A 115343-nucleotide genomic window follows, 5' to 3' on the forward strand; every position below is an offset into this window, starting at 1 on the left:
CACGCACGAGGCCCGCGTCATCTTCGGCCCGGCCGGTCGCCCGCTCCCGCAGCTGCCGATCACGATCGATGACGAGGGCTACCTCGTCGCGCAGAGCGACTTCCACGAACCCGTCGGCCCGAGCTTCTGGGAGCGCAATTCATGAGCACGAGCACTGAAACTCCTCGCATCAAGCGCGACGGATTCTTCGGCGCTACCGCCAACTACCTCGACGAGCGCACGAGCATCTCGGCGGTCGTCAAGGAGTTCGGGCGGAAGATCTTCCCGGACCACTGGTCGTTCCTGCTCGGCGAGGTCGCGCTCTACAGCTTCGTCGTCATCCTGCTCACCGGCACCTTCCTGACGTTCTTCTTCCAGGCGTCGATGGCCGAGGTCGTCTACAACGGCTCGTGGGTGCCGCTCAAGGGCATCCAGATGTCCGCTGCGCTCAACTCGACGCTGAACATCAGCTTCGACGTGCGCGGTGGCCTGCTCATGCGTCAGATCCACCACTGGGCGGCACTGCTGTTCGTGGCGTCCATCGGTCTGCACATGCTCCGCATCTTCTTCACCGGTGCATTCCGCAAGCCTCGCGAGCTCAACTGGGTGATCGGCTTCACGCTGTTCATCCTCGCGATGGCCGAGGGCTTCACCGGCTACTCGCTGCCCGACGACCTGCTCTCCGGCAACGGTCTGCGCATCATCTCGGGCATGATCGAGGGCATCCCGCTCGTCGGCACGTGGATCAACTTCCTGCTCTTCGGCGGTGAATACCCGGGCACCGCGATCGTCGGGCGCCTGTACACGCTGCACATCCTGCTGCTGCCGGCGCTCGTGCTCGCGTTCATCGCGATCCACCTGGTGTTCGTGGTCGTGCACAAGCACACCCAGTTCGCAGGCCCGGGCCGCACGCAGAACAACGTGGTCGGCTACCCGATCCTCCCCGTGTACGCGGCGAAGGCCGGCGGCTTCTTCTTCATCGTCTTCGGTGTGATCGTGCTGATGGCGACGTTCTTCACGATCAACCCGGTGTGGGAGTACGGGCCGTACGACCCCTCCCCCATTTCGGCCGGTACGCAGCCTGACTGGTACATCGGCTTCGCCGACGGCATGCTGCGCCTGATGCCGCCTCACCTCGAGACGTACTGGCTGCACCGCACCTGGTCGTGGTTCATCATCATCCCGATCGCGATCCTCGCCATCTTCATCGTCCTCGTCGCGGTCTACCCGTTCATCGAGGCGTGGGTCACGGGTGACAAGCGTGAGCACCACATCCTCGACCGCCCCCGCAACGCTCCGACCCGCACGGCCATCGGGGCCGCCGGCGTCACGTTCTACGCAGCGATGTGGGCAGCGGCCTCCGGTGACCTCATCGCGACGCACTTCAAGCTGACGATCGAGGGGGTCACGCACACGATCCAGCTGTCGCTGATCCTCGGGCCGATCCTCGCCTACTTCGTCACCAAGCGCATTTGCATCGCTCTGCAGAAGAAGGACCGCTCGCTGGCCCTGCACGGCTACGAGTCCGGCCGCATCGTGCGCCTCCCCGGTGGTGAGTTCATCGAGGTCCACCAGCCCCTCGACGAGTACCAGCGCTGGCACCTGGTCAGCCAGGAGGGCTACGCGCCGCTCGTCGTGCGCCCCGACGCTCGCGGCCGCATCTCGTCCGTGACCCGCTTCCGCGCCTCGATGTCGCGCTGGTTCTTCGAGGACCGCCTGACCCCGCTGTCGCAGACGGAGATCGAAGCCGCCGGCCACCATGGCCACGGCGACGAAGACGGCCCCGCGCTCGAGGCGGCTCACTAGCCGACAGACCGCTAAAGACGGGCACGGCTGCAGATTCTGCAGCCGTGCCCGTTCTGCGTATCTCCGCTCAGTCAGCACGTTGATGCAATGGGCAGGAGTAGCTTGCACGGCAAGGGAGGCACTGTCATGAAAGCAGGGAGCATTGCAGCCGTCGTTGTCGTGGCATGCGCCATCGCCGTCGCCGCGGCCGGTATCGGCGTGGCGCAGGCAGCCCCGCCATCGAGCGCCGCACGGAGCCACGTCGACGCCGTGGCCACCGGTGCAGTCCGCTCCTCCCCTGCCCCGTCGTCAGGTGCCTCGGTCCCGCCACTCCCCGTCAGCGACGCTATCGCGCTGCCGACCAGCCCGCAGAGCCGTCCTCAGGGGGCGATCGAGTACGCCACAGGGTGGCGCCTGGACAAAGCGGCCGGGAACAGCGTCGTGATCACCGTCTGGGGGCCGGGTAGCGGCTGCACGACGCTGGACTACGTCGACGTGGCCGAGACCACCACAACGGTGACGATCGGCGCGTATGAGTACTTCACGCAGCCCAACGGCACCGCGTGTGATGCGTCGCTCAAGTCGGAGACGGGAACCGTCGAGCTCGCGACGCCCCTCGGCACTCGGACGCTTCTGCACGCCTCGGTGCCGGCTGAACCGCAGCCGACCGGCTGACTCTCCGGGTCCGCAGCACCGACAAGGCACTGAGCCGCGCCGAACTACGACGGAGCCCCTCGCCGCCGTAGCGGGAGGGGCTCTGTAACGCGCTGTGGGCGCGTCTAGCGGGCGAAGTGACCGCGGTAGTACTCGTAAACCCAGCCGACCAATGCGACGAGCAGCAGCGGCGCGCCGATGAAGGCGATCCAGATGCCGACAGCAAGGCCGAGCGCCACGACGGCGATCGCAGCGCCGAGGATGAACGGCCACCAGCTCCAGGGGCTGAAGTGACCCATCTCGGGATCGGCGTCGTCGATGTTCGCGTCGAGACGGTCCTCGGGCAGTAGACCCCCGAAGCCCTTCGCGGTGCGGCCGAGGAAGAAGCCCAGGAACACACCGAGCAGGGCCGACAGGGTGAGCGCCACGGTACCGACGTACTCGATGTGACCGTGGTAGTACTCCAGCGACCACAGCGAGTAGACGACGGCCATCAGGCCGAAGAAGATCGCGAGGATCCAGAAGATAACCGAATTGGCACGCATGTCAGTTAGCTCACCTTGGCCGGGGTCGTACGGGGCGGGAGGGGTTCAGGCTCGACGAATGTGCCTGCGGCTTCGGGGTGGTTCAGGTCGAATGCCGGGGACTCCGAACGGATGCGCGGGATCGAGGTGAAGTTGTGCCGCGGCGGCGGGCAGCTGGTCGCCCACTCGAGCGAACGCCCATAACCCCACGGGTCGTTCACGGTCACCTTCGGTGCGGTACGGGCCGTGATGTACACGTTCAGCAGGAACGGAATCATGGACACCGCGATGATCATCGCGCCGAACGTGGACAGCTGGTTCATCCAGGTGAACCCGTCGGAGGCCGCGTACGTGTAGTACCGGCGGGGCATGCCGACCACGCCCAACCAGTGCTGGATGAGGAACGTGGTGTGGAAGCCGATGAACAGCAACCAGAAGTGCCACACCGCGAGCTTCTCGTTCAGCATCTTGCCGGTCCACTTCGGCCACCAGAAGTAGAAGCCCGAGAACATCGCAAACACCACCGTGCCGAACACCACGTAGTGGAAGTGCGCCACGACGAAGTACGAGTCGGACACGTGGAAGTCCAGCGGCGGCGAGGCGAGGATCACACCGGTGAGCCCACCGAAGGTGAAGGTGACCAGGAAGCCGATCGCGAACAGCATCGGCGACTCGAATGTCAGAGACCCGCGCCACATCGTGCCGATCCAGTTGAAGATCTTCACACCCGTCGGCACCGCGATGAGCATCGTCATCAGCGAGAAGAACGGCAGCAGCACCGCACCGGTGACGTACATGTGGTGCGCCCACACGGACACTGACAGCGCCGCGATCGAGATCGTCGCGTAGATCAGGGTCTTATAGCCGAAGATCGGTTTTCGGCTGAAGACAGGGAACACCTCCGAGACGATGCCGAAGAACGGCAGCGCGATGATGTACACCTCGGGGTGGCCGAAGAACCAGAACAGGTGCTGCCACAACAGAGCTCCACCATTGGCCGCATCAAAGATATGCGCACCGAAGACACGGTCGGCGCCGGCGCCGAAGATGGCCGCGGCGAGAACCGGGAACGCGAGCAGCACCAGGATCGAAGTGACCAGGGTGTTCCAGGTGAAGATCGGCATGCGGAACATCGTCATGCCCGGCGCCCGCAAGGTGATGATCGTCGTGATGAAGTTCACGCCACCGAGAATCGTGCCGAAGCCCGAGATGCCGAGTCCGAAGAACCAGAGATTGCCGCCTAAGCCTGGTGAGAACGTCGAGTTGGCGAGCGGCTCGTAGGCGAACCAGCCGAAGCTGGCCGCGCCCTGGGGGGTGAGGAAGCCGGCGACCGCGATCAGCGACCCGAAGTTGTAAAGCCAGTACGCGAGTGCGTTCAGGCGCGGGAACGCGACGTCAGGGGCACCGATCTGCAACGGCATGATCGCGTTCGCGAAACCCGCGAAGAGCGGGGTGGCGAACATGAGCAGCATGATCGTGCCGTGCATCGTGAACAGCTGGTTGTACTGCTCACGCGTCGGCACCACGTCGAGACCCGGCTCGAACAGCTGAGCACGGATGACGAGGGCCATCACGCCGCCGATGCAGAAATACACGAAGGACGTGACGAGGTACATGTACGCGATCGTCTTGTGATCCGTCGACGTGATCCAGTTGACGAGGATGTTGCCCTTACGGTCGAAGTTGTTCTTCGTGTAAGGCAGCGCTGGGGTGGTACGGGTCGCTGTTGCAGAAGTCATTGTCGTTGTCGCCTCAGTCGGTTCCGTTGCTGGTCTCGTCAGAGTTGCTGCCGTTACCGGGAAGGTTGTTGTTGCGGTTGTACTGGTCACCCAGCGACCCGACGTTGCCCTCGGCGCGCAGCTGCGCGATGTGGGCGTCGTAGTCGGCCTTCGAGACCACCTTCACACGGAAGAGCATCGCCGAGTGGTACTCACCGCACAACTCGGCGCAGTCGCCCTTGTACGTGCCGATTCGCGTCGGCGTCACGTACATGTGGTTGACGTGACCCGGGATCACGTCTTTCTTGTAGAGGAACGCGGGCACCCAGAAGGAGTGGATGACGTCACGCGACTTGAGCGTGATGTCGATCTTCTCGTTCACGGGCAGGTAGAGCGTCGGCAGCTCGGACTCGATGACGTTGCCCTGCGTGGCCGGCTGGCTGGCGTCGGGCGCCGGCTGCGCCTGCTCGCCCGGGTCGTAGACGTTGTCGCTCGTGTAGTCCCAGTCCCACGCCCACTGCTTGCCGTACACCGTGATGTTGAGGTCGGGGTGCGCGTAGGGCTTCTCGATCGCGTCCTGGTCCTGCGCGGTGAACGTGAAGAACCCGATGATCAGGATGAGCGGCACGATCGTGTAGAAGATCTCGATCGGCATGTTGTAGCGCACCTGCACCGGAAGGCCGGTCTGGCCCGCGCGCCGGCGGTAGACGATGACGCACCAGATGATCAGCGCCCACACCACGATGCCGACGATCAGCAGCACGATCCAGCTCGTCACCCAGAGGCCGGAGACCCGGCTCGTCATGGTGGTGACGTCTTTCTCGCCGGCGACGAAGCCGGGAAGGAACCCATGCAGCTGCTCCTGGGAGCAACCGGCGAGTACCAAAGTGAGCGCTGCTGCGATCGGGATCGCGGCCCATCGGAAACGACGAGTGTGACGCACCGGTGACCTTTCGTGTGAACGTTGGGGGACCTTCGCTTAGCCTAGCGCTCTCCCACGGCCCGCTCGGCGCTGGGGCGGCTTTGCACGGCTCCTGAAACGCGTTCAGGCCGCCCCGAAAGGCGGCCTGAACAGATGAATCTCGTTGGGCGGGGCAACTTCTACATCGCGTACAAATCGGCGCGTCGATGCCGAACGGATGCCCCGCCCGCGGCGCTCAGTGGAAGCTGTCGCCACACGCGCACGAACCCTGCGCGTTGGGGTTGTCGATCGTGAAGCCCTGCTTCTGGATCGTGTCCTCGAAGTCGATGGTCGCGCCGTCGAGGTACGGCTGGCTCATCTTGTCGACGATCACCTCGACGCCCTCGCCGAACTCCACGACCCCGTCGCCGTCGAGCTGTCGCTCGTCGAAGTAGAGCTGATAGATCAAGCCCGAGCAGCCGCCCGGTTGAACCGCGAGGCGCAGGCGCAGGTCTTCGCGGCCTTCCTGCACGAGCAGGCTCTTCACCTTGTCGGCGGCGTTGTCGGTGAGGAGGACGCCGTGCGCCCTCTCGTCCGTCTGGGGTGCCAGGGTCTCAGGTGCCACTGCGGTGTCGGTCATGCCGGCCTCCTTATCACGTAGGTCTGTCGCAAGTGTAAGCAGTGATGGCTCACGAGCGGCGGTTAAGGCGCGCGAGCAGGAGTGCCTCGGTGAGGATCGCGCGCTTGAACACGCCGAGGTGCAGCGATTCGTTCGGGCTGTGCGCCCGCGTGTCGGGGTCCTCGACGCCCGTGACCAGGATCTGCGCCTCGGGGAACACGCGAACGAGATCGGCGATGAACGGGATGGAGCCGCCGATGCCGGCCTCGACCGGCTCGGTGCCCCAGGCATCCGTCATCGCCTGCTTCGTCTCCGCGACGGCCCAGCCGCTGGTGTCGACCAGGAAGGGGTCGCCGCCCTCGATGTCGCTGAACTCGAGGTGCGCACCGAACGGGGCGTTCGCCGTGAGGTGCGCGAACAGCGCCTCGCGCGCCTCGTCGGAGCTCTGCCCCGGCGCGACGCGCATGCTGATGCGCACCGTCGCCTGCGGCACCAGCGTGTTCGACGCGTTGGCGATCGACGGCGCATCGATGCCGGTGACCGTGATCGACGGCTGGAACCACAGGCGGCTCGGGACGGTCCCCGTTCCGATGGCGGCGACGCCCGGCTTGAAGGCGGCGGATGCCTTGAGCTCGGCCTCGTCGAACTCAGGGGTGGCGGCCTCGTGGCTCGTGAGGCCCGCGACGGCGACCGACCCGTTCTCGTCCCACAGGGTGGACAGCAGCTTGACCGTCGCGAGCATCGCGTCGGGGGCGGCCCCGCCCCACATGCCCGAGTGGGACGCGTGCTCGAGCGTCGACACGGTGAGGTTGAAGGCGCACGCACCGCGCAGCGCGACGGTGAGACTCGGCGTCTCTGCGTCCCAGTTGTCGCTGTCGGCGACGACGATCAGGTCGGCGGCGAGGGCGTCGCGGTTGTCCTCGACGAAGTTGACGAAGGAGTGGGAGCCGTGCTCCTCCTCGCCCTCGATGAAGACCGCGAGGCCGAGCTCGAGGTCGCCCGCGGCCTCGGCGAGCGCCCGGATCGCGGCGACGTGCGCCATGACGCCCGCCTTGTCGTCTGCGGCGCCGCGGCCGTAGAGGCGATCGCCCTGAACAGTCGGCTCGAACGGCTTCGTCTGCCAGTCCGCGTCGTTCCCCGGCGGCTGCACGTCGTGGTGCGCGTAGAGCAGCACAGTCGGGCGCCCGTTCTTCGCGGCGCGCCGTGCGAGCACGGCCGGGTGACCCAGCTCGCCGTCGGGGAAGCCCGCCTTCTGCGCGCGCTTCACGTCGACCGCGTCGAAGACGCCCGTGCCGCGCAGCAGTTCGGCGACGGCGTCGGCGCTCTGCGCCACGAACGCCGGGTCGAAGGCAGGCCAGGACACGGAGGGAATGCGCACGAGGGCGCCGAGGTCGGCGATGGCGGCCGGCAGGCCCCCCGCCACGGCTTCGGCAACGCTGTGATCAATAGGGGAAGCTGAGGGGGCGGCATCCGTCATGCGGCTAAGCTTAATCAGATAGCCAAACCGAGGATTCCCGTGCCCAACCGCTCGAAAAACCAGCAACCGACCGACGCCAGCGATGCCGCGCAGGCCGAGGCCGACGCCATTCGCATCGGCAAAGGCCGCGCCACGCCCAGCCGTCGCGAGCGCGAAGCCGCGCGCCGCCGCCCGCTTGTCCCCGCAGACCGCAAGGTCGCGCGCGAAGCCGACCGCGAGCGCATGCGCGTCGAGCGGCAGCGACAGCAGGCCGGCCTCGCCGCGGGCGACGACCGCTACCTTCCCGCTCGTGACAAGGGTGTGCAGCGCCGCTACGCCCGCGATTACGTCGATGCGCGGTGGAGCGTCGGCGAGTTCCTCGTTCCGGTGGTCGTCATTCTGCTGCTCTCGACCTTCCTGCCGTTCCCGAGCCCGATGAAAGAGTCCATCTCGTCGTACGTGCTCTTCGTCGTGTGGGGCTTCTTCATCATCACCGTCATCGACTGCTTCGTGATGGGCAGTCTGTTGACGCGCCGCCTGCGCGAGAAGTACGGCGAGGCCGAGCGCGGCCTGCGTTGGTACGCATCGATGCGCACGATCCAGATGCGCTTCATGCGCATGCCGAAGCCCCAGGCCAAGCGCGGGCAGTACCCCGCGTGACCCGCGGCGCGTGACCCTGGTCGCCGCCGCCGACGGCTCCGCACTCGGCAATCCCGGGCCGGCCGGCTGGGCGTGGTACGTCGACGACTCGTGCTGGGCTGCCGGCGGCTGGCCGCACGGCACGAACAATCAGGGCGAGTTGATGGCGGTCATCGACCTGCTCGCACAGACGGCTGACGCCGGACTCGCGAGCGAACCGCTCAAGGTGCTGTGCGACAGCCAGTACGTGATCAACACGGTCACCAAGTGGATGCCCGGCTGGAAACGCAAAGGGTGGCGCAAGGCCGACGGCTCCCCCGTCATGAATCTCGAGCTCGTGAAGCGCCTTGACGAGCTCGTCACCGGGCGCGAGGTGGTGTTCGAGTGGGTCAAAGGACACGCCGGTCACGACCTGAACGAGGCGGCAGACGCGCGTGCCCGCGCGGTCGCCACGGCGTATCAGCGCAAGACCGCGATTCCGTCGGGGCCCGGGTGGAACCGAACGGATGCCGGGGCCACGGCACCCGCCGCCGCAGCGCCGTCAGCAGCCACTGCGCCCGCCCCGCGCACCGCGGCCGCGCCGGCGTTGTTCGACGTCGACGAGCCTGCTGAACCTGACGAGGACATCGTGGTGCGGCTTGAGACGTCGCTGCTCACGCGCAAGGTGCGCAGCGACGCGTCGCGCGTTGCCGCGCTGCTGCACCCCGACTTCGAGGAGATCGGCTCGTCCGGGCGCCTCTGGGATCGCGAGACCACGATCCAGGCGCTCGTCGAGGCGCCGGCGTCGGGCGCCGAGCTGACGAGGGTGCTCAGGGTGTCGCGCATCGCATCCGATGCGCTGCTGCTGGTCTTCGAGACGGCAGCTGCACATGGCGCCGCGCGCCGTTCCTCGGTCTGGCTGAAGACGAGCTCCGGCTGGAGACTCCGCTTCCATCAGGGCACTCCTCTCACCGAGTAGCCCGGCCGCCCTGCGCTCCGGGGTCAGAATCGGAGCACGCGGCCGCCGGTGGTGCTCACCTTGATCGGCGAGATCGCGGCGAGGCGCGTCCGCGTGGGGAACCACGGGCGCCCCGGAGTGACGAGGATCAGCAGGCCGTGCACGTCGCCGACCGGCGCGAACGACTCCCCCGGCTCCCCCGCGTACGGACGGATGCCTGTATCTCCGAGGTCGCGAGCTGCGGCGAGCACGTCGGGCACCGCGACCCCGATCTCGCTCACGCAAAGGAGCTGCTCGGGCCCGAATCCGCCGGGCGCCGCAGTGGCGAGATCACGCCGCTCGATCAGCTCGAGGACCGACCCCGCCGGCCCGTCGAAGTAGAGCGACCGCGAGTTCCACCGCGGCGGCCCCTCGAACTCGACTTCCCCCGCGAGGTCGAGCAGACTCGTGCGCGGCTCGATCCAGGCCCGCGCGGCGGCGAATGATCCGGTCGGGATCGTGAAGGCGATGTGGTGGAACCCCGGTGAGTCGGCATCGTCGTGGAAGACCAGCACGGTCGACCCCGCCGCGACCGTCACCTCGCCGGGTTCGCGCACGACATGCAGTCCGAGCCTGTGCTCGTAGTAGTCGGCGGTCTCGCTCAACTCGCGCGTGCGCAGGACCGCGTGCAGGATCTCCATCGACCCACCTCCGCCGTCAGTCCACACCCATCGGCGGCCGGGCGCCAGACGTGCTACTTGTGAAGCAGGCGGTCCAGACCCCGGTTGATGGAGCGCGCCCACAGTGGGCCGCTGTAAATGAACTCGGAATAGCCCTGCACCAGCGTGGCGCCGGCCGCGAGCCGCTCAGCCACGTCTGCGGCCGTGCGCACGCCGCCGACCGAGATGATGCACATCGTCGCCGGCACGTGCCGGCGCAGCAGCGTCAGCACCTCGAGCGCGCGGCGGGCGAGCGGGGCACCGGAGAGGCCGCCGGCCCCGAGGGACGCGATGTACGAAGCATCCGTCTTGAGCCCCAGGCCGTCGCGCGCGATCGTCGTGTTGGTCGCGATGATTCCCTCGAGGCCGACCGACACGGCCAGCTCGGCGATGCGCACGATCTCGTCGTCGCTGAGATCCGGCGCGATCTTGACGAGCACGGGCGTGCCCGCAGCGTGCTCCTTCACGGTGGCGAGCAGCGGGGCGAGCTTGTCGATCTCCTGCAGCCCCCGCAGACCTGGCGTGTTCGGCGACGACACGTTGACGGCCAGGTAGTCGGCGACGGGAGCGAGCACGGCCGCGGAGGTCTCGTAGTCAGGCAACGCGCGGTCGACGTCGACGGCACGGCTCTTGCCGATGTTCACGCCGAGCACCGGCCGGGGGCGCAGTCGCTCCAAGTGGCGCAGACGCTGCGCGGCCGCTTCCGCGCCGTGATTGTTGAAGCCCATGCGATTGATGAGGGCGCGATCGGGAATCAGGCGGAACAGGCGCGGCTTCGGATTGCCCGGCTGCGAAAGCGCGGTGAGCGTGCCGACCTCGACGTGACCGAAGCCGAGGCCGCCGAGGCCCATGACGATCTTGCCGTCTTTGTCGAAGCCGGCCGCCATGCCGAACGGGGTCTCGAAGGTGCGGCCGAGCGTGTGCACCGACAGATCCGTGCGCGGCCGCGTGAAGTCGTGCAGCGAGCGGGACAGGCCGAGAGCCTGGATCACCTGCAAGAAGAGGTACGCGAGGTGGTGGGCCCGTTCCGGGTCCATGCGCTTGAAGACGAGGTTGAAGATGATCCGGTACATGCCGGGGTCAAGAATATCGGCGTTCGGCTATGCGCCCGCGTGGTCGCGGCGCAGCTGCCCGATCGCCGACTCGAAGTCGTCGAGCGAGTTGAACGCCTGGTAGACGCTCGCGAATCGCAGGTAGGCGACCTCGTCGAGCTCGCGCAGCTCGGGCAGCACGGCGATGCCGATGTCGTTGGCGTCGATCTGCGACGCGCCGGTCGCGCGGATCGTCTCCTCGACCTTCTGCGCGAGCACCGCCAGGTCACTGTCGGTCACCGGGCGCCCCTGGCACGCCTTGCGCACGCCCGAGATCACCTTCTCGCGGCTGAACGGCTCCACGACGCCCGAGCGCTTGATGACGTTGAGGCTCGCGGTCTCGATCGTCGAGAACCGGCGGCCGCAGTCGGGGCACTGCCTGCGCCGCCTGATCGACAACCCGTCGTCGCTCGTTCGGGAGTCGATGACGCGGGAGTCTGGGTGACGACAGAACGGGCAGAACATGGCGTACACCCTACAGAGTCTTGCTCCGATCAAGCATCGCCTCGAACCGCGCTGTAACCGCTTCGCCGTGGGCCGGCAAAGCCTCGGCGGTCGCGACCGCGACGATGTGCCCGTGAACGGATGCCAGCGCCGCCCGGTCGTATTCGATGATCTGCTGCGGCCGCAGGAACGAGTACGCACCGAGGGCTGACGAGAAACGCGCGGCGCCGCCCGTCGGCAGCACGTGGTTCGAACCCGCGATGTAGTCGCCGAGACTCACCGGTGAGTAGCCTCCGAGGAAGATCGCCCCGGCATCCGTGATGTTCGCGAGCGTCGCGTGCGGGTCGGCGGTGTGCAGCTCGAGGTGCTCGGGGCCGTACGCGTTGCTCACCGTTGCCGCCGCGACCTCGTCGTCGACGAGCATGATCGCCGACTGCGGACCGGCCAGCGCAGTAGCAGCGCGCTCTGAGTTGGCGGTCACGGCGACCCGCTGCTCAAGCGCCCGCTGCACGGCATCCGCCAGCTCCGCCGAATCGGTGACCAGCACGCTCGCCGCCGCCTCGTCATGCTCGGCCTGGCTCAGCAGATCGGCCGCGACCAGCACCGGATCAGCCGTCCGGTCCGCGATGACGAGGATCTCGGTCGTGCCGGCCTCGGCATCGATGCCGACCACGCCGCGCACGAGCCGCTTGGCCGCGGTGACGTAGATGTTCCCGGGCCCGGTGATGACCTGCACCGGTGCGAGCCCCTCGTCGGGCACGCCGTAGGCAAGTGCCCCGATCGCGCCGGCGCCGCCCATGGCCCACACCTCGTCGACGCCGAGCAGCCCTGCCGCCGCGAGGATCGTGGGGTGCGGAAGACCGCCGAACTCCTTCTGCGCGGGGCTCGCGATCGCGAGCGACGGCACCCCGGCCGCCTGCGCCGGCACCACGTTCATGATGACGCTGGACGGGTAGACCGCCTTGCCGCCCGGCACGTAGAGGCCGGCACGGCTGACGGGCTGCCAGCGCTGCACGACGCTCGCACCGTCCGCGAGCGTCGTCGTGCGCGACGGCGGCACCTGAGCGGCGCTGCCCTGCCGCACTCGCGCGATCGCTTCGTCGAGCGCGGCACGCACCTCGGGAGCGAGCCCGTCGACGGCCGCCGCGATCGCAGCGGCCGACACGCGCAGGTGATCAGGCCGGATGCCGTCGAACCGCTCGGACTGGGCCAGGAGCGCCTGCGCGCCATCGTGCCGCACCGCCTCGATCAGCTCGGCCGCGGCGTCGCTCGCGCGCGCGATGTTGAGGGCGGGTCGGGGCACCAGGGTGCGGAGATCGGCGGTGGCCAGATCGATTCCGCGCAGGTCGATCGTGCGCATGATGAAGCTCAGCCTATCGAGGCCGGACCGCGCGCGCCGACGGGCAGGTATGTTCCGCTACACCAGGCTTCCCGGGCCCAACAGGCCCTTCAGCTCGCCGTAGAGGTCTGGGGTGACCGCCACGTGATAGTCCGGCAGCTCGTAGACGCGCTTCACGCCGAGCTCCGGATACTTGAGTTCGAGCTTCACCTCATTGCCGCCCGCGTGCCGACGGAAGATCTCGCCGAGTTCACTGGCGCGGCTCTCCGTGTAGCGCTTGTCGATCATCGAGATCACCAGCGGACTGGTCGGCGCGTCGCCTTGCTCGAACTGCAGCGTCATCAGGTTGTACGCGTGCAGGTTCATGCCGTCGTCGCGCATCGACACCCTGCCGCGCACCGAGACGATGGAGTCGCCGACGAGCGCCGGTGCGAACTCCTGGTACGCCTTGCCCATGAACATGACCTGCAGCTCGCCGCTGAAGTCCTCGACCGTGATGATGCCGTACTGGTTGCCCGACTGCTTCGCGACGCGATGCTGCACGCCGGTGACGAGGCCGGCGATCGTCACCTGGTCGCCGTCCTTCGTCGCGTCGGACCCCGTGAGGTCGGCGACCGAGGTCGACGCCTGCTTCGCCAGCTCCAGTTCGAGGCCGGCGAGCGGATGGTCGGACACGTACAGACCGAGCATTTCGCGCTCGAACGCCAGCTTGTCGCGCTTGTTCCACTCGGGGCGTACCGGCACGATCGAGATCGGGCCGGTGCCCGAGGCATCCGTCATCAGCATGTCGAAGTCGAAGCCCGCCTGACCCGTCGCCTCGACCCGCTTCTCGTTGACGACCGACTCGACCGCGCCCTCGTGGATCTCGAGCAGCGCGCGGCGGCTCGCGCCGAACGAGTCGAACGCGCCGGCCTTGATCAGGGACTCGACAGTCCGCTTGTTCGCGACGTGCAGCGGCGCCTTCTTCAAGAAGTCGTGGAACGATTCGAAGCGGCCCTTCTCAGAGCGCGCCGCGACGATGCCGTCGACGACGTTCATGCCGACGTTGCGGACGGCGCCGAGACCGAAGCGGATGTCCGAGCCCACAGCGGCGAAGAATCCGATCGACTCGTTCACGTCCGGCGGGAGCACCTTGATGCCCATGCGACGGCACTCGTTCAAGTAGAGCGCCATCTTGTCCTTCGAGTCGCCGACGCTCGTGAGCAGCGCCGCCATGTACTCAGCCGGGTAATGGGCCTTGAGATACGCCGTCCAATACGAGACGACGCCGTATGCGGCGGAGTGCGCCTTGTTGAACGCGTAGTCGGAGAAGGGGAGCAGGATCTCCCACAGCTTGTCCATCGCGGCCTTCGAGTAGCCGCGCTCCTTCATACCGTCGTAGAAGCCCGCCTGCTGCTTGTCGAGCTCCGACTTCTTCTTCTTGCCCATCGCGCGGCGCAGGATGTCTGCCTGGCCGAGCGAGAAGCCGGCGACCCGCTGCGCGATCGCCATGACCTGCTCCTGATAGATGATCAGGCCGTAGCTCGTGTCGAGGATGTCCTTGAGCGGCTCCTCGAGCTCGGGGTGGATCGGGGTGACCGGCTGCAGACCGTTCTTGCGCAGCGCGTAGTTGATGTGCGAGTTCGCGCCCATCGGGCCCGGCCGGTACAGCGCGATGAGCGCCGAGATGTCCTCGAAGTTGTCGGGCTTCATCTGGCGCAGCAGGGCGCGCATGGGGCCGCCGTCGAGCTGGAACACGCCGAGCGTGTCGCCGCGGGTGAGCAGGTCGTAGGCGGGGCGGTCATCGAGCGCGAGCGTCTCGAGGTCGAGCTCGGTGCCCGTGTTGGCCTTGATGTTGTCGAGGGCGTCACTGATGATCGTGAGGTTCCTGAGGCCCAGGAAGTCCATCTTGATCAAACCGAGCGACTCGGCCGCCGGGTAGTCGAACTGAGTGACGATCTGCCCGTCCTGCTCCCGCTTCATGATCGGGATGACGTCGATGATCGGGTCGCTCGACATGATGACGCCCGCGGCGTGGACGCCCCACTGGCGCTTCAGGCCCTCGAGACCCAGTGCAGTGTCGAAGACGGTCTTCGCCTCGGGATCGCTCTCGACGACCGCCCGGATCTCGACGGCCTCTTTGTAGCGCGGGCTGTCTCTGTCGAAGATCTGGTACAGCGGGATGTCTTTGCCCATGACCGCGGGCGGCATGGCCTTCGTCAGCTTCTCGCCCATGGAGAACGGGAAGCCCAGCACGCGGCCGGCGTCTTTCAGCGCCTGCTTCGCCTTGATCGTGCCGTACGTGACGATCTGCGCGACGCGCTCGGCTCCGTACTTCTCTGTGACGTACTTCACCGCCTCGAGGCGGCGCCGGTCGTCGAAGTCGACGTCGAAGTCGGGCATCGAGACGCGATCGGGGTTGAGGAAGCGCTCGAAGATCAGGCCGTGCTCGAGCGGGTCGAGGTCGGTGATGCGCATCGCGTAGGCGGCCATCGAGCCCGCGCCCGACCCGCGGCCGGGGCCCACGCGGATCCCGTTGTTCTTCGACCAGTTGATGAAGTCCGCGACCACGAGGAAGTACCCCGGGAAGCCCATCTGCGTGATGATGCCGATCTCGTAGTCGGCCTGCTTCCGCACCGTCTCGGGGATGCCGGCCGGATAGCGGCGCTCAAGGCCGGAGTTCACCTCTTTGACGAACCAGCTGTCTTCCGTCTCACCCTCGGGCACCGGGAACTTCGGCATGTACTTGCCCGTCGACAGCTCGAAGTCGACGTTGCAGCGCTCTGCGATCGCGAGCGTGTTGTCGCACGCCTCGGGGTGATCGCGGAAGATCTGCCGCATCTGCTCGGGGGTCTTGAGGTAGAACTCGTCCGCGTCGAACTTGAATCGGTTCGGGTCGTTCAGCGTCGAGCCGGACTGCACGCACAAGAGCGCCGCGTGGCTCGTGTGATCATCGGCGTGCGTGTAGTGGAGGTCATTGGTCGCGACGAGCGGAAGGCTCAGATCTTTCGCGAGTTTGATGAGGTCGCTCATGATCCGCCGCTCGATACCGAGCCCGTGGTCCATGATCTCGGCGTAGAAGTTGTCCTTGCCGAAGATGTCGCGGAAATCGGCGGCTGCCGCGACGGCCTCTTTGTACTGGCCGAGTCGCAGTCTGGTCTGCACCTCGCCCGAGGGGCACCCGGTGGTGGCGATGATGCCCTTGCCGTATTGGCTGAGCAGCTCACGGTCCATGCGGGGCTTGAAGTAATAGCCCTCCGTCGACGCGTACGACGACAGGCGGAACAGGTTGTGCATGCCCTCGGTCGTCTCGGCGAACATCGTCATGTGCGTGTACGCGCCCGACCCCGAGACGTCGTCGCCGCCGCCGTCGCCCCACCGCACGCGCGTCTTGTCGGTGCGGTGCGTGCCCGGCGTCAGGTACGCCTCGACGCCGATGATCGGCTTGATGCCCTTGCCCGTCGCCTGCTTCCAGAAGTCGAAGGCACCGAACATGTTGCCGTGGTCGGTGATCGCGACGGCCGGCATGCTCTGCTCGACGGCGGCGTCGAGCAGCTGCCCCACGCGCGCGGCGCCGTCGAGCATGGAGTACTCGCTGTGCACGTGCAGATGGACGAACGAGTCGGAAGCCATAGGGACGATTCTCCCCCAGTGCCGTCGGATCGCCGGGGCGCTACACGCCCGGTCGGCGCGACACGCTTCAAGCGCTGCCTGAAGGTTTCGCCGGGAACGGCTCGGGGGGCTAGGACGCGGCGAGCACGTCGAGGGCGTGCTGCAGGTCTGCCGGGTAGTCCGTTCTGAACTGCACCCATTCGCCGGTCCCGGGGTGCTCGAACCCGAGCTGCACGGCGTGCAGCCATTGGCGGGTCAGCCCGAGCCGCGCGGACAGGGTCGGGTCGGCCCCATAGAGCGCGTCGCCCGCGCACGGGTGCCGTTGCGCCGCCATGTGGACACGGATCTGATGCGTGCGCCCCGTCTCGAGGTGGATCTCGAGCAGGCTCGCCGCCGGAAATGCCTCGATCGTCTCGTAGTGGGTGACGGATGGCTTGCCGGTCGCCGTCACCGCGAACTTCCAGTCCGATTTCGGATGCCTGCCGATCGGAGCATCGATCGTGCCGGCGAGCGGGTCCGGATGCCCCTGCACGACCGCGTGGTAGATCTTCTCGACCGTGCGGTCGTGGAACGCGCGCTTCAGCATCGTGTAGGCGTACTCGCTCTTCGCCACCACCATGAGCCCCGACGTTCCCGCGTCGAGGCGATGCACGACGCCCTGCCGCTCCGCGGCCCCTGAGGTCGAGATGCGGTAGCCGGCTGCGGCCAGCGCGCCGACGACCGTCGGCCCCTCCCAGCCGACCGACGGATGCGCCGCGACCCCGAAAGGCTTGTCGACAACGACGAGATCGTCGTCGTCGTGCACGATGGTGAGCTCCGGAACCGGGATCGCCTCGACGACCGGCCCGCGCCGCTCTTCCCACGAGACCTCGAGCCACGAGCCGGCCATGAGCTTGTCGCTCTTGCCGACCTGGTGCCCGTCGAGCCGGATGCCGCCGGCGGCTGCGACGTCTGCCGCGAACGAACGTGAGAAGCCCAGCAGCTTGGCCACCCCCGCGTCGACGCGGGCGCCGTCGAGCCCGTCGGGAACCGGGTAGCTACGCGTCTCCACCGTCGTGCTCTTCCGAGTGCGTGTGCTCTTCCGGGCGGGTGGGATCGTCCGAGTGCGTGGAGGCGTCCGGGCCTTCGTGGGCTTCGACCGTGCGTCGCCCGTCCAAGCCGATGCCCCGCAGCGTCAGGATCAGGAACAGCGCCATGGCGGCGACGATCGCCGAGTCGGCGAGATTGAAGATCGCGGGCAGCAGGGGGATCTTGATGAAGTCGACGACTTCACCCTGGCCGAAGGCCGGCGGCCTCAGCAGCCGGTCGGTCAGGTTGCCGAGCAGGCCCCCGAGCAGCAGCCCGAAAACAACGCCCCACGCGACCGAGCGCAAGCGACGGGCGTACCAGATGACGAACGCGAAGACCCCGATCGCGATGATGGTGAAGATCCACGTCGAGTTCGTGCCGATCGAGAAGGCCGCCCCCGGATTGCGCGTGTAGATGAAGACGAGCAGGTTCCCGAGAATGGGAACCCGCTCGTCTTCGGTGAGGTGCGTGACGACCAGCGCCTTGGCCACCTGATCTGCTGCGTAGATGCAGACGGCGACTGCGGCGAGGACGACGATCGCGCGAACGCTGACCTTCGCCGGGCTACGCTCCAAAGCCCTGGTAGCTCGGCGCCGGCGCGTTCTGGCCGGTGGCGGGGGCCGACGAGCCGGACGCGTCGAGGTCCTTCAGCTGGCCCTCGATGTAGCTCTTCAGCTTCGCGCGGTAGTCGCGCTCGAAGGTGCGCAGCTCGTCGATCTTGGTCTCAAGGGCAGCGCGCTGCTTGTCGAGGACCGCGATCTGCTCCTTCTGCTTGGTCTCGGCCTCGGCGACGAGACGTGCAGCCGTGGCGTGGCCGTCGGCGATGAGCTCGTCGCGCTTGGCCTTGCCCTCGGCGACGTGCTCTTCGTGCAGGCGACGCGCGAGCTGCAGCAGGTTGTTGGTGCTCTGCGTCTCGTCGATCGGCGCGGGCGCCGCGACCGGCATGGCCGTGGTCGGCGCAGGAGCGGCGGCGGCCGGAGCTGGAGCGGGCACGGGAACCGGTGCGGCCGGGGCCGAGCCACCACCGCGCTGCAGCTCCGCGACACGCGAGTCGGCCGCGACGAGGCGCTGCTTCAGCTCGTCGTTCTCCTGGCCGAGACGACGCAGCTCGACGACAACCTCGTCGAGGAAGTCATCGACCTCGTCCTGGTCGTAGCCCTCGCGGAACTTCGTGGCCTGGAACCGCTTGTTGACTACGTCTTCCGGAGTAAGCGCCATGGCTTTCCCACCCTTAGCTTTCAAATCGGGACGTCAGGGACGTTTTGACCAAACTTAGCAAATCAGACCTGCCTGAATGACGATCCAGAGCAGGTGACCCGACCGCGCGGCCGGGGTGGCTTACTTGAACGCTTCGGCCACGTACATCACGATGACACAGCACAGCATCGTGATCGACCACCCGAAATCGAGCGCGACGGGCCCGAATGAGACAGGCGGCAACAGGCGGCGGAACAGCCTGATCGGCGGGTCGGTCACCGTGTAGACGGCCTCGGCTGCGACGAGCCCCGCTCCGCGGGGTCGCCAGCCCCGCCGCACCGCGCGAACCAGGTCGAGCACGAACCGCGCCCACATGGTCAGGAAGTAGATCAACAGGAGGTAGTAGACGACGTTGGCGACGACGCTGACGGCAGACACCCTCAAAGTATTGCGGAGGACGAGAACGGATGCCTGGACAGACGCCGCACCGGCCGGCCGCGCCTACGCCTGAGCGAAGAAGGAGCCCTCGGCGCCCTCGGTCGTCTTCTGCTCGCCGAGCACGGAGACGTGCTGCGGGGACAGCAGGAAGACCTTGTTGGTCACGCGCTCGATCTTCCCGAGCAGGCCCTGCGACAGTCCGCTCGCGAAGTCGATCAGGCGGCGCGCGTCGCCGTCGTTCATCTGCGACAAGTTGATGATGACCGGGATGCCGTCCCGGAATGCCTCGGCGATCGCCTGCGCGTCGCGGTACTGGCGGGGGTGCACCGTCAGGATCTCGTTCATCTCGGGTACCGCCTGTGCTCGAACGGGGGTGTTCTTTCGGATGGGGACCACCGGGGCGCGCTCGGCGCGCTGCTGGGGCGCAGGTGCAGGGGCCACGGGGGCCGCCTGCTGCTGCGGGGCACGCTGCTGTGCGTGCTGCGCCGCTGCGCCGTCGCGCGGCTGCTCGTCCTCGTACTCGAACTCTTCGTCCGCCAGGCCGAGGTAGACCATGGTCTTCTTGAGCGGGTTCGCCATTTCCGTCCTCCGTCGCAGTGCTGATCCAGCGAACTCTGCCGCTGACCGGGCCAGATTAACGCGGCGCCGGGCGTGAACCTGTGATTGCCGTGCCGATGCGAAGGTGTGTCGCGCCTTCAAGGACCGCCGCACGGAAATCCGCCGACATGCCGGCCGAGATGTCACGTGCGTCCGGCGCGAGCGCGCGCAGCCGGTCCGACGCCGCGCGCAGACGCTCGAACGCCGCCCGCGGGTCCTCGCCGAGCGGGGCGACCGCCATCACGCCACGCAGACGCAGGCCTGGCGCGGCGAGAGCGTGCTCGGCGAGCGCCTCGAGACCGGCGGGGGCCACGCCGCCGCGGCCCGGATCGTCCGTCAGGTTCAGCTGCAGGAAGATGTCGACCGTGTTCTCAGCCGCAGTCGGCTCGCCGGCCCGGGTCGCGAGAGCGTCGACGAGCGCGGGGCGGTCGACGGAGTGCACGATGTGCGAGTAACGACGCACCTGGCGCGCCTTGTTCGACTGCAGCTGGCCGATGAAATGCCACCGGAGCCCCTCGAGCTCTGCGAGCTCCGCCGACTTCGCGAGTGCTTCCTGGTGGCGGTTCTCCCCCACGTCGCGCACCCCGAGCCCGTACAGCTCGCGAATGAGAGTCGCCGGGTGGAACTTCGTCACGACGATGGTCGTGAGAGCGCCGGGGTCGCGGCCGGCCGCGCGTGCGGCATCCGCGATCTCGGCGCGCACCGCCGCGAGCCGGTCTGCGAGCTCAGGCAACCGGTCTGCGAGCCCAGGCAAGCTGTCGTGTTTCTACTTGAGGAAGTCCGGGATATCGATGCCGTCGGCGTCGTCGAAGTCGCGGTCGGCGGGCAGCGCGGGCCGCTCAGGCGTGGCGGTCGGCTCCCAGGCGGCGACGGGGAGGTCCTCGGGGGCGAGGGCCTGCGTGTCCTCCTGCGGGGCGGCGTGCTGGCCCTGCGTGATCGTGTAGGTCTCGGGTTCCCGAGCGGCGGGCAGCTCGGACTTGGTGCTCGGCTCGCCGCCGTCGAAGCCGGCCGCGATCACGGTCACGCGCACCTCGTCGCCGAGCGTGTCGTCGATGACGGTACCGAAGATGATGTTCGCCTCGGGGTGCACGACCTCCTGCACGAGGCGGGCCGCGTCGTTGATCTCGAAGATGCCGAGGTTGCTGCCGCCCTGAATCGACAGCAGCACGCCGCGCGCGCCCTCGATGGATGCCTCGAGCAGCGGGCTCGCGACCGCGAGCTCCGCCGCTTTGATCGCCCTGTCTGCGCCCCGTGCCGAGCCGATGCCCATGAGCGCGGACCCGGCGCCCTGCATGACCGACTTCACGTCGGCGAAGTCCAGGTTGATGAGGCCGGGGGTCGTGATCAGGTCGGTGATGCCCTGCACACCGGCGAGGAGCACCTGGTCGGCCGTGGTGAAGGCCTCCATCATGCTGATGCCCCGGTCGCTGATCTCGAGCAGCCGGTCGTTCGGGACGACGATGAGGGTGTCGACCTCTTCCTTGAGGCGCGAGACACCTGCCAGAGCCGAGTCCATGCGGCGCTTGCCCTCGAAGCTGAACGGCTTCGTGACCACACCGATGGTCAGTGCTCCTATCGACTTCGCGATCCGCGCGACGACGGGCGCGCCGCCGGTGCCGGTGCCGCCGCCCTCGCCCGCGGTGACGAAGACCATGTCGGCGCCGGCGAGCGCCTCCTCGATCTCCTCCGCGTGGTCCTCGGCGGCGCGGCGCCCGACCTCGGGGTCAGCACCCGCACCGAGGCCGCGGGTGATCTCGCGACCGACGTCGAGCTTGACGTCGGCGTCGCTCATCAGCAGCGCCTGAGCGTCGGTGTTGATCGCGATGAACTCGACCCCGCGCAGGCCGAGCTCGATCATGCGGTTGACGGCGTTGACGCCGCCACCGCCGATGCCGACCACCTTGATGACGGCGAGGTAGTTCTGGTTAGTGCTCACGCTCTGGCCTCCGCTGGGAACTTTCAACCTCAGGTAGAAGGTAAAAGTTATGCTCGGTATGCATTTCCTTCAGACCCGAGAGTACGGCCCCTTGCTCGGCACGGACCCCAAGTTCGGGCGCGTGTCGCGCGGATTCAGCGGGTGATCGGAGCCTCTGGGCTCGAGACGTCGTAGGTGTGCGCCGCGCCCGCACCTTTCAGCAGAGCCTGAAGGTCCTCGGTCTTGAGCTGGAGCTGATCGGCACTCCCCCACACGACCGTCTTGCCGCCCGCGAGCGACAGCGTCACGTCGTTCGGGCTCGTCGCACTCGCGGCCGTCACCTGCGATCGAACGGCGGCCGGAAGTGCCGCGATGACGGATGCTGCGGCCGCATAGCCCGGCGACGACTCCGGCTGCTGCCCGGCCGTGAGCGTGACCATGGGGTAGCCCGCCTGCGGCTTCGCGGCCGCCGCGAGCACGACCCCGGCCTGGTCGACGAGCTCGTAGCTCGAGCCGGACTTGACGACGGCCAGTGGCGTCCGCTCCGTGATCCGCACCACGAGGGTCGACGGCGGCTCGAGCTCGGTGCTGTACGACTCGATCAGCCGGAAGTCGTCGAGTGCGTGCCGAACGTCCGAATTGCGCACGAGCGGCAGCGGCTTGCCGAGCTCGGCGCGCAGGGCCTGCTGCACCTGCGCCGCCTTCACCCCGTGCGCGCCCACGACATCGATGTGGCGCAGTGCCATGAGCGGCGAATACGCGGCACCGACGGCGCCGCCGATGACGAGAACGACGAAAGCTGCGCATGCGAGCTGGATCTGCCGGCGTCGGCGCGTGCGCGCCGTGAAGCGACGGGCCTCGTTGCGTTCGACGCGGCGGCGCTCCCCCGCGGCGCGGCGCACTGAGCGCCACGTGTCGAGGCGTGAGCCCGGGGCATCGGCCGGGGCATCCGCCTGCGCCGCAGGCTCCCGCTCGCTCTCCGGCGCCTGCGATGCAGACGCCGGGCTCGGATCCGGCTCGGCGCGCTCGGCCGGCGGCCACGCGAAAGGCTCGTCGCGATCGCGCGGGCGGACACGGCGCTCGCGGACACGCTCGGTCTCGTGCTCGCTCTCGGTGACGGAGGCCTGCGGCGACGGCCGCTGCGCCGGACCGGTGGGTCGCCGCATCCGCTCAGCCCTTCGCCGGCAGCTGCCGCTCGGCGGACTGCAGCGCGTCGATCAGCTGGGGGACGATCAGGTTGACGTTCCCGCAGCCGAGGGTGATGACGAAGTCGCCCGGGCGCGCCACGGCCGCCGTGAAGTCGGCGGCCTGCTGCCAATCGGGCAGGTACTCGACCTTCGCCCGGTCGCGAAAGCGCGCCGAGACGAGCTCTCCCGTCACGCCGGGCACCGGGTCCTCGCGCGCCCCGAACACGTCGAGCACCACGGTCTCATCGGCGTAGGTCTCGAGCACATCGGCGAACTCGCCTGCGAGTCGCTGCGTGCGGCTGTAGGTGTGCGGCTGGTGCACGGCGATGATCCGGCCGTCGCCCACGACCGAGCGCGCCGCTTCCAGAACCGCGCGCACCTCGGCCGGGTGATGCGCGTAGTCGTCGTAGACGCTCACGCCGCCGACGATGCCGTGCAGTTCGAACCGCCGATGCGTTCCGCCGAACGACTCGAGGGAGGAGATCGCGGTCTCAGGTGCAACTCCGAGCGCGGTCAGCACCGCGAAGGCGCCCGCCGCGTCGAGGGCGTTGTGCCGGCCTGGCACGCGCAACTGCGCCGAGTACTCGGCCCCCTGCCAGCGCACCGTGAACGAGACAGGACCCTCGGCGGTGATCGACACGACGCGCACGTCGGCGCTCTCGTTCTCGCCGAAGGTCACGACGCTCGTGTTGCTGATGCGCGGGCGCACCGCCTGCGCGCCCGGATCGTCGGCGGAGATCACGACGAGGTCGCGCGCTCGGTCGGCGAAGGTCACGAACGCCTCCTCGACCGCGGGGTACGAACCGTAGTGATCGAGGTGGTCGTCGTCGATGTTGAGGATGAGCGCGATCGCCGTGTCGTAGAGCAGGAATGAGCCATCGGATTCGTCCGCCTCGATCACGAACAGATCGGAGTCGCCGTGACCGGCGCTCGTCTCGAGCCCTTCGATCACCGCGCCGTTGACGAAGCTCGGTCGCTCGCCCGCCGCGAGAAGTGCGGTCGCGATCATGCCCGTGGTGGTCGACTTGCCGTGCGCGCCGGCGACCGCGACGAGCCTGCTGCCCCGCGTCAGCCACGCGAGCGCCTGCGAACGATGCAGAACCGGGATGCCGTGCGCGAGAGCGTACTGATACTCCGGGTTGTCCTGCCAGAGGGCACCTGTGACCACGAGCACATCGGCGTCGCCGACGTTCGCCGCGTCGTGCCCGACGTGGACGGTCGCGCCCAGGGCCGCGAGGGCGCGCGTGTACTCGCTGTCAGCGCGGTCAGAGCCCGTGACACGGATGCCCGCAGCCAGGAACAGACGCGCGATGCCGTTCATGCCGGAGCCGCCGATGCCCACGAAGTGCGCGCTGCCGATCGTGTCGGGCAGCGGCATCGTCAGGTCGGGCTTGATCACGGGTTCCAGTATCTCCTTGCTGTGCTGAACGTCGCGGTCACGCGCGCGGTGCGCGTGCCGCCTGGTCGATCATCGCCACCAGGCGCTCGGAGCCGTCCGCGACGCCGACCGACGCGGACGCCTCGGCCATCGCCGCGAGCCGTGACTCGTTGTGCAGCAGCGGCAGCAGGTTGCGGTTCACCCACTGCGGCGTGAACTCCCGGTCATCGACCATCACGCCGCCGCCGGAGCTCACGACATCCGCCACGTTGAAGCGCTGCTCCCCATTGCCGACCGGGTACGGCACGTACACCGCGGGCAGGCCGAGCGCCGTGAGCTCGCTGACGGTCGCCGCGCCCGCGCGGCTCACGACCATGTCGCAGGCCGCGAGCGCCTGTTCCATGTCGTCGACGTAGTCGAGCAGGTGGTACCCGGGCAGTCCCGGGTCGGTGAATTCGCGCGCGCCGCCCTGGATATGGACGACCTGGTAGCCGGCGTTCAGGATCTGCTCGGCCGACTCGAGCATCGTCCCGTTGATGCGGCGGGCGCCGAGCGATCCGCCGGTCACGAGCAGGGTCGGCCGGGCATCGAGGCCGAAGCGGGCACGCGCAGCGCCTCGCGCGGCCTCGCGATCGAGCGTCTCGATCTCGGGGCGCAACGGCATGCCGACGAACTTCGCGTGCGGCAGCGGCGTGCCCCGGAAGGCCACGCCGACATGCGAGGTGATGCGCGAGCCGAGCCGGCTGGCGAGCCCCGGTTTCGCATTCGCCTCGTGCAGCACCAGCGGAGTCCTGGTACGCCGCGCCGCCAGATATGCCGGAGCGGCGGCGTAGCCGCCGAAGCCGACGACGACGTCGATCTCGCGCTCGCCGATGAGCTTCGCCACACGACCCACCGTCGCCCACCAGCGCCCGGGAAAGGCGAGGGCAGCGCCGCTCACGCGGCGCGGGAACGGCAGCTTCGGAATCGTCACGAGCTCGTAGCCGCGCTGGGGAACGAGCCGGGACTCGAGCCCCTCGGCCGTGCCGAGCACGATGATGCGGGCATCCGTCAGGCCCGCGCTCTCGTGCACAGACCGCAGCTTGTCCGCCGTCGCGAGCAAGGGGTTCACGTGGCCCGCGGTGCCGCCGCCGGCGAGCAGGTAGGCGGTCATGGTGTCATCTCCGCGGCGGCGCGGGCGCTGCCGGTGGGCGTGGGGTCGGTCACCGGTCGATGCTAGCCGTGGATCGCTGACCGAGCCCTCGGCGCGCACGCCGCTCATCGCGCGCGAACGACAGCACGATGCCGAGCGCGGCGAGGGTCGAGATCAGGGCTGTGCCGCCCGAGGATATCAACGGCAGCGGTACGCCCAGCACCGGGAAGAGCCCCAGCACGACCGCGACGTTGATGATCGCCTGACCGATGATCCAGATGAGGACGCCACCTGTCACGACGCGCGCGAACATCGTCGGCGCCGCCCGGATGATGCGCAGCAGCACGAACGTGAGGGCGACGAAGAGCAGCAGCACGAGCACGGCGCCGATCAGCCCGAGCTCCTCGGCGGTGACCGAGAAGATGAAGTCGGTCGACGACGCCGGCAGCCAGCTCCACTTCGACTCGGAGTTGCCGAGTCCGACGCCGAAGATGCCGCCGTCGGCCATGCCCCACTTGCTCTGCAGCACCTGATAGCCGGTGCCGTTCGGATCGGCGGCGCTCGGGTGCAGGAACGCCATGATGCGCGCGGTGCGGTTGCTCGACGCGAACGCGAGAACGAACGCCGCCGCGCCCGCGCCGACGGCCAGCACCAGCATCTGCCACAGCGGGATGCCCGCGAAGAACAGGGCGCCGAGCAGCATGAGGCCGAGAATCATGGTCGTGCCGAGGTCGTCGCCCTTCATGATGAGGAACAGGGGGACGAACGCGATGATGAGCGCCGGCACCATCACCTGACCGAACTGCCGGAGGCGCGCCTCCTTGCGCGTCAGGAACATGCCGAGCCACAGCACGAGCGAGATCTTGATCAGCTCAGAGGGCTGGAACATGATCGGCCCGACCTTGAGCCAGTTGGTGTTGTTGTTGATGCCGTAGCCGAGCGGCGTGAACACGACGAGCATCTGCAACGCGCAGGCCCCGAAGAGCCCGGCCCACGCCCAGCGCTGCCAGAAGGAGCTCGGGATGCGCGAGATGAACAGCATCATCGGCACACCGATGAGCGCATAGGAGCCCTGTGAGAAGAACTTCGCGAAGAAGCTCGAACCGTCGGCGTGCGAGGCGACGTAGGACGACGAGAGCACCATCAGCAGGCCGAAGACGACCATGAACAGCGTCAGTCCGAGCAGCATGAAGTAGTTAGCCGACTCGGCCTCGAAGGCGCGGCCGAGCGAGATCCGCGCGGAATGCATCGCGTCGCGCGCGCGCTGGGCGCCGTCCGCGACGGAGCCGCGCGCTGTCCCCTGATCGACCTGCGAAGTCACGTGGCAATCCTCACAAACGGATGCCTCACCACCCGCTCCGCCGCGCCGAGCGACCTACTTGGCATCTCCTGAAAGGTGCGTCGTGACGGCCTCGGCGAAGCGGCGGCCGCGCTCGCCGTAGTCGGCGAACTGGTCGAACGACGCCGCGGAGGGTGCCAGCAGCACGGTGTCACCGGCCTCCGCGACGGACGCCGCGAACCGTACCGCGGCCGCCATCACGTCGTCCTCGTCGGAGGAGACCTCGAAGAGCGGCACCTCGGGCGCATGCGCCTGAAACGCGGCGCGCAACGCGTCGCGGTCGGCACCGATGAGCACGGCGCCGCGCAGCCGCGCCGCGTGCTGCGCGACGAGGTCGTCGACCTCGACACCCTTGAGCAGGCCGCCGGCGATCCAGACCACAGAGTCGAACGCGCGCAGCGACGCATCCGCCGCGTGCGGGTTCGTCGCCTTCGAATCGTCGACCCAGACGATGTCGCCGGAGCGCGCGACCAGCTCGATGCGGTGCGGGTCGAGGCGGAAGTCCTTCAGCACCTCGTGGATCACGCCCGTCTCGACGCCGTACGAGCGCGCGAGCGCGGCGGCGGCCAGGATGTTCGCGACCACGTGCGGTGCCGCCAGTCCGGCTGCCGCGAGCTCGTCGACAGTCGTCAGCTCGAGCGCCGTGTCACGACGCTCGTCGAGGAATGCGCGGTCGACGAGGATGCCCTCGATCACACCGAAGTCGCTCGGGCCCGGCACACCGAGGCCGAAGCCGATGGCACGTGCGCCCTCCTCGACCTCGGCTTCCTCGACCATGTGCATGGTGGCCTCGTCGCCCTTGTTGTAGACGCACGCGACCTTGGTGTTCTCGTACACCTTGGCCTTCGCCGCGCGGTACGCCTCGAAGGAGCCGTGCCACTCGAGGTGGTCCTCCGCGATATTGAGGCACACACTGGCGAAGGGGTGCAGCTCGCCGGCCGGCCCATGCAGGTTGATGCGGTGCAGCTGGTGGCTCGACAGCTCGATCACGAGCACGTCGAAGCCCTGCGGGTCTCGGATCGCGTCCAGCACCGGGATGCCGATGTTGCCCGCGGGCGCGGCGCGCAGACCGGATGCCTTGAGCATCGTCGCCGTGAGCTGCGTGGTCGTGGTCTTGCCGTTGGTTCCCGTGATGGTGATCCAGTCGGCCGGCGTACCGCCGGGCCGTACGACCTTGTCGCGCAGGCGCCACGCGAGCTCGATGTCGCCCCAGACGGGCAACCGTGCCTCGCCTTCGGCCCAGCGCAGCAGCGGATGCGACGGCGCGAAGCCGGGGTTCGCGACGACGAGGTCGGGCTCGAAGTCAAGAAGCTCGGCGGGCGGCGCGACGAGCTGTTCGTCGACGACGAGCCGCGCCCCGATCACCTCGAGCAGATGCGCCCGCTCGTCATCGGCCTGCTGGGTGACGACCAGCACCTCCGCGCCGAGCTCGACCAGCGTGTCGGCGACGGAGAAGCCCGTCTTGCCGAGACCGAAGACCGCGACGCGGAGCCCCTTCCAGGCATCCGTATGCCAGGAATTCAGCGCCTCGAAGTCGAGCTCACGCCTCGCTGCCCCGGGAAGACTGTGGCGACCGGTCATGAGGGCTGGCTCAGCCACTCGAGATAGAAGGTGCCGACGCCGGCCGCGACGAGCAGACCCGCGATGATCCAGAAGCGCACCACGACGGTGACCTCGGCCCAGCCCTTGAGCTCGAAGTGGTGATGGATCGGACTCATGCGGAAGATGCGCTTGCCGTGCGTCACCTTGAAGTACGCGCGCTGCACGATCACGGAGCCGGCCTCGATCACGAACAGACCGCCGATGAGCAGCAGAAGCAGCTCGGTGTGGGTCAGCACCGCGAGTGCCGTCAGCGCGCCGCCGAGGGCGAGCGAGCCGGTGTCGCCGAGGAAGATCTGCGCGGGGTTCGTGTTCCACCAGAGGAACCCCACGAGCGACCCCGTCAGCGCTGCAGCCACGACCGCGAGAGAGAGCGGATCGTTGGTCGTGTAGCACTTGCTGAGGTTCGCCTGGACGATGGACGTGCTGAAGCACGACTGGTTGAACTGCCAGAAGCCGATCAGGATGTACGAGCCGATCGCGAAGATCGACGCCCCAGGCGCGAGACCGTCGAGGCCGTCGGTGACGTTCACGCCATTGGTCGTCGCGCTCGCAAGGAGGTTGATCCAGATCAGATAGAGGATGATCGCGACGACGGGCAGCGCGGTCGCGATGCGGCCGATATCGAGCGCCGGCACGTCGCGCACGATCGAGATGCCGAGGGAGGCCGGCGTGTAGCCCTCGCGATTCGGGGCCTGGATCGCGAGGACGGCGAACACGGTCGCGACGATCACCTGGCCGGCGATCTTCGCCCAGCCGCCGAGCCCGAGGCTGCGCTGATTGCGCACCTTCAGGAAGTCATCGACGAAGCCGACGCCGCCCATGCCGACGAGCATCAGCAGCACGAGCAGGGACGACGGGCTGATTCCGTCACCACCGGCGAAGAGTGCGGCGACGAAGAATCCGAACAGGGTCGCCAGAATGATGACGATGCCGCCCATCGTCGCGGTGCCACGCTTCGCGTGGTGCGACTGCGGGCCGTCGTCACGGATGAACTGGCCGAGTTGAAGCCGGTGGAACAACCGGACGAACAGCGGGGTGAGGAACAGCGAGAACGCGAGCGACAGACCGCCGGCGGCAAGAAGTGTCCTCACGACAGTCGCGCCCTTTTGACAGAAGTTGCCCTCACGACAGCGATTCTCCCAGGCGATCGCCGAGGAACCGCAAGCCCGCCACCTTGGAGCTCTTGACCAGGATCGTGTCGCCCGGCTGCACGAGCCGCATGACGAGCTCATAGGCCTCGTCGACCGTCTCGACGTACTGGGACTCGTCGGAGAAGAAGGTGCCCTCGCGCATCGCGGAGACGTGCATGCGCCGCGCGCCGGGCCCGACGGCGATGAGGCGGTCGATGCCGAGCACGACGACGTCGAGACCCACCTTGTCGTGCTCGTCGCCGGCGAATTCGCCGAGCTCGGCCATCTCACCGAGCACGGCGATGGTGCGGCCACCCGGCCGCTTGAGCTTGGCGAGCGTGCGCAGCGCGGCCGCCGTCGAATCGGGGCTCGCGTTGTAGGCGTCGTTGATGACGGTGATGTCGTTGCGGCCGCCGAGGACCTCCATGCGCCAGCGCTCGGCACGCGTCACGGCCTCGAGCCCGGCGACGATGTCGTCGATCCCGACACCCAGCGCATAGGCGGCCGCGGCGGCCGCGAGCGCGTTCATGACGTGGTGCTCGCCGATGACCTTGAAGCCGACATGGGCGGCAGTGCCCGCGCCGTCGGCGCCGCCGGGGAGCACCAGCGTGAACGCCGTGCCGTCAGCGCTCAGGGCGATGTCTCGCGCCGTGACCTGGGCGCCCTGCCCGAGTCCGAACCACAGCACGTTCGTCGCGCTCGACTTCTCGGCCATTGCGGCCACACGGTGGTCGTCGATGTTGAGAACCGCGACGCCGTCGGCGGGCAGGTCGGTCACCATCTCGGACTTCGCGATGGCGGTCTGCTCGATTCCGCCGTACTCGCCGGCGTGTGCGAGGCCGACCTTCAGCACCACACCGATGTCGGGGCGCGCCATCTTCACGAGACGGGTGATGTCGCCGATGTGGGACGCGCCCATCTCGGAGACGAGGAAGCGGGTCGAGCGCGTCACCTGGAGCATGGTGACGGGCGCGCCGACCTCGTTGTTGAACGACTCCTTGGGCGCCACGGTCTCCGCGACCCGGCTGAGGATGCTCGCGAGCAGGTTCTTCGTCGTGGTCTTGCCGTTCGAGCCGGTGATCCCGACGACCTGGAGAGCGCCTGCCGCGTGCGCCCGCGCGATGACCTCGGTGGCGAGGGCGCCGAGTGCCACGACGACATCGGCGACGACGAGCTGCGGGGTTGCCGCGAGGTCGGGCAGTTCCCGCTCCACGACGAGCAGCGCAGCGCCGGCCTCGGCCGCCTGCGGCGCGAACAGGTGCCCGTCGGTCGTCTCACCGGGCTTGGCGAAGAAGATGCCGCCCGGGGCCACTTCACGCGAATCGGTGTACGACAGACCGGAAACGGAAGACGAGGAATCCGCCCCGCTCGATCCCAGATGAAGCGTTCCCGAGACCGCATGGGCGATCTCGGCCAAGGTCAATTCGATCATTCGGCCATAACTTCTCGGGTCACTGGTGGTACGGCGGCAACATGCTCGGCGCACTGTTGGACGGGCTCACGCGGAAGGTCTTCAGAACCTGGCTCATCACGGTGTGAAACAGCGGAGCAACTCCGTTCGACATCTTGATCTTAGTCGGGAAGCCGATGTTGACATCGACGAGGTACTGGGGGTTGTCGACCGGCGCCACACCCATTACCGACACGTAATACTCCCCCTGCACGTACCCGGTACCCTGCTCGTTCGGCTCCTGCGCAGTTCCCGTCTTCGCTGCGATGCGATAGCCGGGAGTCTTGAGCACGGGTGCGTTCGTGCCCTGCTGCACGACCGACTCGAGCATGTCGAGCATGGTCTTCGATGTCGAGGCCTTGATCACGCGCGTCGAGGTCTTCTTCGGCGCGTCGGTCACCGTGCCGTCGGACTGCTTGCACCCCTTCACGAGCGACAGCGGAACCATCACGCCGCCGTTCGCCATGGCCTGATACGCCTGAACCATCTGCGCCATCGTCGCGGACACGCCCTGACCGAACATGGTGGCGTACTTGGTCTGCGCGTCCCAGGTACTGGGCGACGTGAGCTGACCGCTCGCCTGAGCGGGGAACGGAACCGAAGTCGGACTGCCGATGCCGAACTTCTTGTAATAGTCGTAGCGGGTCTGGTCCGACATGTTGGCGCCGAGTTCCGAGATGCCGACGTTCGAGGAGTTCATCAGGATGCCGGTCAGCGTCATGTCCTCGGTCGGGTGGTACTCGGCGTCGGAGATATCGACGCCGTTGACGCCCTGCAGGGTGTCCGGCGTCATCACGTGCGAGGCCGGCGTGGCGTAGCCCGTGTCGACCATCGCGGCGGCGGTCAGCGCCTTGAACGTCGAGCCGGGCTCGTACTGGTTCGAGAACATCATCGACTTGCTGCGATACGCAGCCGGCACCCCGTCGATGTTGTTCGGGTCGACCGAGGGGTATTGGGCCGCGGCTTTGATCTCACCCGATTTGATGTCGATGACGGACGCCTGCCCGAACTGCGCGCCGAGCTGCTTCACGGCCGTCGCGACGTTCTGGTCGAGGAACCAGGTGAGATCGGAGTTCAGCGTCGTCTCGAGCGTGCCGCCCTGCTTCGCGGCCTTGGTGACCTTGGTGCTGCCCGGGATCGCGACTCCGTCCTGGCTGCGCTGATAGGTCTCTTCACCGTTGTCGCCCTGCAGGCACTGCTGGTATTGCTGCTCGAGCCCTTCGGCGCCATCGCCGGCGGAGTTGACGTAACCGACGATGTTCCCGCCCACCGCGCCATCGGGGTAGGTACGAGACGGGTGGCTGACCGGGGTGAGCCACGGAATGTTGAGCGCCTGGATCTTGTCGAACGTCGGCACGTCGACGTTCGTCACGAGCGGCGCGTACTGCGACTGGGAGTTCGCGCGCAGTGCTCCCTGGAAGTCGGCGATGAAGGTCTTCACGGGAGTGCCCGTGATCGTCGAGAGCTTCGCCATGACGGGGTCGGCGGCGAGCTTCGTGAGCGCCTGCGCTTGCGGGAGTGCCTTGCCCTGCGCATCCGTGTACTCGCTCAGCGCGTTGATCGGCGAGGCGATGAAGTCGTACCGCAGCACGCTGCCCGCGAGCAACGTGCCGTCGTCGGACACGATGTCGCCGCGCGCACCGTACGTCGTCACCGCCGTGCCACGGCGCTCGGCCGCCTGCGCTGACAGCGCCTGCGCCTGCACGACCTGAATGTCGAAGAGCTTGTAGACGAGGCTCGTGACAAGCGCGAGCACAAGGACGAGGACGAACGTCGTACGGCGCCGGGTCGACCTCTTCGCCTTCACTTGCCTCCCCTTATCTGCCCCCACCGCACGCGGGACTCAGTGCGTCGCCGGCGCCGGAAGCGGCCCGGTCCACGCTACGGGCCCGTGCTGTTCGGGATCGACATTCGCCGCCGGTGTGCCCGTAACCGGCTTGCTGCCAGTCTGCTGAGAAGCGGGCTTGGGCGTCACGGCGTCGGTGGCGACCTGCGAGGGGGTCGCGCCCTTGCTCGTGACGAGCGGAAGGTCGGTGAGCAGGGCGTTCGGCACGAGAGGCTGCACGGTCGTGCCGCTCGTCTTGGCGGCGCTGCCTGTCGCGGCCGCAGGCGAGCCGATCACCTTGCCGTTCGAGAGCCGCAGGTAGACGGGCGAGCCGTTCGCCACCATGCCGAGCGCCGTCGCGTTGGCCGCGAGATTCTGCGGACTCGAAAGCTTGTCGACCGCTTCGGATGACGCCTGGTAGTTGCGGGCGATCTGCTTCTGCTGCTGCTGCAACGCGCTCAGCCGGTACGCGCCGTTCGAGACGCCGATGCTCAGCCCGAGCTGGGCGACGACGATCATCACCAGCGCCCCGACCGCGATGCCCGCGTAGACGAGCTTCGGCCGGTGCTTGCGGCCGACCGGTGTCTCGACGGGTGCGAGCAGCCCGCGACGTCGCTCCTCCCGGCTCGGCAGCGGCAGCGCGGACACCCACGGGTTCTCGTAGGCGGATGTCTCATCGAGGGCCGCGTTGCCGATGACCGCGGTGTTTCCGTTCATGCTCACGCTGCCCGCCTCACTCGTTCGACCGCGCGCAGCCGTACAGGTGCGCTGCGGGGGTTCCGTGCTTTCTCGTCGTCGCTCGCCAGCTCGGCGCCGCGGGTGAGCAGCGCGAGCTCCGGACGGTGCTCGGGCAGCTCGACCGGCAGCCCGGCAGGCGCGGTCGATCGCGACCTCGCCTGGAAGATCTTCTTGACGATCCGGTCCTCGAGGGACTGGTACGACATCACGACAAGCCGGCCGCCGATGCCGAGCGCGTCGATCGCACGCGGAATCGCTCGTTCGAGAACGGCGAGCTCCTGGTTCACCTCGATGCGCAGCGCCTGGAACACGCGCTTGGCCGGGTGACCCTGATTGCTGAGCGCCGCCGGCGTCGCCGCCTGCAGGATGTCGACCAGCTCGGCGGTCGTCGTGATCGGATGCTTCGCCCGCTCGGCGACGATGCGAGACGCGTACCGCTGGGCCAGCCGCTCCTCGCCGTACTCGCGGAAGATGCGGCGCAGCTCCGCCTCCGGGTACTCGGCGATGATGCGCTCGGCGGTGAAGTCGGCGGTCGTGTCCATGCGCATGTCGAGCGGCGCGTTCTTCGAGTACGAGAACCCCCGCTCGGGCAGGTCGAGTTGCATCGAGCTGACGCCGAGGTCGTAGAGGGCGCCGTCGACGTGATCGAAGCCGAGCTCGGCGATCGCCCGGTCGACGCCGTCGTAGGTGGTGTGCACGGGACGAAAGCGATCGCCGAATCGCCCCAGGCGCTCGCCGGCGAGCCGCAGCGCCTCCGGGTCTCGGTCGAGTCCCACGAGCGTCAGCCCCGGGAAGCGCTCGAGCATCGCCTCGGCGTGGCCGCCGAGCCCGAGCGTCCCGTCGACGACGACGGCGCCGGGCCGGCCGATCGCCGGGGCGAGGAGTTCGAGGCAGCGCTCGAGCATGACGGGAATGTGCAGTTCGGCGGCGTCCATGACTTTCCGGGCGACCCGCCTGCCGTGATCCCCACCCATCCTGACGTGCCCGCGGGGAAGTCGGTCACGGCAGCGGATGGCTGGGAGTCGCAGCATGCGGATCAGAAGAGCCCGGGGATCACCTCCTCCGCGGTGTCGGCGAACGCGCTCTCCTGCTCGGCGAGGTACGCCTCCCAGGCCTGCGCGTCCCAGATCTCGGCACGGCTCCCCGCACCGATGACGGCCAGTTCCTTCGTGAGCCCGGCGTAGGCGCGAAGCGCCGGCGGGATCGAGATGCGGTTCTGCGCATCGGGCTCTTCGTCGCTCGCGCCGGACAGGAAGACGCGCAGGTAGTCGCGCGCCTGCTTGCTCGTCACGGGCGCCTGCCGGATCTTCTCGTGCATCTCGCCGAACTCTTCGCGGGAGAAGACATAGATGCACCGCTCCTGGCCGCGGGTGAGGACGACGCCCCCGGCGAGCTCGCCTCGGAACTTGGCAGGCAGGATGACGCGGCCTTTGTCGTCGAGCTTCGGGGCGTAGGTGCCGAGGAACATGCGCGGCGCCTCCCTTCCCCGAACGACTACCGCGGATCCAACTGCCCCCACGTTACTCCACATCCATCCACCCGCAAGGATATCGGGCCCGTTTTGGGGGTCGTTTTCAGCCCGACGCCCCCGGAAATCCGCGGCAAGCGGTCGGTGGAGCGCGGTGGAGGGCCGCCCCGCAGAGCTGGCCGATTCGGGCACAAAAAAAGGGCCGACCCGAAGCGGGTCGACCCTGAGTGGTGGAAAGTGGGGCGGGGCTAGCGATCGCCGTCCTGGCGCTTGTCCCACCGCTCGCCGAGGCGGTCCATGAAGTCGGACGAGTTCTTCTGGCGGCCGCGCTGGCCGTTCGGCGACGAAGAGCCGGCTGCGGGCTCTTCGAACACCGCCTCGTCCTTCCGGCGGCGCCCTGGGGTGATGGCGAACAGCACACCCGCGAACATCAGCACGAAGCCGAGGATGCCGACGAGCGGCTGGCGCACAGTGACGCCGGTGATGAGCGCGCCGACCCCGATGACGGCGACCAGCACACCAAGGACGATGGCCCGGTAAGCGGGCTTGCGACGCGGCGTCTGGCTGATATTCGCCACGAAGTCAGCATCGTTCTGGTAGAGGTTGCGCTCCATCTCGTCGAGAAGGCGCTGCTCGTGCTCCGAAAGCGGCATCCCGATCCCCTCTTCTGCTTCGATGCGTGCGGTGACGCCTCAGTGTAATCACGGCGGAACGGGTCTGCTAGGCCCGTTAGTCTGGCGTCGTGGCGGAAAGCGTGAGACTCGTCGACTTGATTCAGCATCGTCTCGACGAGTTCCTCGATGACCGCACCTCAATTGTCTCCAGCGTCGGTTCCGATGTAACGGCTCTTCTCGATGATTCGCGGAGATTTCTCAGCGGTGGCAAACGATTCCGCGCACAGTTCTGCCATTGGGGGTGGCGTTCCGTCGCCGGCGTGCGCGAGGCGCCCGTGACGCAGCGGGAGCTCGACGCGGTCGTGGGCGTCGCGAGCTCGCTCGAACTCTTCCACGCGGCCGCACTTGTGCACGACGACGTGATCGACCGGTCCGACACGCGACGCGCTGAGCCGAGCGCGCATCGCCGCTTCGCGGACCGCCACCTCGAGCGCCGCTGGGCCGGTGATGCGACGGCCTTCGGCACCTCTGCTGCGATCCTGCTCGGCGACCTGCTGCTCGGGTGGAGCGACGAGCTGCTCGACGACGCGCTCGCCCGGCTCGGCAATCCCGGTGCCGGCCGCGCTGCGCGACGGCTGTTCAACGGCATGCGCACCGACGTCACGGCGGGCCAGTACCTCGACGTCCTCGAGGAGAACGCGTGGGTGGAACGCGATGAACGGGAGCTGCTCGAAGCCGCCAGGCGGGTGATCGTGTTCAAGTCCGCCAAGTACAGCGTCGAAGCGCCACTGCAGATCGGCGCGGCGCTCGGCGGCGCGAGCGAGGCGCAGCTCGAGACGCTGAGTTCGTTCGGCCTGCCGCTCGGCATCGCCTTTCAGCTGCGCGACGACGTGCTCGGGGTATTCGGGGACGCCGCTGTCACCGGAAAGCCGAGCGGCGACGACCTGCGAGAGGGCAAGCGCACCGTGCTCGTCGCCCTGACCCGCTCGAAAGTCGCCCCCTCAGTGCGGCGCGCCTTCGACGAGCTGCTCGGTGACCCCCAGCTCACGACGGAGCAGGTGCTCATGCTGCAGGGCGCCATGCGCGACTCCGGCGCCCTCGACGAGATCGAGCAGATGATCGAGCACGAGGTGCACCGCGCGAATGCGGCGCTCGACGAAGCATCCCTCGCCCCCGAGGCGATCGCCGCGCTACGTCAGCTGACGCACCGCGTCACGGAGCGAAGCGCGTAGACGACGCTCTATGCGAGCGCCTGCGCGATCCTGCGCACCTCGCTCTTGCGACCACTGCGCAGAGCGTCGATCGGTGCCGCGCCGAGCGAGTCGTCGACCGTGAGCAGCCAGCCCATCGCCTCATCGTCGCTGAAGCCCGCGTCGGCGAGGACCATCAGGGTGCCGCGCAGCTCCGGCAGGGGCTCGCCGCCCACGAGGAAGTCCGCGGGCACCGAGAGCACACCCTCGCGGCGCACCCCGTGCAGATGCTTGTCCTCGATGAGACGACGGATGCGAGAGGGGGTGAGCCCCAGGATCTCGACCAGTTCGGGCATGGTCAGCCAGGTGCGTTCGGGCGTCGGATCAGCCATGAGGAAAATCGTGCCACGAGTCGGGCATCCGTCGCGCCCCTCGCCGTTCGGCTGAATCTGACGTGTCTGCTCCCCTGTGGAATATGACGCTACCTAGACTCATCCCGTGACCAACACGAGCCAGACCGACCCCCTGCTCGGCCGTCTCATCGACGGCCGATACCAGGTGCGGTCGCGCATTGCGCGCGGCGGTATGGCGACCGTGTATCTGGCCACCGACCTGCGGCTCGAGCGACGCGTGGCGCTCAAGGTGATGCACAGCCACCTCGCCGACGACACGAACTTCAAGAACCGCTTCGTGCAGGAGGCGCGGTCGACGGCGCGCCTCGCCCACCCGAACGTCGTGAACGTCTTCGACCAGGGCCAGGACGAGGACATGGCGTACCTCGTCATGGAATACCTTCCCGGCATCACCCTGCGCGACCTTCTGCGCGACTACGGCAAGCTCACCCCCGAGCAGACCATCGACATCATGGAGGCCGTGCTCGCCGGGCTCGCGGCCGCCCACCGAGCCGGGATCGTGCACCGCGACCTCAAGCCGGAGAACGTGCTGCTCGCCGACGACGGCCGCATCAAGCTCGGCGATTTCGGCCTCGCCCGGGCCGCCGCGAACGCCACCGGCACCGGCCAGGCGCTGCTCGGCACGATCGCCTACCTCTCCCCCGAGCTCGTGACCCGCGGGGTCGCCGACACGCGCAGCGACATCTACGCGATCGGCATCATGATCTACGAGATGCTCACCGGCGAGCAGCCGTTCCAGGGCGAGCAGCCGATGCAGATCGCCTACCAGCACGCGAACGACACGGTGCCGCGGCCGAGCCTCAAGAATCCGCTCGTGCCGCCGCCGCTCGACGATCTCGTGCTGTGGGCGACGAACCGCGACCCGGAGCAGCGCCCGAGCGACGCGCGCACGCTGCTCGACAAGCTCTATGAGGTGGCCCGCTCCGTTCACGGCGGGGTGCCGGACGCCGGCCTGGACGTGACACGCGTGATCACGCCCACGCCGAACGACACTCTGGCGACCACCGTACTGCCGTCGCCCGCGCCGCTCACCGCAGCGTCGGCCCCGCTCGCGGGTCCGGCAACGCAGGTGCGGAGCGAGGCGACCGCGACGGATGCCGTGAGCAAGCTCGCCGCCGTCAGCCGCCACCGGCGGGGCCGCGGCTGGTGGCTCTTCGGCGTGCTGCTGCTCATCGCGGCCCTCGCAGCCGCCACCGGGTGGTATTTCGGGGCCGGCCCCGGCGCCCTGGTCGCGGTGCCGAAGGTGATCCAGAGCCCCGTCGACGTGGCGATGGCCCAGCTGAAGAGCTCGAGCCTCACTGCATCGCAGCGACCGGTCTACAGCTGCGCTGTGCCGCAGGGTCAGGTCGCCGCGACCACCCCCGCGGCCGGCCGGCTGCTGCACAAGGGCACCAAGGTGACCGTCGACGTCTCGCGCGGCCATCAGCCGAACCAGATCCCCAAGCTCGGCGGCCTCACGCTTGACGCGGCCAAATCCGCGATCACGGATGCCCGCTCGCTCGTGGGCACGTCGATCGATGAGCAATTCAGCTCGACGGTGGGCTCGGGCGACGTCATCGCCGCCACACGCGCCTCCGACGGCAAGGACATCACCGCCGGCGGCGCATACACGCAGTGCGACACGATCAACCTCGCCGTGTCGGTCGGCGCGGTGCCGAGCGTCGTCAACAAACCGCTTGGCGACGCGCAGGCCGCGCTGCGGAAAGCCAACCTCAAGTGGGGTCAGGGCCAGGCGGAGCACTCCGCGACCGTGCCGAAGGGCTGGGTGATCGCAGCGACCCCCGCCAACCAGGGCGGCCCCGTGCGCCCCAACGACACGATCCTGCTCGACGTCTCGCAGGGGCCCGTGCTCTACCCGGTGCCGGACCTCGCCGGGGGCAACCCGTCGCTCCAGGACGCGATCGCGTCCCTCAAGACCTACAACGACGCCAACCCGAACGCCCAGTTCGTGCTCGACACCCCTAAGGTGAAGGGCGCCAACCCGTTCGGCCTCAAGCCCACCGACTACCCGCAGTACTTCAAGGTCGTGTCGCAGACGCCCGACAAGGCGTCCGACGGCACCCCGGCTCAGGAGCAGAAGGGCACGAAGATCACACTGACAGTGAGCTTCGACTTCCCCCTGGGCTGATCAGCGTCAGTTCCTGCTGAGCTCCTCCGCGACGAGGAACGCCAGCTCGAGCGACTGCATGTGGTTCAGGCGCGGGTCGCAGAGCGACTCGTAGCGCGTCGCGAGCGTCGCTTCATCGATCATCTCGCTGCCGCCGAGGCACTCGGTGACGTCATCGCCGGTGAGTTCGACGTGGATGCCGCCGGGGTGTGTGCCGACGGCACGGTGCGCCTCGAAGAAGCCCTTCACCTCGTCCACGACGTCATCGAAGCGCCGCGTCTTGTAGCCCGTCGGCGTCGTGATGCCGTTGCCGTGCATCGGATCGCTGACCCACAGCGGCGTCGCGCCCTCGGCGGTGACCGCCTCGAGGAGCGGCGGAAGGACTTCCCTGATGCGGCCCGCGCCCATGCGCGTGATGAAGGTGAGGCGCCCCGGCTCGCGCTCGGGGTCGAGCTTGTCGATCAGGCGGAACACGTCGTCCGCTGTGGTCGTCGGGCCGAGCTTCACACCGATCGGGTTGCGCACGCGCGCCAGGAAGTCGACGTGTGCACCGTCGATGTCTCGGGTGCGTTCACCGATCCACACGAGATGCGCCGACACGTCGTACGGCGTTCCCGTGCGCGAGTCGATCCGGGTCAGCGGGCGCTCGTAATCCATCAGCAGCGCCTCGTGGCTCGCGTAGAACTCGACGGCTTTGATCTCGTCGAAGTTCGCGCCGCACGCCTCCATGAAGCGCACCGCACGGTCGATCTGGCGCGCCATGCCGTCGTAGCGCGCGTTCGCCGGGTTCGAGGCGAAGCCCTTGTTCCAGCTGTGCACCTGACGCAGATCGGCGAAGCCGCCCTGCGTGAACGCCCGGATCAGATTCAACGTCGACGCCGCCGTGTGGTACCCGCGAACCAGCCGCGCAGGGTCAGCGCGACGCGACTCGGGGGTGAAGTCGTAGCCGTTGACGATGTCGCCGCGGTACGCGGGCAACGTCACCCCTCCGCGGGTCTCGGTGTCGCTCGAGCGCGGCTTCGCGAACTGACCCGCCATGCGGCCGACCTTGATCACCGGCAGCGACGCGCCGTACGTGAGAACGACGGCCATCTGCAGAATCGTCTTCACCCGATTGCGGATGCGATCCGCCGTCGCGTCAGCGAAGGTCTCGGCGCAGTCACCGCCCTGCAGCAGGAACGCCTCGCCGCGCGCCGCAGTCGCGAGCCGCTCGCGCAACTGGTCGACCTCGCCCGCGAAGACCAGCGGCGGGAGTGTCGAGAGCTCCGCACTCGCTGCGGCGACCGCGTCGGCGTCAGGCCACTGCGGCTGCTGCTTGATCGGCAAGGAGCGCCAGTGGTCGAGACCCGCGAGCACGGCAGGATCGGGCGCGGCGGAAAGAGTCTCGACTACGTCGGTCATAGACCCGTCAGTCTATCCGGCGCGTCACCGGTTGAGACTCGGCGTGGTCGCCTTGATGGAGCTCGCGTACACATCCGCGTACTCCTGGCCGGACAGTTCCCACAACGCGTACTGGATCTCGTCGGTGACGGCACGGAGGATGTATCGGTCGCCCTCGAGCCCCGCATAGCGCGAGAAGTCGAGCGGCTCGCCGATCACCACGCCGATGCGGCGCACGCGAGGAACCGAGACGCCGACCGGCATCAGTTCCTGCGTGCCGACCATCGCGACCGGGATGACGGGAACCTTCGCCTCGAGCAGCATGCGTGCGATCCCCGTGCGGCCGCGGTACATCTTGTGGTCGGGGCTGCGCGTCCCCTCCGGGTAGATGCCGAGCAACTCCCCCGAGGCGAGCACACGCAGCCCGGTGTTGAGCGAGTCCTCCGACGCCTTGCCGCCCGACCGGTCGATCGGCAGCTGCCCCGTGCCGAGGAAGAACATCTTCATCAGCCAGCCCTTGAGGCCCTTCGCGGTGAAGTACTCGCTCTTCGCCAGGAAGGTGACATGCCGATCAAGCATCAGCGGCAGGAAGATCGAATCGAAGAACGACACATGATTGCTCGCGAGGATCGCGGCCCCCTCGGCCGGCACGTTCTCGATGCCGGTGATCCACGGACGGTAGATCGCACGCAGCACCGGGCCGAGAGCGATGTACTTGAGGAACCAGAAGAAGCCGTTCATCGGATGCCTTCCGCCTACGGCCGCTGCTCGGACGCTTTGGTCCGCGCCACGTCTGCCGCGCCGACAACTCCGGCGTCGTTCACCAGCTCCGCGATCCTGAACTCCGGCTCGGGGTGGTAGCCGCGGGCGGGCAGCGTCTGCAGGAACGCCTGGCGGATCGGCGCGAGCAGCTTCTCGCCGGCGGCCGCGACGCCGCCGCCGAAGACGAACAGCTGCGGGTCGAGCACGGCCGCGAAGCTCGCCGCGGCCTGGCCGAGCCAGTCGCCGAGCTGCCGCAGCGCCTGCAGCGCGCCGGGGTCGTCCTTGTCGATGAGGTCGCCGATGTCGGCCCCGTGCAGGTATCCACCGTTCTTCGACCGCACGTCGGCAAGCGCCTGGCCGATGCCGCCGGCGTCGGCCAGCGTGTTGGCGTAGCGCTGAAGCGCCCGACCCGAGCCGTACTGCTCGATGCATCCGTTCGCGCCGCACCCGCATGGCAGACCGTTCGGCACGACGCGCATGTGCCCGAGCTCGGCGCCCGCCCCGAAGCCGCCCCGGAACAGGCGCCCGTTGGCGACGACCGCGCCGCCGACACCCGTGCCGATCGTGAGCATCACCATGTCGGTCGTGAGCTTGCCCGCTCCGAACCGGTACTCGGCCCACCCGGCCGCGTTGGCGTCGTTCTCAATGATCACCGGAACCTCGACCCGGGCCTCGAGCTTCTCGCGGAACGGCTCGTGGCGCCACTGGATGTTCGGGGCGTAGTAGACGATCGACTGCGTGGCATCGATGAAGCCCGCGGCCGCGACGCCGGCCGCAACAGCATCCGTGCCGTCTGACAGCGCGTTGATCATGTCGACGACGATGTTCTCGAGCGCCGCGGAATCGCCCGCGGGAGTGGGTTCGCGCAGGTGCTTGACGATGTTGCCGTCTTCGTCGACGAGCGCCCCGGCGATCTTGGTGCCGCCGATGTCAATCCCGATCGCATGCACGAGCTGGTGCCTTTCGTGGAAATTGATGCCCCCCATCTGGGGGTGACTTGTGCCGTCCGCACAGAGGTCTCAGGCCCGGGACGGCGCTGTCTTAGAGTGTATGGGTCAGCCCGGCGCCTTGCTATTGGCGTCGACCGGTACCGAAGGAGCTACCGTGCGAGAATCCGTGATTCCTGCTCTCGTCCCCGCCGACCCGACGGGGAACACCACCGATCTGCTTGTCGAGCGCGCAGCGCTCACGCCCGACAAGGTGCTGTTCGGAATTCCCGAGGGCGACCAGTGGCGAGACGTGACGGCCGCCGAATTCCTCGCGCAGGTGCGCGCCCTCGCGAAGGGTTTCGTCGCAGCCGGCGTGCAACCCGGCGACAAGATCGGCATCATGAGCCGCACCCGCTACGAGTGGGTTCTCATCGACTTCGCCATGTGGTTCGCCGGTGGTGTGCTCGTGCCGGTCTACGAGACGAGCTCGGCGTCGCAGCTGCTCTGGAACCTGCAGGACTCGGGCGCCGTCGGTGTGATCCTCGAGGACGCCAAGCACCGCGCAGCATTCGACGAAGTGAAGGCGGAGCTGCCGGCCGTCACCACGGTCTGGCACCTCGACTCGGACGACCTCGCGACGCTCGTCGCGCGTGGCGCCGACGTGCCGGACGACGAGATCGAACGCCGCCGGAAGCTCGCGAACGGCGACGACATCGCGACGCTGATCTACTCCTCGGGCACCATGGGCAAGCCGAAGGGCGTCGTGCTGACGCACGCCAACTTCGTCGAACTCTCCCGCAACGCGGGCGAGATCCTCGGCTCGGTGCTGCAGGACCGCGCCTCGACCGTGCTTTTCATCACCATCGCCCACGTGTTCGCGCGCTTCATCTCGGTCGTCTCGGTGCACGCGGGCGTCCGCGTCGGCCACCAAGCCGACACGACGAAGCTGATGGACTCGCTGCAGTCGTTCCAGCCGACGTTCCTGCTGATGGTTCCGCGCGTGTTCGAGAAGGTCTACAACACCGCCGAGCAGATCGCCGAGTCGGGCGGCAAAGGCAAGATCTTCCGCGCCGCGGCCGACACGGCCGTCAAGTACTCCGAGGCGCGGGCCGCGGGCAAGGTGCCGTTCGGCCTCAATCTCAGATTCAAGCTCTTCGACCGTCTCGTGTTCTCGACGCTGCGGGCCAAGATGGGCGGCAACGTCGAGTACGCCGTCTCGGGCTCCGCCCCGCTGTCGACGCGCCTCGGTCACTTCTTCTCGGCGCTCGGCGTCGAGATCCTCGAAGGATATGGTCTCACCGAGACGACCGCGCCCGTGTCGGTCAACCTGCCCGGCCACTCGAAGATCGGCACCGTCGGCCCCGCGCTCCCGGGCAACGCGATCCGTATCGCCGACGACGGCGAGATCGAGGTGAAGGGGGTCTGCGTCTTCAAGGAGTACTGGCAGAACCCGTCGTTGACCGCCGCCTCGTTCAACGGTGAGTGGTTCAAGACCGGCGATCTCGGCGCGCTCGATGCGGACGGATTCCTCAGCATCACGGGCCGCAAGAAGGAGATCATCGTCACCGCGGGCGGCAAGAACGTCGCCCCGGCAGTCCTCGAGGACGGCGCACGGTCGAACCCGCTCATCGACCAGATCGTGGTCGTCGGCGAGCAGCGCCCGTTCATCGCCGCCCTTGTCACGCTCGACCGCGAGATGCTTCCGGTGTGGCTCAAGAACAACGGCCAGGACCAGAACATGACGATCGACGAGGCCGCACAGAACGAGGCGGTTCGCGCAGAGGTGCAGAAGGCGATCGACCACGCCAACCAGAGCGTCTCACGGGCCGAGTCGATCAGGAAGTTCGCGATCCTGACCACGAACTGGACCGAGGACTCGGGGCACCTGACGCCGAAGCTGTCGATCAAGCGCAACGTGATCGTCAAGGACTTCGCCGCCGATGTCGACGCCCTCTACGCGGGGGTGCCGACCCAGGCGATGTCGCTTCAGGGTTAGTCGCGCCGGTCCTCGCCCGGCGCGAGTCGCGGCCTCAGAACCAGTCGCTCTCGCGGATCTGCTTCATCGCCTGACGACGCACGTCTTTCTCGAGCCGGTCGAGATAGAGCAGCCCATCGAGGTGGTCGGTCTCGTGCTGCAGGGCCTGGGCGAGCACGCCTTCGCCCTGCACCTCGACCACGTTGCCGTCGAGATCGAGACCACGGGCGCGCGCCCAGGGGTAGCGAGCCGTCTCGAACCAGAGGCCGGGAACGCTGAGGCAGCCCTCGCCGATGAGCTCCTTCTCGCCACGCACCTCGACGACCACAGGGTTGATGAGGTAGCCGACCTTTCCGTCGACGTTGTAGCTGAAGACGCGCGCGGTCACGCCGATCTGATTCGCCGCGACACCCGCGCGACCCGGCAGCTGCACCGAGTCCACGAGGTCGGCGACGAGTGCCCTCACGCCGTCGTCGAACCCTGTTCCCACCTGGACGGCGGGGTCGCACACGGTCTTGAGCACGGGGTCGCCGAAAAGGCGGATGGGGCGCGCGGTCACCGCCCCACATTACCGGCATCGCGGCGGGTGGCGGACTGCGCGGGTGCCCTCAGAGCGGCCGTTCCGGCAGCAGCGGATTCACCACGACGAGCAGGTCGCCGGCGTCGACCTGCTGCGTCGCTGCGACGGCGAGACGCTCGACGACCCCGCTGACAGGCGCCGTGATCGCGGCCTCCATCTTCATCGCTTCGATCGAGGCCACGGCCTGCCCCGCGGTGACGGCCTCGCCGTGGGCGACGCGCAGGGTGACGACACCGGAGAACGGCGCGGCGACGTGGCCCGGCTTGCCGGGGTCGGCCTTCTCGAGCTGAGCGGTTGCGATCTCGACGTGACGATCGCGGACGAACACGGGACGCAACGAGCCGTTGAGGCGTGCCATCACGGTGCGGATGCCGCGGGCATCCGCCTCTCCGATGGCTTCGAGCCCGACATAGAGGATCACGCCGGGAGCCACGTCGACTCGGTGCTCGGTGTTCACGCCGAGACCGTAGAGATAGTCGCTCGTGTCGATGACCGACAGGTCGCCGTACAGTTCGCGGATCTCCTCGAAGTTGCGCGTCGGGCCGGGGAACAACAGCCGGTTCAGGGTCTGCTGCCGTTCCCGCCCTGAGTCCGCGAGCTGCGCCTCGTCGCCGTCAGAGATCGGCGTGACGCCCACGTGCACGTCACGGCCGGCGAGCACCTTCGAACGGAACGGCTCCGGCCAGCCGCCCGGCAGGTCGCCCAGCTCGCCCGCCATGAACGAGATCACCGAGTCGGGGATGTCGTAGTTCTGCGGGTTGGCCTCGAAGTCGGCCGGGTCGGCGCGCAGCGCGGCGAGCTGCAGAGCGAGGTCGCCGACGACCTTCGACGACGGCGTGACCTTCGGGATGCGGCCGAGGATCCGGTTCGCAGCCGCGTACATGTCCTCGATGAGCTCGAAGTTGTCGGCAAGCCCGAGCGCGATGGCCTGCTGGCGCAGGTTGGAGAGCTGACCGCCCGGGATCTCGTGGCGGTAGACCCGCCCCGTCGGCGCGGGCAGGCCCGATTCGAAGGGCGCGTACAGTCCGCGCACCGCGGCCCAGTACGGCTCGAGCGCGGCGACGTTCTCGAAGTCGAGGTCGGTCTCGCGCTCCGTGTTGTCGAGCGCGGCGACGAGCGCCGACGCCGACGGCTGGCTGGTGGTTCCCGACATGGGGGCGGATGCCACGTCCACGGCGTCGGCGCCGGCCCGGGCCGCCGCGAGCAGGGTAGCGAGCTGGCCGCCGGCGGTGTCGTGCGTGTGCACGTGCACCGGCACGTCGAACTCGGCCCGCAGCGCCCCGATGAGCTTCTCCGCCGCGGCGGGCTTCAGGAGTCCCGCCATGTCCTTGATCGCGAGCAGGTGCACGCCCGTGCCGACGACCTTCTCAGCCAGCCGCAGGTAATAGTCGAGGGTGTAGAAGTCCTCCTTCGGCGAGTTCAGGTCGCCGGTGTAGCAGAGCGCGCCCTCGGCGATCGCGGTGTTCTGCGCGAGGACCGCCTCGATTGCGGGGCGCATCTGCTCGACGTCGTTGAGCGCGTCGAAGACGCGGAACACATCGACGCCGGTCTGAACGGCCTCCGCGACGAAAGCGTCGGTCACCTCCGTCGGATAGGGGGTGTACCCGACCGTGTTCCGGCCCCGCAGCAGCATTTGGATGCCGACGTTCGGCAGCGCCTCGCGCAACGCGGCCAGCCGCTCCCACGGGTCCTCGCCGAGGAAGCGCAGTGCGACGTCGTAGGTCGCGCCGCCCCATGCCTCGACGGACAGCAGCTGCGGGGTGAGTCGCGCCACATACGGGGCGACAGCCAGCAGATCTTTGGTGCGCACGCGAGTCGCGAGCAGGCTCTGATGCGCGTCGCGGAACGTCGTGTCAGTGACCGCCACGGCGGTCTGCGCACGCAGCGCCCGCGCGAAGGCCACGGGCCCCAGCTCCAGCAGCCGCTGGCGGGTGCCGGCCGGCGCAGGCGCGTCGAGACCCAGCTGCGGCAGCAGCGGCAGCTTCGCCGCCGGCTCGAGGACACCGACGGGCCGCTCGCCGTTGGGCTTGTTCACCGTCACGTCGGCGAGCCAGCCGAGGATCTTCGACGCCCGGTCCTGCGAGGGCCGCGCTCGCAGAAGCTCCGGCCGGTTCGCGATGAAATCCGTCGCGATTCGACCCTCGACGAACTCGGGCTCGTCGACGAGTGCCTGAAGGAACGGGATGTTCGTCGCGACCCCGCGGATGCGGAACTCCGCGAGAGCACGGCGGGCACGGTTCACCGCCATCGGGAAGGTGCGGCCCCGGCAGGTGAGCTTCACCAGCATCGAGTCGAAGTGCGGGCTCACCTCGCTGCCGGTGCCCACCGAGCCGCCGTCGAGGCGGATGCCGCCGCCGCCCGGCGAGCGATAGGTCGTGATCGTGCCCGTGTCGGGTCGGAACCCGGCCGCCGGGTCCTCGGTCGTGATGCGCGTCTGCATCGCGAATCCGTTCACGCGCAGCTCGTCCTGCGAGAGGCCGATCTCGGCGAGCGTCTCCCCCGCGGCGACACGCATCTGGGTCTGCACGATGTCGACGCCCGTCACCTCTTCCGTCACGGTGTGCTCGACCTGAACGCGCGGGTTCATCTCGATGAACACGTGCTCGTTCACGCGCTCGCCGTCGGCTTCGACCAGGAACTCGACGGTGCCCGCGTTGACGTAGCCGATCGACTTCGCGAACGCGACCGCGTCGCGGAACAGGGCCTGCCGCACGTCTTCGTCGAGGTTCGGCGCCGGCGCGATCTCGACCACCTTCTGGTGCCGGCGCTGCACCGAGCAGTCGCGCTCGAAGAGGTGCAGCGTGTCCCCTGTGGCATCCGCCATGATCTGCACCTCGATGTGCCGCGGCTTCAGCACGGCCTGCTCGAGAAACATCGTCGGGTCGCCGAACGCGCTGTCGGCCTCGCGCATCGCCTCTTCCAGCGCGGCCCGCAGTTCGTCCTTCGTGTCCACTCTGCGCATGCCGCGGCCGCCACCACCGGCGACCGCCTTAGCGAAGATCGGGAAGCCGACCTCGTCGGCGGCAGCGAGCAGCTCGTCGATGTCCCCCGAGGGCGGCGTCGAGCGCAGCACGGGAACACCGGCCCTCACGGCGTGCTCCTTCGCCGTCACCTTGTTGCCGGCCATCTCGAGGACTTCCTTGGGCGGCCCGATGAACGTGATGCCCGCCGCGCGCGCGGCCTCGGCCAGCTCGGGGTTCTCCGAGAGGAATCCGTAACCCGGGTAGATCGCATCGGCGCCGGATTGCCGCGCGACACGGATGATCTCGGCCACGTCGAGATAGGCTCGAACCGGATGCCCCTCCTCACCGATCTGATAAGCCTCATCGGCCTTCATGCGGTGCAGGGAGTTACGGTCTTCATAGGCGAACACCGCGACAGTGCGAGCACCCAGCTCGTAGGCGGCGCGAAAACCCCGGATGGCGATCTCACCACGGTTGGCGACAAGAATCTTGCGAAACATGCGAGCCTCTCCATTGGGGTTCGCCGCCTCAGCGAACGGTTAGGTTCATCCAGACTACAGACGGTAGGTTTCTACCCGTGCACGTACTGAGCGTCAGTTCCCTCAAGGGCGGTGTCGGCAAGACCACGGTGACCCTTGGGCTCGCGTCGGCGGCGTTCGCGAAGGGTCTGCGCACCCTCGTGATCGACCTCGACCCGCAGTCCGACGTGTCGACGGGTATGGACATCTCGGTCGCGGGCCACCTCAACGTCGCAGACGTCCTGGCGAGCCCGAAAGAGAAGATCGTGCGAGCCGCCGTCGCCCCCAGCGGCTGGACCCGGGGGCGCCCCGGCAAGGTAGATGTCATGATCGGCTCGCCGTCTGCCATCAACTTCGACGGCCCCCACCCCTCGGTCAAAGACCTGTGGAAGCTCGAGGACGCACTCGTCCATCTCGAGCACGAGTACGACCTCACCCTGATCGACTGCGCGCCGTCCCTCAACGCTCTCACGCGTACCGCGTGGGCCGCGTCCGACCGCGTCGCCGTCGTCACCGAGCCCGGGCTGTTCTCCGTCGCCGCGGCCGACCGCGCACTGCGCGCCGTCGAGGAGATCCGCCGCGGTCTCGCCCCGCGACTGCAGCCGCTCGGCATCATCGTCAATCGCGCGCGCGTCCAGTCGCTCGAGCACCAGTTCCGCATCAAGGAGCTGCGCGACATGTTCGGGCCGCTCGTGCTCTCGCCGCAGCTGCCTGAGCGCACGTCGCTGCAGCAGGCCCAGGGTGCGGCGAAGCCGCTGCACGTGTGGCCGGGCGAGTCCGCGCAGGAGATGGCGCACAACTTCGACGTACTGCTCGACCGCGTCATGCGCACCGCGCGCATCGGCGAGTACGCGCAGGGTGAGCCGGCCCAGCCGAGTCAGGCCGCCGCCGAAGCCTCAGCCATCAGCAGCGCCGACGTCGCGGACGCGTAACTCGGGCACACCCGGCTGACACTGCGGTGCGGCGGATTCTGCGGCGAACCGCAGCCTGCCGACTGCGTGCGATCAGGCCGAGTTCCGGAGCTGCTCGCGACCCTGGTCGACTCGCTGGCCGCGTGCAGCGGCGCTCAGCTCGCGGTTCGGCGAGCGGCGCGGCGTGCCGCGAGTTCATCTTGCGGGTCGGCGCCATCAGTCTGCGGGTCGATCGCGACGAGGCTCGCTTCGACCTCACGCAGCACCCGGCCGACAGCGATGCCGAACACGCCCTGCCCCTGGCTGACGAGGTCGATGACCTCGTCGTTCGACGTGCAGAGGTAGACCGACGCGCCGTCGCTCATCAGGGTCGTCTCGGCGAGATCGGTCACGCCCGACTCACGCAGCTGGTTCACCGCCACGCGGATCTGCTGGAGTGAGATGCCCGTATCGAGCAGGCGCTTGACGAGCTTGAGCACGAGGATGTCACGGAAGCCGTACAGCCGCTGCGAGCCAGAACCGGATGCGCCGCGCACGGTCGGCTCGACGAGGCTCGTGCGGGCCCAGTAGTCGAGCTGGCGATAGCTGATGCCGGCGGCCTTGGCCGCGACCGTGCCCTTGTAACCGACCTCGTCTGCCATGTTGGGCAGCCCGTCGGTGAACAGGTACTGCAGGTCGAGGCGCCCCTCTGGGCCCACGGCTTCGCTCATCTGCGTACCTTTCCACGATTTGGGCGCCGACACCAGCGGCACTGAGTCAACGCTAGCGAGCACCGGCTGGGCGGGCAATTACATCGGCGCGTCGGGCTCGGCGTGTCGCAGCTTTGACCTTCAACCTGAGGGTCAAGGTCGAGACGGGCCGGGCGCGTCAGGGCAGCAGCCGGTCGAGACCCGTTCGCAGCAGGCTGCGCCGCACGACATCGAGCTGGCGGGCGATCTCCTGTGCGGTGTCGGCGGTCTTGGCGCGACCGGATGCGTCGCGTCGATGAGCGATCGGGGCGACCGCACTCTCGATGAGGCTGAGCTCGCGCTCGGTCGCGGCGCGGACCGTGCGCAGGTGGCGGGGCTCGATGCCCCGGCGGCCGAGCTCGACCAGGGCGCCGAGCATCCGCACCGCGTCTTCGTCGAACAGTTCGGCGGCGGGCAGCAGCGACGCCCGCACCGCCTCGCTCAGGAGCTGCGCCGGCGCGCCGGTCTCGCGCAGCAGCTCATCGCGCGTGAACTTGCGCCCGGTCGACAGCATGTTCGGCAGCCCAGGGCCACCACCGGGCAGCATCGGAGTCAGGCCGGCGTCGAGGTCGGCGAGATGCTCACGGATCACCTTGAGCGGCATGTAGTGATCACGCTGCATGCCGAGGACCAGCTTGAGGCGCTCGAGATCGGCCGCCGAGAACTTCCGGTAGCCGGATGGCGTGCGCGACGGCGAGACAAGACCCTGCTCTTCGAGGAAACGCAGTTTCGAGGGCGTCAGCTCGGGGAACTCGGGAGTGAGCTTCGCAAGCACCTGCCCAATGCTCAACAGGACCGGCCCGGCGTCTTTCGCCTGAGCCGTCGCACGAACCACTACTTCGTGCCTAGGTCAGCCCGCGACGCGTAGAACGTGAAGCGGTACTTGCCGATCTGGACCTCGGCCCCATCGACGAGCAACGCGGACTCGATGCGCACACCGTCGTAGTACGTACCGTTGAGCGACCCCAGGTCGCGCACCTCGAAGATCGCGCCGTGCCGGGTGAACTCGGCGTGACGACGCGAGACAGTGACGTCATCGAGGAAGATGTCGGCGTCGGGGTGACGCCCCGCGACCGTGGTGTCTGCGTCGAGAAGGAAGCGCGCCCCGGTGTTGGGGCCGCGGCGCACGATGAGCAGGGCGGAACCGGTCGGCAGGGCTTTGATCGCCTCGAGCTCATCGGCGGTGACGCCGGAGCCGTCGACGTTCATGGCCTGGGCGAACTCTTCGCCGAAGCGCGCAGTCGTCGCCTCGTTGGCTTTCGCCGGTTCGCGCAGGGGGTTCTCGTTGGCCACCATCGTCCTCCTTCGTTCGACTAGCGTATCGGAAAGGTCACGGCCGCGAACCAACGCCACCGCCGCATACAATGCGGAAAGTGACGTCCCTTCACGCGGCATTCTGGATTCTGATCGGCATCTGCGTCGTCACGTGGGTGATCTCACTCGTCACCCGCGAATACTCGTGGGTCGATCGGATCTGGTCCATGGTGCCCGTCGCCTACGTGTGGGTCTTCGCGGTCGGTGGTGGCACAGTCGGCGCACGAGCGCTGCTGATGGCCGTTCTCGTCACGCTCTGGGGCGCGCGACTGACCTTCAACTTCGCCCGAAAGGGCGGCTACGCGCGCGGGGGCGAGGACTATCGCTGGGCCCATCTGCGAGCGCAGATGTCCGCACCGCTGTTCCAGATCTTCAACCTGCTCTTCATCGTCTGCTACCAGAACGTGCTGCTCTTCCTCATCGCGCTGCCCGCGTACACGGCCGCGACGCATCCGCGCGGCCTCACCGTGCTGGACTGGGTTCTCGCCGCTGCATTCGTCGCCGCACTGGTCGGAGAGACCGTCGCCGACCAGCAGCAGTGGCGTTTCCAGCAGTGGAAGAAGGCCGAGCGCGCGGCGGGGCGTGAGCCGGGCATCCGTTTTGTGCAGACCGGCCTGTTCCGCTATTCGCGGCACCCCAACTTCTTCTTCGAGCAGTCCCAGTGGTGGCTGCTGTTCTTCTTCGGATGCGTCGCAGCGGGCTCGCTCTGGCAGTGGACCGTGATCGGACCCGCGCTGCTGATCGCCCTGTTCCTCGGCTCGACCCGCTTCACCGAGCAGATCTCGCTCGAGCGCTACCCGGAGTACGCCGAGTACCAGGCGCGGGTCTCAGCGCTCGTTCCGTGGTTTCGCCGGTCTCGGGAAGACCTCGCGCAGCTGCGGTGAGCCGAGGTACGCGGCGATACCGAGCAGCACGAGGCTGAACGCGATCTGCTCGGTGATCATCCACGCCGGGTAGAGGTGCGGGATGGCCGCGAGGGTGAGGGTGATGACCGGGAAGATGCGCGTGAACAGCGTGAGGCGCTGGTAGGCCCAATACCAGCCGCGCGACGCGCGCCAGGTGAAATAGAACAGCGTGGCGGTGATGCCGAGGACGACGACGGTGCGCATCCAGACGATCCAGGTGACGGGATCCCCGTGCAGCGCGAGCCCGAGCGCCACGGCCACCGCGCCGATGCCGAGCAGCAGCTCCACGACCAGCAGCCAGGCCACCCGGCCGAACAGCTTGCGGGTCGTCGGGTGCGCGACCGCCTCGGGGTTCGCGGTGACGCCCGCATGCCTGCCGCCCGCGACGCGGTCGAGGAACCGGAACGTCGGTTCGAGGCGGTGAAGCAGCGCGTTCATGGCAATTACGGAACTTAGCGCGTGGCACTGAGGGGAATGCTGAGGGACCACGGGTTACGGTGGCCCCTATGTCGTGCATCCGCTTCAACACCCCTGCGCAGCGCGAGCAGATGCGTCGCCTCGCGCCCAGCATGCTGACGCCGGAGGAGGTCGCGGCGATGCACCCCGCTCCCCCGGTGACTGAGAGCAAGATCAGGCGCCTGCGGCTGCTCGCCACCAGCGAGAACCCGAAGATCCGCGAGGCGGCAGCCTCGAGCTACCACGCGCCCGCCGACCTGCTCGAGACGCTCGCGCAGGACCCGGACGACGGCGTGCGCGGCTGCGTCGCCCGGAACGAGGCGACGCCGTGCGACGTGCTGCGCTCACTGGTCGCCGACCCCAGCGAGCTCGTGCGGGGCTTCCTCGCGATCAACTACTACGTGCCGGGCGACGCGATGGCCGCCCTCGCGGATGACCCGAGCGTCACCGTGCGCGCGCTGGTGTCGTGGAAGGCCGGGCTCGCGGCCGAGGCCGCCGCCGACGACCGAGTCGCGGGGACGCTACAGAACGCGTAGCTCGTCGCGCAGGCGCTCCCGCAGCGTCGGCCATGAGGCGGCGAACCCGGGATGCAGGCTGAGGTTCGAGACCTCGTCGACCGGGACCCAGCGCACTTCGATGCTCTCGGCGTCACCGATCACCGGCGTGAACGGATGCTCGATGTGGCCGACGACCGTCGTGTAGCTCCACCAGCCGAGGTCCCAGACGGACTCGAAGTCGATGACGACCTCGTGAGCGGGCACTCCCGCCTCTTCCGTCGCCTCGCGCACCGCGCCGGCTGCGGCGCTCTCACCCTCGTGGCGTGCGCCGCCGGGAATGCCCCAGGTGCCCCCGAAGTGGCTGTACTCGGCGCGGTGCTGCAGCAGCACGCCCGCGTCGCGCTGAATGAGCAGCAGCCCTGCCGAGCCGAAGGTGCCCCAGAAGCGTCTGCCGTCCGGCCCGGTGACCCACGCGTCGCCGCTCGTGAGCGGGCGCCGGGGCAGAGGCTCGCTCGCATCGGCGTGCGCCGAGAGAGGGAGATCGCGGTCGCTGTCGGTCACTCCCCCACTCTGTCACGCCGGGTCGCGGCACGCCGACCGGGATGCAATGTGGTTACGCCGGGAGTTCGGCGGGGAACGCGGCCGGGAAGGGCTCGGCGAAGTCGGCCGAGCGGCTCACGGTCTCCCAGCGGTGCGCCTCCGCGAGCTGCGCCTCGGAGTACGCGATGGACATGTCGACGGCGTTCACGCCGACGAGCAGATGAGTCGGGGCATCGGGGCGCCGTGCGGTGCGGACAATGATCTCGGCGGCGCGGCGCGGATCGCCGGCCGGGCGCGACCCGGTCTGCCGCATGCGCGAGTTCATCGCACCGACGGTGCTCTCGTAGTCGGCAGAGATGTCGGCGACGGTCATCGAGGAGCCCGCCCAGTCGGTCGCGAAGCCGCTCGGCTCGACCACCATCACCCTGATGCCGAACGGCGCCGTCTCGACGGCGAGCACCCGGCTGAAGCCGTCCACGGCGAACTTCGCCGCCTGGTAGCTGGCGATGCCCGGCGAGCCCCCGACGCGGCCGCCCACCGAGGAGAACTGGATCACGAGCCCGCCGCCCTGCGCGCGCAGCTGCGGGATCGCCGCCTTCGACACGTTGTACACGCCCCAGAAGTTGGTCTCGAACTGGGCGCGGAAGTCGGCGTCGTCGGTGGTCTCGATCGGCGAGACGTTCGCGTAGCCGGCGTTGTTCACGACGACATCGATACGGCCGAAGTGCTGCGCGGCCCTCTCGATCGCGGTGCGGGCGGCCTCGGCATCCGTCACATCGAGCGCAAGCGGCAGCACGCGATCGCCGTATCGCTCGACGAACTCGGCGAGCTGCGCGGGTCGTCGCGCGGTCGCGGCCACGCGGTCGCCCGCCTCGAGCGCCGCTTCGACGAGGGCGCGGCCGAAGCCGCGGGAGGAGCCGGTGATGAACCAGGTCTGCTGTGGGGTCCGTGCGTCTGTCATGCAAGTTAGTACAACACTGTTTTGTTATTAATGCAACGGCGTTGTGTTAAGCTTTCACCGTGGCCGAAACGGAATTCCAGCGCGCCCGCAGCACCGACGCGAAGCAGGTGCGGGAACAGGCGATCCTCGACGCGGCGGCGCGCCTCGGCGCTCGGGCAGGCATCCGTACCGTCACGCTCACCGAGATCGCGACCGAGGTCGGCATGCACAAGTCGGCGCTCCTGCGCTACTTCGAGACGCGCGAGCAGATCTTCCTGCGGCTCACCGCCGCGGGCTGGCGCGACTGGGGCTCCGAGCTGGTGCAGTCACTGCGCGAGCTGACGCACGCCTCGCCCGCGACCGTCGCCGGCGTCATGGCCGACACGCTCGTCGCGCGGCCCATGTTCTGCGACCTGCTCGCGCAGGCGCCACTCAATCTCGAGCGCAACGTGTCGCTGGAATCCGTGCGCGAGTTCAAGCTGGTGACCCTCGGCGAGGTCGCCGCGATCGGCAGCGAGCTCACCCGATTGCTCGGGCTCGACGAGCAGCAGCGGGTCGACGTGATCGCGACCGCCACCAGCATGGCCGGTGCGCTCTGGCAGATGGCGACGCCAGGCCCCGACGTTGAGGCGCTCTACCGCACCGACCCCGAACTCGGTCACGCGATCGTGGAGGTCGGGCCGCGGCTGGCGCGCGTGCTCACCGCGCTGCTGGAAGGGCTCGGCGCGCGGCTGGGCGCTACTGGGCGGTCCAGCCGCCGTCGACCGGCAGGATCGTACCGGTGACGAGCCCCGCAGACGGCGACGCGAAGTAGAGCATGGCGGCCGCGACATCGGTCGTCGTACCGAAGCGCTCGGCCGGGATGCGCGCGAGGATGTCCGCCGCGATCTCGGGCTGGTCGAGCCGCTCCGCAGTGCCCGGCGTGTAGATGTACGTCGGTGCGACCGCGTTGACGGTGACGCCCCGATTGGCCCACTCGAGCGCGAGGACCTTGGTCAGCAGGTTCACGCCGCCCTTGCTCGCCGAGTAGACGGCGTGACGGCGAATGCCGACGAGGCCGGCCTGCGACGACAGGTTCACGACACGCCCGTATTCCGCGGCGAGCATATGGCGTGCGACGGCCTGAGTGACGAAGAAGAGGCCCTTCAAGTTGACGTCCATCATCGCGTCCCAGTCGTCCTCGCCCACGTCGACGGCGTCGTGATTGAAACCGAGGCCGGCGTTGTTCACCAGGATCTGAACCGCACCACGCGCGGCGACCTCGGCGTCGATCGCAGCACGGGTGGCCGAGACATCCGTCACATCGAGCACGAACGGCGTGATGGTGCCCGCGTCTCTCCCACCCGCTGTCGCCGCGGCGAGCTCATCGCCGTCACTCTCGCGGCGGACTCCCGCGAGCACATCGGCGCCCGCCAGGGCGAGCGCGAGAGCGAGATCGTGGCCGATGCCGCGGGCGGCACCCGTCACGAGGGCGCGCTGACCGCGGATGGAGAAGTCGGGCTGTTCGAACGACGTCACGAGCGCCACGCTAGCGCAGGTGGCTCACGCGGTGATCTTGATCAGCTCCCGCAGGCAGTAGTGCAGCAGCGGCTCGGGGAAGTCGGGCGCCAGACGGTTGTAGACGACGCGACCGTGCTTGCGCGTCGTGACAAGACCGGCCGCGCGCAGCAGGCGCAGGGCGTACCCGGCGGCATCCTCGCTCACGTCGAGCGCCAGGGCAAGGTCGCCGACGCACAGCTCCTTGGTCGTGTCGAGCGCGAACACGATGCGAAGCCGCAGCGGGTCGGACATGACCGACAGCAGGCCGGCCAGGCGCGCGGTCTCGTCGGCGGTCGGCACGGCGGCGCGCGCGTGCCCGACAGCAGCCGCGTCGATCGGATGTTCGTGGTCCAGGTTCATGGCGGCCGCTCAACTCGCGGTGAGGAACGCCTCGGGCTTCAGCTCGAACGCAGTGCGGCAGCCGGGCGAGCAGAAGTAATAGGTCTCGCCGGCGTGCTCGACGCTCGCCGCCGCCGTGTCGGGGCTCACGGTCATGCCGCACACCGGGTCGCGGTGGCTTCCGTCGGGGTCATGCTGCATCGTCATTGTCGTGTTCCTCTCATCGAAGTGCCGCGCACAGCGGTCGGAGCAGAAGTAGAGCATCTCGCCGCCGTGCTCGCGGCGCGCAGGCGCGTTCGCGACCTCGACCTGCATGCCGCACACCGGGTCCTTCGCGTACTTCCCCGAGTCGCGGCGGGTGCGGTACAGCCAGTACATGACGGCGAAGAGGGCGAGCGCCACGAGGTTGAGCCACGTCGTGTAGTTCCAGGTGGGCCCATGGTCGACCATTGCGCGCAGTGGCTGGGGCTGCGGGATCCGCACCCAGCGGAACAGGTACTCGACGGCAAGACCCGCAAGGCTCATCGTCGCCCAGAACACGACGAGGATGCGCACGGTGACGCGCATTCCGAAGTAGCTGCGGTAGATGGCGAGCAGCGGCAGCGCGATCAGGTCGCCGAACACGAAGGCGACGACGCCGCCGAAGCTCGCTCCCCCTTGCCACAGCGTCGCCGCGAGCGGCACGTTGCCGACCGAGCAGACGAAGCTGATGATCGCAAGGAAGGGGCCGATGACCGCGTTCTCGAGGCTCGACCAGAAACCGTGGCCCGTGAGGAACAGCGACTGCCAGACGGCCGGCGGTACGAACACGGTGATGAGGCCCGCGACGAGGAATCCGATCACGAGCTCCTTCCTGATCATCGTCAGGTCGCTGATGAGGTACCCCGCTGCGTCGGACCACCCTTGACGGCTGCGCAGGCGCCGACGAAGCGGCTGGTCGGCGGATGCGTCGAGCACAGATCCGTCGTGATCGTGATCGTGATCGTGATCATGGGTATGGCCGTGCTGATTCGGGTCGCCGCCTTCGCCGGCGCGAAGGCGGCTCATTGCCTCGCGTGCCAGAGACGGGCCGAAGACCCGGCGTCCGACAAGCCCCAGGACGGCGATCATGATCGCGCCGCCGACGAACTCGGCCAGCGCGAACTGCCAGCCGAGCAGCAGCCACAGGACCAGACCGAGCTCGACCACGAGGTTCGTGCTGGCGATCATGAAGACGAGCGAGGTCGTGAGATCGGCGCCGCGACGGAACAGAGTCTTCGCGAGGGCGCTCGCCGCGTAGGAGCACGACGAGCTCACGACGCCCCAGAAGGTCGCCTTCGCCAGGGTGGCCGGGCGATGGTCGCCGAGCATGCGCTGCATGCGGTCGCGCGAGACGAACGCCTGGATCGCGCCGGAGAGCGCGAAGCCGAGGAAGAGTGCCCACAGCGTGTCCCAGAACATGGCGAAGGCGTCGAAGACGCCGTCGCCGAGCATCCGCAGCAGGGTCACGAGGTTCACAATACCCGTAAAGCCGCACGGATGTACGGGTATTCCCCGGCCTCAGGCATCCGACGAAAAGGGGCGCGGGATTCCTCCCGCGCCCCTTCGAGGTGAACTGCTCAGCTCGCCACAGGCTCGCCCAGCTCGGCCGATTCCTGCTCGGCGTGCACGGCTGTCTCCTCAGCCATCTGGAGGATGCCTTCGGTGTCGACCGCGACGTTGATCGCCCAGTAGTAGATGATCAGGCTGAACACGCCCGTGACGACCATGTCCCAGCCGAACGGGAACACCGGGTGCTTGAGAGGACCCCAGTCGCTCAGGAAGATGATCAGCCCGAGTCCGATCAGGTACGGGAAGAGCCACTGCGCGGCCCTCCAGTTGAAGTGCACCGGCGTCGAGTTGAGCCGGAAGACGCGGTTCAGCACGATGATCGCGAAGCCGATCAGGATGCAGACGCCGAGCTTCCAGTCAGTGGGCCACCCGGTCCAGAGGATGATCCAGTTCGCGACGATGAAGGCGATCGGCGAGAAGATCTGACCGCCGGGCAGGCGGAACGGGCGCTCGGCGTTCGGCAGGCGCTTGCGGAATGCACCGAAGGCGAGCGGTGCGCCGGCGTACATGAGCACGGATGCGCTCGTGATCAGACCGACGAGAGACTGCCAGCTCGGGAACGGGAGGAAGCAGATGCAGCCGAAGATCCACGCGATGATCAGGCCGAACCACGGCACGCCGCGGCGGGTGACCGATTCGAAGATGCGCGGGAAGTAGCCGTTCTTCGACAGGCCGTAAGACACGCGGCTCGTCGCGGTGAAGTAGATGAGGCCGGTGCCACCGGGCGAGATGACGGCGTCGACGTAGAGGACGACGGCCAGCCACCCGAGGCCGACCGCGGTGGCGATGAGCGCGAACGGACCCGAGGCGTAGTGCGCGGCAGTTGCCGCCCACGTGTGCATCAGGTGGTTGCTCGGGATCGCAGCGATGAAAACGATCTGCAGCGCCAGGTAGATGATGAGGCCGATGATGACCGAGCCGATGACCGCGCGGGGGATGTCCCGCTTGGGGTTCGACGACTCGCCCGCGAGCTGGTCCGCCTGCTCGAAGCCGAGCAGCGAGAAGATGATGCCCGCTGTCGGCATCGCCGACAGGACGCCCTTCAGACCCGCCGGAGCGAAGCTCTCACCGGCACTGAAGTTGCTGCCGTGGAAGTGGAACAGCGCGAGGAGCAGGATCGTGAGGACCGGGATGCCGATCTTCCACCAGGTCGCGGCGCTGTTGGTGTTCGCGAGCGCGCGGACCGAGAAGAAGTTGATCGCAACGAACACGGCCATGATGATGACCGCCACGACGATGCCCTGACCGGTCAGAATGCCGGTGCTGGCGTTCTGCCAGTTCGAGCCGAAGCCCCAGTGCTCGGTGTGGGCGAGCGACTGCCAGTAGCCGATCATCGCCATGACCTCGATCGGCGAGACCGTGACCGCCTGCAGCCATGAGAACCAGCCGAACGAGCCGCCCGCGACGCCGCCGAAGGCGAGGTGCGGGAAGCGCGCCGTGCCGCCGGCGATCGGGTACATGCCGCCGAGCTCGGCGTGGACGAGCGCGAGGATCAGGATCGCGACGGCACCGATGACCCACGACCAGATGGCCGCGGGGCCCGCCGCAGCGAGACCTTTCTCTGCGCCGTACAGCCAACCGGAGCCGATGATCGAGCCGGCTGAGGCCCACATCAATCCGATGAAGCCGATCTGACGCTTCAGACCTGTGTTTGGCAGCACGCCGCTGTGCTGAGTATCTGTCGTGGTCATGTGCTCTCCTCATTCGGGTGCGAGTGACCCAAGGTGGTTACACACGGAACCTTTACAGACGATTGACTCTCGGTCAATTCACGGCGCGCATGAGATACACGTTCATAACTTCGTGTTACACAGCCGAAACAGGCCGTTGCGGCGGCGGATTCGCGGTCAGTCGACCTGGCTCGACGGCTGCCAGTTGTTGACGTCGGCGTCCACGGCATAACGGTCGATCTCGTCGAGCTCCTCCTGCGTGAAGTCGAGCCGATTGAGCGATCCCAGGCTGTCCTCGAGCTGCGCAACGCTCGACGCGCCGATCAGCGCCGAGGTGACCCGCTCGTCGCGCAGCACCCAGGCGATCGCGAGCTGCGCGAGGGTCTGTCCGCGACGCTCCGCGATCTCGTTCAGGGCGCGGACGCGGCCCAGGATCTCGTCGGTCAGGAATCCGTCACGCCACGACGCCGCCTTCGTCGCCCGCGAGCCCTCCGGCACGCCGTTCAGGTATTTGTTGGTGAGCAGCCCCTGCGCCAGCGGGCTGAATGCGATCAAGCCGACTCCGAGCTCGCCCACCGTGTCGAGCAGGCTCGCCTGCCCTGCCGGCCCGCCGCCCTCGATCCACCGGTTGAACATCGAGTAGCTCGGCTGGTGGATGAGCGCAGGCGTGCCGAGTTCCTTCAGGATCGCCACGGCCTCGCGCGTACGCGACGGCGAGTAGCTCGAGATGCCCGCATACAGTGCCTTGCCGCTGCGCACCGCCCGGTCGAGGGCGCCCATGGTCTCTTCGAGCGGAGTGTCGGGATCGGCGCGGTGGGAGTAGAAGATGTCGACGTAGTCGAGGCCCATGCGCGCGAGCGACGCGTCAAGGCTCGCGAGCAGGTACTTGCGGCTGCCCCACTCGCCGTAGGGACCCTCGTACATGCGGTAGCCGGCCTTGGTCGAGATGATCAGCTCATCGCGGTACGGCGCCAGGTCTTCGGCCATGACGCGGCCGAAGTTGATCTCGGCACTGCCCGCCGGCGGCCCGTAGTTGTTGGCCAGGTCGAAGTGCGTGACGCCGAGGTCGAACGCACGACGCAGGATGGCGCGCTGCGTCTCGAGCGGCGAGCCGTCGCCGAAGTTCTGCCAGAGGCCGAGCGAGATCGCCGGCAGCTGCAGGCCACTGCGGCCGGTGCGGCGGTAGGGAAGGTTTTCGTAGCGGTCATCAGCGGCGATATACGGCATGCGCTCAGCCTTCCGTACCAAGGCCGAGTGCGCGAGCGATGCGCGTGTAAGCCTCGTGGACGTCGTCTCCGTCGGCGGCGATGAGCTGAGCCGCGACGTGATCGGCACCCGCATGCAGGTGCGCGTTGAGGCGCGCGGCCACGGCCGCGTCATCGCCGTAGCCGACCAGGTCGTCGATGAGGCGGTCGCTGCCGGGACTCTCGAGATCTTCCGCGCTGTAGCCGAGGCGCCCGAGGTTGTTCACGTAGTTGCGCAGGCCGAGGTACGGGCGGTCGACGCTCGGCCGGCCGAGCGCACGCGCCTCGTCCGCGTCTTCGCGCAGCACCACACGCTGTTCGGTCGCGAGCAGCTTGTCGGCTCCGAGCACCTCGCGCGCGCCCTCGTTGAACGACGGGGTGACGAGATACGGATGCGCGCCCGCCGCGCGGTCGCGCGACAGGCGAAGCATCCGATCGCCGAGCGCGGCGAGTACGCGACGACTCTGCGGTACCTGCTCGTCGTCGAGCACGTCGAGGTAGTCGTTCATCGCGGCGAAGGGCTTGAGCGCGCGGTCGCCCTGGCTCTCGGGGTGGCCGACGCCGATGCCCACGAGCAGACGCCCGGGGTGAGCCTCTTCGACCCGGTGATAGGAGTCGGCAAGCTCGTGCGGGTCCCCCGTCCAGATGTTCACGATTCCGGTCGCGACCACGAGCGACGCGGTGTTCGCGATCATCGCCTCGACGAGCTCGAGATCGGCCGGTGCTCCACCGAGCCAGATCGCGCCGAAGCCGAGGGTCTCGAGGTGGTACGCAAGCTCGGGGGTGGGATTCTTCCGGCCGGAGACCCAGACGCCGTAGCGCCCGACGTCGGGAGTCTGCACTTCGCTGTAATCGCTCATAGTGACTCCAGCCTCTCTCGCCGCCCCGCGTTCGCGCTACCGGGATCCGCTCTGCGCTGCTCGCATCCGGGCAGCGGACTGCGGATCCGGGCAGCGCGTGCCGCGGTCGTCGGACTAGAGCCCGAAGTAGTGGCGGATGCCTGCGGCGGCCTCGAGGAAGGTGTCCACGTCGGCCTCCGTGTTATAGACGTAGACGCTCGCCCGCACACTCGCGGTCAGACCGAGCCGGCGGTGGAGGGGCTGCGCACAGTGGTGGCCGACGCGAACCGCGATGCCCCGCGAGTCGAGGTACTGGCCCGCGTCGTGAGCATGGACGCCCGCGACGTCGAAGGCGACGAGCCCCGCGCGCTCGGCCCCGGCGCCCGGGCCGATCAGGCGCAGACCCGGGATTCCGGCGAGTCCGTCGTAGAGCCGCGCCGCAAGGGCGCGCTCGTGCTCGAGCACGGCGTCGCGCCCCGCGCTCTCGAGGTAGCCGACGGCCGCCCCCAGCGCCACCGCCTGCGACACCGGCTGCGTTCCGGCCTCGAAGCGCTGCGGCGCAGGCAGGAACTCGGCCCCCTCCATGGTGACAGTCGTGATCATCGAGCCGCCGGTACGGCCCGGCGGCAGCGCGTTCAGCAGCTCGCGGCGACCGTAGAGGACCCCGAGGCCGGTCGGTCCGAGCATCTTGTGGGCGCTGAACGCGGCGAAGTCGACGCCCAGCGCGTCGAGGTCGAGCGGCCGGTGCGGCGCCGATTGGCAGGCGTCGAGCACCGTGAGCGCACCGACGGATGCCGCGAGTGCGACCATCTCGGGCACCGGCGCCACCATGCCGGTGACGTTCGAGACGTGCGCGAACGCGATGAGGCGGGTCTTGTCGGTGACGACGGCGCGGGCGTCGTCGATCGTCCACAGGCCGTCGTCGTCGACCGGGACGTAGCGCAGGGTCGCGCCGGTCTGCGCCGCTAGCTCCTGCCACGGGATGAGGTTCGCGTGATGCTCGGCCTCGGTGACCACGAGCTCGTCGCCGGGGTGCAGCGCGAACCGGCGCGCGGTGATCCCCTCGCTGCCGGCGCCTCCCCCTCGCCCGCGGCTCGCGGCGCCGATCGCGAAGGCGATCGTGTTCAGGGCATCCGTCGCGTTCAGCTGCCACGCGATCTCTTCCGGACGCGCTCCGACGAACCGGGCGACCGCCGCGCGCGCCTGCTCGAACTCCTCCGTCGCCTCGGCGGCCAGGGTGTGCGCGCCTCGGTGCACTGCGGCGTTGCGGCGTTCGAGGAAGTCGCGTTCCGCATCGAGCACGACGCTCGGCCGTTGGGCGGTCGCAGCCGAGTCGAGATAGACGAGCGGATGCCCGTTGACGGTCTGGTCGAGCAGGGGGAAGTCGGCCCGCAGATCGGCGAGCGCCTGAAGTGTTGCCACGACTCCACGCTAACCCGGCGGGTGCGCTACAGGTGCCGGATGACGCCACACCCACAGGAGGGGCGTCATCCGGCAGCTGTAGCGCTGCTCGGTTCAGCGCGGCGCGCGTCAGGGGAGGATGTAGCCGGCCGCCGTGAAGAGGCGGTACCACTCGACGCGCGTCAGCGGGAGCTCGCTGCCCGCAGCGGACTCGCGCACGCGCTCGGGCTTCGTGGTGCCGAGCACGACCTGGAAGTTCGCGGGGTGGCGCGTGATCCACGCGACCGCGATCGCGGTCGGCGTGACCTCGTACTTCGCGGCGAGCTCATCGATCGCGTCGTTCAGTTCTGCGTAGTTCTCACGGTCCCCGAGGAAGACGCCGTTGAAGAACTGCTTCTGGAACGGAGACCACGCCTGCAGGGTGATGTCGTTCAGGCGCGAGTAGTCGAGGATGCCGTTGTCCCGGTCGATCGACTGGTCGAGCCCGGCCATGTTGCTCGCGACGCCCGCGGCGACCAGCGGCGCGTGCGTGATCGAGAGCTGCACCTGGTTGAAGGCGAGCGGCTGGCGCACGAACTTCTTGAGCAACTCGACCTGACCCGGGGTGTGGTTCGAGACGCCGAAGTTGCGCACCTTGCCGGATGCCTCGAGCTGGTCGAACGCCGCGGCGACCTCTTCCGGCTCGACGAGGGCGTCGGGGCGGTGCAGGAGCAGCACGTCGATGTAGTCGGTGCGCAGCGCCGCGAGCGACTCGTCGACGGACTCGAGGATGTGGTCCTTCGAGAAGTCGAACGCGCCATCGACGATGCCGGTCTTGGTCTGGATCTTCACCTGTTCGCGCTCGGACGACGCGAACTGGACCGCATCACCGAAGCGGCGCTCGCACTGGTGTCGCCCGCTGCCGTACACGTCGGCGTGGTCGAAGAAGTCGATGCCCTCATCGCGCGCGGTGCCGACGAGAGTACGGATCGACTCGTCGTCGAGCTCGGTGATCCGCATCAGCCCGAGGATGAGGTTCGAGGCGGTGAGGTTGGTCTGAGGAAGGGAGAGTCGCTTCACCTGATCATTCTGAGGCACGAATCGAATCGATACGAGTGCCCGCGCCAGCAGCCACGCTATCGGGGCGTCGTCACCAGCGAGATCGGGGCGGAGATGGTCTCGAGGGATTTGCGCTCGGCATCCGTACCCAGCCAGAGAGCGATGATGCCGCCGATGATCATGATTGCCGCCCCGACGAAGTAGCCGATCGTGAGCGGCCCGCGCGAGGAGCCGTCACCGACCAGCGCGCCGAACAGCAGCGGTGCGACCGCCCCGACGATCTGCGCGACCGAGAAGAAGTACGAGATCGCCTGGGATCGCAGTTCCAGCGGGAAAGTCTCGCTCACGGTCAGATACGCGCTCGACGCACCGGCAGAGGCGAGGAAGAACGCCACGCACCAGAAGATCGTCTGCGAGACCGCGTTCAAGGCACCGGCCTGGAACAGGATCGCCGAGATCGTGAGCACGATGCCCGCGCCGACATACGTCGTGAAGATCATCTTCCGCCGGCCGATCGTGTCGAACAGCGGCCCGAGCACCAGCGGCCCGACGAGGTTGCCGATCGCGAACGGGAAGAAGAAGTAGCCCGTGTGGTCGGTCGCGATGCCATAGAAGTTCTCCAGCACGAGCGCATAGCTGAAGAAAATGGCGTTGTAGAGGAACGACTGCGTGATCATCATCGCGGCCGCCGTGATGGTGCGCTTGGGATATTGCCGCAGCAGCGTTCGCGCGATCACCCGGAAGGGAACGTACTCGATCGGCTTCAGCTCGATCGCCTGGCTGTCGTCGACGGGTTCCAGCCTGGCGCCCGATTCCTCGACCCGCTGCTCGATGTCCGCGATCGTCGCTTCCGCCTGCTTCTCGTGGCCGTGGGTCACGAGCCAGCGCGGGCTTTCCGGGATATGCCGCCGCAGATAGATGATGAACAGGCCGATCACCGGGCCGATCCAGAACGCGATGCGCCAGCCCCAGTTCTCGCTGACCAGATTCGGGTTGAACAGCGGGATGCTCGCCGCGGCACCGAGCGCGGCACCGGCCCAGTAGGTGCCGTTGATCGCGATGTCGATACGGCCGCGGTAGTGCGACGGAATCAGCTCGTCGATCGCCGAGTTGATGGCCGCGTACTCGCCGCCGATACCCGCGCCCGCGACGAAGCGGAAGATCAGCAGGAACCAATAGGAGAACGCGAAGCCCCCGATACCGCTGCCCAGCAGGTAGATCAGCAGGGTCAGGATGAACAGCCGGCGCCGGCCCAAGCGATCGGAGAGCCAGCCGAAGTACAGCGAGCCGACCACCTCGCCGATCAGGTAGATAGTGCCGACGAGGCCGACCTGGGCACTCGAGAGGTGCAGCGTGTGCGCATAGCCGTTCGCCGCGACGAGCTGCACTTCCAGACCGTCGAGGATCCAGGCCACGCCGAGGCCGACGACCACAGACCAGTGGAACCTGGTCCACGGCAGGCGGTCGAGCCGCGCCGGGATGAGGCTGCGGATCGTCCCGCCCGTTGCCGATTGAGATGCTGACGCCGTTGTCACTAGAAGTCCCCTTCTATGCTGCTGCTGCTATGCCCTGCTTGCGATGCCGTGCTTGCTCTGCCGCTGCTGTGCCGCTCAGGCCGATTCTCGTCCCCAGACGCGGTGAGACGGAAGAAGCTCGAGCAATGCGCGTGTCGCCTCGGCCGGCTCCTCGACGGCGATGCCCGGCGCGCTGACGGAGATCGCGGCGACGTGCAGGGTGTCGGCGGCCTCGGTCGCGGCTGCGATCGCCTTGTCGTGGCGGAACGCCTCGGCGAGCAGCTGCACGATCCGCGGGTCGCTGGTCGAGGCGAGCACCAGCACGGCGTCGAGCTCGATGCTCGCGGCGGTCTGGAAGGTGCGCTGCACCGGCGAGCCCGCCGCGGTGCCGCCGTGCGGCGCGATGACGACGGGCGTCACGCCGGCGGCGTCGACCGCTTCGCGAACGGATGCCAGCACCGAGGCATCCGTCTCGTCGTCGATCACGATGCCGAGCTGCCGCCCATCGACGGGCCATTCGTCGTCGGTGATCATGCTGAGTGCGCCGCTCGGGTCGGTGTCGGGCACGTTCTCGCTCGCCGCGGGGACGTCGAGGCCCAGCTGCTCGGCGACGAAGGCGGCGAGGTCGACGTCGATGTTGACGAGCGCCTGGAGCTCGCGCTCCTTGATCGTCTGCTCATACACCTTGCCGAGCTCGAACGAGTAGGCCTGCTTGACGTGCTGCTGCTCGATCGGGGTGAGCGAGCGATAGAACTGCCGCGCCTGCGAGAAGTGGTCGTCGAAGCTGGCAGGCTGCGCACGGGTCACGACGTCCTGCTGGACGGGCTGCGGGACGTCGATGAACGCCTGAGCGCCCTCATCGCCGTGCAGCGCCGCGGGGAACGGGCAGCCGCCGTCGAGGGAGTTGGGCCGGTACGGTGCGACACCGGAGTGGACCGCGTCCTGGTGGAGGCCGTCACGGAGCATGTCGTTGACGTCGGCATGCGGGCGGTTGATCGGGATCTGAGCGAAGTTCGGGCCGCCGAGGCGCGTGATCTGGGTGTCGAGATACGAGAACAGGCGCCCCTGCAGCAGCGGATCGCTCGTCACGTCGATGCCCGGAACGAGGTGGCCCGGGTGAAACGCCACCTGCTCGGTCTCGTCGAAGTAGTTGAGCGGATTCCTGTCGAGCGTCATCGTTCCGATCACCTTGAGCGGCGCGAGCTCCTCGGGAACGAGCTTCGTCGGGTCGAGCAGGTCGATGCCGGCGAACAGCTGGTCCTCGGTGTCGGGGAAGACCTGGATCGCGAAGTCCCACTCGGGGTAGGCGCCTGCTTCGATCGCGTCGGCGAGATCGCGCCGGTGGTAGTCGGGATCCTTGCCCGCGATGAGCTGCGCCTCTTCCCAGACCAGACCGTGGGTGCCGAGCCGCGGCCGCCAGTGGAACTTGACCAATACCGTCGCACCGTCCGCGTTCACGAGCCGGAAGGTGTGGATGCCGAAGCCCTGCATCATGCGATAGGAGCGCGGCAGTGCGCGGTCGGACATGTTCCAGATGGTGTGGTGCTGCGCCTCGGTGTGCAGCGACACGAAGTCCCAGAACGTGTCATGGGCGGACTGCGCCTGAGGGATCTCCCGATCCGGGTGCGGCTTGCCGGCATGGATGATGTCGGGGAACTTGATCGCGTCCTGGATGAAGAACACGGGGATGTTGTTTCCGACGAGGTCGTAGACGCCCTCCGTCGTGTAGAACTTGGTCGCGAAACCGCGGGTGTCGCGAGCGGTGTCGGCCGAGCCGCGTGAGCCCAGCACGGTGGAGAAGCGGACGAAGGTGTCCGTCACCGTGCCGGCCTTGAGGAAGGCCGCCGCCGTGTACTTCTCCGCCTCGCCGTTGGCGACGAAGTGACCGTGCGCGGCCGCGCCGCGGGCGTGGACCACCCGCTCAGGAATCCGCTCGTGATCGAAGTGCGTGATCTTCTCGCGCAAGTGGTGGTCCTGCAGCAGCACCGGACCGCGTCGGCCGGCCTTCAACGAGTGGTCGGTGTCGGCAAGCGGAACGCCCTGCGCCGTCGTCAGGTAGTGACCCTGCTGCGCCACCGCGTCCTGCGGTGCGGTGGTCGGCGCCCCTGTGGGCGTACGCGTCTCGGGACCCGACTGATCGGGCTTCGGCGCGAGCCGCCCGCGCGGCGTCGTCGGCTCGCCGACAGCGGGCGATTCGGTGGCCGGTGCACCCGGCAGTTTGATCTCGTTGGCGTCCTCGGTCATGCCCGGGCTGTTCCCCGGCCCGCGAATTGCCTAACTCGCGCGGCGCCCGAGCCGGATTCGGGCATGGGGCGTCCTCGGAGCCCCTCCCGGCTTCGAAGACGTTGCGCTTCCGGGCGGCCACCGGATAGCCCGTCTCGGGTACCGCGGCCACCCCATCGTGACCGCTCTCTCGCGGTGTCACCTCTGCGCAATCCCCCGGATCGCCCTTGATCCGCTGGCCACTCTGCACCGCCCCCGTGACGCGGTCAAGTCACGGTTCGGACAAGCTTTGTGCAGCCTCGGGCAACACCGGACGATACGGCTCGCCCTGTGCCGGACGAGGGTCCGCGGCACCCTTCGCGGGCCACATCGCGAGGGCGCGCTCGGCCTGCGCCGTGATCGTGAGCGCAGGGTTCACGCCGAGATTCGCGGAGATCGTCGAGCCGTCGACGATGTGCAGCCCCGGGTAGTTCCACACCCGGTGGTACGGATCGACGACGCCGCTCTCGGGGCCGGCTGAGATCACCGCGCCCCCGAGGAAGTGGGCGGTGAGGGGTACTCCGAACAGTTCGAGCCAGCTGCCGCGAGGCAATGCGCGGACCCCGATCGCCGCCTCGAGCTCCTCTGCCATGGCCTCGGTCGCGCGATGCGCCTGCGGCAGCCAGTCGGGGTTCGGCGCCCCATCGCCCTGACGGCTCGTGAGCTTCGTGCGACCGAAGATCGTGCGCCGTGGCGAGACGGTGATGGAGTTGTCGAGGCTCTGCATCACGAGCGCGATGATGCCGCGCTCGGTCGCCCGGGCCGGCACGCTCGCCCGCAGTTCGCTGAGCGGATGCTTCGCCCACCGCCCGAACAGATCGCCGAGCCGGGCGCCGAGCGGCCTGCCGCCCGGTACCAGGGCGGTCACGAGCATGAGCAGGGCGTTGCTGCCCTTGCCGTAGCGCACGTTCTGCACGTGCGTGACCTCATCGACGTACTGCGTCGTGGTGATCGCGACGCCCTCGGTGAGATCGGCGTCGGGGACGTTAACCGTGAGCGCCCCGTCGAGGGCTTCCGAGTTGGTGCGCGTGAGCGTGCCCACGGCATCCGAGATGAGCGGCAGTTCGCCACGCGACTTGAGAGTGTGCAGCAGCTTCTGCGTTCCCCAGGCGCCCGCGGCGAACACGACCTCGCGAGCAGTCACGCTGCGGCGGTCCTTCGGCGTGAGCGCTGTTCCCGTGCGCTCCGTCGTGATCTCGTACCCACCGTCGCTTTCGCCGCCCGCGGCACCCGCCCGTTCAGAGCCCGGGCCGCCGAGCGGCCGCACCGAGACCACCGTACGCAGCGGCTCGACGATCGCACCGCGGCGCTCGGCCAGCCACAGATAGTTCTTGACGAGCGTGTTCTTCGCGCCCACCCGGCAGCCGACCATGCAGTTGCCGCAGAGCGTGCAGCTCGTGCGCGCGGGGCCCTCGCCGCCGAAGAACGGATCGGCCGCGGTGACGCCCCGTGTCTCGGCCCCGGGCGTGCCGTAGTACACGCCCGTCGGGGTCGTGCGGAAGGTCTCCGGCACGCCGAGCTTCACCGCGACCTTGCGCATGACCTGCTCCGCCGGGCCGTCGTACGGGTAGTGCTCGACGGTGCCGAGCATCCGTTTCGCGGTCTCGTAGTGCGGTGAGAGTTCCGCCTGCCAGTCGGCGATGCCGGCCCACGAGCCCGAGCGGAAGAACGACTCCCCCGGCACGTACTGCACGTTCGCGTAGTTGAGCGAGCCCCCGCCGACGCCGGCGCCCGCGAGCAGCAGGACATCGGGCAGCTTGTGAATGCGCTGCGGCCCGAAGCATCCGAGCGCGGGTGCCCAGAGGTATCGCCGAAGATCCCAGTTCGTCGTCGCGAAGTCCCGGTCCTCGAAGCGCCGACCCGCTTCGTAGACGAGCACGTCGTAGCCCTTCTCGACCAGCCGGAGCGCGGCGACCGAGCCGCCGAACCCCGAGCCGATCACCACGACGTCATGGTCGAACCGCTTCCCCTGCGTCATTCCTGGGATACTACTGACCGTCAGTCAATAAGCCCAGCGTCGACACGGTCGGCGAGGTCGGCGAGGAGGAACGGAATGCGCTCGCTCCTAATCAATGCCGCGTTCAGCGCGCCTGATCAGGGGATAGATCCGGCTGTGCAAGGTGCAACTCAGTGAGGGCGAGCCGCGCCGCGTGCCACCCAGATTGGCCGTGTACGCCAGGCCCAGGCGCGGTGGATCCGCCGCACAGATAGACGCCCGGAAGCGGCGTCTGCCAGGGGCGCGGGCCGAGCTGCGGCCTGGCGAGCAACTGCCGCACGGCAGTGCTCCCCGCCGCGATGTCGCCGCCGATCAGGTTCGGGTCGAGCTGCTCGAGCCGGGCGGCCGTCGTGCTCGCCGTCGCGAGCACCGTGTCACGGAAGCCGGGCGCGAACCGCTCGATCTCGGCCGTCACTGCTTCGGTGCGATCGGCGTCAGAACCGGCAGGCACATGCGTGTAGGCCCAGAGCACCTGCTTTCCGGCCGGCGCCCGGGAGTCGTCGATAACGGACGGCTGGCTGATCAGCACATACGGATGCTCGGGAAGCCGGCCCGACGCGACCTCGCCGTCCGCGAGGGCGATGTCGGCGCGCGTGCCGCCGAGATGCACCGTGACCGCGTCGCGCAATTCGGCCGCGCGCCACGGCACTGGGCCGTCGAGAGCGAAATCGACCTTCGCGACGCCGTCGCCGTAGCGGAAGCCCCCGAGCTCACGGCGGTACCGGCCGTGCAGCCGCTCCCCCGCGATGCGCGCGAACGCCCGCGGCGTCAGGTCGAGCAGCACGACGTCGGCACCCGCCAGTTCGTCGATGTGCGTGACCTCGACACCCGTCTCGATGCGGCCGCCGTGCGCCACGAGATCCGCGGCGAGCGCCGCAGTGATCGCGCCGCTGCCGCCGCGTGGAATGGGCCAGCCGCCGGCGTGGGCGAAGGCGGCGAGCACGATGCCGGGGGCCGCTGCGCCGATCGACGGAAGGCGGCGGTTGGTGTGCGCGATCACTCCCGTGAGGAGCGCGGCCGCGGCATCCGTTCTGAATGGGCTGTTCCAGGCGGCGCTGCCCTGCTCGAGCGCGCGCAGGCCGAGCCGCAGAGCGACGCCGGGGTGCTCGGGCGGCAGGAACGCGCCGCCCGTGACGGCGGCGAGGCGGTCGGCGTCGGCGCTGAGCGGCCACAGCAGCCGGCGCCAGGTCGACGCGTCGACGCCGAGCCCGCCGGCGGTGCGCTCGAGGTCGCGCCACGCGAGCACGGCGCGGTCCGCGGTGAGCGCGTGCCCGTACGAGATCTCGGGGGTGAGCAATTCGATGCGTTCGGCGAGGCCGAAGCGGCGGAAGAACTCGGAGTGCACCGCCATCGGGTGCACAGCCGAGCCGACGTCGTGCCGGAAGCCGGGAAGGGTGAGCTCGCGGGTCGCGACCGCGCCGCCGACGTGCTCGGACCGCTCCAGCACGGTGACGTCGAGGCCGGCCCGCGCCAGCGTGACCGCGCCGGCGAGACCGTTGTGCCCCGCACCGACGACGACCGCACGCCCCGAGCCCATGGCGTTCAGGCTAGCGGCGCCGCGGCGCGCGGCGGGAGGGGTGGAGGGCCCGCGCCGGGCGCGCTACCGTCGCCGCTGTCATGGACTGGTTCGGCTGGCTCGGGACGGGCGACTACGGTTTTGCGCGCGAGGTGCTGCAGCGCGGGGTCGCCGCTGTGTTCGTGATCGCATTCCTTTCGGCCGCCGACCAGTTCCCGGCGTTGCTCGGCGAGCACGGGCTGATGCCGGTGCGGCGGTTCCTGCAGCTGAGCTATGCGCGCAGGCAGCCGACGATCTTCCGCTGGCGATATTCCGATCGGATGCTGCGCGCCATCGCGGTGGGCGGGGCGGTCGTCGGAGGCGCGCTCGTCGCGGGTCTGCCCCAGCTCACCCAGCCGTGGCTCACCACCGTGCTGTTCCTGCTCATGTGGGGTGCCTACCTCTCGATCGTGAACGTCGGCCAGACCTTCTACGGCTTCGGGTGGGAGTCGCTGCTCTGCGAGGCCGGGTTCACGGTCGCGTGGCTCGGCTCGTCGACGACGGCGACACCCGTGACGGTGCTGTTCCTCATCCGCTGGCTCGTCTTCCGCCTCGAGTTCGGCGCGGGCATGATCAAGCTGCGTGGCGGCCGGGAGTGGAAGGACCTGACCGCCCTGTACTACCACCACGAGACGCAGCCGATGCCGGGACCGCTCAGCCGGCAGGCGCACCTTCTGCCGAAGTGGGTGCATCGCGGCGAGGTCGTGGGCAATCACTTCGCGCAGCTCGTGTGCCCGTTCTTCCTGTTCGCTCCGCAGCCGATCGCATCGGTCGCCGCAGCGGTGATGATCGTGACGCAGCTGTGGCTGATCGTGACGGGGAATTTCGCGTGGCTCAACTGGATCAGCGTCGTGCTGCTGTTCGCGGGGGTGTCGGACGGGGCGGTGCACGCTGTGGTCCCGGTGTGGCCGGCTGCGACGGGGCCGGGGACGGATGCTGGGATGCCGGCGTGGTTCGCCGTGCCCGTGCTGCTGGCATCCGCTCTGCTCGTCTATCTGTCGTGGTGGCCGCTGCGCAACCTGTTCTCGTCGCGTCAGCTGATGAACGCGAGCTTCAACCGGTGGCACCTCGTGAACGCATACGGCGCGTTCGGCACGGTGACGCGGACGCGCGACGAGGTCGTCGTCGAGGGCACGGAAGACGTGACGGGTGCGGGCGGCTGGCGGGAGTACGAGTTCCACGGCAAGCCCGGGGATCCGGCGCGCGTGCCGCGCTGGTTCGCGCCGTATCACCTGCGGCTCGACTGGCTGATGTGGTTCCTCGCACTCGGGGCGCACGATCGCTGGTTCGAGGTCCTCCTCGTGCGGCTGCTGCACGCCGACCGCGCGACGCTACGGCTGCTGCGTGTCGACCCGTTCGCCGGGCGGCGCCCCGCCTTCGTGCGGGCGCGGGTGTTTCGATACCGCTTTGCGACGCGCGCGGAGCATCGCGAGACGGGACTGGTCTGGATCCGCGAGGACCGCGGGCTGCTCGTGCCGCCGATGACGTACCGCGCGGGCGGCTGATACCGGGTATGGCTCAGTCGAGGGCGAGGCGGTCAGGGACCTCGAACTGCAGGCGCGTGAGCCACGCCGCGAACTCGGCCGGCCACGGCCGGCCGGTGGGCAGACGGCGCAGCTGGCGGCGCACCTCGCCCGTCGACGACGGCACAGGCAGCACGCGCGTCGGAGCCTTGCTCGACAGTGCGCCGAACCACCAGTGCCGCCAGGTGCCCTCGACGGCAGCCGGGTCGAGCACGAGATAGTAGTCGGGCAACTGGGCACGGCCCGAGCGCAGGGCGTCTGCTGCGGTGTCCGCCTCGTACAGCAGCGTCTCGAGTGTCACCCGGTCATCGAAGAACTCGACCCACGCCGCCGCCACGTGGGCGAGCGGGTCGGCGTCGGAGATGACGTACGAGGCATGTGAACGGCTGATGCGGCGAGCCGCCTCGGCCTCGTCGCCGTCGGCGACCGTGAAGGCATCGACGTTGCGCAGGGCACCGAGCTGGGCGATCAAGTCCGACGATTCGCCGCCCACCAGGGCGACGACGGTTCCGTTCGAAGCGGCCATGCTCCAGCGTATGCGCGAAGAGCGCCGTTCCGCGGTAACGCTATCCGCCGGCTTTGCCGCCGCCGTGCCCCTTGTGCTGCCCGCTGTCGTGCGCCGCGCCGTGTCCTGCGCCCGGAACGCCCGGAGTGCTCGCCTGGGCGGGGCCGGCGCCTGGGGTCGGCGGGGTCGCCGTGGGGGCGGCGCCGGTTCCGCCCGCCGCTCCGCCACCGGCGGGTACGGTCGTCGGCGCGACAGGCGCCCGCTGAACCGCCGGGGTCTCGGCCGGCTGCGGCACGCGCGTCGTCACCGTGACGGTCGGCGCCGGGGTGGACACGGGGTGCGACGCCGGCGTCGGATCCGCGTCGGAGTCGCGATGCCCGGCGTTGAGGGAGAACGCGAGAACGGCCGCGCCGAGCAGCAGCGCGGCGAAGGCGCCGAGGAGGATCCCGCCCCGGCGGCGCGGGTGCCGAGCATCCGTCTCGTCGTCGCGCACGGTCGCGGGCGCTTCGTGCGGTGCGGGTCCGCCGACACGCACGCCGTCGGGAACCGTCACCGCTGCCTGGGCCACCGTCACGCCGGTGTCCGCCGCCGGCAGGTAGCGCGCGGTCGGACCAGTCGCCACCTCGGGGCCGGCCGGGTCGAAGTCCTCCGCCGCGAGACCGCCGGCCGCGAATGCGGCGGCGCTGAGATCGGGCGCAGTCATCGCAATCGTCGCGTCGTCCGCACCGGGCATGACCGGCACGCCCAGCTCGCTCGCGAGCGGCACGATCGCATCGGCCGTGGGCCGGTCATCCGGTTCGCGGGCCGTCATGGCCGCGAGCAGCGCACGCCACCCCTCGGGCAGTCCGGACGGAATCGACGGATCCGTGACCACGCGCGCGATCGCGGCCTCGACCGCGGGCCCCGGGAAGGCACGGACGCCCGTCACGCACTCCAGCACCACGAGGCCGAGCGCATAGATGTCCGCCGCGGGACCGACCGGCAGACCGCGCACCTGCTCAGGGCTCAGGTACGCCGCGGTGCCGAGCACCGTGCCGTCCGTCGTGATGCGCTCGGCGCCGACCAGCTGCGCAATGCCGAAATCGACGAGCTTCGTGCTGCCGTTCGACCGCTCGATAAGGATGTTCTCGGGCTTGAGGTCGCGGTGGACGATGCCCTGGCCGTGCAGATACGCGAGCGCTCCGGACAGCTCCCGCACCACGCGGCGGGCCAGCTCAGGGTCGGGCCCGGCGTGATCGATGCGGCGGCGCAGGGATTCGCCCTCGACGAGCTCCATCACGAGGAAGCCGGGGCGCGGTGCCGCGGTCGCGGTCGTCGGCCACTCCGCGTCGAAGAGCGTCACGAGGTGCGGGTGGTTCGACCCTGCGAGCAGGCGCACCTCACGCAGCCGTCGCGCCGCGTCATCGGAGCCGGCATCGCCCGCGGTGAACACTTTGACGGCGACAGTGCGCTCGAGCTTCTCGTCCCGGGCGCGGAAGACGGTCGCCATTCCGCCGCGGCCGATCGCCTCGCCGATTCGGTATCGCCCGGCGATGAGCGCGCCCGGATCGGAGCGCTCGGGTTCAGACATCCGTCACCTCCTCGCCAGCGACCAACCCTACGTCGTCGCGGCTGAGCGATCAGGGGCTGGTGATTGCGACGCCGATCTGCTGTGCTTGACGCGCATGAATCCGCTCTGGCCCTCTCAGTACCCGCGCCCGGAACAGCTGATCGTCCACCTCAGCGATACCCACTTCACCGCGGCCCGCTCGCCGATGTTCGGCATCGTCGATTCCGACGCGAACCTCGCCACCGCGCTGCGCGGGCTCACGGGTGCCGGCCTGCACCCGGACGCGATCGTCGTCACCGGCGATGTCGCCGACACCGGTGCTCCCGATGCGTACGACCGGGTCCGGGCGATGCTCGAGCCGGTCGCGGCAGAGCTCGGAGCCGAGCTCGTCTGGGTGATGGGCAACCACGACGTCCGCTCGAACTTCCGGCGCGGGCTGTTCGACGTTGAACCGGGAAGCGACGCGGCGGCCGACGCGCCGTACGACCGCGTCGTCGACCTCGACGGCTTGCGCCTCATCGCGCTGGACTCGAGCGTTCCCGGCTTCCACTACGGCGCACTCGACCCGGCACAGCTCGAGTGGCTCGCCGACGTGCTCTCGACCGCGGCGCCGCGTGGCACGCTCCTCGCGCTGCACCACCCGCCGATCCCGTCGCCCCAGCTGTTCGACGAGCTCATCGAGCTGCGCGACCAGGCGGCCCTCGAGGCGGTCGTGCGCGGCAGCGACGTGCGCGGGATCCTCGCGGGGCACCTGCACTACTCGACGCACTCCATGTTCGCCGGAGTGCCGGTCTCGGTGACGTCGGCGACCTGCTACACCAACGATCCGCTGTTCTCGCAGGCGGGGCTGCGCGCGCAGGCCGGCGGCCAGGCGTTCGATCTCGTGCACGTGTACGGCGATCGGATGCTGCACACGACGGTGCCGATCGGAGAGTGGCCGACCGTGTACGAGGTCACGGCCGCGCAGGCTGCGCAGCTCCTCCAGCTGCCCGAGGAGCAGCAGCAGGAGCTGGCGCGGCGCTACATCACCGTCGGGGAGCTCTCCGGGCCGCCGCAGCTCTGAACCGGGCGACGGCGCACGCCGCAATCACGGATGCCGCGGTCAGGGCTCGCGCGGTCAGGGCTCGAAGGTGAGGCCCGTCCAGGTCTCCGACAGCTGCCACAGCTCCTGCCCGAACGCCGGGCTCGCGCTGACCCCACGCGGGCGCTTCAGCACGGCGGGGCCGCGCATGCCGTGCTCGGGGCCGAACAGCTCGCTGCCCGACGCCGCCGGATCGGTCAGCGCACGTACGAGGGGCATCGCGCCGTGGTTCTTGCCCTGCGCCACGCCGGCGAGCAGGCGCTCGTAGGTCGGCGGGTGCGGGGGCGTCACGCCGGCACGCGCCGCCGTGAGCCCATCGGCGGCGTAGCCGGGATGCGCCGCGAGCGCGATCGACGACGAGCCGGCGGCGTGGAGTCGGCGATCGAGCTCCCAGGCGAAAGCCTGGACAGCGTGCTTCGACAGCGCGTACGCGCGGAAGCGGGCATAGCGTCGCTCGCTGTTCAGATCATCCGTCGATGCGGGGACGAGGGTCGTCGCACTGCTCGTGACCGCCGCCCATCGGCTGCCCGACGTGCGCGCGAGCGCCGGCCATGCCGTCGCGGCGAGGGCGAAGTGCCCCAGGTGGTTCGTGCCGAACGTGACCTCGAACCCGTCGACCGTGGTCGCGCGGCTCGCAGGGCCCCAGGTCACGGCGCCGTTCGCGGCGACGCCGTCGAGCCGCGGCCATTCGGCGATGCGCTCCCCCGCGGCGCGAACCGAGCTGAGGGACGCCAGGTCGAGTTCGAGCACCTCGACCTCTGCGCCGTCGATGCGATGCGTGATCGCGTCGACCGCACGCCGAGCTCGCTGCGCATCGCGCGCTGCGATCACCACGCGCGCCCCGGCACCGGCGAGCTGCTCCGCGGCGAAGTAGCCGATCCCCCGGCTGCCGCCCGTGACGAGGAACACCTTCCCGCTCTGCTCGGGCAGCCGTCTCGGGTCCCAGCCGTCGTGTGCGGGCATCCGCTCTCTTCTCGTTCGTGTGCGCAACGTGCTCTCGCACTCATCACAGCGCCTTGCGGGCGCACCACGCAAGCCGGCCGCGTGCATCTGGGACGCGCACGGAGGGCCCACAATGTGAGTGTCATTCACAGAGAGGTGGACACCCCGATGACCGATACATCCACGCAGACCGCCGTACGGACCGGCCTCTTCATCGGAGGCGAAGAGCGCTTCACCGACGACGTGCTGCGCATCGCCGACCCCGGCAAACCCGGCCGCACCGTCGGGGAGGCGGCCGCGGCATCGCCGCAGGACGCACGCGACGCGATCGCCGCCGCGAAGGCCGCGTTCCCCGCCTGGTCCGCCATGAGCGCGACCGAGCGCGCAGCGCAGATGACGGCCGCGATCGCGGGAATCGCCGACGACCGCGACACGGATGCCGCGATCCTCAGCCAGGAGAACGGCAAGGTCGTCTTCGAGGCCTGGGTCGACGCGCTCGTGTTCGAGCTGCGCTGGAACCTCGCGCTGTCCATCGCCGACCAGGTCGAAGCGGTCACGACCCTGCCGACGGCCCCCGGCATCCCCGTGACGACGGAGATCCACCACCAGGCTCTCGGCGTTGTGACCGCCATCGTGCCGTTCAACTGGCCCATCGCGATCCTCGGCGCCTCGCTTCCGCACGCACTGCTCGCCGGCAACACCGCGATCGTGAAGCCGCCGCCCACCGCGCCGCTCGCGACCGCGCGCGTCGTACAGCGCATCGCCAGGAAGCTGCCGCCCGGTGTGCTCAACGTCGTCACGGGCCACGACGCCGACGTCTCGGACCTGATCCAGAGCCCCGACGTCGCCAAGGTGACCTTCACCGGCAGTGTGCGCGGAGGAAAGAAGATCCAGGAGCTCGCGTCGGGCTCGCTCACCCGTGTCACGCTCGAACTGGGCGGCAACGACCCCGCCGTGATCCTCGAGGACGCGACACTCGACGACACGCAGCTCGACCGGCTCTACGCCGCGATCTACGACACGACCGGCCAGATCTGCATGAACGCCAAGCGGGTGTACGTGCACCGCTCCCGCGTCGACGAGGTCGTCGACGGGCTCGCCGCGCGCCTCGGCAAGGCGGTCATCGGCTACGGCCTCGACCAGGGCACGACCATGGGGCCGCTCCATTCCCCCGCGCAGAAGTCGTTCGTCGAGGACCTCATCGCCGAGGCCAAGGCGTCCGGCGCCGACGTTCGCGAGTTCGGCGAACTGCCCGGCGGCGAACTCGCGGGCGGAAACTTCCTGCGCCCGGCGATCGTCGTCGATCCCGACCCGTCCCTACGCGTCGTGACCGAGGAGCAGTTCGGACCGGTGATCCCCGTGCTGCCCTTCGACGATGACGAGGGTGCGATCGCCGCCGCGAACGACACCTGGGCCGGTCTCGGCGGCTCTGTGTGGTCGGGCGACCTGGACCACGCCAAACGCGTGGCGGCGCGCATCGAGTCCGGATACGTCTGGATCAACGACCACGGCGCGACCCGCCTCGACCTGCGTGCGCCGTTCGGCGGTGTGAAGCAGTCCGGCTACGGTCGCGAACAGGGCATCGAGGGCGTCCGCGACTTCCAGGACACCCGCTCGATCGCGGTGCTCGACGAGGAGGCGCTCGCCGCTCAGCAGCACTAGGCGGTCTGCGTGAGCCTCAAGCCCAGGCATCCCCCGCGATCGCGACGACCTCGCGGACCTTCGCCCACTGCTCGTCCTCGGTGAGGGTGTTGCCCTCTTCCGTCGAGGCGAAGCCGCACTGGGGGCTGAGCGCAAGCTGCTCACGAGGAGCGAAAGCGGCGGCCTCGTCGATGCGGCGCTTCACAGCATCCGTATCTTCGAGTTCGCCGCTCTTCGACGTGATGAGGCCGAGCACGACCGTCTTGTCGCCCTCGGGCAGGAACCGCAGCGGCTCGAAGCCGCCCGCGCGCTCCGAGTCGTACTCAAGGAAGTAGCCGTCGTACGCCGTGTTGCCGAGCAGCTGCTCGGCGACCGGCTCGTAGCCGCCCGACGCTATCCACGTGGAGCGGAAGTTGCCACGGCACACGTGGGTCGTGACGACCAGGTCGTCGGGCTTGCCGGCGAGCGCGTCGTTGACGAGCTTGGCGTAGCGCTCGGCGAGACCCTCCGTGCGGATGCCTCGCTCGGCGGCCTTGTCGAGCTCGACCTGCGAGCACAGGTAGGCCCACGCGGTGTCGTCGAACTGGAGATACCGGCACCCCGCGTCGTAGAAGGCGCGCACGGCATCGCGGTACGCGGCCGCCAGATCGTCGAATGCGTCTTCGTGGTCGGCGTAGGCGTCGGTCGTGACGGCGTCGGGGTCGAGCCGGAAGTGCAGCACCGTCGGCGCCGGGATCGTCATCTTCGACACCACGCCCGCGGGTGCGTGGTCGCGCACGAACGCGAAGTGGCGGAGCATCGGGTGCTCAGACGTGAAGCGGATGCGGTCAGTGACGCGCAGCACCTTGTTCTTCGTCGTGACGCCCGTGAACTGGATGCCGTGATCGGAATTGACGACCGACACGCCGTCGAGGCCGTCGAAGAAGTCGTAGTGCCACCACGCGCGCCGGAACTCGCCGTCGGTCACGGACTGCAGCCCGGCCGCCTGCTGTTTCGCCATCACGTCGACGATCGCCGCGTCTTCGACGGCGCGCAGACCCTCATCGTCGAGGGCGCCCGCCTCATGATCGGCGCGAGCCTGCTTGACGCTCTGCGGCCGAAGGAAACTTCCGACGTGATCGGCTCTAAAAGGGGGATTGACGCTCACGCCAACACGTTAGCCGCTTTCGTCCGTCGAGCGGCGCTCGAGCTCGAGCCGCAGGGCGCGGATCTCGTCGCGCAGCTCCTGCAGCTCGAGGGCCGTCACCACCTGGGTCTCGGCCTCGTCGTCTTCCACGACGCGCTCGACGATCCAGGAGGCGAGCGTCGCACTCACGACACCGATCAGCGCGACGCCGCCGAACATCACGCACACTGCGATGAGCTTGCCCGTCGCGGTCACGGGCGTGTAGTCGCCGTAGCCGGTCGTGGTGATCGTCACGACCGACCACCACAGCGCCTGCCAGATGGTCTTGATGTGCCCGCGGGCCTGTTCCGCGTTGAGCTCGGCGAGCGCCGAGACGTAGATCAGCAGCAGGCCGGCGCCGATCGCATACGCGATGACCCGGCCTCGCAGTGCCGTGCCGGTGCGCCGCTGCAGCACCGTGAAGGCGGCGGCGACGCGCAGCAGGCGCAGCGGCCGGAGCACCGGGAGCGCCACGATCGCGAGGTCGATGAGGTGCGTATAGAACCAGCGCCACCTGGGCTGCGCGAGCACCAGCGACACGACGTAGTCGATCGCGAAAGCCGACCAGCTGACCCACTCGATGGTCTCCGACACCCGCTCGGCCGCGCCGTGCAGCTGGCCGATGACCTCCCACGAGTACGCGACGAGGAAGAGGACCGCCAGCCCCGCCAGCGGCCAGTCCGTCCAGCGCCGCCAGGTCGCCTGCGTCATGGCGCGACTCTAGCGCGACCCCATAAGACGGCCGGGGAAGCCGGGCCTCCGGCATGCCACTGTGCTTAGGCTGGCCCCATGTCCACGGTCCTGCTCGTCCGTCACGGCCGCACCGCGGCCAATGCGCGCGGCGTGCTGGCCGGGCGCACGGCGGGCGTCGCGCTCGACGAGGTGGGTCGCCAGCAGGTGGCGCGCACGGCCGAGCGCCTCGCCTCGATCGACCTCGCGGCTGTCGTGTCGAGCCCGCTGCAGCGGTGCCGTCAGACCGCGCGGGCGATCGTCGAGCGACAGTCCGGCGCCCCGGCGACACCCATCGACCGCGGACTCACCGAGGCCGACTACGGCGAGTGGCAGGGCCGGGCGCTCACCGAGCTCGCGCGCGAGTCGCTCTGGTCGGCGGTGCAGAACCAGCCCTCGACCGCGGTGTTCCCCGGCGGCGAGTCGATGGCGGCGATGCAGGCCCGTGCGCTCGCCGCGGTTCATCGCTACGACGTGCTGTTCGGCCCCGATGCGGTCTGGGCCGCGGTCACTCACGCGGACATCATCAAATCGGTGCTGGCGGACGCCCGGGGCATGCACTTCGATCAGTTCCAGCGGATCGCCGTCGCGCCGGCATCCGTCTCGATCGTCCGCTACGACGAGGGCGGCGCGCAGCTGATCGCCGATGCCGAGCTCGAAACGCTGTCGACGCCGGGCCGCCGATGACCGAACCCGGCGGCTACTGCGGCGAAGCGCTCCACGGCGAGCTCGAGCTCATCTCGCGGGTGCCGTCGGCCTCCAACGCGGTGTTCTACGCGACGATCGGCGACACCCCCGTCGTGTACAAACCGAGCGCCGGCGAGCAGTGGCTCTGGGACTTTCCCGACGGCGACCTGGCGCGGCGCGAGGTCGCGGCGTACCTCGTGTCCGAGGCGTTCGGCTGGGGAATCGTGCCACCCACCTGGATCGGGGACGGACCGTTCGGCGAGGGCATGGTGCAGCTGTGGCGCGAGCCGGTGCGGGCGTTCCCGGCCGTCGATCTCGTGGCGACCAACGCCACTGCCGCCGACGGCTTCCGGCGGGTGTTCGAGGTGATCGGCGACCCCGACTTCCCGGTTGCGATCGTGCATGAGGATTCCGCGGCGCTGCGTCGGATCGCCGTGTTCGACGCCGTGATCAACAATGCGGATCGCAAGGGCGGCCACATCCTCGAGATGCCGGATGGCCATCGCCACGGCATCGATCACGGGCTCACCTTCCACGTCGACGACAAGCTGCGCACGGTGCTGTGGGGCTGGGCCGGCGAACAGCTGACGGATGCCGAGCTCGACGGTGTCGCGCAGGTCAGGGCTGCGCTGACCGGTCCGCTCGGCGCGCACCTCGTCGAACTGCTGAGCCCCGACGAGCTCGAGCTCTTCGATCTGCGCTGCGAGCTGCTGCTCGCGGAAGCCCGATTCCCGACCCCGGTGCGACGGTTCCACACCGTGCCGTGGCCCCTGTTGTAGCCCCGCGCCATGGTCATCTTTATCTGACACATAGCTTGAGCACAGCTCACTTAGGGCGGTGTTCAGGCAACCGCGCACAGTACCCCCCTTTCGGGGATGTCCGCATCATCCGACAGCCCGCGTTCAGGCTGCGTTCACTCTGGGGCGCGCCGTGTTCACGTTCCGTGGGCATGTTTACCGCGGCGCACGACCGCAACCCGAACCCGAATCATTGCGTCGTTACCAATCACCAGAGAGTCGTGCGCGTACCGGTATGTGGCGTCCTGCCCTGAGCCGGGGGCTCCATCACCGTCGAACGGACACCTCCGGGAGGCGGTAATCGCCGTGCTCGACATTCGTCGACCGGTATCAGTCAGGGCATTCACGAGAGGAAATCGCTGAATAATGTCCAGCCGTTCATTTAAGAGGGCGCTCATCGCCGGTGTCGCATGCACCGCGACGATTGCGGGCGTCGGCGCCTTCGGCGCGGGCGCTGCCTTCGCTGACCCGACCGGTACGACCACCGGTACGGTATCCACCGCACCGAAGGCCGAGTACGTCGCCGTCGGTTCCGACACCATCCAGTCCCTCTACGACGGGTTCGCCGACGGGTACACCAACGGGGCGGGCAAGCAGGTGGCACCGATCCTCGGCGCCAACGGCATCGCCTCGTGGCTCGCCACGGGCAGCAACACGATCGTCCCCTCGAACGGCAACGTCGCCACGGGTGCCAACGCGATCGGACGCCCCGCGAACTCGGGTGACGGCCGCGCCGCTCTCTCCGCCGCGTGGAACACGAAGGACGACGGCTGGACGCAGACGGTCAACAACGTCCCCACGACGTACACGGTGACCCCGCACAGCATCGACATCGCGCGGTCGTCGGGCAAGCCCAGCACGATCGTCAACCCGGGCGACCAGCAGGACAACCTCACCTCGATCCCGCTCGCTCGCGACGCGGTCTCCGTGGTGATCAATGACGAGCCGACCCTCGACGGCGTGATCTCGGCCAGCACCATCGCGGCGATCTACAACGCGCCCGACAACACGAGCAAGGGCGTCAACGGACCCAACTTCGCCGACGGCGACTACCAGCAGACCACGGGCGTCAACACGGCCGGCGACGTGCGGAACACGGCCGCTGCCGGTCAGACCCCGGTCGAGCAGGTCTTCGACGGCACCAACTGGATCACCGTGCACCCGTACCTGCCGTTCAACGCTGGATCGGGCACCCGTCAGTTCTTCCAGACCGCGATCGGCTCGACGAAGACGGCTGCTCCCGGCACCGGCCTCAACTCGGGCATCACCATGACCGACGGCAGCGGCAACCCGATCATCGAGAACACCGGCGCGATCGCCGCCAACCCGGGCGACATCGCCCCGTTCTCGGCGGCCCAGTGGATCGCTCAGCACAACGGCACCGCCCCGAACACGGTCACGGACACCAACGTGGTGATCGTGCCGATCCAGACGGGGACGGCCAGCCCCGCCCTCACCGCCGTCACGGGCCAGGCGCCGCACCTCCAGCCGGGCACCCTCTTCGGCGACACCACGGCACCGGCCGCGGGCGGCTTCGGCATCTTCGACCGCGACGTCTACTCGGTCGCGGCGACGACTGACCTGGCGGCGACGCCGGCTCTGTCGACCCTGCTGTCGGTGACGCTGCCCAGCGCGCCTGCGGTCAGCGACTACGGCTTCGACCCGATCCCCGCGGTCTCGGCGAACTCGGCCAACTGGCTGCACTCGCCGTTCGAGAACTCCGCCGCGACGCCGGCGACTCAGACCACGAGCACCAGCGTCACCGTCTCAGGCGTCTCCGCGACCACGGTCTCCCTCAAGGCCACCGTCACCGCCCCGACCGGCTTCTCGGTCCCGGCCGGCGACACCGTGACCTTCAAGAACGGCTCGACCACGCTCGGCACCGCGAAGACCTCCGCCGCGGGCACCGCGACGCTCTCGTTCTCGGCCAAGACCGGTTCGCAGAACTTCAGCTTCACGGCCACCTATGCGGGCCACACGGCTGACGCCCCTGCCCCGTTCGCGGCGTCGACGAGCTCCACGCTGAGCTACGCCGCGTACATCGTGCCGCAGGACACGCTGAGCAGCGTCAAGATCTCGGGCACCGCCCGCGTCGGCAGCGTCCTGACGCCGTCGGTCTCGGGTCAGGTCTCCGGCTCGAGCCTGTCCTACCAGTGGAAGACGGGCTCGACCCTGCTCACCACCGCGTCGAAGCTCACCGTTCCCGCCTCGGCGTACAAGAAGACGATCACCCTGACCGTCATCTCCGAGAAGGCCGGCTACATCAACAGCGCCGCGAAGACGTCCAGCGCCACGGGCACCGTGAGCGCCGGCGTCCTCAGCGCCCCGACCCCGCGCATCAGCGGCACCACCACCGTCGGCAAGACGCTCACGGCCGTCACCGGCACGTGGACCTCTGGCACGTCGCTGCACTACCAGTGGAAGGCCAACGGCGCATCGATCAAGGGCGCGACAGCCCACACCTTCAAGCTGACCTCGTCGCAGGCCGGCAAGAAGATCACCGTCACCGTGACCGGCACCAAGACCGACTACACCACGGTGGCCAAGACGAGTGCCTCGACGAAGGCCGTCGCCAAGTAACACCCGCTACACGGGCACTGCCGGTCGATTCGACCGGCAGTGCCCGCCCCCGTTCGACCCCACCCGAAAGACCCGCCGTCTATGGCCTCGCGCCTTCTACCCCGACGCCCGCGCACGCTCGCACGCACGCTCTATGCGGCCAGCGCGGTCCTGCTCGCCGGCAGCCTCGCCGCCCTCGGGACCTTCCTGCCGTCGCGAGCATCGACCCCCGGGAGCGACTGGAGCGCGAACGGGGTGATGGCTCCGACGGATTCAGCTGTCACGGTGAACTGGAACAACGGCGGCACCACACCGACTGCCGACCAGGTGGCCCGCGACGGCACGCAGAAGCTCCCCCACACCGACGGCAAGACATACGACGACGTTCCGGCTGCCGTCCGCACGACGGTGGCCAATGACTTCGGTGGGCTCCAGCTCACTGTGTCTCAGACCACGGGTCTGCGGCACCAGGGGGTGAACCTCACCGTGACGGGAGCCGCCTCCGGCAGCGGCCAGCAGCCCGACAGCCTGCTCGTCATGCAGTGCTGGGGCACCGCCACCGAGACGGCCCCGGACCCGGAAGACTGCCAGGACGGCGTCGGCACAGTCGACGGCGGCTCATACGTGCAGCGCGGCTTCAGCGTCGCCGACAACGCCTCGGGGCTCGTCACAGGCACCGACCTCAAGGCCGAGACGGGCGTGAACCTCTACGGCCAACTCAACGGCGACGACTTCGACTTCACCGCGGCCGTGACCGCGAACGTCTTCGTGCCGAGTGGGCACCAGAACCTCGCGACGGGCGCGAAGGGCACCGTCGAGGTCCTCGACCCCAACCTGAAGGTCGTCGCGAAAGCCACCCCGGTCGACGGCATCGCGAAGCTCACCCTTCCGAACCCCCCGGACGACCTCGGGCAGTACACCGCCGAATACATTGCGACGCCGAGCGAGAACTTCTCCTCGTCGGCGCGCAGTGCGCCCGCCGTCGACCTGGCGTATCAGCCGTCGAGCGCACCGGGCATCGGCGCCAACAGCCCGTCACTGGCCGCCACCGTGCCCTTCACCGCCGTCAACAACACCGCCACCGTTCCGGCGAGCTCGATCGGCACGTATTTCACGAGCACGACCACCAATGAAGTCGGGGCGCTGACGCTGCCGTCCTCCGCCCAGGGAACATCCTCCCGCACGTTCGAGATGCAAACCGGCGCAGAGTCGCCTGGGCTCGGCTGCGGCAAGACGGGCGAGGCACCCAGCACGGACACCTGCTGGCTCGTCGCGATTCCGATGGACGATGCGCTGCCGCCGAGCTATCAGCTCGGCATCGCGAGCCCGCTGACCCCCTCGCTCTGGGCCCAGCGGCTTCAGGTGCGCCTCGGGTTCGCGCCCGTGTCGACGTATTGCTCGGGTGGCAGCCACGCATTCTCGATCGGCTCGGAGCTGCTGTCGGACGCCATGAACTCATGGATCCCCGCGATGTGCTCGAACAACGGCGTCGACCTCGACTACGTGCAGACCACAGACACCCAGGCGAGGACGCAGTACGCGTCCAAGAGCACCAGCCTGATCTTCACCTCCACGCCGATCAGCGACTCCGGTGGGACCAGCACTCTTTACGCGCCCGCCGGACTGAGCGCGCTCACGATCTCCGTGCTGTCGGTCGATGGGAACACCCGAACGCCGGTCACTGGCATCCGTCTCAGCGCGAGACTCGTCGCGAAGCTTCTCACCGAGAGCTACCAGAACGCCGTCGACCCCGGTAACCCGCTCCCCGCGACGGACACGCCCTGGTATTCGAAAATGCCCGCATCGCTTGCCAGCGACCCCGAGTTCCAGAAGCTGAACCCGCAATTACCGAGCAATGCGGCACTCGCCGAATCCGATCTGATCGTGACGGTCGCGGGCACGGATGCCACGAGCGCGCTCTGGAGCTGGATCTGGAACGACCCCGACGCGAAGTCGTTCCTCAGCGGATGCCCCGACGACGCTTCCGTGGTCAACGGTGAGGCCAGCACGGTGAACCCCTTCTACTCCGCCCGCAGCTACATCGACTGCGCGGGCGACGCACCGGCCTCCACAACCCTCGACGCGACCACCCAGGACGAGATCAGCCCGAAATCGGCCTCGAACCCAGACGGCACCGTGCTGCCGAGCAGCTTCGTGTATTCGAAGCCGAGCTATCCGCCGAACGCGCAGGCGTTCCCACAGCCGGGGTACTACGAGCGGCCTGCGCCGTCGTCGGTGGCTGCTGAGGGCGCCAGCCCGCTGACGCTTGCCGACCTGCACCCGCGCGAGGGCACGATGGCGGCGGTTGCGAGCGACGTGCTGCGCGGGCAGGAGAAGACCCTGAGCGTCTTCTGCACCGACGGCTCGGCGTGCCCCGGCACCGTCATCATTCCGCCGGGTGTGTGGATCAACGGGGCGGCACCGAACTACGGCTCGGGCGTGATGGGCGTGACAGACGGCACCGCCGCGGCATCCGATCTGCTGCCGACCGCGCTGCTGTGCGATGACGCCGGCGACACGTGTGTCGGGGCCGACAACGACTCCCTGCAGGCCGCTGCGGCGCACTTCGTACCGTCGACGACGGACGCGCACTTCATGCAGGCGCCCAGCACGCCGGCCTGGTCGGACGGCGCGTATCCGCTCACCATTCCGGTGTACGCCGAGATCGACACGGCAGGGCTGGGTGCGACGGATGCGTCGAACTACGCGGCCGTGCTGAGTTATCTCTCCGGCACCGGCCAGCAGCAGGGTTACGACATCGGCAACCTTCCGCCCGGCATGGCCCCGCTGACGTCCGCGCTGCTTGCGCAGGACGCGAGAGCGATCGCGACGCTCAAGGCGATCAAGCCGGGCGCCCCGGCGTCGACGTCGAGCAGCAGCGCCGCGCCGAGCGCTCCCAGCTCCGCGATCGGACCCGGCGGAGGCACCGGACCGACGACCCAGCCGGCCGGCACGCCTGACGTCCCCGGGTCGAACCAGGTGCCTCCGGTCAACAATCCACCAGCCGCGGTCTCACCTTCGGGCGGCGGCGGCCAAACGAGCCGCCCCGGCCCGACGCCCAGCACGACGCCTCCCGCGACCGCCACCGCAGCAGTGACACCGGCCGCAGCCATCGGGCCGCTGCCGGCAGTCGTCGGATCCGGCCTCGCCGGGTCGCTCGTCTGCGGCATCGCCGCGCCCATCGTCGGCCGACGCAGGAAGGCGGGGCAATGACCGCGATCGAACCGGAGCGCCCCACCGCGCTCCCGCAGTACCCCGCGGAGGGCAGTGATGACGCGAGACCGCGCCTGCTCACCCAAGCGCTCGAACGGGTCGACCACACGTTCCGGGCAGTCGTGACCGGCAGCGGCACTCTCGTCCTCATGATCATGGGGCTCGTCGCGGTGTTCCTGACCGTGCGCTCCATTCAGGCGCTTGACACCGAGGGCATCGGCAAGTTCATCGTCACGCAGGACTGGTCGCCGGAGACACGAGATTTCGGCATCGCCGCGGTGCTGACGGGCACAGTGCTGATCGCACTCGTCGCGCTCTTCGTCGCCTTCCCGCTCGCGATCGCGACCGCGCTGTTCATCACTCAGCTCGCCGGCGACCGGGGCTCGCGTCTGCTCACCACCGTCGTCGACCTGATGGCCGCGGTGCCGTCGGTCGTGTACGGCATCTGGGGTCTCTCGTTCCTTGAGCCCGCCGTCGTCCCGTTCGCCCACTGGCTGTCGGTCTGGTTCGGCTGGATTCCGATCTTCGACGTGCCGAACCCCGACGCGAGCAATCCCCTGCCGAACGATGCGCTGTACACGTCGTCGACGTTCATCGCCGGCCTCGTCGTCGGTCTCATGATCGTGCCGATCATGACCTCGATCATGCGCGAGTCGTTCGCACGCGCCCCGCAGGGTGAGCGGGAGGGCGCCTTCGCGCTCGGATCCACCCGCTGGGGCATGATCCGCACGGTCGTGCTGCCCTTCGGGCGCGGCGGCATCATCGGCGGAACCATGCTCGGCATGGGCCGCGCCCTCGGCGAGACGATCGCGATCTACCTGATCATCAGCCCGATCTTCTCGTTCAACTTCCACATCCTGTCCCGCGGCGCCAACTCGATCGCGGCACTCATCGCGCTGCGTTACGGCGAGGCGAGCGGCGTGACTCTGAGCGCCCTGATGGCAGCCGGCCTGTCTCTGTTCGTCCTGACCATGATCGTGAACTTCACCGCGTCGGCGATCATCGCCCGCTCGCGGTCCGGCGCGGACAGCGAGGCGTGAGAATGGCTGACACCGTGATCCTGCCGACGGTCGCCGAGCCGGACGCCGGCGCACCGCGCACTTACCTGCCCCGACTCGAACTGCCCGAGCAGGCCGAGGAGCCGGCGCGCGTGCGCGTCGGAGCGTCCCTCGACGATCGCTTCACGATCCTCGGCGCCGCCGCCGCCGGACTCGGCATGGGCGTGCTGCTCGCGGGAGTGCTCGGCATCATCGGCTGGGGCTGGGTGCCGATCGTCTCGTTCGCGTGGTTCATCGGCATCTACGCGAGCCTGACCTTCCTCAGCCACTCCGGCCCGGCCGTCACCGACCGGTTCTGGACCGTGCTGCTGCGCTCGGCCGCAGTAGTGGTCGTCGGCGCGCTCGGTATCGTCGTCGTCTACACGCTGCTGCGCGGCTGGCCGGTGCTGAAGGATGCCTTCAGCTTCGCCCCCCACAAGAATCCGCTGCACTTCCTCATCACGGACATGAGCGGTGTCGGACCGCTGTCGGGCATCGACATCGGGGGCATCTTCTATGCGATCGTGGGGACACTCGAGCAAATCGGCATCGCGCTCATCATCACGGTGCCGCTCGGCATCGCGTGCGCGATCTTCCTCGCGATCGTGGGGGGCCGATACGCGCGAGTCGTGCGCACCGTGGTCGAGGCGATGACGGCCCTGCCCTCGGTGGTCGCCGGTCTGTTCATCTATGCGGTCATCATCCTGACCTTCACCCACCAGGANCCACCAGGACAACGGCTTCGCGGCCGCGCTGGCGATCAGTGTGCTGATGCTGCCCATCATGATCCGCTCGGCGGACGTCGCGCTGCGCCTCGTCCCGGGCAACCTGCGCGAAGCGGGTCTCGCTCTGGGCGCGAGCCAGTGGTCGACGGTGTGGCGGGTGATCCTGCCGACGATGCGCTCAGGCCTCACGACGGCGATCATCCTCGCCACCGCTCACGGCATCGGCGAGACGGCCCCGGTGCTGCTCACCTCGGGCGTCACGAGCGTCACGAACTTCGACCCGTTCCAGAACGCGCAGACCTCGCTTCCGCTCGCCGCGCTCGAGTTCATCGAGTCCGGCCGCAACACCCTCATCGCGCGCGGCTACGCGACTGCGGCGACGTTGCTCGCCGTCGTGCTCATCCTGTTCGTGCTCGCTCGTCTCATCGGCGGTCAGGAGGCCGGCAAGACCTCCACCGGGCAGCTGCGCCGCCTCGCGAGCCGATCACGAGGCACGCTGCGCCGCGTGCAACGCAGCGGCCAGCAGCGCAACGCCGTCACCGCCGAGCGGGCCCTGCTCGGACCCGACGCCAGCGACGACCTCCTTACCGCCTTCGACCAGCTCATCACCGAGGACGACGAATGAAGCTCTTCCGCGCCCCTTCCCGGCGCTCCCGCCGCACCGTGCTGGCGACCGCAGCGGCGTTCGCCGCCGCGGCGCTCGTGCTGAGCGGCGTGGGTCCGGCATCCGCCACCTCCTATGTCCGCATCTCGGGCGAGGGTTCATCGTGGGCCGGCAACGCCTGGGCCGACTTCGCCGCCAACGCGCAGCGCCAGGGCGTGACCGTCGACTACAACCCGGTCGGCTCGTCGACGGGTCGCGACGACTTCGCCCGGCAGGACAACGCGAGCTTCGCCGACTCGGAGATCCCGTTCACCGGCGCTGCCTCCGACCCGACTGACAACACGCAGCCGAACTTCACCTACGGCATGCTGCCCGTCGTCGCGGGCGGTACCGCCTTCATGTACAACGTGCCCATCGGTGGCGCGCAGTTCTCTGGTCTGCAGCTCAACATGTCGACGATCGCCGGCATCTTCAGCGGCAAGATCACCCAGTGGAACGCCCCAGCGATCAAGGCGACCAACCCCGGGGTGGCACTCCCGGCGCACGTCATCAACGTGGTCGTGCGTTCGGACGGTTCGGGCGCGACCGACCAGTTCAAACTGTGGATGATGCGGCAGTTCCCCGCCGACTACGCCTACCTGACCTCGCACACGGGCGAAAAGGCATCGCAGGCGGACTCGTACTTCCCTACCGGCAGCCTCTCCAACTTCATCGCGCAGAACGGCTCGACCGGCGTCACAACCTACACGCAGAACACCCCGTACACGATCGACTACGACGAGTACTCCTATGCCCTGCAGGCCGGCTACCCGGTCGCGAAGGTCGAGAACGCAGCCGGCTTCTACACGACGCCGACGCAGTCGGCCGTTGCGGTCGCGCTTATCGCCGCGAAGATCAACACCGACCCGAGCAGTCCCGATTACCTGAGCCAGGACCTCTCGAACGTGTATCTGTACAAGGACCCCCGCTCGTACCCGATGTCGATGTACTCGTACGAGATCGTGCCGGATCAGACCAACCTCGTCACGAGCAACAGCAAGGGCGCGAGCCTCGCGTGGGTGTCCACGCAGGCCATCTGCCGCTGGCAGGCCGACATGGGCCCGCTCGGCTACTCGCCGCTGCCGATGAATCTCGTGCTCGCCGGCATGCAGCAGATCCTCAAGATCCCCGGCATCGACGCGTCGACGAAGGGCTCGATCACCGACGCGGAGAAGGGCGTGCTCAACTCCGGCACGAACCCCTGCGACAACCCGACCTTCCAGCCGGGCGACGACCCGAGCCACAACGTGCTCGTCGACACCGCTCCGTTCCCCGCCGGGTGCAACGCGGCCTGCCAGGCGCCGTGGAAGCAGGCGGGCCGCGGGGTCGGCTCGGGCCCGAGCTTCGGCACGACGACCGTGAAGTCCGACGTCTCGGCAAACCCGGGCGCCACCTCGAGCTCGACCTCGTCGACCGGGTCCGGCGCGACGTCGGGCGCAGCCGGCACGAGCGGCGCGAGTGGCGCCGCGGGCTCGACGCCCGGTGCCGCTGGCCACACTTCCAGCGGCGCCGCCGCTGGAAACGGGTCCGGAACCGGAGCCGGTGCTGGCTCCGGTTCCGGCACATCCCACCAGGTCTGCAACGCAGACACCGGCGTCTGCACCACCGCGACCACAGCGTCCCTGAGCGACACGGCCGCCGCGGCGCAGGCGGTTCCGACGACGATCCAGTCCCCCGGCGGCTGGGGCTCGACGCAGTGGCTCGGCCTCGTCGTCGGCATCCTCATGTTCCTCGCACTGATCGCCGGTCCTCCGCTCATCGTGCTCAGCGGGCGACGCAAGGCGGGCCGATGACGGAGGTGCCGAGCTCGGAGTCGTGGGTCGGCCGCTTCGTCGGCGCACTGCGCGACCGGGGCGCCCGCGACGGCGCGAACGATGCGCGGCGCCCGCGACCGCGACCGCGGCCCGCGAAAGCACCGGTCAAGCGGATGCCTGCGCCGCCCGCCCAGCAGGCGATGTCCATGGCGCTCGCGCTGCTGAGCGCCGTCCTGCTCACCCTCGTCGTCAACCTCGTGGCCATCTCACAGGTGCAGCACGTCACCTCGCAGGCACAGCTGTACAAGGAGCTGCGCCTTCAGCTCGCCGAGGGTGCGACACCGGTCGGCCCCATGGATTCGGCGGGCCACGTCACGCCACTCGGAACGCCCGTCGCCATGATGTCGGCGCCCGAGATCGGCCTCGCGCACGAGGTGATCGTCAACGGCACCACCTCCGCGCAGACCATGGACGGCGTCGGCTACCGCCGTGACACCGTGCTGCCGTGCCAGGCCGGCTCGTCGGTGCTCATGGCCCGAAGCGGCGGCTACGGCGGCGTCGGAGAGCGGTGGGTACAGTTGCAGAACGGCGACCGGTTCACCGTCACGATGGGCGAGGGCCGATGCACCTACCAGGTCGTCGACCACCGGCTCGCGGGCCAGAAGGCGCCTACGCCGCCGTCGGGCAAGCAGGGCGCCCTCACGCTCGTCACCGCGACCGGCTACCCGTTCGTGCCGACCGGCGTGGTACGCATCGACGCGACCCTCGTCGGCAAGTCGTACGCGGCGGCGAACGTGACGATCCCTACGGGTGCCCTGCCGACGTCCGAGCTTCCGCTCGGCTCCGACCAGCAGCAGCTCTTCCCGCTCACGATGCTGCTCGAGGCGCTCGTCGCGCTCGCGCTCGTCGCCACCTGGCTCTGGCGGCGCTGGAGCCCCGTCAAGACATTCGTCGTCGCGATCCCGGTCGCGCTCGCCCTCGTGCTGCTCACCGCGCAGAACGTCGACCTCCTCCTGCCCAACCTCCTCTGAGCCGCATCATCAGTCCGAGCCGCACCATTCGAAACAGGCATCCGTCATGAAACTCGCTGAGCTGAACCCCTTCGCCCGCCCCGCCGCCGCGCCCGACGCGCCCTACACCGGCGTCTCGAAAGACGCTGCGGAAGAGGTGCGCGCCGAACTGTTCGGCGAAGGCCACGCGGGCGGCCTCGTCGCCGACTCGATCACCGCGTGGTTCGGGGAGCGCAAGGTGCTCGACCGTGTCTCACTCGACATGAAGGCCGGTGAGGTGACCGCACTGATCGGGCCGTCCGGCTGCGGCAAGTCGACCTTCCTGCGCATCCTCAACCGCATGCACGAGATGATCCCGACCGCGTCCCTCGCCGGCGAGGTGCGGCTCGACGGCGCCGACATCTACGGCCCCACCGAGCGCATCACCGCCGCACGCCGCAACATCGGCATGATCTTCCAGAAACCCAACCCGTTCCCCGCCATGTCGATCTACGACAACGTGGTCGCGGGGCTCAAGCTCTCCGGCGTGCGCGCGACGCGCGACCAGAAGGACGTGCTCGTCGAGGACTCGCTCAAGAAAGCCGCGATCTGGGACGAGGTGAAGGACCGCCTCGACCAGCCCGGCGGCGGCCTCTCCGGCGGCCAGCAGCAGCGCCTGTGCATCGCCCGGTCGCTCGCAGTCTCGCCGCGCGTGCTGCTCATGGACGAACCGTGCTCGGCCCTCGACCCGACGTCGACCCGCCGCGTCGAGGAGACCATCGAGTCCCTGCGTGGCCAGGTCACCATCGTGATCGTCACCCACAACATGCAGCAGGCCCACCGCGTCTCGGACACCACCGCGTTCTTCCTCGCCTCCCTCGGCACGCCCGGCGTCATCGTCGAGCACGGCGACACGCAGGCCATGTTCGACCGGCCGCTCGACCCCCGCACCCACGACTACGTCAACGGGGTCTTCGGATGAAGTTCCTCTTCGTCGTGCTCGGCGTCGCGGTGCTGCTCGTCGGCGGCGTCGGCGCGTGGTTCTCGTCGCTGCCGCGCGCGTCGACCGAGGCCACGCAGGTGCTGCCCGTCGTGCGGCAGGCGTCTGTCGTGACGGATGCCTCGAGCACGGCCCCCGGGGCCGGGGCGACCGGGTCGGGCTCGTCGGACGGTGCGGGGGTGCCGGGCGGATCGGCGGCGTCGGGCGGGTCGGCCGGGTCTGCCGGGTCCGGAGTCACGGCAGGCGGCACGACCGCCGCGCCGATGGACACCGGGCTCGTCTCGCCCACCTGGCTCACGACGACCGCGGCCAGGACCGGGATCCCGGCGCGCGCACTGCAGGCCTACGCCGGCGCGGCGATCGTGAGCGAGACGCGCAATGCCGGATGCGAACTCGGCTGGAACACTCTCGCCGGAATCGGCGAGGTCGAATCTGGCCACGGCACCGCCGGCGGGGCCCACCTCGGCGCAGACGGAAACGAAGTCGGCGCCGTCGTCGGCCAGGTGATCGCGCACGGGCCCGCGAAAGGCCAGCAGGCTCTCGGGCCGATGCAGATGCTGCCCAGCACGTGGGCGCGGTACGCGGTCGATGCGGACGGGACCGGTCAGGCATCCGTCGACAACATCGACGACGCCGCGCTCGCCGCAGCCGACTACCTCTGCGTCGCAGGCGGCGACCTGTCGACCGGCACCGGCTGGACCGCCGCCGTGCACGCGTACAACCCCGACGACGCCTATGTCGTCGCGGTTCGCGCGGCCGCCGACCGCTACGCGCAGCTCGCGGGGTAACACGCGCTGCGGGCGACCGCGCGAGGCAGACTGGGGGTGTGACTGCGCTCACCGCCGTGCTCGGCGACATCACGGAACAGCGTGTCGACGCCATCGTCAACGCCGCCAACAGCGCGATGCGCGGCGGCGGAGGCGTCGATGGCGCCATCCACCGCGCCGGCGGCCCCGAGATCCTCAACGACTGCATCGCGCGGTTCCCGAACGGTCTCGCAACCGGTGATGCCGGCTGGACGACGGGCGGCCGCTTGCCTGCGAAGTGGGTGATCCACGCCGTCGGTCCGAACTGGGGCGCCGGCCAACGGGACCGGACGCTGCTGGAATCCTGCTACCGCCGATCGCTGGTGCTGGCTGACGAGCTCGGTGCCCGAACGATTGCATTCCCGCTGATCAGCGCCGGAATATATGCCTGGCCCCTCGATGACGCGATCGACGTCGCCGTCTCGACGATTCGGGCATCGACGACGGACATCGACGAGGTGAGGCTGGTCGCCTTCGGGCGCTCGACGTTCGACGCGGTGAGCGCTGCAGTCAGCGCTTCGGAGTGAGATCAAGCCGTAGCTGTGTGCGGCAGTGGTGTGGATAACTTCCGCTTCGTGTCGGTGGATTCTCGTAGCCTTGTTCTATGACGATCACCGGTTCCGCCGCCCATGCCGCGCTGTTGCGGCTGGGCGGAATGCTGCCGGTCGAACCGGGTGCGCTGTCCGATCTCCAGCTGGTCGCACTGGTCGAGACGATCGCTGAGGCGAGACGCCAGCTCGACGCGGCCGATCTGGTCGCCGCCGGTGAGATCGCCCGCCGATCGAGTGCCGACTCTCCGGATTCGCTGGCCAGGCGACTCGGCTATCACACCCCGGCGCAGGCGATCGAGGCCATCACGAAGACGACCGGCGCCGGGGCGCGCAAGCTCGTGGCCGATGCGCAGGCGATCGCGAAGCTGCCGGCCGTCGAGGCAGCGGTGCTCGACGGGCGCATCGGCCGAGAAGCAGGTGCGGCGATCGCCGGCGAGTTGAAGGCTGTGACGGCCGGCGCGCCCGACGGCGGCACCGACGACGCGGCCGGCCGCCTGGCAGCCGCCGAGGAACACCTCGTCGAGATCTCGATCACGACGACCGCCGACCAGGTCCGCGCGCGAGCGCAGGAGATCGCCGTCGCGCTCACCCCCGAGGCGGTCGAGGCGCAGAGCGAGAAGGCGATGCGCGACCGGTTCTTCTGGGTCTCATCGACGAGAGACGGCGTCGCACGCGTGAAAGGGCTGCTCCCCGCGGGGCACGCCGCCGTCATCCGCGGTGTCCTCGACGCGTACAGCAACCCGAGGGGCCGGAAGACCGTCGAGTTCGTCGACGCCGAGACCGACACACCCGCGGGCACGTCCGGCACGCTGTCCGACGGGCGCAGCCACGGTCAGAAGAATGCCGACCTTCTTCGCGACATCTTCGCTGCCCAGGCCCGCGCCGCAGACGCCCCAGACATGGGCGGCGACCACCCCACGGTGTGGATCACCACTACGGCGTCGGAACTGGCCGGCGGCGATGGGCTCGCCTTCTACGCCGGCACCGCCGGCGCTGTGCCCGTGGCCGAGGCTGCGCAAGCAGCCTGCAGCGGCGGCGTGCAGACCGTGATCTTCGGCGACGACGGGCGCCTGCTCGAGCTCGGGCGCGAAACACGCGGCTTCAGCCGCCGTCAGCGTCGGGCGATCGCCACCCGCGACGGCGGCACCTGCCTTATCCCGGGCTGCACTGTGCCGGCGCAGTGGTGCGAAGTCCACCATGTCACCCCATATCGAGACGGCGGCCCCACCGACGCGTCCAACGGCACAAGTTCTAAAGCGGACCATTTTGTCGTGCTGTTAGACACACACCGAGGACGACACAACGTCCAAATGCACCCTTATCTATTAGGTAGGAGTGAGATGCGCCATCGTCGACGTCATACCCATCGAAAACGAGTCAGCTTCCCGAAATTGGCAGCGACGCACACGCCCACCCGCTAGCTGCGGCCTCTGCCTGCCGATCGAAATCGAACGAGCCGGGCTCATGCCATTCGCTGAGGCGGGCAGCTCTTGTGCCCCTGCCACCGGCCGCTGCCGACGGTCTGTTGAGGTTCATTACCCGACATAGTCGCGTATGCCTTTGATGCGGCTCGTCGTTCCCGTCGGGCCGACATTAACGAGTACAACATCTCGCCCTTAGCGTCGCACCACGATGGGGTACCCATCGCTCGCATAATGAACGAGGTCTTCGTCAAGCTGCTCTGCATTGGTCCGGACAAACGTAATCCGATATCGACCTGGCTCATCAGGAAGCGGATCAGGAAATACTGTGTCAACGACCTCGCCGCTCGGACTCATCTTCTCGCCGATCGGCGCAATCACGAGGTCACCACTCCTAATCCAGTCCATCCGTTCAACCTTGATTTCTGGCATCTTGAAATAGTTGCTTCATGCGAGCAGGCCCGCAACCTCCGAATGCTTGACATTGACGATGTCGCATTGGAACACTGACGTTCAGGGGGAGGCCGCGATGCTTGCGCTTGACCAGTTGAAGGCCACGTCCGTCTTGCAGGGCAGTGCGCCGGCGATTGTGTGCGGCGGGACGACAGTCTCCTATCTGGAGCTGTGTGATCAAGTTCGCTCTCGCGTAGGTAGTTTCATGGAGGCTGGGGTCCGTCGTGGTGACGGTGTCGCGCTGGAGCCACAGACAAAGGCGATACTGCCCGAGCTGCTATTCGCGTGCTGGTCAATTGGCGCCTACGCCGTCCCGCTCGATGTCGCGCATCCCGCTGCGCGACGCGCCAAAGCGACCCAAAGCGCGGGTGTGACGTGGCTCGTGCAAGCTGACCTAGACGGCTCGTCCATCGAGTGCGTTAGCGGTGACCACCCGTACGGTGGCCGCCCGGATCTCGCTTATGCAATGCTCACGTCCGGGTCCACGGGAGAGCCAAGATGCGTCGGCGTTACTCGCGGGAATGTGGACTGGCTTGTGGGTTCGGCTGCCCAATCGACCGGCTTACTTGGGCACCGCCGATGGTCGGCGATCCACTCGCCGGCCTTCGACTTCTCCGTCTGGGAGTTGATGGTTCCGCTGGCCAATGGTGGAACGACCGTCGTCCTGGACAGAGAGACCGTCCGAGATCCGTTTGAGCTTTCGGATGCACTGGTGCGCTCATCCGTCGATTTGTTTAGCACCACGCCTCAGCTGCTATACGTCCTAATGGACCTTTGGCAGCGTCACGGAATGCCTCCTACCCTGCGCACAATCGTATCCGGAGGCGATGTGCTGGATCTCGCGCGAATCGGCTGGCTAAGACAGCAGCCTTCGGTACAGGTTGTGAACATGTATGGCATCACTGAGACGACCGTTCACGTAACTGGAGCAGCTGGCAGCGGCCGCGGACTCGGGCATCCGTTGAGCAGTGCGTCAATAAGCGTCAGGTCGCCCAGAGGTATACCAATTGAGCCAGGCCACGCTGGGGAGATTTGGGTCGCCGGACCTGGTGTCAGCGCCGGCTACCTTGGAAGCCCGCGGGAGACTGCCAGGTCATTTGTGCCAGATGACTCCCCTGGTGCCTTTGGGCTACGCGCGTATCGCAGCGGTGACCGGGCACGCCTCCTTGACGGCGGGGAAATCGAATATGCCGGTCGCATTGATGATGAGATCGAGGTACGTGGACACAGGGTGTCGCCATCGGAAGTCGAGTTGGCAGCGCGCGGTATGGCAGGCGTCACAGACTGCATCGTGGGGCTCGTAAGCAGTGATCAGCAGCCCGGCCGTCTCGGGATGCTGTACGTCGGCGACCCGGATGTGAGGTCGTCACTGCCGGTCCACCTTGCTAAGCGGCTGCCCGCGCATATGGTGCCTACTCTCGTTTGCTGGACAGAACGGCTGCCACTCTCGGTTACAGGTAAGCGCGATCGCGCAGCCGCCATGCGAGCCATCGACTCGGAGCCGAGCCCGGATATCTTGGACTCCACTTCCGTGGTCGACTCGATCTGGGCACGTCTACTGGGACAACGTCCCACCAGTGAACGGGAATCTTTCTTCGCCACAGGGGGCGATTCGTTGCTCGCGATGCGCCTGCTCGCGTCGGTCGAGCATGAAACAGGCGTCCGCGTGCCACTATCTGACTTTTTTGATATGCCAACCACCGGCACATTGATGTCGTTCGTGAAGGGAATTGCATGACAGCCCTACCGCCGTCGGCGCTCAAACAGGTCGTAGTCAACCACGAAGGACAGTATTCGCTCTGGGCCGCCGATGAGCGGCCGCCCGCGGGGTGGCAGCCGGAGGGATTTGTGGCCTCTGAAGATGTCGCTCTCGACTACATTGCGCGTGTCTGGACGGATATGACTCCGCGCAGCGCACGCATCGTTACCAGCAGCGCTGAGCAAGTCGAATGAGCAGCTTCGAGGACCTGCGATAATGCGTCCTGAATTCGATATAGGAAAAGAGTCGCCCTACGACGATTATGTGAGGTTCTCGACGGCCCTCGGTGCGATTCCGGAGCCAGAGCCAGGCGATCCGCCAGACAATGTCTTGTTTCAGACAATCCACCTGATGACTGAATTCGCTTGGTACAATATCCACTACGAACTCGGCAACGCCGCCGACCGGCTCGATTTGGATGACTTTGCGGCATCCGCGTCTCTGGTTCGCCGCGCTCAACGATGGCAACGCGCCGCTTTACAGGCGCTCGAATTACTCGATAGCGAGCTGTCACAAGAGCAGTTTCTGCAGATCAGAGAGCAGTTGCCGGCCGGTGGGTCGGGCCTGGATTCTCCTGGATTCAAGAATCTCCGTCCGATGACGAACTACCTGTGGGCGCGGTTTGAGGCAGCGTCGACACGTGCGGGTGTGGACTTGGAGCGAATGGCCCAAGCCGACTTTGGTGCCAGGAGCAGTGAGGCCGGAATTGCCGCAGTCGCAAATGAGCTGCTCGAGTTAGACAAAGAACTGATTAGTTGGCAGCAGTTCCACGTGCGACTGGTCTGGAGCAAACTAGGCGGACATCCGGCCGGCCGGCGTCATGGGTCCGACGGGCACGGCGGAAGCGCAAATGCGCGCAGTCTGACTGGACGACCAGTACAGGTGCTCGACGGCTTCACCAGGCGAGTTAGTTTTCCTCGTCTATGGGCCTTGGTCGATGCGGTTTACGATCGTGTCAATTCGGCACCAGCGGACGATGAGAGTGATCTCACATGACGACGGATCCATCGCGGCTAAGCCATGCCAGTACGGCAACCCCGGATGAGCTTGAGGTATGGCTTGCGGCTGAACGTGACCCCCAGTCGGCCAGCTACATCGTCCCGATCGCGTTTCATCGGGCTGGCGGAATCGACCTCGAGCGGCTGCGCTCATCACTCGATGCTCTCCAGGAGCGTCACGTCGTCCTCCGTAGCCGTTTCGTGAACAGAGATGGGGCGCTTCTGAGAGAAGTGTATGACGCCCCACCAATTCCATTGGTCCGGCAGGAGTCCTCGGAGATTTTTGATCAGGGGGACGCTGAACAGTGGGCCGTGTCGTTTGCGCGTTTGCGAATCGATCCGTCAGATGGTCCCCTGGCGCGTGCGGCCGTACGCCAGTACGCTGATCGCGCCGTCGTGATATTAGCCTTTCACCACCTGATCGTTGACGCTTGGGCGGTTGACTCGGTGCTGACTGAGCTGTTAGCCCTTTATCACGAGCCTGAAGGCGAGTATCAGACAAGCCTGCCGCAGACAGCCGGTGATGCCTTGCTCGATGAGATCCTCCCGAGCGACACCGATTACTGGCGCTCACTGATTGGCGCGGACCCAATTTGTCTCGCGCCACCGACCGACTTCGTTGTCAGCGAAGCTTCCGTCCGATCAGCTTTCTTGTCGCGCAGCGTCGATGCCTCGCTCTTCGAACGACTTCGGAGCCGAGTAGAACTGGCTCCTGCGTCAACCGCGGTGGTGGCATTTAGCGCGTGGGCCGCGCTGCTGCACCTGTGGTCAGGTGAGAGCGAGGGTCTTAGCGGCATGACTTTCGCAGGACGACTCGGCGCCGAACGGCACGGCGACGTGCGCCTCCGATCGAGAGTGCTTCCGGTGAGAACTGCGCTGGACCCCTCATCTTCCATCATCAGCTTCGTGTCTGCGAATCGGCGGCAGGTCATCGAGTCGTTGGCCCATTCGGACGTGTCCGCAAGCACTGTCAGAAAACTATTGCGACGAGAGAGCCTCGCGGGCATGGACGCGGCTTTCACGTACCTTCGCTCAACTGCATCGCCCAAGCTAGCCGCTGCCGGCTGGCAGACGTTTGATGTGCCGGTGGCGGCGGCGAAAACCCCCGTTGGGCTGGCGATAACTGAGCGCGGCACTCACGTCGACATTCAGTTGGACTTTGACCTGGGGCGTTTCCGTCCAAGCTCGGCAGAGACCCTCCTCGACCAATACCTCGATCTTTTGGATTGGCTGGGCAGGACAGACACCCTCGAAGGACTTAGCTTCCGCGATGCGGTTCCCCCGTTCGCGCGTCACGGGACCGGTCCCGATGCGCGCGTGCAGGCCGGCTTCGAACCTCTCGTCGCGTCCCCTGTGGACTTGGTACGGGCTCACGCCACCGTTCACGCCCATGACCCAGCCATCCGACACAATGCCGAGACGGTCGACTATGCGTCCCTCATCGCTGATGCCGACCGCGTCGCCCACGCCCTCTCCCAGCGCGGCGTCGGACGGGGGGATTTGGTCGGAATACTTCTCCCAAGGGGGATCGACGCGGTGGTTGCCGTGGTCGGTGTCGTGGCCGCCGGGGCAGCGTACCTTCCCCTAGATCCCGAGTTCCCGCTGTCCCAATTGACAGCAATTGTGGCGGACTCTGGTTTGCGATTCGTGATCACCGGAGAGGGTCACCAGCAGCAGGAAGAGCAGCTCCCGACAGAGATGCTTCCGCTCCCGGTACTCCGTTACGCAGGGCTCGCGTGCACCGGACGGAGTGACCACGAGAGCGCGTCTAGCAGCAGCGACCTATTTCACTGCATCTACACGTCAGGGTCCACTGGAAAGCCGAAAGGGGTAATGCTTGACCGTCGGGGGTTCATGCGCCTACTCAAAGTAACGGGGTTCGTTCCGCTTCACCCCGGAGACACGATGTCGCACCTTTCCCCGCTCAACTTTGATGCATCCACGTTCGAAATCTGGGCGACGCTCACGCAAGGAGCCACCCTTGGCGTCATGGACAAGTCGGATCTTCTCGATCCGCACGCAATGGCATCAGCAATGCGGCAGCTCCACATCACATCCGCGATCATGACAAGCCCTCTCTTTAACCACCTCGTCGACGCAGAACCGCAAGCGCTGGCGGGCATGAACTGGATTTATTTCGGCGGCGAGGCTGTATCTCCCGAGCATGTGCGCCGATCGCTTCTCCATGTTGGCCGGGGGGTTCTCTTCCACAGCTATGGGCCCGCGGAGAACTCCTTCACGACCCACTATCGCGCAGTTGACACCGTCGACGCGGGACAACGCACGGTGCCCCTTGGCCGAGAAGTGCCGTTCACCCACTCATACGTGGTTTATGAGGGCACCCTTACGCCGACTCCGATCGGCGTCCCTGGCGAGCTGCTAGTCGGAGGCCCTGGGTTGGCGTGGGGGTACCTGGGTGAACCGAGCCTTACCGCCCGCAAGTTTGTACCCGATCCCTTCACTGGGATCCCCGGCGCAAGGCTTTACCGCAGCGGCGACCGTGTCCGCTGGAACCCTGACGGTGAGATTGAATTCATCGGACGAATCGACGGCCAGGTGAAGGTGCGCGGCAATCGTGTAGAACTCGCCGGCGTCGAGACCGCCATTCGCGCCGTGGAAAGCGTCTCGACCGCTTGCGTGCTGTCGATCGAACACCCGGCTCGAGGAAAGGAGCTGGTTGCGTTCGTAGTCGCGAGAGGTGCCACCGCCATTGACGACGCGCGAGATTATGTCGCGCGGCAACTACCGCATTTTGCGCATCCGAGACGTTATATCGAGGTGGCGGCCTTGCCGCGGAAGGCGAACAACAAGGTCGACCAGAACGCGCTGCGGCGAATTGCCGAGGCGACCGACCAAGCTGAACAGCCTCGTGAGCCACTGGTGCTTTCCCCCGCAAGTGAAGACTTGGAGGGACTCATCGCGGGCTGCTGGAAATCCCTGCTCGGTCACAGCGACATCGTGGAGCGGAATTTCTTCGATGCAGGGGGCGACTCGCTGCTTCTATTCAAGCTTAGCGAGGCAATCCGCGAAGCGACCGGCGTCACGCTTCCCGTAATCGATCTCCTGCGATTTACAACGGTGAGAACGCAAGCGGCCCAGGTGCGTGCTTTCCAGTCTCAGCACCCACCAACAATCCCAACTTCTAAGCCGGCTTCAGAGTCGGCCTTCTCGGTATCGGAGTTGACAGGGCCGCCTCATACCGAGGACGCGGTGGCGATCATTGGAATCGGCTGCACGCTCGCCGGTGCCGATGATCTCTGGGCATATTGGGAAGCGCTGCGCTCCGGTTCGCATTTGTTCTCGGGCAGCGGTATCCGTTCACATACAAACGACGGGCGTGACGTAGTTGACCGATGGGGGTCTGTCAAAGCAATTCCACGCCGTCTCGGAGTGTACGGGCTGAGTCCGGATGAGGCGGAGGCGCTTGATCCACAGCATGCGGTGTTCATGCAAAACGTACTGGCCGCGATCGCGGATGCAGGATATGAGACGGCAGACATCGCACCTCGTACTGCGATTTATGCGGGAGCGGCAAAGCGAACGTCGCCCGCGCATTCCCAGTCGTCACCCGCCAGTGCATTCGTCTCCGCGCTCGCAAACTCCAACGCGTTCATGGCCACTAGGGCCGCCTACGGACTGGGGCTTGGCGGAGAAGCCGTAATGCTAGACACGGCCTGCTCGACCTCTCTCGTCGCCGTTCACGCCGCTCGGGCAAGTCTTCTGTCGAGATCTAGCGACTACGCGCTTGCGGGTGGGGTCTCCATCCAGACCGCTGACATGGTCGGCTACGTCTCAGAGCCTGGCCTTATCTACTCCCCGACTGGACGCTGTCTCCCATTCGACACGCAGGCAGACGGCACGGTGGGAGGCGATGGCTCTGGGGTTGTGCTGATGAAGCGCCTCTCGGATGCGACCAGAGACGGGGACCCAATCTATGCTGTAATCCGAGGGTCCGCGGTGAACAACGACGGACGCGCAAAAGTCGGCTACACCGCTCCGAATCCTGAAGCACAAGTCAGAGTGATTCGCTCCGCCCTGACAGTGGCATCCACCTCGCCTAAAGATGTCACCTACGTCGAAGCACATGGCACGGGGACGCTGCTTGGTGACCGGGTAGAGGCAGCCGCATTGTCCGAAGCACTAGGACCAGGGGCGGCGTGTCGCGTCGGCTCAGCTAAAGCCACGATTGGGCACCTAAATACCGCCGCCGGCGTGGCAGGACTAATCAAGACCGCGCTGGCAATTCAGAACCGGATCTTGCCCGGGACGCCGGGGGTAAGCAAACCGATTGAAGAACTCCAGGGAGGATCCGGTCGGTTCACCCTCTCCGCCGACAGCACGACCTGGAACGCCCCCGTGCTCGTTGCTGGCATCAGTTCCTTCGGCATCGGCGGCACAAACGTGCACATCATCCTCTCGGAGGCGTAGGCAATGGAACCGATACCCGTTGCGCTCTCGGCACACACCGCGCAGGATCTTCGCAGATACGCACGCTCCTTGGCTGACCAGGCGACGTCGTCCGCTGATCAGATGGGCTGGACGATTGCCGACTTCTCCGCAACACTCAATCGCCGACCCGCACTTCCATACCGCATCGGCCTCCGGCCGCGTTCGCTGAAGGAATTAGCACAGCAGCTTGGGGAGGTCGGTGAGAACGTCAGGCCCCCTTACCATCGCCCCGATGCCCCGCTCATCGCGTTCGCTTACACGGGCCAGGGCAGCCACATACCTGGTATGGGTCGTGCACTGATGCGCGCGTCAGGCGAGTTCAGCGCCTGGGTCAGCGAAGCGCTCTCGGCTGTCGGCTCGATCGCAGACAGACTGAGCGAAGCGCTTCTGTCAGAAGCTGCGCAAGCCGAAGACATTGCAATAACGGCGCCCGCGATATTCGTCTTTCAAGTAGGACTCCAACTCGCGCTGCGTGAGGTTGGCATCGTTCCTGACATCGTCTGCGGGCACAGCTTGGGCGAGTTTGCCGCATCGGTGGCGGCCGGCGTTTTCTCACCCGGCGAGGCGCTCAATCTGGTTGTCGAACGATCTCGCCTGATGGCCGAAGAGACGCCTCCAGGTGCAATGGTCGCTCTCCTTGCCCCCGTCGCCCGCGCGCGCGAACTTGCGTTGAACCACGACCTCGCAATAGCTGCCATAAACAGCGCAACAGAAATCGTTTTGAGCGGCTCTGCCAACAGTGTGCGCGCGATTGTCGATTTAGCTCGCCGCGAATCACTCCCCGCACATGTGCTTCCCGTTGGTCGCGCCTTTCACAGTCCGGCGATGTCGAGTATTACGGAGAGGTTTCGACGGCACGTGGAAGGCTTCCAGTCACAGCCCGCGAAGGTCCGCTTCATACGCGCACTTCCCCACGGGCGCGTGACCGACGACCCGAAAATCGAGGCCAAGTATTGGGCCGAACAGTTGTGCGCACCGGTTCAGTTTGCTGATGTCATCGGCTCTGTCACAAGCTCTGGGAACGTCGCCGTCGTTGAAATCGGGGCACAGTCCGTCCTAACCAAATTTGCTGCAGGAGCCGGCGCGGGATTCGCGGTCGCCGCTCAGACGCCACGCCGCGCGGCGAACGTCGACGAGATGGCCGTCAGCTTGTGGGAGCGCGGCTACCTCGACGCGCTCAAAATACGGGGCGACGGACGTCGCCTCCACCTTGTGCTCCAGCCAGATGGGGCCGAGGAAACAGGCGAATCGTCAAGCGCGGTCCGGCGCGACCGCGCAGTTGCCGACAACTTGCCACCGCTCGAGCGCGCCTTGGCGAATGCATGGTATGACACAGTCGGCGTAGCACCCGAGGAAGGAGTCGGCTACCTGACTGCCGGGGGCGACTCGCTTCGTGCGTTGCGCTTCAGTGAGCTTGTCGCGGCACACGCAGGCGTAGACGTTCCGCTTGAGGCTCTTCTGCGCGACGACGCGTACCGCGACATCCTCGAATCGATCAAAGCAGCGACCGCGTTGCGTGACAGAGAAACCGTTCAATCGTCCGGTCCTTCCGCCAGCATTCGGGACTATCCCCCCACCCCTATCCAATCTCGTATGCTGACCGCAGCGGAGGCGGGGGCTGTTGAAAACGTCACCGCGCACGTCGTATTTGCCGAAGGTATCGATGTGGCCGCGCTTCGCGAGGCCCTTGATGACGTCCAGGCAACCACTGCCATACTCCGATCGCAGTTCCGTTTCGCTACTGACGGGTGGCGAGCCACCGTGGCGCCCGGCCCTCTAGCAACGCTCAAGGACCTAAGTGACTCTTCGCTCGCTAACGTTCTTGCCGCTGCGGCCGTTCCCCTAACGTCCGATTCTCCGGCGCCGCTGAGCGCCTGGCTCTTTGAGCCTGCGGAAGGCGCATCGCATCTGGTTGTGGCAATGCATCATGCAGTCAGCGACGCGGAGTCGATGGCACTGTTCCTTCGGCGCCTCGATGCCGCGTACTTGGCGCGACGAACGGGGCAGGAGCCTGCGCTCGATATTGACGATGGATTCATCAGAGTCGCGTTAGATTCAGCAGCTGTGGCGCCTCGAGTCGACAGCGAACGTCGGATGCTCGAACGTCTGGCCACGCAGCGGGAGCAGTCGTTTGCCTTTGATCGAGGCGGTCGCGCCGCTGGCGCGCCCGCCACACGTAGCTTCAAACTCGATCATGATCAGACGACTGCGCTTCGTTCTTCTGCCGCAGCGCTTGCGGCCACACCAGCCGCATGGATATTGACGGCGATCGCGTTGACGCTGCGAATCTTTGACCCAGCGGACGGCGAAACGCTTTCAATCGCCGTCCCGGTCGATGTTCGCAGGCGATACATGGCAGGCAACTGCTGCGGCCCACTAATCAACTTGATTCCGCTCTCCTGGCCTTCAGCTGAAAGTCAAACGTTTAGGGTCGCACTCGACCGAGCTCGAAGCGAACTTCTCGAGGCACTCAACGCCGACAGTGCTGCCGAGGGACGAGCCGACGTCGACCCCAATACTGACCCATTTGCGTTATTCACGACGGTGCCGAATCTGGCTGACGTCGGGTACACCTCGTTCACGGCAGTCCCAGTGGAATCGACACACGCGAAGTACCCCATGTCATGGTGGTTTGAGGACGGCGATTCGGCAACAGTCGGTGTCGAGTTCGACGCGGGACGGATAGACAGCCAGGTCGTCGATTCGATGCTCGAAGTCGTAAAAATTGTTGCAACCGAATCGCAATCAAATACGAACGCCACCGGGGTGGCTCTCTGGCGAAGCCACGGCCCGAAAGCGCTACTAGCGGACGGCGGCCCCGCTGCCGAATATCAAAGCATTTCCGAGACGATTCGACGCCGCTTGTCGGAGGATCGCGCAAGGGTCGTGCTTCGCGAGGGCGAAACAAAAGTTACGGCGGGCGACCTGCTTGACTCTGCCGAGCGTATCTCTCGGGGGATGCAATCTCGGGGGGCGGCTACGGGATCACTGGTTGTATTACGTCTCGGACCGACGATCGAATTAGTTCAGTGCATCCTTGCCGCCATCTTCGCGCAAGTGGCGTATCTCCCGATCGAGGAATCGCCTGTCGCTTCCGTCCGCGACGCGTTGACCGACTTTGGGGTTTCCCTGACGATAGGGCCCGGCGATGCCCACCAGCTCGAGACCGACGGGACTGGAGCGGACGACCGGCTTGATGAGATGGACGGCAAAGACCAGCTAGCGTACGTGATCTTGACTTCCGGATCGACCGGCCGACGTAAGGGCGTCGCCGTCACAAGAGGATCGCTCTGGAACTATCTCCAGTGGGCGAGATCGACGTATTTGGCAGAGAACGCCGAATTCTCGTTGGTATCGTCGCCAGCCGTAGACCTCTCAGTCACGTCTTTGCTCCTACCGCTTGTTAGCAGCGGAACAGTATGGCTTCCGGGTCGACTTGAGGCGACGACGATTGTACGCGCAAGTCGCGCCGCCGAAGATGATGGGTACCTTAAGGCAACGCCGACCCACCTCGAACTACTTCTCGGCGCAACCAGCGGACCCCTGCCGTGGAAGGTATACATCGTCGGCGGCGAGCAACTAAGCGGCGCACTACTTTCGGATCTTCTCCGGCGGCGGCCGGATGCGGTAGTAGTAAACGAATTCGGCCCGACGGAAGCCACCGTTGGATGCGTCGTATATAAGGCAGAGCACGCCGACACCCGCTTGAAAGCCGTCCCGATCGGCCGACCCATTCCCGGTTGTTCAGTGGCCGTGGTCGCGGCCGACGGCCGCGAGATACCGTTCGGCGCGATCGGCGAGCTGCGAATATCCGGAAGTGTTCTAGCGCACTCGTATTACCGAGATGACGAAAAGACATCGCACGACTTTGTCGAAGTCGGCGGAGTACGAAGCTACATGACAGGCGACCTTGCACGTTGGGAGCAAGACGGCCTAGTGTACGTAAGTCGAACTTCCACGGCGACGCGGGTAAAGATTCGTGGACAGCGTGTTGAGCTCGGCGCGATCGAGCATGAACTCCGTCGCCTTCGAGGTATCTCTGCCGCGAAGGTCTTCGTGGACGAGAACAGCGCCGGCGAGCCCACGTCGCTGGTCGCGTTCATCGTCGGAAATCGCCGGCCTGACGTTCGCGCGGCACTCGAGTCATGCCTCCGACCGGCCGAAATACCCGACATCATCCAATGGGTAGAGCGCATACCCCAGTCCAGCTCTGGCAAGGCCGTCCATCCCGCAACATTGCCAGGTGTCGGTAACGTAGCTGACAGCCGGGCGCGCGGTGGCTCGACCGTAGCCAGAGCCGTCCACGACGCTTTTGTGACAGCACTCGGACACGGCGTGGTCGACGGCTTGTCCCTATCGGAACAAGGGGCGCACTCCATGGTGCGGCTCAAAGCATACGCTGCGGCCCATGAGGAATTCCCGTTCCTTCGCCTGCAGGACTTCTTCGAGCGCGACTCAGTTGCAGAGCTCGCAGGCGGGCTAAGGCGGATGGACGGTTCTTATCGAGAACCCGTCTCTCTAGTGGCGAGGAATCACTTGCCCGGACGAGCCAGTCACCACTCGCAAGGCGCCCGCGCAGCAGACGTCGTAGTTACAGGCGCGAACGGCCTCGTCGGATCTGCATTGGTCCGTGAGGCGCTTGCGCAGGGTAAGTCTGTACTTGCGCTCGCTCGCGGAACCGACGCGCAGACGGCAAATGATCGCGTCTTTGAATCGCTTGAACAGATGGGTGGGCTGCCGAGCTCTTCACACCTGACGGTCATTGACAGTGCGACCTCTCCAGTTCCCGACGCAGTAGACCTGGAACGGTCAGGCTCGATCATCCACGCGGCCGGCGACATCCGGCACTTCGGCAAAACTGACGCCTTTGTTGAGTCAAATGTGCGCCTGACGGAGATTTGGGCCCTTGAGGCAACTCACGCCAGACGTCCCTTGATCTACCTGAGTTCGGCGGGGATCGAGGATGCCGCCCTCTCGCCATCGACTCTTGCCGCGAGCCCCTACCTGCGGTCGAAGCTCGCTGCCGAGAGACTTCTCTCCGTGCAGGCCGGGCTCGACTACACGATCGTGCGTCTCGGATCCGTCGTTGGCCGATCAGACAACGGTCGGCTCGTACAAGATCCGCGACGCACTCGCGTTTACCGAGTGCTGCAGGCGATCATCGCAAGTGGGGTCGCTCCGTGCGACCTCTCATGGGCGCTAGATATCAGCCCGGCTGACCTTGTTGCGCGCGCGATTCTTTCAGTGACGAGTACGTCTGCTTCAGAGGATAGACAGCTCACTATTTCAAGCGCCGAGCCGCTCAGTTTCGCTGCGTTAGCGCCGATGCTGCGAGAGCTTGGTTACCTCGTGGAAGATGGCACGCGACACGGCATGATCGAACGCCTTCAGCTTCTGCGCGGGGCACCTGCCGCTAAGGAGGCTCTGGCTACAGTAGCTGCCTGGATCCCATCGGGAGCGGCGAGCACGCTCCGTACCTTCGACCAATCTCCGGAGCAGCACATTATTCCGCTGCCACCCATCAGCAGCAGTACGCTCCGGACATTGTTGCAGCGAGCGGCGGAGCATGGGTTGCCGATACCACCGCCAGCGCCTCAGACTGCCGAATGGCTGAACTAAGAGAAGAAGGGTGACAATGACTCAGAGCGCATCTGATACAGCAGCAAGCTATCGATCGCCGCAGGGGATCCCAGCGGGACTATTCCGATGGAACGTCTTTCAGGTTGGCAGCTATCTCCCGGACGGGTGGGTTAGCGAACTCATGGCGGTCGCCGGTCGCACAGCGCAGAGCAGAGAATTCCGGCCGACAATGTCGACGGCGCGCGAAGCCTCCGACGGCCCCATCCCCATCGTGGCAGTGGATGGGGACCAGCTCGCGCGCGAAGTTCCGTGGCTCGCCGACCTCTACAGAAACTGGTTCGCCGACCTCGCCAAAACGTTCGGCGACCTTACCGTTCGTGCTTCAGACAACCCAAAAGTGGCGCTCAGTCTCAACGTGCAGTCTGGGCCAGTCGATCGCTACCCCTGCCATGTCGACAGCAATCCTGTCGAAGGCCTTCTCTATCTGACAGATTGTGATGTAAACACCGGCGGCGAACTCGTGGTCGGCCTTGATCCTGATGCCAGTAGCGTGGAGCAGGTCGATGCAAACTGCGCTCTGATCTACCCGCGCGCAGGCCAGCTGTTCTTCTTCGACGCGCGGCGAAACGCGCACTACGTTAGGCCCATGCGCCAGGACGGCGTTACCCGCGCGGTTGTGACAATGAACTACTACACAGAATCCTGCCCTGAGGCGACGCGCCCCCCGGGGCTCGATGAACAGCTATTTGTCTCCGCCGACGGAGCGGCATAAGGGTATCCATCGACTGGTAAGAGTCGCGCCGGCCCTGAACCATGTGTCTTTCAGGGCCGGCGGAACTCGTGCCCCGCGATTATATATTCACCGCCGCGTCAGCGATCTCGGCCAGTGATCGCGCAGAAAGAAGGTCTCGAAGCGGTACGGTGAGGCCGCTGCGCTCCTGTAGCAGGGCCAACGCTCGCATCGCCAGGAGGGAATGGCCTCCGAGGTCGAGAAAGACATCATCTCGACCGACGCGATCAAGCCCCAGAACCTCCTGCCATGCTTCGGCGAGTAATACCTCGCGTCCCGGACGCGGAGGTACATGTTCTTCATGCCGGCCGTAACCGCGAACTTTCGTTCCCAGCTCCCTCAGCGCCTTGCGGTCGACCTTTCCATTCGCAGTCAGCGGAAGAACGTCAAGTACTTCGACTGCTGGTATCAGCTGAGGAGGGAGGGTTCGTCGCGCCCAGCGAAGGATCTCACCTGCAGCTCCCGACGCGACGACGAAAGCGATCAGACCAGTTCCGGCGGACGGATCGACAGCACTGACAACCACTGCTCGCTGAACAAGAGGGCACTGTGTGAGGAGAGCTTCGACTTCCGCTGGCTCAACACGATACCCGCGGATCTTGACCTGGTCGTCTTCGCGACCCAGGTATTCAATGGTCCCGTGTACATCGGCGCGGACCAAGTCTCCAGTTCGATACCATCGCATCCCCTCGATAACAGGAAAGCGTTCGGCCGTCAGTCTTTGGTTGCCGAGGTACCCGACCGCGACAGCGTGGCCCCCAATCAGGAGCTCGCCAACTGCACCACGCGGAGCAACACGCTCAGCACTGTCGACGATCCTCAGTGTCACGTTGTCCAGTGGTTGGCCGATGATGTTCTTCCCGGGCGGCACAACGACCCGCGTTCCTATCACTAGCTCTGCAAACAGTGGGCCTATGGTCGCTTCTGTTGGACCGTAGGAATTGATGACCCGGCATCCGCCCGCGCCAGCGAGAGCGGCCCATGCCTCAAGACGGGCATGGTCGTACTTCTCACCGCCGATCACAACTCGGCGAAGGCTTGACGGGATGCTGCGCCCGGCTCTCTCGAGCTCATCGACCATCAAATGGAACAACTCCGTAGTCATAGACGCGACCGTTGCGCGCGAGTCTTCAATCTGCCTAATAAGCGACAGGGCGTCTCCATTCAGCTCAGCTATGACCAGACGAGCACCGCCGGAAAGGGAGATGAGCATGTCCTCCCAAAAAGCGTCAAACCCAAATGCGTTACAGCTGAAGACGACATCCTGCGAGGATATTCCAAGTACACGCGAAAAGGCGCCAATGTGGTTTGCCAGGCCGTCGCGCCCAACCGCTGTGAACTTCGCAGCGCCCGACGTTCCGCTCGTTAGGACGGCATAAGCCACATCAGGTGACAACTCCGAGGTAGCCGAGATTTGCACTCCCCGGTTGCGGTCTTGTTCACGGATCGCCACTACGGGTTCGCCGCGGTAAAGACGAGCCAACGCGTCGATGACGAAAGCAGTTGATCGCTTATCTGCCATAAGGATCGGAGAGCCTTGAAGGTTTGCCACAATCTGATCGGACAGCTCGCGATAGGATAATACAGTTTCGCCATACTTCAGCGCGCCTGCTACTCCTCGGTTCCGAACGACGGAGCCAACAACATTAGATAGGTCAGGATGAGTTACCTTCGGACCAGAAGATACAGAAGAAAGTACACTGACACGCGGCCTATTCAGAAGCTCGTCGAGCTCCTCATCAAGCCGCGCCGACAACCTTGCAATGTCGTCGTGGCTGTACCGTGCCCAGTCGAACTCCCACACGACCTCTAGGTCTGACGAATCCGCGCCATCTATACCCGGCCGACGTTCTATGACGACGATGTCGAGCGGCACCTTCGCCGTTCCATTCTGGCGATACTCCAGCCGGGCCTCGGTGCTCACTCCAAAATCAAATGGTGGAAGCACTGAGTTATGCAGGCTAAACATCGCCTCGAACGGCAAACCCCGCCCCGCCCCAGTTGAGTCCCGCCAACGATGCACAACACTGTCGAAAGGGACGAGTTGATGTTCTAGTGCCCGCGCGATGTTCCTACTTGTACTGCTCACAAGGTCACGATCCGGCTGTCGCGTATCCATCCGAAGACATACGGTGGTGACAAACATCCCGATACAGTCCTCGGCCCCCGCGGGGCGCCCCGGCACGGCCGAACCAAAAACGATGTCATGCATTCCGCTAACGGAGGCAAGTGCTCGGCCGAACGCAGAGCAGAGCACAGCAAATTCGCTCGCATTCGGGAAGGAGCGGTTGATTGCTGCTCGCGTCTCGGCCGAGATAATGCTCCGGATGGCCTCGGCGGGACGGGGACCTACTTGCGCACCGAGGGCCTGCACCGGAGGACGAGCTGGTAGCGCGGGGGCTCCCGCCATGTACGTCTGCCAAAACAAATGGTCGGCGTCAACCTGTGCGTCGTCCCGACTCGCGAACCAGTCGCACCACCTGCCGAACGAGTCGTCAATGCGGGCGACTTGCAACGGCTCGCCTCGATACGCCGCGAAGAGTTGCTGTAAGAGCAAGGCAAACGAGATGCCGTCGTGTACGAAGTGATGCTCAACGTGAGAAATGAGCCAGTCGTCATCTCCTACGCGAGCGATCGCCCAACGCACGAGGCCTCCGGCCGCCAGATCCCAACGTACGGTCTCCTGCGCCGTGAGCCATCGCTCCTGGGCATCGTCCGTGGGCGTAGATCGGAGGTCTTCGACCTTAACGTGCACTGGTGTCTCGTCAAGGAGATGACGCCGGAGACCCGTGGGGCCATAAGTAAATCCCATGCGTAGAACGTCATTACGAGCGACCACGGCCTCCGCGGCCGCACCCCAGCGTTTCGGATCAAACGGCCCGCGCACCCGGAGCGCGGCCTGGAATTGGTAGCCGAACGCGGTGCCCTCGATGTCGCTCTCAGCCGCAAGCATCTCCGCGCCGATCTGCATCTCTATAAATGCGCGCTCCTGTGCCGGACTGGCGGGACCCTCCACGTCAGCGATCTTCGGAATCGCCGGCAACACGTCAGTCGGGGTGCAAGCTACGACTGCCTCGGCGAAGGAACATCCAGCAAGCAGCGGCTCAATGCCGAGGTTCCAACCACGCTGACGAAGCAGCGTAATAGCCCGCATAGCTAGGAGCGAGTGGCCCCCCAGCTCGACGAAGGAGGCGTTCGGATCGACTGGTCCGCACTCAAGCACATCGCTCCAAACTTCCGCCAGTACACGCTCCACGGGTGCCGAGTCGAGCTCACCCTCGCGATCGCTAAACCAGCCTGCGAGCGCCATTGGAGTCGGATTCTCGAACGCAACGCTCAAGGGAACATCGATGGACGTGATCTGACGCAGGCGGGCTATTAGCCGAGCAATAACGATGGAGTCTGCGCCAGCTTCAAAAAGCGACTCCTGGTCGCTCGCCACGGGTCCGACGACTTCTTGCCACGCCGTTCGCACATTCCTCACGGCGTTTGGTGACATATTGCGCGCGTGCCCCACTTCGCGATCGAGCTGATCGATGCGCCGCGCTTTCGCAATCTCGGCAAGAGTAGTGCGGGGAGGCGAGGATGAGTAAGCTTCTGAATACTTCAGGACGTCTACTATTCGAGTCGCGAGAGCCTCCACCTCACTTCCATCGACGACCGCGGAATGTCCGACCACGCGGAGCCCGTCGCCATCGAGCTCAACGGTTATTACGGCGGGGCAACCACGGGCAGTCTGAGCCACGCGGCGCACTACCATGGTGTTGGCCTCCGAGGGCGAAGGTGGGGCAATTGATACGAGTACGTCGGGCAACCCAACAAGGGCAGAGCCGCTGAGTTCGCCGACCAGGTTGATTGAGGGCGCGCCGCGCTCCATTGCCGAGTACATGACATCGGCGATCCGGGCGCATTCGGCGCCAAAGTCGTCAAGAATCGAATCCTCGCAGACGAGCGGAAGCATTCGCACCGACAAAAGCGCATCAGGGACGGAGGCTACCGGAACTGAGATCCGATCCAGCAGCACTCCAAGCGTGGCAAGCGCCGCCACTCGTGTCGCGGCGATCAGCGCGGCTGTACTCGTGGTGCCCTGTGCGCGACCGGCGGCCGCGACAGACGATACGTCGAGTTCGCGTCGGGCTTCGATTGGATGGCCGTCTCGGCCACTGAGCGTTGCCCGCGGCCGCCGGCCTAGGTCAGCAGCGATCTCGCGCCACGCAGAGTTGTCGGCTGGCTCTGGGCTATCTACTCGGACGGGAAGCCCAATCTTGGTCAGTTCCACCGAACCATCTACAGCGTGCGGCGTCACCAAGCCTGCGAGAACATCTTCCAAAAGCCGCTCGAGGCCAAGTCCGTCGCAAAGGCAGTGATGCACGGCGATTCCAAGGGCAGTGTGCCCATTGACGTGCTGCAGGTGCATTGAGAACGGACTTGCATTGCTCAGTGGGACAC

General features: G+C 67.6%; 92 protein-coding genes and 2 pseudogenes (2 of these 94 running past the window's edge). 35 read left to right on the forward strand and 59 right to left on the reverse strand.

Annotated elements, in window-relative coordinates; translation table 11 throughout:
* From qcrA to ACFOYW_RS15535, 3 genes are all read left to right on the forward strand, one after another.
* Positions 1-145 carry the 3' end of a cytochrome bc1 complex Rieske iron-sulfur subunit gene (gene qcrA, locus ACFOYW_RS15525; protein WP_390230872.1) on the forward strand. It extends 944 nt beyond the left edge of the window, so the window shows 145 of its 1089 coding nt (coding positions 945-1089); the start codon falls outside the window, past its left edge; the stop codon is at positions 143-145.
* Positions 142-1785 carry a cytochrome bc1 complex cytochrome b subunit gene (gene qcrB, locus ACFOYW_RS15530; RefSeq protein WP_390230875.1) on the forward strand — a complete coding sequence of 548 codons (1644 nt, stop codon included), beginning with the start codon at positions 142-144 and terminating at the stop codon, positions 1783-1785. Before qcrA ends, qcrB begins: the two co-directional genes overlap by 4 nt.
* Positions 1786-1911: 126 nt before the next feature.
* Complete coding sequence (locus ACFOYW_RS15535) at positions 1912-2439, forward strand: hypothetical protein (protein ID WP_390230878.1); 528 nt, start codon at positions 1912-1914, stop codon at positions 2437-2439.
* Positions 2440-2543: 104 nt separating this feature from the next.
* On the opposite strand, the gene ACFOYW_RS15540 is transcribed toward ACFOYW_RS15535, so the two are convergent.
* The 5 genes from ACFOYW_RS15540 to ACFOYW_RS15560 form a co-directional block, all read right to left on the reverse strand.
* Positions 2544-2963, reverse strand: coding sequence for a cytochrome c oxidase subunit 4 (locus tag ACFOYW_RS15540; protein ID WP_390230880.1), 420 nt, complete (start codon positions 2961-2963; stop codon positions 2544-2546).
* Between the two features lie 5 nt (positions 2964-2968).
* The gene (gene ctaD, locus ACFOYW_RS15545) at positions 2969-4681 is read right to left on the reverse strand and encodes an aa3-type cytochrome oxidase subunit I (RefSeq protein ID WP_390230883.1); all 1713 of its coding nucleotides are present in this window, start codon (positions 4679-4681) and stop codon (positions 2969-2971) included.
* Positions 4682-4694: 13 nt separating this feature from the next.
* Positions 4695-5603, reverse strand: a complete 909-nt coding sequence (gene ctaC / locus ACFOYW_RS15550; protein WP_390230886.1) for an aa3-type cytochrome oxidase subunit II — start codon at positions 5601-5603, stop codon at positions 4695-4697.
* A gap of 214 nt (positions 5604-5817) precedes the next feature.
* A complete protein-coding gene (locus ACFOYW_RS15555) occupies positions 5818-6201 on the reverse strand; it encodes a HesB/IscA family protein (protein WP_390230889.1) in 384 nt (127 codons plus the stop codon).
* Positions 6202-6250: 49 nt separating this feature from the next.
* A complete protein-coding gene (locus ACFOYW_RS15560; protein WP_390230892.1) occupies positions 6251-7657 on the reverse strand; it encodes a dipeptidase in 1407 nt (468 codons plus the stop codon).
* 39 nt (positions 7658-7696) lie between these two features.
* Between ACFOYW_RS15560 and ACFOYW_RS15565 the strand changes: the two genes are divergently transcribed.
* Positions 7697-8296: a DUF3043 domain-containing protein gene (locus ACFOYW_RS15565; protein ID WP_390230895.1), complete on the forward strand. Its 600-nt coding sequence runs from the start codon at positions 7697-7699 to the stop codon at positions 8294-8296.
* Positions 8297-8306: 10 nt separating this feature from the next.
* Positions 8307-9233, forward strand: a complete 927-nt coding sequence (locus ACFOYW_RS15570) for an RNase H family protein (protein WP_390230898.1) — start codon at positions 8307-8309, stop codon at positions 9231-9233.
* A gap of 23 nt (positions 9234-9256) precedes the next feature.
* Here the strand turns inward: ACFOYW_RS15570 and ACFOYW_RS15575 are convergent, their stop codons facing one another.
* From ACFOYW_RS15575 to ACFOYW_RS15690, 24 genes and pseudogenes are all read right to left on the reverse strand, one after another.
* Positions 9257-9892 carry a hypothetical protein gene (locus ACFOYW_RS15575; protein WP_390230901.1) on the reverse strand — a complete coding sequence of 212 codons (636 nt, stop codon included), beginning with the start codon at positions 9890-9892 and terminating at the stop codon, positions 9257-9259.
* 53 nt (positions 9893-9945) lie between these two features.
* Positions 9946-10983, reverse strand: coding sequence for a quinone-dependent dihydroorotate dehydrogenase (locus tag ACFOYW_RS15580; RefSeq protein ID WP_390230903.1), 1038 nt, complete (start codon positions 10981-10983; stop codon positions 9946-9948).
* Positions 10984-11010: 27 nt separating this feature from the next.
* Positions 11011-11466, reverse strand: coding sequence for a transcriptional regulator NrdR (gene nrdR, locus ACFOYW_RS15585; RefSeq protein WP_390230905.1), 456 nt, complete (start codon positions 11464-11466; stop codon positions 11011-11013).
* 10 nt (positions 11467-11476) lie between these two features.
* Positions 11477-12805, reverse strand: coding sequence for a histidinol dehydrogenase (gene hisD, locus ACFOYW_RS15590; RefSeq protein WP_390230908.1), 1329 nt, complete (start codon positions 12803-12805; stop codon positions 11477-11479).
* Positions 12806-12862: 57 nt separating this feature from the next.
* Positions 12863-16396, reverse strand: a complete 3534-nt coding sequence (gene dnaE / locus ACFOYW_RS15595) for a DNA polymerase III subunit alpha (RefSeq protein WP_390230911.1) — start codon at positions 16394-16396, stop codon at positions 12863-12865.
* A 109-nt stretch (positions 16397-16505) separates the two neighbouring features.
* Positions 16506-17426, reverse strand: coding sequence for an RluA family pseudouridine synthase (locus ACFOYW_RS15600; protein ID WP_390230913.1), 921 nt, complete (start codon positions 17424-17426; stop codon positions 16506-16508).
* Entirely contained in the window at positions 17413-18018 is a 606-nt protein-coding gene (gene lspA, locus ACFOYW_RS15605; protein WP_390230916.1) for a signal peptidase II, read from the reverse strand. Before lspA ends, ACFOYW_RS15600 begins: the two co-directional genes overlap by 14 nt.
* On the reverse strand, positions 18008-18661 hold the full coding sequence (locus ACFOYW_RS15610; protein WP_390230918.1) for a DivIVA domain-containing protein: 654 nt from the start codon (positions 18659-18661) through the stop codon (positions 18008-18010). The genes lspA and ACFOYW_RS15610 overlap by 11 nt, the downstream gene beginning before the upstream one ends.
* Before the next feature lie 120 nt (positions 18662-18781).
* Positions 18782-19078, reverse strand: a complete 297-nt coding sequence (locus ACFOYW_RS15615) for a YggT family protein (protein ID WP_390230921.1) — start codon at positions 19076-19078, stop codon at positions 18782-18784.
* A gap of 63 nt (positions 19079-19141) precedes the next feature.
* Positions 19142-19657 carry a cell division protein SepF gene (locus ACFOYW_RS15620; RefSeq protein WP_390230924.1) on the reverse strand — a complete coding sequence of 172 codons (516 nt, stop codon included), beginning with the start codon at positions 19655-19657 and terminating at the stop codon, positions 19142-19144.
* 55 nt (positions 19658-19712) lie between these two features.
* Positions 19713-20429, reverse strand: coding sequence for a YggS family pyridoxal phosphate-dependent enzyme (locus ACFOYW_RS15625; RefSeq protein WP_390230927.1), 717 nt, complete (start codon positions 20427-20429; stop codon positions 19713-19715).
* A gap of 12 nt (positions 20430-20441) precedes the next feature.
* A complete protein-coding gene (gene ftsZ, locus ACFOYW_RS15630) occupies positions 20442-21611 on the reverse strand; it encodes a cell division protein FtsZ (RefSeq protein WP_390230930.1) in 1170 nt (389 codons plus the stop codon).
* Positions 21612-21745: 134 nt separating this feature from the next.
* Positions 21746-22756: a cell division protein FtsQ/DivIB gene (locus ACFOYW_RS15635; RefSeq protein ID WP_390231421.1), complete on the reverse strand. Its 1011-nt coding sequence runs from the start codon at positions 22754-22756 to the stop codon at positions 21746-21748.
* Positions 22745-24176: pseudogene (gene murC, locus ACFOYW_RS15640) on the reverse strand (UDP-N-acetylmuramate--L-alanine ligase); the annotation flags it as partial. The pseudogene murC and the gene ACFOYW_RS15635, both read right to left, overlap by 12 nt.
* A 37-nt stretch (positions 24177-24213) precedes the next feature.
* Positions 24214-25308, reverse strand: coding sequence for a UDP-N-acetylglucosamine--N-acetylmuramyl-(pentapeptide) pyrophosphoryl-undecaprenol N-acetylglucosamine transferase (locus ACFOYW_RS15645; RefSeq protein ID WP_390230932.1), 1095 nt, complete (start codon positions 25306-25308; stop codon positions 24214-24216).
* A gap of 49 nt (positions 25309-25357) precedes the next feature.
* Entirely contained in the window at positions 25358-26608 is a 1251-nt protein-coding gene (ftsW, locus tag ACFOYW_RS15650; protein WP_390230935.1) for a putative lipid II flippase FtsW, read from the reverse strand.
* A gap of 54 nt (positions 26609-26662) precedes the next feature.
* On the reverse strand, positions 26663-28207 hold the full coding sequence (gene murD, locus ACFOYW_RS15655; protein ID WP_390230937.1) for a UDP-N-acetylmuramoyl-L-alanine--D-glutamate ligase: 1545 nt from the start codon (positions 28205-28207) through the stop codon (positions 26663-26665).
* On the reverse strand, positions 28204-29319 hold the full coding sequence (gene mraY, locus ACFOYW_RS15660; RefSeq protein WP_390230940.1) for a phospho-N-acetylmuramoyl-pentapeptide-transferase: 1116 nt from the start codon (positions 29317-29319) through the stop codon (positions 28204-28206). Before mraY ends, murD begins: the two co-directional genes overlap by 4 nt.
* A gap of 31 nt (positions 29320-29350) precedes the next feature.
* Entirely contained in the window at positions 29351-30790 is a 1440-nt protein-coding gene (locus tag ACFOYW_RS15665; RefSeq protein WP_390230943.1) for a UDP-N-acetylmuramoyl-tripeptide--D-alanyl-D-alanine ligase, read from the reverse strand.
* 19 nt (positions 30791-30809) lie between these two features.
* Positions 30810-32615 (reverse strand): peptidoglycan D,D-transpeptidase FtsI family protein, encoded by a 1806-nt coding sequence (locus tag ACFOYW_RS15670; RefSeq protein WP_390230945.1) that lies wholly within the window; start codon positions 32613-32615, stop codon positions 30810-30812.
* A gap of 36 nt (positions 32616-32651) precedes the next feature.
* Positions 32652-33356: a hypothetical protein gene (locus ACFOYW_RS15675; protein WP_390230948.1), complete on the reverse strand. Its 705-nt coding sequence runs from the start codon at positions 33354-33356 to the stop codon at positions 32652-32654.
* A complete protein-coding gene (rsmH, locus tag ACFOYW_RS15680) occupies positions 33353-34306 on the reverse strand; it encodes a 16S rRNA (cytosine(1402)-N(4))-methyltransferase RsmH (protein WP_390230951.1) in 954 nt (317 codons plus the stop codon). The genes ACFOYW_RS15675 and rsmH overlap by 4 nt, the downstream gene beginning before the upstream one ends.
* Before the next feature lie 101 nt (positions 34307-34407).
* A complete protein-coding gene (gene mraZ / locus ACFOYW_RS15685; RefSeq protein WP_390230954.1) occupies positions 34408-34839 on the reverse strand; it encodes a division/cell wall cluster transcriptional repressor MraZ in 432 nt (143 codons plus the stop codon).
* A 248-nt stretch (positions 34840-35087) separates the two neighbouring features.
* A complete protein-coding gene (locus ACFOYW_RS15690; RefSeq protein ID WP_390230957.1) occupies positions 35088-35492 on the reverse strand; it encodes a DUF3040 domain-containing protein in 405 nt (134 codons plus the stop codon).
* A gap of 89 nt (positions 35493-35581) precedes the next feature.
* Here ACFOYW_RS15690 and ACFOYW_RS15695 point away from each other — a divergent pair, with 89 nt between their 5' ends.
* Entirely contained in the window at positions 35582-36685 is a 1104-nt protein-coding gene (locus ACFOYW_RS15695) for a polyprenyl synthetase family protein (RefSeq protein ID WP_390230960.1), read from the forward strand.
* Positions 36686-36693: 8 nt separating this feature from the next.
* Here the strand turns inward: ACFOYW_RS15695 and ACFOYW_RS15700 are convergent, their stop codons facing one another.
* A complete protein-coding gene (locus ACFOYW_RS15700) occupies positions 36694-37035 on the reverse strand; it encodes an Rv2175c family DNA-binding protein (protein WP_390230963.1) in 342 nt (113 codons plus the stop codon).
* A 106-nt stretch (positions 37036-37141) separates the two neighbouring features.
* On the opposite strand from ACFOYW_RS15700, the gene pknB reads away from it, so the two are divergent.
* A complete protein-coding gene (gene pknB, locus ACFOYW_RS15705; RefSeq protein WP_390230966.1) occupies positions 37142-39184 on the forward strand; it encodes a Stk1 family PASTA domain-containing Ser/Thr kinase in 2043 nt (680 codons plus the stop codon).
* A 6-nt stretch (positions 39185-39190) separates the two neighbouring features.
* Here the strand turns inward: pknB and ACFOYW_RS15710 are convergent, their stop codons facing one another.
* The 3 genes from ACFOYW_RS15710 to ACFOYW_RS15720 are packed head-to-tail and all read right to left on the reverse strand — an operon-like array spanning position 39191 to position 42255.
* On the reverse strand, positions 39191-40564 hold the full coding sequence (locus ACFOYW_RS15710) for a class II 3-deoxy-7-phosphoheptulonate synthase (RefSeq protein WP_390230969.1): 1374 nt from the start codon (positions 40562-40564) through the stop codon (positions 39191-39193).
* A gap of 24 nt (positions 40565-40588) precedes the next feature.
* Complete coding sequence (locus ACFOYW_RS15715) at positions 40589-41284, reverse strand: lysophospholipid acyltransferase family protein (RefSeq protein WP_390230971.1); 696 nt, start codon at positions 41282-41284, stop codon at positions 40589-40591.
* A gap of 14 nt (positions 41285-41298) precedes the next feature.
* A complete protein-coding gene (locus ACFOYW_RS15720; RefSeq protein WP_390230974.1) occupies positions 41299-42255 on the reverse strand; it encodes an ROK family glucokinase in 957 nt (318 codons plus the stop codon).
* 154 nt (positions 42256-42409) lie between these two features.
* Between ACFOYW_RS15720 and ACFOYW_RS15725 the strand changes: the two genes are divergently transcribed.
* Positions 42410-44230 (forward strand): AMP-dependent synthetase/ligase, encoded by a 1821-nt coding sequence (locus ACFOYW_RS15725; RefSeq protein ID WP_390230977.1) that lies wholly within the window; start codon positions 42410-42412, stop codon positions 44228-44230.
* 34 nt (positions 44231-44264) lie between these two features.
* Here ACFOYW_RS15725 and ACFOYW_RS15730 read toward each other — a convergent pair whose 3' ends face one another.
* Both ACFOYW_RS15730 and ACFOYW_RS15735 read right to left on the reverse strand, forming a co-directional pair.
* The gene (locus ACFOYW_RS15730) at positions 44265-44768 is read right to left on the reverse strand and encodes a peptide deformylase (protein ID WP_390230980.1); all 504 of its coding nucleotides are present in this window, start codon (positions 44766-44768) and stop codon (positions 44265-44267) included.
* Positions 44769-44817: 49 nt separating this feature from the next.
* Positions 44818-48252: a pyruvate carboxylase gene (locus tag ACFOYW_RS15735; protein WP_390230983.1), complete on the reverse strand. Its 3435-nt coding sequence runs from the start codon at positions 48250-48252 to the stop codon at positions 44818-44820.
* A gap of 77 nt (positions 48253-48329) precedes the next feature.
* Here ACFOYW_RS15735 and ACFOYW_RS15740 point away from each other — a divergent pair, with 77 nt between their 5' ends.
* On the forward strand, positions 48330-49202 hold the full coding sequence (locus tag ACFOYW_RS15740; protein ID WP_390230986.1) for a ParA family protein: 873 nt from the start codon (positions 48330-48332) through the stop codon (positions 49200-49202).
* Between the two features lie 134 nt (positions 49203-49336).
* Here ACFOYW_RS15740 and ACFOYW_RS15745 read toward each other — a convergent pair whose 3' ends face one another.
* The 3 genes from ACFOYW_RS15745 to ACFOYW_RS15755 form a co-directional block, all read right to left on the reverse strand.
* The gene (locus ACFOYW_RS15745; protein WP_390230989.1) at positions 49337-49891 is read right to left on the reverse strand and encodes a MerR family transcriptional regulator; all 555 of its coding nucleotides are present in this window, start codon (positions 49889-49891) and stop codon (positions 49337-49339) included.
* A 157-nt stretch (positions 49892-50048) separates the two neighbouring features.
* Positions 50049-50744, reverse strand: coding sequence for a transcriptional regulator FtsR (gene ftsR, locus ACFOYW_RS15750; RefSeq protein WP_390230992.1), 696 nt, complete (start codon positions 50742-50744; stop codon positions 50049-50051).
* Entirely contained in the window at positions 50744-51205 is a 462-nt protein-coding gene (locus ACFOYW_RS15755) for an FHA domain-containing protein (protein ID WP_390230995.1), read from the reverse strand. The genes ftsR and ACFOYW_RS15755 overlap by 1 nt, the downstream gene beginning before the upstream one ends.
* A gap of 77 nt (positions 51206-51282) precedes the next feature.
* On the opposite strand from ACFOYW_RS15755, the gene ACFOYW_RS15760 reads away from it, so the two are divergent.
* The gene (locus ACFOYW_RS15760) at positions 51283-52107 is read left to right on the forward strand and encodes a DUF1295 domain-containing protein (RefSeq protein WP_390230998.1); all 825 of its coding nucleotides are present in this window, start codon (positions 51283-51285) and stop codon (positions 52105-52107) included.
* Here ACFOYW_RS15760 and ACFOYW_RS15765 read toward each other — a convergent pair.
* Entirely contained in the window at positions 52051-52566 is a 516-nt protein-coding gene (locus ACFOYW_RS15765; protein WP_390231001.1) for a hypothetical protein, read from the reverse strand. The genes ACFOYW_RS15760 and ACFOYW_RS15765 overlap by 57 nt on opposite strands.
* A gap of 68 nt (positions 52567-52634) precedes the next feature.
* On the opposite strand from ACFOYW_RS15765, the gene ACFOYW_RS15770 reads away from it, so the two are divergent.
* Entirely contained in the window at positions 52635-53120 is a 486-nt protein-coding gene (locus tag ACFOYW_RS15770) for a hypothetical protein (RefSeq protein WP_390231004.1), read from the forward strand.
* Here the strand turns inward: ACFOYW_RS15770 and ACFOYW_RS15775 are convergent.
* Entirely contained in the window at positions 53106-53642 is a 537-nt protein-coding gene (locus ACFOYW_RS15775) for an NUDIX domain-containing protein (RefSeq protein WP_390231007.1), read from the reverse strand. The genes ACFOYW_RS15770 and ACFOYW_RS15775 overlap by 15 nt on opposite strands.
* A 52-nt stretch (positions 53643-53694) precedes the next feature.
* Positions 53695-54582 carry an SDR family NAD(P)-dependent oxidoreductase gene (locus ACFOYW_RS15780; RefSeq protein WP_390231010.1) on the reverse strand — a complete coding sequence of 296 codons (888 nt, stop codon included), beginning with the start codon at positions 54580-54582 and terminating at the stop codon, positions 53695-53697.
* A 59-nt stretch (positions 54583-54641) separates the two neighbouring features.
* Here ACFOYW_RS15780 and ACFOYW_RS15785 point away from each other — a divergent pair, with 59 nt between their 5' ends.
* A complete protein-coding gene (locus tag ACFOYW_RS15785) occupies positions 54642-55346 on the forward strand; it encodes a TetR family transcriptional regulator (protein ID WP_390231012.1) in 705 nt (234 codons plus the stop codon).
* Here the strand turns inward: ACFOYW_RS15785 and ACFOYW_RS15790 are convergent.
* The 12 genes from ACFOYW_RS15790 to ACFOYW_RS15845 form a co-directional block, all read right to left on the reverse strand.
* A complete protein-coding gene (locus ACFOYW_RS15790; RefSeq protein WP_390231015.1) occupies positions 55300-56079 on the reverse strand; it encodes an SDR family NAD(P)-dependent oxidoreductase in 780 nt (259 codons plus the stop codon). The genes ACFOYW_RS15785 and ACFOYW_RS15790 overlap by 47 nt on opposite strands.
* Positions 56080-56103: 24 nt before the next feature.
* Entirely contained in the window at positions 56104-56460 is a 357-nt protein-coding gene (locus ACFOYW_RS15795; protein WP_390231018.1) for an ArsR/SmtB family transcription factor, read from the reverse strand.
* Positions 56461-56469: 9 nt separating this feature from the next.
* Complete coding sequence (locus ACFOYW_RS15800; protein WP_390231021.1) at positions 56470-57927, reverse strand: permease; 1458 nt, start codon at positions 57925-57927, stop codon at positions 56470-56472.
* A gap of 110 nt (positions 57928-58037) precedes the next feature.
* A complete protein-coding gene (locus tag ACFOYW_RS15805) occupies positions 58038-59720 on the reverse strand; it encodes an APC family permease (protein WP_390231024.1) in 1683 nt (560 codons plus the stop codon).
* A gap of 156 nt (positions 59721-59876) precedes the next feature.
* Complete coding sequence (mgrA, locus tag ACFOYW_RS15810; RefSeq protein WP_390231027.1) at positions 59877-60926, reverse strand: L-glyceraldehyde 3-phosphate reductase; 1050 nt, start codon at positions 60924-60926, stop codon at positions 59877-59879.
* Positions 60927-60930: 4 nt separating this feature from the next.
* Positions 60931-61803: an LLM class F420-dependent oxidoreductase gene (locus ACFOYW_RS15815; protein WP_390231030.1), complete on the reverse strand. Its 873-nt coding sequence runs from the start codon at positions 61801-61803 to the stop codon at positions 60931-60933.
* Positions 61804-61917: 114 nt separating this feature from the next.
* Complete coding sequence (locus tag ACFOYW_RS15820) at positions 61918-63204, reverse strand: SufS family cysteine desulfurase (protein WP_390231033.1); 1287 nt, start codon at positions 63202-63204, stop codon at positions 61918-61920.
* Between the two features lie 108 nt (positions 63205-63312).
* Positions 63313-64242: an aldo/keto reductase gene (locus tag ACFOYW_RS15825; RefSeq protein ID WP_390231036.1), complete on the reverse strand. Its 930-nt coding sequence runs from the start codon at positions 64240-64242 to the stop codon at positions 63313-63315.
* A 56-nt stretch (positions 64243-64298) separates the two neighbouring features.
* Positions 64299-65756: an MFS transporter gene (locus ACFOYW_RS15830; protein WP_390231039.1), complete on the reverse strand. Its 1458-nt coding sequence runs from the start codon at positions 65754-65756 to the stop codon at positions 64299-64301.
* Between the two features lie 75 nt (positions 65757-65831).
* Positions 65832-67979, reverse strand: coding sequence for a catalase (locus ACFOYW_RS15835; protein ID WP_390231042.1), 2148 nt, complete (start codon positions 67977-67979; stop codon positions 65832-65834).
* Between the two features lie 250 nt (positions 67980-68229).
* Positions 68230-69975, reverse strand: a complete 1746-nt coding sequence (locus ACFOYW_RS15840; RefSeq protein ID WP_390231045.1) for a GMC oxidoreductase — start codon at positions 69973-69975, stop codon at positions 68230-68232.
* A 103-nt stretch (positions 69976-70078) separates the two neighbouring features.
* Positions 70079-71530, reverse strand: coding sequence for a phytoene desaturase family protein (locus ACFOYW_RS15845; RefSeq protein WP_390231048.1), 1452 nt, complete (start codon positions 71528-71530; stop codon positions 70079-70081).
* 80 nt (positions 71531-71610) lie between these two features.
* Here ACFOYW_RS15845 and ACFOYW_RS15850 point away from each other — a divergent pair, with 80 nt between their 5' ends.
* Positions 71611-73053, forward strand: coding sequence for a lipase maturation factor family protein (locus ACFOYW_RS15850; RefSeq protein ID WP_390231051.1), 1443 nt, complete (start codon positions 71611-71613; stop codon positions 73051-73053).
* Positions 73054-73066: 13 nt separating this feature from the next.
* Here the strand turns inward: ACFOYW_RS15850 and ACFOYW_RS15855 are convergent, their stop codons facing one another.
* On the reverse strand, positions 73067-73597 hold the full coding sequence (locus ACFOYW_RS15855; protein WP_390231054.1) for a hypothetical protein: 531 nt from the start codon (positions 73595-73597) through the stop codon (positions 73067-73069).
* A 40-nt stretch (positions 73598-73637) separates the two neighbouring features.
* On the reverse strand, positions 73638-75146 hold the full coding sequence (locus tag ACFOYW_RS15860) for a serine/threonine-protein kinase (RefSeq protein ID WP_390231057.1): 1509 nt from the start codon (positions 75144-75146) through the stop codon (positions 73638-73640).
* Between the two features lie 94 nt (positions 75147-75240).
* Between ACFOYW_RS15860 and ACFOYW_RS15865 the strand changes: the two genes are divergently transcribed.
* The gene (locus tag ACFOYW_RS15865) at positions 75241-76188 is read left to right on the forward strand and encodes a phosphodiesterase (protein ID WP_390231060.1); all 948 of its coding nucleotides are present in this window, start codon (positions 75241-75243) and stop codon (positions 76186-76188) included.
* A gap of 54 nt (positions 76189-76242) precedes the next feature.
* Here ACFOYW_RS15865 and ACFOYW_RS15870 read toward each other — a convergent pair whose 3' ends face one another.
* Positions 76243-77169 carry an SDR family NAD(P)-dependent oxidoreductase gene (locus tag ACFOYW_RS15870; RefSeq protein WP_390231063.1) on the reverse strand — a complete coding sequence of 309 codons (927 nt, stop codon included), beginning with the start codon at positions 77167-77169 and terminating at the stop codon, positions 76243-76245.
* A 147-nt stretch (positions 77170-77316) separates the two neighbouring features.
* Between ACFOYW_RS15870 and ACFOYW_RS15875 the strand changes: the two genes are divergently transcribed.
* Entirely contained in the window at positions 77317-78810 is a 1494-nt protein-coding gene (locus tag ACFOYW_RS15875) for an aldehyde dehydrogenase family protein (RefSeq protein ID WP_390231066.1), read from the forward strand.
* Positions 78811-78826: 16 nt separating this feature from the next.
* Here the strand turns inward: ACFOYW_RS15875 and ACFOYW_RS15880 are convergent, their stop codons facing one another.
* Positions 78827-79936: a 5-methyltetrahydropteroyltriglutamate--homocysteine S-methyltransferase gene (locus ACFOYW_RS15880; RefSeq protein WP_390231069.1), complete on the reverse strand. Its 1110-nt coding sequence runs from the start codon at positions 79934-79936 to the stop codon at positions 78827-78829.
* Positions 79937-79945: 9 nt separating this feature from the next.
* Positions 79946-80665 carry a potassium channel family protein gene (locus ACFOYW_RS15885; protein WP_390231072.1) on the reverse strand — a complete coding sequence of 240 codons (720 nt, stop codon included), beginning with the start codon at positions 80663-80665 and terminating at the stop codon, positions 79946-79948.
* 78 nt (positions 80666-80743) lie between these two features.
* Here ACFOYW_RS15885 and ACFOYW_RS15890 point away from each other — a divergent pair, with 78 nt between their 5' ends.
* The 20 genes and pseudogenes from ACFOYW_RS15890 to ACFOYW_RS15985 all read left to right on the forward strand — a co-directional run bounded on the left by ACFOYW_RS15890 (position 80744) and on the right by ACFOYW_RS15985 (position 110876).
* Positions 80744-81370, forward strand: coding sequence for an MSMEG_4193 family putative phosphomutase (locus ACFOYW_RS15890; RefSeq protein ID WP_390231075.1), 627 nt, complete (start codon positions 80744-80746; stop codon positions 81368-81370).
* Positions 81367-82149, forward strand: coding sequence for an SCO1664 family protein (locus tag ACFOYW_RS15895; protein ID WP_390231078.1), 783 nt, complete (start codon positions 81367-81369; stop codon positions 82147-82149). The genes ACFOYW_RS15890 and ACFOYW_RS15895 overlap by 4 nt, the downstream gene beginning before the upstream one ends.
* A gap of 384 nt (positions 82150-82533) precedes the next feature.
* Complete coding sequence (locus ACFOYW_RS15900; RefSeq protein ID WP_390231080.1) at positions 82534-84747, forward strand: hypothetical protein; 2214 nt, start codon at positions 82534-82536, stop codon at positions 84745-84747.
* 81 nt (positions 84748-84828) lie between these two features.
* A complete protein-coding gene (locus ACFOYW_RS15905) occupies positions 84829-87939 on the forward strand; it encodes a hypothetical protein (RefSeq protein ID WP_390231083.1) in 3111 nt (1036 codons plus the stop codon).
* The gene (pstC, locus tag ACFOYW_RS15910) at positions 87936-88979 is read left to right on the forward strand and encodes a phosphate ABC transporter permease subunit PstC (RefSeq protein ID WP_390231086.1); all 1044 of its coding nucleotides are present in this window, start codon (positions 87936-87938) and stop codon (positions 88977-88979) included. The genes ACFOYW_RS15905 and pstC overlap by 4 nt, the downstream gene beginning before the upstream one ends.
* A gap of 780 nt (positions 88980-89759) precedes the next feature.
* Entirely contained in the window at positions 89760-90326 is a 567-nt protein-coding gene (locus ACFOYW_RS15915; protein ID WP_390231089.1) for an ABC transporter permease subunit, read from the forward strand.
* Positions 90323-92137, forward strand: coding sequence for a substrate-binding domain-containing protein (locus tag ACFOYW_RS15920; protein WP_390231092.1), 1815 nt, complete (start codon positions 90323-90325; stop codon positions 92135-92137). The genes ACFOYW_RS15915 and ACFOYW_RS15920 overlap by 4 nt, the downstream gene beginning before the upstream one ends.
* On the forward strand, positions 92134-93129 hold the full coding sequence (locus ACFOYW_RS15925) for a hypothetical protein (RefSeq protein WP_390231095.1): 996 nt from the start codon (positions 92134-92136) through the stop codon (positions 93127-93129). The genes ACFOYW_RS15920 and ACFOYW_RS15925 overlap by 4 nt, the downstream gene beginning before the upstream one ends.
* Positions 93130-93175: 46 nt before the next feature.
* Positions 93176-94069, forward strand: a complete 894-nt coding sequence (locus ACFOYW_RS15930; RefSeq protein WP_390231098.1) for a phosphate ABC transporter ATP-binding protein — start codon at positions 93176-93178, stop codon at positions 94067-94069.
* A complete protein-coding gene (locus ACFOYW_RS15935) occupies positions 94066-94875 on the forward strand; it encodes a lytic murein transglycosylase (RefSeq protein WP_390231101.1) in 810 nt (269 codons plus the stop codon). The genes ACFOYW_RS15930 and ACFOYW_RS15935 overlap by 4 nt, the downstream gene beginning before the upstream one ends.
* Positions 94876-94913: 38 nt before the next feature.
* The gene (locus ACFOYW_RS15940) at positions 94914-95420 is read left to right on the forward strand and encodes an O-acetyl-ADP-ribose deacetylase (RefSeq protein ID WP_390231104.1); all 507 of its coding nucleotides are present in this window, start codon (positions 94914-94916) and stop codon (positions 95418-95420) included.
* A 77-nt stretch (positions 95421-95497) separates the two neighbouring features.
* Positions 95498-96865: an HNH endonuclease signature motif containing protein gene (locus tag ACFOYW_RS15945; protein WP_390231107.1), complete on the forward strand. Its 1368-nt coding sequence runs from the start codon at positions 95498-95500 to the stop codon at positions 96863-96865.
* Positions 96866-97099: 234 nt separating this feature from the next.
* Entirely contained in the window at positions 97100-97375 is a 276-nt protein-coding gene (locus tag ACFOYW_RS15950) for a hypothetical protein (protein ID WP_390231110.1), read from the forward strand.
* A gap of 19 nt (positions 97376-97394) precedes the next feature.
* Positions 97395-98375 (forward strand): annotated as a pseudogene (locus ACFOYW_RS15955) (AMP-binding protein); the annotation flags it as partial.
* A 42-nt stretch (positions 98376-98417) separates the two neighbouring features.
* A complete protein-coding gene (locus ACFOYW_RS15960) occupies positions 98418-99056 on the forward strand; it encodes a phosphopantetheine-binding protein (protein WP_390231424.1) in 639 nt (212 codons plus the stop codon).
* Positions 99053-99271: an MbtH family protein gene (locus ACFOYW_RS15965; protein WP_390231111.1), complete on the forward strand. Its 219-nt coding sequence runs from the start codon at positions 99053-99055 to the stop codon at positions 99269-99271. Before ACFOYW_RS15960 ends, ACFOYW_RS15965 begins: the two co-directional genes overlap by 4 nt.
* Positions 99272-99293: 22 nt before the next feature.
* On the forward strand, positions 99294-100073 hold the full coding sequence (locus tag ACFOYW_RS15970) for a hypothetical protein (RefSeq protein ID WP_390231114.1): 780 nt from the start codon (positions 99294-99296) through the stop codon (positions 100071-100073).
* Positions 100070-104503 (forward strand): amino acid adenylation domain-containing protein, encoded by a 4434-nt coding sequence (locus ACFOYW_RS15975; RefSeq protein ID WP_390231117.1) that lies wholly within the window; start codon positions 100070-100072, stop codon positions 104501-104503. Before ACFOYW_RS15970 ends, ACFOYW_RS15975 begins: the two co-directional genes overlap by 4 nt.
* A 69-nt stretch (positions 104504-104572) precedes the next feature.
* A complete protein-coding gene (locus tag ACFOYW_RS15980) occupies positions 104573-110143 on the forward strand; it encodes an acyltransferase domain-containing protein (RefSeq protein WP_390231120.1) in 5571 nt (1856 codons plus the stop codon).
* Between the two features lie 190 nt (positions 110144-110333).
* Positions 110334-110876, forward strand: a complete 543-nt coding sequence (locus ACFOYW_RS15985) for a 2OG-Fe(II) oxygenase (protein ID WP_390231123.1) — start codon at positions 110334-110336, stop codon at positions 110874-110876.
* Between the two features lie 79 nt (positions 110877-110955).
* On the opposite strand, the gene ACFOYW_RS15990 is transcribed toward ACFOYW_RS15985, so the two are convergent.
* A protein-coding gene (locus ACFOYW_RS15990; RefSeq protein ID WP_390231126.1) for an AMP-binding protein crosses the window boundary here: on the reverse strand, positions 110956-115343 show its 3' portion. 2542 nt of this gene lie beyond the right edge of the window; the window shows 4388 of its 6930 coding nt (coding positions 2543-6930); its start codon lies off the right edge, out of view — the gene reads right to left on this strand; the stop codon is at positions 110956-110958.

Source organism: Gryllotalpicola reticulitermitis (assembly GCF_042651345.1).
Lineage (GTDB): Bacteria > Actinomycetota > Actinomycetes > Actinomycetales > Microbacteriaceae > Gryllotalpicola > Gryllotalpicola reticulitermitis.

Excerpts from the sequence above, each read along its gene's own strand:
- ACFOYW_RS15620 (WP_390230924.1), bottom strand. The coding sequence starts at position 19,657 with ATGGCGAACCCGCTCAAGAAGACCATGGTCTACCTCGGCCTGGCGGAC.
- ACFOYW_RS15920 (WP_390231092.1), top strand. The coding sequence starts at position 90,323 with ATGAAGCTCTTCCGCGCCCCTTCCCGGCGCTCCCGCCGCACCGTGCTG.
- ACFOYW_RS15935 (WP_390231101.1), top strand. The coding sequence starts at position 94,066 with ATGAAGTTCCTCTTCGTCGTGCTCGGCGTCGCGGTGCTGCTCGTCGGC.
- ACFOYW_RS15890 (WP_390231075.1), top strand. The coding sequence starts at position 80,744 with ATGTCCACGGTCCTGCTCGTCCGTCACGGCCGCACCGCGGCCAATGCG.
- ACFOYW_RS15985 (WP_390231123.1), top strand. The coding sequence starts at position 110,334 with ATGTCGACGGCGCGCGAAGCCTCCGACGGCCCCATCCCCATCGTGGCA.
- ACFOYW_RS15745 (WP_390230989.1), bottom strand. The coding sequence starts at position 49,891 with ATGAGCGAAGCCGTGGGCCCAGAGGGGCGCCTCGACCTGCAGTACCTG.
- hisD (WP_390230908.1), bottom strand. The coding sequence starts at position 12,805 with ATGCGCACGATCGACCTGCGCGGAATCGATCTGGCCACCGCCGATCTC.
- ACFOYW_RS15690 (WP_390230957.1), bottom strand. The coding sequence starts at position 35,492 with ATGCCGCTTTCGGAGCACGAGCAGCGCCTTCTCGACGAGATGGAGCGC.
- ACFOYW_RS15710 (WP_390230969.1), bottom strand. The coding sequence starts at position 40,564 with ATGACCGACGTAGTCGAGACTCTTTCCGCCGCGCCCGATCCTGCCGTG.
- ACFOYW_RS15560 (WP_390230892.1), bottom strand. The coding sequence starts at position 7,657 with ATGACGGATGCCGCCCCCTCAGCTTCCCCTATTGATCACAGCGTTGCC.
- ACFOYW_RS15715 (WP_390230971.1), bottom strand. The coding sequence starts at position 41,284 with ATGAACGGCTTCTTCTGGTTCCTCAAGTACATCGCTCTCGGCCCGGTG.
- ACFOYW_RS15835 (WP_390231042.1), bottom strand. The coding sequence starts at position 67,979 with ATGACCGAGGACGCCAACGAGATCAAACTGCCGGGTGCACCGGCCACC.
- ACFOYW_RS15635 (WP_390231421.1), bottom strand. The coding sequence starts at position 22,756 with ATGCGGCGACCCACCGGTCCGGCGCAGCGGCCGTCGCCGCAGGCCTCC.
- ACFOYW_RS15905 (WP_390231083.1), top strand. The coding sequence starts at position 84,829 with ATGGCCTCGCGCCTTCTACCCCGACGCCCGCGCACGCTCGCACGCACG.
- ACFOYW_RS15610 (WP_390230918.1), bottom strand. The coding sequence starts at position 18,661 with ATGGCGCTTACTCCGGAAGACGTAGTCAACAAGCGGTTCCAGGCCACG.
- ACFOYW_RS15555 (WP_390230889.1), bottom strand. The coding sequence starts at position 6,201 with ATGACCGACACCGCAGTGGCACCTGAGACCCTGGCACCCCAGACGGAC.
- mraZ (WP_390230954.1), bottom strand. The coding sequence starts at position 34,839 with ATGTTCCTCGGCACCTACGCCCCGAAGCTCGACGACAAAGGCCGCGTC.
- murD (WP_390230937.1), bottom strand. The coding sequence starts at position 28,207 with ATGACCGGTCGCCACAGTCTTCCCGGGGCAGCGAGGCGTGAGCTCGAC.
- ACFOYW_RS15895 (WP_390231078.1), top strand. The coding sequence starts at position 81,367 with ATGACCGAACCCGGCGGCTACTGCGGCGAAGCGCTCCACGGCGAGCTC.
- ACFOYW_RS15885 (WP_390231072.1), bottom strand. The coding sequence starts at position 80,665 with ATGACGCAGGCGACCTGGCGGCGCTGGACGGACTGGCCGCTGGCGGGG.
- qcrB (WP_390230875.1), top strand. The coding sequence starts at position 142 with ATGAGCACGAGCACTGAAACTCCTCGCATCAAGCGCGACGGATTCTTC.
- ACFOYW_RS15900 (WP_390231080.1), top strand. The coding sequence starts at position 82,534 with ATGTCCAGCCGTTCATTTAAGAGGGCGCTCATCGCCGGTGTCGCATGC.
- ACFOYW_RS15765 (WP_390231001.1), bottom strand. The coding sequence starts at position 52,566 with ATGAACGCGCTGCTTCACCGCCTCGAACCGACGTTCCGGTTCCTCGAC.
- ACFOYW_RS15780 (WP_390231010.1), bottom strand. The coding sequence starts at position 54,582 with ATGACAGACGCACGGACCCCACAGCAGACCTGGTTCATCACCGGCTCC.
- rsmH (WP_390230951.1), bottom strand. The coding sequence starts at position 34,306 with ATGGACGCCGCCGAACTGCACATTCCCGTCATGCTCGAGCGCTGCCTC.
- ACFOYW_RS15665 (WP_390230943.1), bottom strand. The coding sequence starts at position 30,790 with ATGATCGAATTGACCTTGGCCGAGATCGCCCATGCGGTCTCGGGAACG.
- ACFOYW_RS15805 (WP_390231024.1), bottom strand. The coding sequence starts at position 59,720 with ATGACCACGACAGATACTCAGCACAGCGGCGTGCTGCCAAACACAGGT.
- ACFOYW_RS15930 (WP_390231098.1), top strand. The coding sequence starts at position 93,176 with ATGAAACTCGCTGAGCTGAACCCCTTCGCCCGCCCCGCCGCCGCGCCC.
- ACFOYW_RS15915 (WP_390231089.1), top strand. The coding sequence starts at position 89,760 with ATGATCCGCTCGGCGGACGTCGCGCTGCGCCTCGTCCCGGGCAACCTG.
- ACFOYW_RS15865 (WP_390231060.1), top strand. The coding sequence starts at position 75,241 with ATGAATCCGCTCTGGCCCTCTCAGTACCCGCGCCCGGAACAGCTGATC.
- ACFOYW_RS15735 (WP_390230983.1), bottom strand. The coding sequence starts at position 48,252 with ATGTTTCGCAAGATTCTTGTCGCCAACCGTGGTGAGATCGCCATCCGG.
- ACFOYW_RS15770 (WP_390231004.1), top strand. The coding sequence starts at position 52,635 with ATGTCGTGCATCCGCTTCAACACCCCTGCGCAGCGCGAGCAGATGCGT.
- ACFOYW_RS15755 (WP_390230995.1), bottom strand. The coding sequence starts at position 51,205 with ATGGTGGCCAACGAGAACCCCCTGCGCGAACCGGCGAAAGCCAACGAG.
- ACFOYW_RS15950 (WP_390231110.1), top strand. The coding sequence starts at position 97,100 with ATGAACGAGGTCTTCGTCAAGCTGCTCTGCATTGGTCCGGACAAACGT.
- ACFOYW_RS15965 (WP_390231111.1), top strand. The coding sequence starts at position 99,053 with ATGACAGCCCTACCGCCGTCGGCGCTCAAACAGGTCGTAGTCAACCAC.
- ACFOYW_RS15870 (WP_390231063.1), bottom strand. The coding sequence starts at position 77,169 with ATGCCCGCACACGACGGCTGGGACCCGAGACGGCTGCCCGAGCAGAGC.
- ACFOYW_RS15845 (WP_390231048.1), bottom strand. The coding sequence starts at position 71,530 with ATGGGCTCGGGGCGTGCGGTCGTCGTCGGTGCGGGGCACAACGGTCTC.
- ACFOYW_RS15645 (WP_390230932.1), bottom strand. The coding sequence starts at position 25,308 with ATGACCGCCTACCTGCTCGCCGGCGGCGGCACCGCGGGCCACGTGAAC.
- ACFOYW_RS15795 (WP_390231018.1), bottom strand. The coding sequence starts at position 56,460 with ATGAACCTGGACCACGAACATCCGATCGACGCGGCTGCTGTCGGGCAC.
- ACFOYW_RS15840 (WP_390231045.1), bottom strand. The coding sequence starts at position 69,975 with ATGACGCAGGGGAAGCGGTTCGACCATGACGTCGTGGTGATCGGCTCG.
- ACFOYW_RS15860 (WP_390231057.1), bottom strand. The coding sequence starts at position 75,146 with ATGTCTGAACCCGAGCGCTCCGATCCGGGCGCGCTCATCGCCGGGCGA.
- ACFOYW_RS15580 (WP_390230903.1), bottom strand. The coding sequence starts at position 10,983 with ATGTACCGGATCATCTTCAACCTCGTCTTCAAGCGCATGGACCCGGAA.
- ACFOYW_RS15945 (WP_390231107.1), top strand. The coding sequence starts at position 95,498 with ATGACGATCACCGGTTCCGCCGCCCATGCCGCGCTGTTGCGGCTGGGC.
- dnaE (WP_390230911.1), bottom strand. The coding sequence starts at position 16,396 with ATGGCTTCCGACTCGTTCGTCCATCTGCACGTGCACAGCGAGTACTCC.
- pstC (WP_390231086.1), top strand. The coding sequence starts at position 87,936 with ATGACCGCGATCGAACCGGAGCGCCCCACCGCGCTCCCGCAGTACCCC.
- ACFOYW_RS15540 (WP_390230880.1), bottom strand. The coding sequence starts at position 2,963 with ATGCGTGCCAATTCGGTTATCTTCTGGATCCTCGCGATCTTCTTCGGC.
- ACFOYW_RS15850 (WP_390231051.1), top strand. The coding sequence starts at position 71,611 with ATGGACTGGTTCGGCTGGCTCGGGACGGGCGACTACGGTTTTGCGCGC.
- ACFOYW_RS15875 (WP_390231066.1), top strand. The coding sequence starts at position 77,317 with ATGACCGATACATCCACGCAGACCGCCGTACGGACCGGCCTCTTCATC.
- ACFOYW_RS15815 (WP_390231030.1), bottom strand. The coding sequence starts at position 61,803 with ATGAGCGATTACAGCGAAGTGCAGACTCCCGACGTCGGGCGCTACGGC.
- ACFOYW_RS15700 (WP_390230963.1), bottom strand. The coding sequence starts at position 37,035 with ATGGCTGATCCGACGCCCGAACGCACCTGGCTGACCATGCCCGAACTG.
- mgrA (WP_390231027.1), bottom strand. The coding sequence starts at position 60,926 with ATGCCGTATATCGCCGCTGATGACCGCTACGAAAACCTTCCCTACCGC.
- nrdR (WP_390230905.1), bottom strand. The coding sequence starts at position 11,466 with ATGTTCTGCCCGTTCTGTCGTCACCCAGACTCCCGCGTCATCGACTCC.
- ACFOYW_RS15855 (WP_390231054.1), bottom strand. The coding sequence starts at position 73,597 with ATGGCCGCTTCGAACGGAACCGTCGTCGCCCTGGTGGGCGGCGAATCG.
- ctaD (WP_390230883.1), bottom strand. The coding sequence starts at position 4,681 with ATGACTTCTGCAACAGCGACCCGTACCACCCCAGCGCTGCCTTACACG.
- ACFOYW_RS15970 (WP_390231114.1), top strand. The coding sequence starts at position 99,294 with ATGCGTCCTGAATTCGATATAGGAAAAGAGTCGCCCTACGACGATTAT.
- ACFOYW_RS15535 (WP_390230878.1), top strand. The coding sequence starts at position 1,912 with ATGAAAGCAGGGAGCATTGCAGCCGTCGTTGTCGTGGCATGCGCCATC.
- ACFOYW_RS15575 (WP_390230901.1), bottom strand. The coding sequence starts at position 9,892 with ATGGAGATCCTGCACGCGGTCCTGCGCACGCGCGAGTTGAGCGAGACC.
- ACFOYW_RS15925 (WP_390231095.1), top strand. The coding sequence starts at position 92,134 with ATGACGGAGGTGCCGAGCTCGGAGTCGTGGGTCGGCCGCTTCGTCGGC.
- ACFOYW_RS15975 (WP_390231117.1), top strand. The coding sequence starts at position 100,070 with ATGACGACGGATCCATCGCGGCTAAGCCATGCCAGTACGGCAACCCCG.